Source organism: Nonomuraea longicatena (genome assembly GCF_039525605.1).
Lineage (GTDB): Bacteria > Actinomycetota > Actinomycetes > Streptosporangiales > Streptosporangiaceae > Nonomuraea > Nonomuraea longicatena.
The window spans coordinates 35,722-145,967 of sequence record NZ_BAAAHQ010000002.1; the positions used below are offsets into that span (position 1 = coordinate 35,722).

Consider the following 110,246-nt stretch of genomic DNA (forward strand, 5'->3'; position numbering starts at 1 on the left):
CGTCTTCGACGCGGCCGGGGCGGTGCTGGGGCGGGCCACCGCGGGGCTGGTCAACGTCGTGGACCCGGAGGTGGTCGTGATCCTCGGCGAGGGAACGGCGCAGTGGGCCCACTGGCGTACCGGCTTCGAGCCCGCGCTGCGGGCGCACCTCATGCCCGGCCGCAGGGACGTCGCCGTCGAGGTCGAGAGCTGGGACGACACGAGCTGGGCCCAGGGGGCGGCGGCGCTGGTGCTGGCGACGCCGTTCGACGCGGCGGGCGCGGCGGGCGAACAGGGACGGCTGGTGCGCGCCAGACTGATCGGAACGGCCCCATGAGCGCCGGGCGGCGGCTCAGGTACACCGCGACGGTCCTGGTGTTCCTGCTGCCCAGCCTGATCCCGCTGGTGCTGTACACGCTGGTGCCGATGGCCGGGTCGCTGTGGACGAGCCTGCACGAGTGGGACCTCATCACCGACATGCGCTGGGTGGGGCTCGGCAACTACGCCGAACTGCTGTCCGAGCCCGGGACGTGGGCGGCCTTCGGCAACACGCTGTACTTCATCGCCGGATACCTCCCCCTCGTGTACGCCGGCGGGCTCGGCCTGGCGCTGCTGCTCGACCGGGCCATGCGCGGCCGCGACCTGCTGCGCGGGATCTACTTCCTGCCGGTGATCACGAGCTGGGTGGTCGTGGCGCTCATGTGGAAGTGGCTGCTCAACCCGGCGGACGGCCTGGTCAACCGGGCGCTCGGGCTGGTCGGGATCGACGGGCCCGGCTGGTGGACCGACCCCGACTGGGCGATGCCGTCGGTCATCCTCGCCTCCGCCTGGAAGGACCTGGGTTTCGTCATGGTGATCCTGCTGGCGGGCCTGCAGGCGATCCCCCGCGAGTACGCCGAGGCCGCGCGGGTGGACGGCGCCTCGGCGTGGCAGCGCTTCCGCCGGGTCACGCTGCCGCTGCTGTCGCCCTCGACGTTCTTCGTGGCGGTGATCTCGCTGATCAACGGTTTCCAGGTGTTCGACCAGGTGCGGGTCATGGCGGGCGGCACCGCGCAGGTCGTCGTCACCCAGATCTACGACCTCACCTTCCGGTACGGCAGGGCGGGCGCGGCCGCCGCGCTGTCGTGGCTGCTGTTCGCGCTGGTGCTGGTCGTGACCGTGGTCCAGATCCGGGCGCAGCGGCGGTGGGTGACGTATGGGTAGCTGGATCGGCTGGGCACGCCGGCTGGTGGTCACCGCGGGGGCCCTGGTCATGCTGTTCCCGTTCGCGTGGGCGGTCGTCACCTCGCTGACGCCGGGTGGGACGGTGTCGGCCGTACCGTCGGGCCTCCCTGCCGAGGGCGCCGGGCTGGACGCCTACCGGAGGCTGCTGGAGACGCTGCCGTTCTGGCGGATCCTGCTCAACAGCGTGTGGATCGGGGTGGCCTCGACCGCGTTGCAGCTCGTGACCGGTGCGATGGCGGCGTACGCGTTCGCGCGGCTGCCGTTCCCCGGGCGTGGGGCGCTGTTCGGGGGGTACCTCGCGACGCTGATGATGCCGCTGCCCGTGCTCGTGGTGCCGCTGTTCCTGCAGATGCGGGCGCTGAACCTGGTGGACACGCACTTCGCGCTGCTGGCGCCGACGATCGCCTCGGCGTTCGGGGTCTTCCTGCTGCGGCAGGCGATCAGTCAGGTGCCCAAGGAGTTCGACGAGGCGGCGGTGCTGGACGGCGCCGGTCATTTCCGGATTTTTGCCTACATAGTGGTGCCGTTGATTCGGCCGGCGCTCGCGACGTTCGCCGTCTTCGGGTTCATGGCCAGCTGGAACGGCTATCTCTGGCCGCTGATCATCATCAGGTCGCCGGAGCTCATGACGCTGCCGCTGGGGCTGGCCACCCTGCACGGGCAGTTCACCACCGAGTGGGACGTCGTGATGGCCGGGTCGGTGGTCAGCGTGGTGCCGATCCTCGTCCTCTACGTCTTCGCGCAGAAGCACGTCATCGCCAGTGTCGCCCAGAGCGGGCTCAAGTAAAGGAACACCGGTATGTCCCGAAAAATCATCGTATTGGTGGCTACCGCGCTCTTGGCCAGTGCCTGCTCGCAAGGGTCGGCCACCAGGACCGTCCCCGGCGAGGGCGGCAGGACCACGCTGCGCTACTTCGCCTTCTCCGCCGCCCCCGACCACACCGCCGACCTCGACCGCATCGTGGCCGCCTTCGAGCAGGCCAACCCCGCGATCGACGTGAGCGTCGAGACCGCCCCCTTCGACCAGTACTTCACCAAGCTCCAGACCGCCATCGCCGGCGGCACCGCCCCCGACACCTTCGAGCTCAACTACGAGAACTTCGTCACCTACGCGGCGGCCGGATCCCTGCGCGACCTCGGGACGCTCGCCGCCGGGGGCGACGGCGCGAAGTACGCGACCGCCTCGCTCGACGCCTTCAAACACGGCGGCAGGCAGTTCGCGCTGCCCGCCTCCTTCTCCACCGTCGTGCTCTTCTACAACAAGGACCTGTTCGACAAGGCGGGGGTGAAACCGCCCACCGCCGACTGGACCTGGGCCGACGAGCAGGCCGCCGCCGAGCGGCTGACCGACAGGAAGGCCGGGGTGTACGGCGACTACCAGCCGGTCCAGTTCTTCGAGTTCTACAAGACCCTCAAGCAGGCGGGCGGGGAGTTCCTGACGGCCGACGGCGGGAAGTCCGCCTTCGACAGCCCCGCCGGGATCAAGGCCGCCACCTGGCTGGTCTCGAAGATCGGCACCACGATGCCCACCGAGGCCGAGACCGGCGGCGCCGCCGACTACGACACCGGCCTGTTCAAGTCCGGAAAGCTGGCCATGTGGCACAACGGCATCTGGCAGTTCGCCGGGCTCAAGGACGTGCCCTTCACCTGGGACGTGGTCGTCGAACCCGGGGACCGTACCAAGGCCAGCGCCGTCTTCCACAACGCCGTCGCCGTCTCCGCCACGACACGGAACGCCGAGGCCGCCTACGCCTGGGCCCGCTTCCTCAGCTCGTCCGACGTGGCCGCGAAGACGCGGATCGACTCCTCTTGGGAACTGCCGCCTGTGTCCGACCAGAAGCTGCTCGCCGGATACCTGAAGGACCCGAAGCCCGCAGGCCGCCAGGCCGTCTTCGACTCGCTGACGTCGATCGCGCTGCCACCGGTGATCAAGCGCCAGCAGGAGATGCAGGACGCCGTGACCGAGGAGTTGTCCGCCGCCGCCTCGGGCCGCGCCTCCGTCGAACAGGCGCTGAAGAACGCCGCCGCCAAGGTCGACGCCCTGCTGGGCTGACCGTACAGATCAGGAGAACCGTGTCACTCGTCGCGCACAGCCTCGACGTCATCCGCAGGTATCAGTCGCCCGGCGGGGCCTATCCGGCCGCGCCGTACTTCTCCGCCTACCAGGGGTACTCCTGGTTGCGCGACGGCGCGTTCATCGCCGAGGGGGTGAGCAGGCACGGCGACGCCGCCGGGGCCGCGGCCTTCCACCGCTGGTGCGCCCGCGTGATCGGCGAGCGGGCCGGACGGGTGGACGCGCTCGTCGCCAGGCGGCGGCCGATCCCGCCCGGCGACATGCTGCCGACGCGCTTCACGCTCGACGGGCGCGACGGCGAGGACGGGTGGTGGGACTTCCAGCTCGACGGGTACGGCACGTGGCTGTGGGCACTGGCCGAGCATTGCGCGCGGCACAGTGTCACACCCGGCGCCGTACCAGGGGTCGAGGAGGGCGTGCGGACGGCGGTCCGCTACCTGAGCGCGTTCTGGGACCTGCCCTGCTACGACTGGTGGGAGGAGCACGTCGAGCACCGGCACGTGGCCACGCTCGGCGCCGTCCACGCCGGGCTGCGGGCGGCCGTACGGCTGGACCTGCTGCGTCCCGCCGAGGCCGAGGCCGCGCGCGCGGCGGCGGCGGGCGTCCAGGCGCTGGCGGCCGCCGAGGGGATCGTGGACGGGCGGCTGCGCAAGTGGCTCGGCTCGGACGCCGTGGACGGCAGTCTGCTGGCCTGCGTCACGCCGTTCGGCCTGTACCCGGTCGACCATCCGGTCGGCGCGGCCACCGTCGCGGCCGTCGAGGAGCGGCTGGCGCGCTCGGGCGGCGTGTACCGGTATCTCGACGACACGTTCTACGGCGGCGGACGCTGGGTGCTGCTGGCCGGGTTCCTCGGCTGGAGCCACGCCCGCGCCGGGCGCCTGCCCGAGGCCCGTCGCCACCTGTCCTGGATGGAGGCGCAGGCCACCCCGGACGGCGATCTGCCCGAGCAGGTCTCCGACCTGCTGCTCGCACCCGAGCGCGAGCGGGAGTGGGTGGAGCGGTGGGGGCCGGTCGCGACGCCGCTGCTGTGGTCGCACGGCATGTACCTGATCCTGGCCGACGAACTGCGCTCCTGCGTGCGAACGGAGAACCCGTGATCCGCCATCGGCCCTACGGCTCCGGACATCCGTACGCGGTGACGGAGGACCAACGCATACCGGCCGAACCGCTGGCAGGGCAACCGGTGGAACTCAGGGTCCGTGCCTCGGCCAGGGTCGTCTCGGTGGTGTGCGAATGGCACGTGGACGACGCCGCGCCCCTGGCCCTCCCCCTGTCCCCCCTCGGCGACCCCGCCCGCCCCCAGGCCCCACCCTCCGAACACCACTCCCCTGCGGCGATCTCCGAGCGCCGCCTGTCTCCGGCGGCACCCGAACAGCGTCTCTCCGCGACGGCTTCCCCGCGCCGGTACGGCGAGGAGGAGTACGGCGGTGACCGGCGCAACGAGAACGGCGGCCAGCAGGCGAGCCAGGGAACGCCCGTCGACGGTGGGCACCTGGCGGCGGCTCAGGCGAGGGCGGCGCGGGCCGCTGCCGGGGCCTGGCGGGTCGTGACCGCGCCGCTGGAGATCGGCAGGCGCTACCGCTACCGGTTCCGGGCGGTGCTGGACGGCGGCGGCACCCGTACGACGAAGTGGTTCGAGACCACGGCGGCGGCCTGGTCGGACACCGGTGGGAAGCTGCACGTCGAGGCCCCGGAACGGCTCGGCAGCGTGCGGTGGCTGGCGGACGGCGACCGGGTCAGGCGGGTGCGGTTCGAGCTGGCCCTGCGACCGGGCGAGCACGTGGTGGGGTTCGGCGAGCGATTCGACGCCGTGGACCAGCGGGGCCGCGACCTGGACGCGGTCGTGTTCGAGCAGTACAAGGGCCAGGGCGCGCACGGCCGGACGTACCTGCCGATGCCCTTCGCGCTGGTCGTCGGCGCGGAGCGGAGCTGGGGCCTGCACGTGGCGACCTCCCGCCGCACCTGGTACTCGATCGGCGGCACACCGCATGCGGAGGCCGGGGCGGACGGCGTGCTGCGGGTGGAGGCCGAGGTGGGCGAGGACGCGGAACTGGCCGTCCGTGTGTACGGCGGGGCTCCGGCGGAGGTGCTGGACGCGTTCCTGGACGAGGTCGGCAGGCCGGTCGAGTTGCCGTCGTGGGTCTTCCGGCTGTGGGCCAGCGGCAACGAGTGGAACACGCAGGAACGCGTGATGTCCGAGATGGACCGGCACAGGGAGCACGGCATCCCGGTGGGCGCGCTGGTCGTCGAGGCGTGGAGCGACGAGACGACCTTCACCGCCTTCCGCGGCGCCGAGTACGAACCGTCCGAGGAGCCGCACTCCTACCGGGACTTCACCTTCCCGGCGGACGGCCCGTGGCCCGACCCGAAGGGCATGGTCGAGGAACTGCACGCGCGCGGCGTCAAGGTGCTGCTGTGGCAGATCCCGCTGCAGAAGACCCGGCCGCATCCCCGCCATCAGGCCGAGGTGGACGCGCGGCAGCTGGTCGAGCGGGGCTACGGCGTCCGGGAGGCGGACGGGAGACCGTACCGGAACCGGGGCTGGTGGTTCCCGCTGGCGCTGATGCCCGACCTGTCCGACGAGGAGGTACGCGCCTGGTGGACGGGCAAACGGCGCTACCTGGTGGACGAGGTGGGGATCGACGGGTTCAAGACCGACGGCGGCGAGCACGCGTGGGGCCACGACCTGCGCTACGCCGACGGGCGGCGCGGCGACGAGGGGAACAATCTCTTCCCCGTCCATTACGCGCGGGCCTTCGGCGACCTGCTACGGCGGTGCGGCCGGGCGCCGGTGACGTTCAGCCGGGCGGGCTTCGCCGGTTCGCAGCCGCACGGCGTGTTCTGGGCCGGGGACGAGGATTCGACGTGGGAGGCGTTCAGGTCGTCGATCCGGGCCGGGATCACGGCTTCGGCCTGCGGGATCGTCTACTGGGGCTGGGACCTGGCCGGGTTCTCCGGCGAGGTGCCGTCGGCCGAGTTGTATCTGCGGGCGGCGGGGGCGGCGCTGTTCATGCCGATCATGCAGTACCACTCGGAGTTCAACGGCCACCGGCTGCCGTCGCGCGACCGTACGCCGTGGAACGTCGCCGAGCGGACGGGCGACGACAGGGTGCTGCCGGTGTTCAGGAGGTTCACGCAGGTCAGGGAGCGGCTGGTGCCGTACCTGAGCGAGCAGGCGGGCAGGGCGGTCGCGGGCGGGGCGCCGCTGATGCGGGGGCTGTTCTTCGACCATCCGGACGATCCGGAGATCTGGCGCTTCCCCCTCCAGTTCCAGCTCGGGGACGCGCTGATGGTCGCACCCATCACTTCTCCCGAAATTTCGGAAATTTCGGTGTACCTGCCTGCCGGTGACTGGGTGGACGTCTGGTCCGGAATGCCGTACGCGGGCGGGCGGGAAGTCCTGCTCAAGGCGCCGATCGAGCGGCCGCCGGTGTTGTGCAGGGCCGGGCAATGGGCGGGTATACGGGCCGCGTTCGACTGACTCGGCGGGGTCCGGCTTGTTAGCCTCGAAGACGTGCTCGGAGCAGGGACCACACTCAGCGACCGCTACCGGCTGACCACCAGGATCGGCGGTGGCGGCATGGGCGAGGTGTGGCGCGCGTCCGACATCGTCCTCGGCCGCGAGGTCGCGGTCAAGGTGCTGACGCCCGCCCTCACCGAGCACGCCACCTTCGTCCAGCGCTTCCAGAACGAGGCGCGGGCCATGGCCACCCTCAGGCATCCGGGCGTCGTCGACGTCTACGACTACGGCCTGGCCGTCGTCGGCGGGCGCACGATCAGCTACCTGGTGATGGAGTACGTCCCCGGCGAGTCGCTCGACCTGATCCTGCGGCGTGAGCCGCTCAGCCCGGCCCGCACGATGCGACTGGTCGCGGAGGTGGCCGACGCGCTGGCGGCCGCCCACGCCCAGGGCATCGTGCACCGCGACGTCAAACCGGGCAACCTGCTCGTACGGCCCGACGGGCGGGTGGCGCTGGGCGACTTCGGCATCGCCCACTCGGCCTCCGCAGGCCAGCTCACCGCGACGGGCGCGATGCTCTGCTCGGCGGGCTACTGCGCGCCGGAGATGGCCACGGCCAGCGATGTCAGCCCCTCCGTCGACGTCTACGCGCTGGGCGTGGTCGCCTACGAGTGCCTGACCGGACGGCTGCCGTTCGATGGCGACACCCCGGTGCAGATCATCTACAAGCACCTGCACAGCGCCCCGCCGCCGCTGCCCGACTCGGTGGCGCCCGGTCCGCGCGGCGTGGTGACCAAGGCGCTGGAGAAGTCCCCGGAGCGCCGGTGGGCCTCGGCGGAGGAGATGGGCCTGGCCGCCCGCCGCGCCCTGGCGGAGCCGCGCGAGCCGCTGGCGCGCAAGCCCCGGCGTACCCTGGTGGGCGCGTTCGCGGTCGGCGCCGCGCTGGCCGTGAGCGCGACCGTCGTCGGCATGCTCTGGATGCGGCCCGCCACCCCGGCGGAGGACCGGGCGACGCTGTTCGACCCCGTGGTGACCACCGAGGTCCCGACCCCGACCCGGACACAGGTCCGCAACCGGCCGCCCGCGCCGAGCGCCAAACCGGCCCAGCCGCCCAAGCAGCCGCCGAACACCACGCACGAGCCCAAGCCGAAACCGACGGTGACGCCGTCGCCCACCCTGCCGACATCCCCGCCGACCAGCACGAAGCCGCCGGAGCCCACGCCGACGCCGCCGCCGGCCACCCCCGAGCCGCCGGAGCCCACACAGGTGCCTCCGGCCGAGCCCACCGGCGACCTCCAGTGCATCAAGGAGCCCTGTCCCTGAGGCACTTCGGACCTCTCCGGACATGAGAGGGTTGTCGCGTGGACACGACCCGCGATCTGCTCGTCGCCCTCGCCCACCGCTATGCCTTCTCCGACCTCGGTGACCTGGCCGGTGACGAGGAGGTGGCGGCCGTGTGCGAGTTCGGTCACCGCATCCTGTCGCTCGACGCCGAGGACTTCAACGTCGAGGCGCGGGCCGTGCCCGCCGAGTTGCGGCGCCGGGCGCGGGCCTGCCACATGCCGCAGACACCGCGCGAGCAGCCGCGAGGGGCGCTGGAGTCGCTGCGTCCCGCGTACGGCCTGCTGCTGGAGGTCATCGCGATCCGGTGGCACCGGCGGGAGCTGAGCCCGATGATCGCGGCCGTCCACATCGCCAGCGAGTACCTCCCGCTGCTGGCCTTCGAGCCGCAGCTCGGCCACGCGGGCGACCCCGGGCGATGGCCGGACGGGCTGAGCGCCGAGGGCAGCCGGTTCGGCGTCATCGGCGACCGCGACTGCGACCACACCAAGTCGGAGCAGTCGGCGACCAACCGCACGCTGCGCGTCGCGGGCGAGCCGCCCGAGGGGTGGCGGGCCTACTTCGACCGGCAGCACAGCCAGTTGGCGGGTGCGCTGGCGGTGTGCATGGCCGCCTGCCGCAACCCGTGCACGGCGATGAACTGGATCGACCCGCCCGCCCGTTCCGGACTGGGCACCAGGGCCAGGAGCGCCCTCGCATTCGCCGACACCCCTCTCGTCCGGCTGCGCCACGCCGCACCCGTCGGCCACGGCTTCGGTGTGCCGTCACCGGAGGAGGTGCTGGACGCCTGGGAGCGCAGCCGGGCGGTCCTCGACAAGAACGAGGTGGGCAGCGCGGCGCTCAAGGACGACGGGTTCCCGCTGCCTGGCCTGCCGTCGTTGTTCTCCGCGGTGGCCGACGCGCCGATCACGCCGTCCACGCTGGTGAAGGGCGTCAGCGAGCACGTGGTACGGCTCCTCGGCCGCCGGGGCTGACCCGGAAGCCGAGAACGGTGGTACGGCGGCCAGGGCTGACCCGGAGGCCGAGAATGTGGTGCGGTTGCTCGGCTGCCGGAGCCGGCCCGGAGGTCAGCGGCGGGCGGCGGCCTGCTGCCCGAGGGTGGCGAAGCCGTACACGAGGCCGCCGGCGAGGTCGCCGCCGCTGAAGGCGGTGGCCATCGCCCGTGCGGTCGCGCGGCAGGTGCCGTCGGTCAGCCGTCCCCTGGCGTTCTCGCCGGTGACGATCTCCAGGGCGCGGGCGTCGAGGTCGACGAGCACCAGGACGGCGTCGGGAGACTCGGTGCCGTAGGCGGCGTGCAGCCGTTCCGCGAAGTGGCGCCTGCCTGCGGCGGGTAGGCCGTTCCTCGCGCACACGAACAGGCCGAAGCGCAGACCGCTGCGGCGTTCGGCGGCGCGCAGCGCCCGGCGGACCTCGTCGGCCTGAGCCGTGGTGAGCATCATGGCGTCGTCACGATGGGCGTCACGGCGGGCTTCATGGCGGGGGTCACAGCGGGGGTCACAGCGGGCTTCATGGTGGGCGTCACGGCTGGCACAGCCACGTTCACCACCCCGCCGAGGCGCCGCCGACGTGTCTGCCGGGTTCTGCGGTCTCCGCCGCAACTCGCCAGTCGGTGCCCCGGGTGGCCGCCCAGGCGGGCGGGTGGTCCATGAGGACGAGGTCCGAGCTGCCGACGCCGTGTTCGGCGCCCGACGGGCCGCCCATCCAGACCGGTTCCGCGCCGCCGCCGGGCCGGCGGCGTCCTGGAGCCATGACCGCGACAGCGATCAGCAGGGACGCGCCCAGGGAGGCGCCGAGGAGTGTGCCGAGGATCTGCCACGCGGAGTCCACCTCCTGAAGGTAACCCCGTCGCCGCCGCCCGGCCAGAGGTGCGAGGGACCCACCTCAGAAGGTGCGGGAGCCACTTCAGAAGGTGCGCGGGAGGCACCTGCGAAGGTGTTCGGGGCATCTCGGAGACCGCCCGGATGCATCTCTGCCGCGCCTGCGCTCAAGGTGATACCGAACTGATTCGACCAGAGAAATATCCCTTTTTGCGAATCTTGTCGGCCCGCACCGGTGCGGAGAGTTCACACTGCTCACCCACCGTGCCGACAAGTCCGGATCTTTAGCGACGAATGGCGTAGATACCCGGAAAACGGACGCAGAACACCGCGTCACGAGCCACAAAACTGTGGACGCGTCAACACTAGGAATTCCAGGGAACGGCAAGCTACCGTGAGTCACGTGGACTCCGACCACCAGCGAGAAGACAGTCACACAACGTCACCGATCTGGGTGAGCGACCGGCCGGAGAGCGAGCAGCCCGAGGCCGAGGACGCCGCGCCCACGTCGGCGTACGTCGAGCGGGCCTCGCTCAAGGCGCTGTTCGACCAGCCCCGGGTCCGGCGCCTGCGCACGCGCGCCATCGTGGCCCTCGCGGTCGGCCTGGTCATCGGCTTCCTCCTGCGCGACTGGCGGCTCGGCATCACCGCGGCCGTCATCGCCGCGATCGCCGACTCCCTCTACCACTCCCGCTCGTCCTCGACCGTGCCCGCCTGGCGGCGCTCGTCGATCGCGGAGCGCCGCACCGAGGCGCAGTTGAAGCGGCTGGAGCGCAACGGCTACCGCACCCTGCACGCCAGGGCGATCCCGGGCACCGAGGCACAGATCGACCACCTGGTCATCGGCCCGACCGGCGTGTACGCCGTCGACTCGGAGAAGTGGGACAAACGTCTGCCCGTGCGGGTCCAGATGGGCAAGAAGCTCTTCCACGGCCCCTTCGACATGAAGCCGCGCCTGTCCGAGGCCATGATGGAGGCCACCAAGGCCGGTGAGCTGATCAGCCAGGCGTACGGGCGCGAGATCACCGTCACGCCGTCGCTGGCGATCTACGGCCCGCCGGTCCCGTGGAAGATCATGACGATCCGGGGCGTGCACGTGTACGAGGGCGCCCGCGCCCGCAGGTGGATCACCAAGCGAGAGCAGGCGCTCACGAGCGCCGAGATCGACCGGCTGCACGAGATCGCCACCGAGGTGCTGCCCGCCCGCTACGGCGACGGCTAGCAGGTTCCGTCCGCCCGCTGTTTCGATCCTTGGACACCTCGTCCCGCCTGTCGGGCGATGGCCGTACCATGTGAGGACTCAGCAAGCGACGGGAGAAGCACAATGCCTGCCCTCAGGTCACGCACGGTCACCCACGGTAGGAACATGGCCGGAGCCCGGGCCCTCCTCCGGGCGACCGGCGTAGCCGGGAGCGACTTCGGCAAACCGATCATCGCGGTGGCCAACAGCTTCACCCAGTTCGTGCCCGGCCACGTGCACCTGCGCGAGGTCGGCGACGTCGTCGCGGCGGCGATCCGCGAGGCGGGGGCGATCCCGCGCGAGTTCAACACGATCGCGGTCGACGACGGCATCGCCATGGGCCACGGCGGCATGCTCTACTCCCTGCCCTCGCGCGAACTCATCGCCGACGCGGTCGAGTACATGGTCGAGGCCCACTGCGCGGACGCGCTCATCTGCGTCTCCAACTGCGACAAGATCACACCGGGCATGCTGCTGGCGGCCATGCGGCTGAACATTCCGACCATCTTCGTCTCCGGCGGGCCCATGGAGGCGGGCAAGATGCCGGGCAAGAAGCTCGACCTCATCGACCCGATGATCGCCTCCGCGGACGACAGCGTCTCCGACGCCGAACTGCTGGAACTGGAGGAGAACGCCTGCCCGACGTGCGGGTCCTGCTCCGGCATGTTCACGGCCAACTCGATGAACTGCCTGGTCGAGGCCATGGGCCTGGCCCTGCCCGGCAACGGCACCATCCTGGCCACGCACAAACGGCGCAAGCTGCTCTTCGAGGACGCCGGGCGAGCGATCGTCGAGCTGTCCAGGCGCTACTACGAGGAGGACGACGCCTCCGCGCTGCCGCGCGCCATCGCCACCCGCGAGGCGTTCGAGAACGCCATGGCGCTCGACGTGGCCATGGGCGGCTCCACCAACACCATCCTGCACATCCTGGCCGCCGCCCGCGAGGCCGAGGTCGACTTCGGGCTCAAGGAGATCAACGAGATCTCGCTGCGGGTGCCGTGCCTGTGCAAGGTGGCCCCGGCCACGGACAAGTACCACGTCGAGGACGTGCACCGCGCGGGCGGCATCCCGGCCATCCTCGGCGAACTCGACCGCGCCGGGCTGCTCCACCGCGACGCCAAGACGGTCAGCGGCGGCAGCCTCGCCGACCTGCTGGCCGACTGGGACGTGAAGTCGCCGACCGCGCTGCCCGAGGCCACACGGCTGTGGCACGCGGCGCCGGGCAACGTCCGCACGGTCAAGCCGTACTCCCAGGACAACCAGTGGGACGACCTCGACCTCGACCGTACGGCGGGCTGCATCCGCGACCGCGAGCACGCCTACTCGGCCGACGGCGGCCTGGCCGTCCTGTACGGCAACATCGCCAGGGACGGCGCGGTGGTGAAGACCGCCGGCGTGGACGAGTCGATCTGGACGTTCTCCGGCCCCGCAGTGGTCTTCGAGTCGCAGGACGACGCGGTCGAGGGCATCCTCGGCGGCCGGGTGCGCGCCGGCGACGTGGTCGTGATCCGTTACGAGGGTCCCAAGGGCGGCCCCGGCATGCAGGAGATGCTCTACCCGACCTCCTTCCTCAAGGGCAAGGGCCTGGGCAGGACGTGCGCGCTCGTCACCGACGGCCGCTTCTCGGGCGGCACCTCGGGGCTCTCGATCGGCCACGCCTCCCCCGAGGCCGCCGAGGGGGGCGCGATCGCGCTGGTCCAGGACGGCGACATCATCGACATCGACATCCCGGGCCGGTCGATGGACCTGAGGGTGCCGGAGGAGGAACTGGCGGCGCGGCGGGAGCGGCTGCTGAGCGAGCTGGGCGGCTACCGGCCGCGCGAGCGCAGGCGGCCGGTGACGGCGGCCCTCCAAGCGTACGCGGCGATGACGACGTCCGCGTCCACGGGCGCCTCCAGGGATCTGTCGCAGCTTTCGCGCTGACCGGGCGACCGCAAGGGCTGGGGCGGCCCGACGGCCTGCCCCTGCCCGTCTGATGGCCTCCCGCTGCCTACTCACGCCTGCCCCCTGTCGCCCTGCCCTTCTGACGGCCTGACGGCCTGACGGCCTGACGGCCTGACGGCCTGACGGCCTGACGGCAAGGTGAGGTTGTCGTACGGGCTTTCGAGAAATGTCAGTCTCGAAAGCTAGAATTATGCTATGGGGAGAGACGGAACGCACACTCGTTCGCTGACGACCGCCGAGATCGCCGCCCTAGCACTGTCCCTGGCCCATCTGGGCTCCGGGCCGCAGGCCGCCACCGCCCGGCGCGGCCTGCGGCACGCCTTCGAGACCTTCGACCTCGACGACGACGTCGTCACCGCCACGCTCACCACCCTCACCGAGCCGCTCGACGACGACGTGGCCTCGCGGGCCCGCGTCATCGCCGACGCCATCACCAGCCGCCTGGTCATCCGCCTCCACTACCGCGACGCCGCCGACTCGATCACGGTCCGCGACGTCGACCCGGTCACCTGCCTGGTCCACCGGCAACACTGGTACCTCGTCGGCGTCTGCAGGCTGCGGCACGGCATCCGGGCCTTCCGCTTCGACCGGGTGATCGCGGTCGAGCCCACGCTGATCTCCGCACGCCCGCACCTGGCCGACCGGTTCCTGCCGTTCCAGCGCCGCAGACTCCCGGCGGGCAAGGTCGCCTAGCCCCCCGGAAATCTTGGGTGGCCGATTGCCTTGAGCGCCCCCGGACGTTGGCCTGGGCGATGACAGGCTCGCGCTCATGTCCGTCCGGGGGATCTCACTCGTCGTCGCCCTGCTGCTGATCACCTCGGCCTGCGCCGACCTGCGCACGGCCACGTTGATCTCGTCGGCGCGGGCGGGCGTCAGGCCGGCCGCCTCCGCCGGCTCGCTCACGCTCCCCCGGCTCGTCATCGGGCCGGGCTTCTCCGGCACGCTCACGGCGGCGCTGCCGGGGGCGGCGGGCTCGGGCGAGCAGGAGCTGGCCGCGCCCGAGCGGCGCAGGCTCGACCGGGTGCTGCGCCACTACCTCGCCGAGCGGCCGGGCCGGGCGGCGGTCGCGGTGTTCGACCGCACCAGCGGCACCAGGTACGCCTTCGGCGACCGGCACTCCTTCATGCTGGCCAGCGTCGCCAAGGTGGACATCCTGCTGGCCCTGCTGCTCAAGGCGCACCAGGGGCTGAGCGACCACCAGCGGCAGCTGGCCGTCCGCATGATCCGCTACAGCGACAACGACTGCGCGCACGAGCTCTACGAACAGGTCGGCGGGGCCGACGGCCTCACCCGGGTGCTGCGGCGGCTCGGCATCCAGGGGACCCGGCCGCAGGCGTCCTGGGGTACGTCGCTGAGCAGGCCGTCCGACCAGGTGAAGGTGCTCGATCGGCTCACGGGCGCCGACGGGCCGATCACGGCGGCCGAGCGGCGTTTCGCGCTGGGGCTGATGGCGTCGGTCACGCCGGAGCAGGCGTGGGGCGTGAGCGCGGCCGCCCCACGCGGCCGGGTGGCGCTCAAGAACGGGTGGCTGCCCGCGAGCGCGCATGGCGGTCTGTGGACGGTCAACAGCGTCGGCCGCCTGCGCACGAGGGGCCGCGAGCTGCTGATGGCCGTCCTGTCGGAACGCAGTCCGACGATGGAGTCGGGTGTCGAGACGGTGGAGACGCTGGCGAGGCTGACGGCCAGGGCGCTCACCGCGACGGCGCCGCTGTGAGCGTCAGCCGGAGCAGCAGCCCCCGCCGCAGCAGCCGCCGCCACCTCCACCGCCGCCTCCGGCGGGCGCGGAGGAGCCGCCGGTCATCGCGACCGTGGACAGGAGTTTGACGGTGTCCTCGTGGCCGGACGGGCACACGGCGGGCTCGCCGGAGGCCGACATGGAACGGGAGACCTCGAAGGTGGAGCCGCAGGCCCGGCAGCGGAAATCGTAACGTGGCATGGCCTCAGCCTAAGCGCCCGTCTCCCGGGACCGCAGCCCGGTCCTCGGATGCGGGGCGGTGGGTCGAACCCCGGTGGGAAGCGCTCTGCTCCGTCATCACCGTCAGTCGGCGAACACGATGTGCGAGAAGTCGTCCACCGGCTCGTAGCCGATCGAGCGGTACACCGAGTTGCTGGTGCTGTTGGCCAGGTCGGCGAACAGGACGACCTGGCGGCAGCGTTCGGCCAGTCCTGTGTTGCTGACGTGGGCGGTCACGGCGGCGGCGTACCCCCTCCTGCGGCGCGACGGCGGCGTGTACACGGGCCCGATACGGCTGACGCCGCCCGCGGACGGCGACAGCGCCGCCATCGACACGGGGGCGCCGTCGTCCTCCCAGAGGAACAGGTCGCCGGCGGCCAGCCGGTGGCGCACCTTGTCCTCGACGTCGCCCCGGTTGCCCACCAGGACCTCGGCGCCGAACGCCTGGTACCAGCTCACCAGCAGCGGGAAGTCGCCCGCGACGGCCCGGCGGCCCCGCCCGGGGACCTGGGGAGGGGTGAGCGTGCCGAGCCGGTAGAGGCGCTCCTCGACGACGGTGTCCGTCGGGGCCTTTCGGGCCTCGGCGAAGGCTCTGGCCAGGTCGCGCCGTCCCATGACCGAGGGGATGTGCCGCTCGCCCAGCGCGAGCGCGAGCTCGGCCACGGCCTCGACCGGCATGAGGGCGAGCCCCACCGGCGACGGCGGGGTGCGGAAGGCGACGCCACCGACCCGGCCGCCGGTGCTCCACCAGCCGAAGAAGGCGCCCGCCGAGGGCATCCCGTCGCGTACCCCCGCCATGACCGTGAGCGGGACCGTGTTGCGCACGGGATCTCGCCGCATGTACTCGAACGCGGCCTCGGGGAAGGCGGCGATGTCCTCGGTGAACGACCACATGCCGCGATCTTGGCAGATCACGGCATGTGGCGACAAAAGATTAAGCCGCCTCCTCCAGGTAGGGCGCCCACTGCGGATCACCGACGAGCGAGGCTCCGATGAGCCGCCAGTGGGCGCCGCGTGGCACCACCGGGGCGACGCGCAGCGTCCACCCCAGCTCCTCCAGGAACTTGTCGGCCTTGCGGTGATTGCAGGGAGTGCACGAGGCCACGCAGTTCTCCCACGTGTGTGTGCCGCCTCTGGAGCGGGGGATGACGTGATCGATGGTCTCGGCCTTCTGGCCGCAATAAGCACAACGGTAGTCGTCTCGCCGCATGAGAGCCGCCCTGGTCAGGGGAATGCGCGAGCGGTACGGAATGCGGACGTATCGTCTCAGCCTGATCACCGACGGCACGTCCAGCGTGCAGCTGGCCGAGCGAAGCACCGCGCCTCTGCCGTCGCGGTGCACGACGTCCGCCTTCTCCCGCAGCACCAGGACGACGGCCCGGTGCATGGAGAGCGTGGTCAGGGGTTCGTAGGTGGCGTTCAACAACAGGACTTGGCGCATCACGGGGACCCTCCCCGCTGGGCGCGTATCAAAGGGGACATGCTGTGGCATGTCCCGGCTGGCGGCCCCTCCTGGGGCACTGATGCTTCCGTCACGTGGACCTCCGCCGGACGGCCCAGCGGATGGTCACCACGGCGCCGCCCTTCGCCCAAGTCTGGCGTCAAGGATGCGCGACCCGCCACCCCATTAACGGGCTGATGAGGCGCACAGTCTGTTTTATGCCCGCATCACCAGGGCTTTACGCCACGCCGGTAGGGTTCAGGCATGTACCCGACCGCACGCCGTGAAGATCTCGTCGACGACCTGCACGGGACGCCCGTGCCCGACCCGTATCGCTGGCTGGAGGACTCCGACGGCCCCGAGACCAAGGGCTGGCTGCTGGCCCAGGAGCGGCTGTTCAAGGAGCAGGCGGGGCCGCAGCGGTTCAAGACGCGCATCACGGAGCTGCTGCAGTCGGGAGCGGTCGGCGTACCCGCCTGGCGCGGGGAGCGCCGCTTCTTCTCCCGCCGCCTTCCCGGCCAGGAGCACGCGGTCTACTACGTCGCCGAGGCGGACGGCACCGAGCGGGCGCTCGTCGACCCGATGGCGCTCGACCCGTCCGGCCTGACCACGCTCGACGCGGTCCAGCCCGACAAGGAGGGCCGCCTGCTCGCCTACCAGATCTCGGTCGGCGGCGACGAGGAGTCGGTCCTGTACATCATGGACGTGGCCACCGGCACGCGGATCGAGGGCCCGATCGACCGCTGCCGCTACTCCCCCATCGCCTGGCTGCCCGGCGGCGAGGCGTTCTACTACGTCAGGCGGCTGCCGAGCACCGAGGTGCCGGAGAACGAGCGCCAGTTCCACCGGCGCGTCTATCTGCACTGGGTCGGCACCTCCACCGAGGAGGACGTGGTCATCTTCGGCGACGGCCGGAAGATGACCAACTACTACGGCGTCTCCGTCTCTCGCGACGGGCGCTGGCTGCAGGTCTCCGCGCACGAGGGCACCGCCCCGCGCAACGACCTGTGGGTGGCCGACCTCCATGCCTCCCGGCTCGACCGGCCCGGCCTGAAGGTCGTCCAGGAGGGAGTGGACGCCCAGACCGGCCTGACGTTCGGCCGCGACGGACGACTGTACGTGCACACCGACCGCGACGCCCCCCGGGCCCGGATCTGCGTGGCCGACCCGGCCGAGCCCACCGTGTGGCACGACCTGGTCGCCGAGGACCCCGAGGCGGTGCTGTCCGGTTACGCGATCCTCGACGGCCTCGACGAGCCGGTCATGCTGGTCGGGTGGACCAGGCACGCGATCTCCGAGATCTCCGTGCACGACCTCGCGACCGGCGCCCGCAAGGGCGGCGTGCCGACGCCGGGGCTGGGCTCGATCGGCGGGATCGCCGAGCGCCCCGAGGGCGGCCACGAGGCGTGGTTCGGCTACACCGACAACACCACCCCGCCCACGATCCAGCGCTACGACGCCCGTACCGGGGAGACGACGTTGTGGGCGGCCTCCCCCGGGGCCGTCGAGGTCCCGGCGGTGAAGACCTCGCAGGCGGTCTACCGGTCGAAGGACGGCACCGACGTCCGCATGCTGATCATCGAGCCGGTCGACCGCGACGGGCCGCGCCCGACGATCCTCAACGGTTACGGCGGGTTCGGCATCTCGATGACGCCCGGCTACTCCGCTTCCATCCTCGCGTGGGTCGAGGCCGGTGGCGTGTACGCCATCGCCAACCTGCGCGGCGGCGGCGAAGAGGGCGAGGAGTGGCACCGGGCGGGCATGCTCGCCCACAAGCAGAACGTCTTCGACGACTTCCACGCCGCCGCCGAGCACCTGGTCGCCGCCGGGATCACCACCTCGGCGCAACTCGGCGTCTCGGGCGGCTCCAACGGCGGGCTGCTCGTGGGCGCGGTGCTGACGCAGCGGCCCGAGCTGTACTCGGCCGTCGTGTGCTCGGCGCCCCTGCTCGACATGGTGAGGTATGAGAAGTTCGGGCTGGGCGCGACGTGGAACGTCGAGTACGGCTCCGCCGCCGTCCCGGAGGAGTTCGCCTGGTTGTGGGCCTACTCCCCCTACCACCGGGTCCGCGAGGGCGTGGCCTATCCGGCGACGCTGTTCACGGTCTTCCAGTCCGACAGCCGGGTGCACCCGCTGCACGCCTGGAAGATGTGCGCGGCCCTGCAGCACGCCTCCTCGGGCCGGGGGCCGATCCTGCTGCGCAACGAGGCGGAGGTCGGCCACGGCGCCCGGTCGCTGAGCCGTACCATCGAGTTGTCGGCCGACACGCTCACCTTCATGGCCGGGCAGCTCGGCCTGGACTGAGGTCAGTCGGCGGGCAGGATCTTCCTCAGCAACCCTCTCGGGTGGCCGCGCCTGCGCCACTCGCGCGGGTAGCCGATCGAGACCTCCTCGAAGCGCACGCCGTCGTACACGGTCGTCCTCGGAATGTGCAGGTGACCGTAGACGGCGGCGGCCGTGGGGAAGCGGCGGTGCCAGTCGGCGGTGCGCACGGTGCCGCACCATTGCGCGAACTCGGGGTGGTGCAGCACGTCCGTGGGCTGTCGTACCAGCGGCCAGTGGTTGACCAGCACCAACGGCAGTTCGTCGCCGGCGGCCGTGAGGCGGCGTTCGGACAGTTCCACGCGCGCGGCGCACCAGGCGATGCGATCCGGGTACGGGTCGGGGTGGAGCATGAACTCGTCCGTGCACACCACTCCGGCGTCGTATGCCTGCTCGATGGCCTGCTGCGGGGTCGCGGCGGTGGCGGTGCGGAAGGTGTGGTCGTAGAGGACGAACAGCGGCGCGATCCGCACCGGCCCGCCGGCCCCCGACCACACCGGATAGGGGTCCTCCGGTGTCAGTACGCCGAGGGCCCGGCACAGCCCGACCAGGTGCTCGTAGCGCGCAACGCCGCGCAGTTGGAGGGGGTCGGCGGGGACCGTCCACAGCTCGTGGTTGCCCGGCACCCACACGACCTGGGCGAAGCGGCGGGCCAGCATGCCGAGGGCCCATTCGATGTCGGCGGCGGTCTCGGCGACGTCACCGGCCACGATGAGCCAGTCCTCGTCGCCTTCCGGCCGTAGCCGTTCGGCCAGCGGGCGGTTGTCGGCGACGCCCACGTGCAGGTCGCTGACCGCCCAGAGTGTGCCCGTCACGTCAGTCGCGCGAGAGTTCGTGAAGAGTGACCATGGTTGTCACCATATCGTCAGGCGCGGCGGGTTTCTCAAGGGGGTTCATAATCCTCGCACTTTTCAAATATTCACCGGCGGAAAACAATAGGCGTTCGCCGGAACGGCGAATTCGGAATTGAAGCAGCACCCGTCCGGGTCGCCGCCCACGGCCCGGCCCATGATCGTCCGCGCCCGGCGGACGGCGAAGGCCGGCGTTCACGCGCTGCTGACACCTTCACCCATGATCGTCAAGCCCTCGTACGGCGGATGAGCTGGTCGGAGACGACGCCATGCGCCGGAATTTTGCAATGAATGCAAGGTGCTCAAATCACTTTGCCGCATATTGCAGGCTATGAAGTCAGATGGCAGACTCGTTCGGGTGCCCCGACCCCACCCGACACACCCGGCACAAGCCCTCCGACCGCACACCATTCCTATCGCATTACGGTATTTACTGAAGGACGGAGCAGATGGTATTAGCCGAACGGGGCGAACAACTCCGTTTCCTGTCTGAGGTCTTCGAGGGTGCCCGTGACGGCAGGGGCTCGGCCGTCGTCATCGACGGATCGGCCGCCACGGGCAAGAGCGCACTCCTCCACCGCTTCTGCGAGCAGGTGGCGGAAGCCGGCGGGCTGGTCCTGACCGCCGCCGGATCGGTACCCGGCAGCCGCCTCCCCCTTGAGGTGATGAGCCAGCTCTTCGGCACCGTCGTCCCGGGCCGGGACGACCCGGAGGAGCTCGGGAAGCTGCTGTACGAGAGCGCCGTCGCCACCATGTGGTCCGATGAGGGGAACGAGGCCGCCCAGCAGGTGCTCGCGCCCGTCATGCACCGGCTGTGGAGCACGCTGGTGTCCCTGTCGGCCGAGCGGCCGGTGCTCGTCGCGGTGGACGACGTCCACCACGCCGACCCGCCCTCGCTGCGGTTCCTGCACTACTTCGCCCACCGGCTCAGGGAGGCGCGGATCCTCCTCGTGATGACCGAACTCGATCGGCACGGCCTGTCCCTTCCGGTGCTCGGCCCCGAACTCCACCACCTGCCCCACAGCCACCGGCTGCGGGTCGCGCCGCTTACCGAGGAGGGGGTGGCGACCGTCCTCGCACGTCACGGCCAGGGCCGCCGCGCCGCCGCCCACCACGCGCTCACCGGCGGCAACCCGCTCCTGCTCCAAGCCCTGATCGCCGACCGGCCCCGGCAGCGGCAGGCGACACCTCGCCCGGGTATCGCCGACCGGCCCCGGCAACGGGGGGAGACACCACACCCGGGCATCGCCGACCGGCCCCGGCAGCCGGAGGAGGCGCCGCACCCGGGTGAGGAGTTCGCCCGCGCGGTGTTCGCCTGCCTGCGGCGCGGCGGCGAGGAGACGATGGACATCGCGCGCGGCCTCGCCGTCCTCGGGCCCGGTCGCCCGGAGCTGCTCGCCGGGCTCCTGGCGACCGACCCGGCGCGCGTGGCCCCCGCCCTGCGCGCGCTCACCTCCGCCGGGCTGCTCGCCGACGGCGACCTCCGCCATCCGCACCTCGCCACGACCGTCCTGCACGCGCTCGGCCAGGAGCAACGCGCTCGCCTCCACCTGCGCGCCGCCCGCCTGCTGCACGACGGCGGCGCCGGCGCCGGCGAGATCGCGGCGCAGCTCACCGCCGCCGGATCGGCCCCGCTGCCGTGGATGCCGGAACTCCTCGCGACCGCCGCCCGCGACGCCCTCGCCGACGACCGGGTGGACCGCGCCGTCGCCTACCTCGAACTGGCCGGGCGGTCGGCGGCCGACCGGGGCGAGCGCGCCCGCTACCTGCTGGGGCTGGCCGGCGCGGAGTGGCGCACCGACGCCGCCAAGGCCCTGCGCCACCTGCCCGAGCTCGCCGAGAGCGTCCGGAACGGCGACCTTTCGGGTCTCGACCGGATCAGGGCGGCGAAACTGCTGCTGTGGTACGGGCGCCTCGACCGCCCCGGCGAGCTGCTGGAGGGTCTGGCCGCCGAGGACGCCGAGGATCTCAGGCAGTGGCTCGCCCTCGCCCTGCCCCGGTTCGCCGAGCCCGGCCAGGCCCTCGCGGGCGACCGTGACCGCACCACCCTGCTGCCGGTGCGCGAACTCGAAGTGGAGGCCACGCACGCGCTGGCCGCCGTCCTCACCCGGGGCGGTGACGCCGAGGCCGTCGTCCAGGCCGAGCGGGTCCTGGAGAGCGTACGGCTGGACGACAGCACCGTCGAGCCCATCGTCTCTGCCCTGCTCGCCCTCGTGTACGCCGACCGGACCGACCGCAGCGCCCGCTGGTGCGCCGTGCTGTCCCGCGAGGCCGCCGCCAGGCAGGCGGCGAGCTGGCAGGCGCTGATCACGGCCGTGGAGGCGGAGATCGCGCTGCGCCGGGGGGTCCTGCCACAGGCCGAGCGCCTCGCGGACGCGGCGCTCGCGCTGCTGCGTCCCCACGGCTGGGGCGTCGCCGTCGGGCTGCCGCTGTCCACGCTGCTGCTGGCCACGACCGTGCTCGGCAAGCACGACGCGGCCGCGCTGCGCCTGGCCCAGCCGGTGCCGGAGGCCATGTACGGCACCCGGTACGGCCTGCACTACCTGTACGCCAGAGGCCGCTACTTCCTGGCCACCGAGCGCTACCACGCCGCGCTCGCCGACTTCACCAAGTGCGGCTCGCTCATGTCCGCCTGGCGGCTCGACATGCCCGCGTTCATCCCCTGGCGTACCGGGGCGGCCGCGGCCCACCTCGCCATGGGACGCTCCGACCAGGCCCGCAGGCTCGCCACCGAGCAACTCGACCGGCCGGGCGCGGGCGGGCCGCGCACGCGCGGCATCACCCTGCGGGTGCTCGCGGCCGCCAGCGAACAGCGCAGGCGCCCGCCGCTGCTGAAGGAGGCCGTCGAGGCGCTCAAGGAGGGCGGCGACCGGCTGGAGCTGGCGTGGGCGCTGGCCGACCTCAGCTCGGCGCAGCGCGCGCTGGGCCAGACCGGGCACGCCCGTACCACCGGCCGCTTCGCCTCTCAGGTCGCCAGGACGTGCCAGGCGTTCCCTCCTCCCGCCACGCGCGGCAGGCCCCGCGAGGTGGCGCCGCCGCCGGAGGACGCGGACGGCATCAGCGCGCTCAGCGACGCCGAACGCCGTGTGGCGGCACTCGCGGCCCGAGGCGAGACCAACCACGAGATCGCCCGCAGCCTGTTCATCACCGTCAGCACCGTCGAGCAGCACCTGACGCGCGTCTACCGCAAGCTCAGGATCTCCGGCCGCGCCGAGTTGCCCACCGAACTCGCCTCATGACCGCCCGGGAGGCTAGCGGTGGAAGACGATGGTCTTGTGGCCGTCGAGCACCACCCGCTGCTCGGCGTGCCACCTGACGGCGCGCGCCAGCGCCACGCACTCGACGTCGCGGCCGATCGCCACGAGATCCTCCGGCGTGTGGCTGTGGTTGACCCGCGCGACCTCCTGCTCGATGATCGGCCCCTCGTCGAGGTCGGAGGTCACGTAGTGCGCGGTCGCGCCGATCAGCTTCACGCCCCTGGCGTGCGCCTGGTGGTACGGCCTGGCGCCCTTGAACGACGGCAGGAACGAGTGGTGGATGTTGATCGCCCGCCCGGCCAGCTTCTCGCAGAGGTCCTCGGAGAGCACCTGCATGTACCGGGCCAGCACCACCAGGTCGACCTGGTAGTGCTCGACCAGCGTGAGCACCTCGGCCTCCTGCTTCGGCTTGGTCTCCGGGGTGATCGGCAGGTGGTGGTAGTCGATCCCGTACGACTGCGTGAGCGGCCGAAGGTCCGGGTGGTTGGAGGCGACGGCCACGACCTCGATGTCGAGGCCCCCGGAGCGGACCCGGTAGAGCAGGTCGTTGAGGCAGTGGCCGAACCTGCTGACCATGATCAGTACGCGTGGCTTGCGGGCGACGTCGCGCAGCTTGAACTCCATCGCGAAGTCCGGCGCCAGCGCCGCGAAGGCGGCGCCCAGCTCGTCCTCGCCGACGGGGGCCGTGAACTGCACCCGCATGAAGAAGCGCTCGGCTCCGAACTGCTGGCTCTCCTTGATGTTGCAGCCGTGCCCGGCGAGCAGCCCGGACACGGCGGCGACCACGCCGGGCCGGTCGGGGCAGGACAGAGTCAGGACGAATTCGGATGTGCTCATGCCTTCACTCTCAAACAGAACGCCGCAACCTGACCTGCGCAGACTACCTTCCCCACCGCGCCGGGCCCGCGCGCCGGGCCGCGATCGGTCCCGGTTTCGCCGCCGAGGGCGCACGTCCGGGCGTCACGGCGGGGACGGGTGCGGTGCGGAGCGTCTTCCTGGAGGCCGCCCGCCCGGGTCGGCGGGTGGCGGGTGGGCGGGGCCGGCCGTGACGGCGGGTCCTGCGAAAACGGCGGGCCCATTGAAAGAACGGCGGGCCCTGCGAAGGCGGCGGGCCCGTTGAAAACGGCGGGTCCTTCGAAGACGGCCGGGCCGGCAAGAACGGCGGGTCCTGCGGGGACGGCGGTGTACTCGGACGGCTACAGCAGCGGCGCGGACAGGCGCCGCAGCTGGGTCAGTGCGTCGGCGAGGTCGGGCCCGCCGGCCGTCAGCGGCTGGATCGCCACATGGTCGGCGCCGGCCGCCAGGTGGGCGTGCACGCGGGCGGCCACGGCCTCCTCGTCCCCCCACGCCACCAGCGCGTCGACCAGGCGGTCGCTGCCGCCGTCCGCGAAGTCGGCGTCGTCGAAGCCGAGCGTGCGCAGGTTGTTCACGTAGTTGGGCAGCATCAGGTAGACCGACATGTGCTCGCGGGCCACCCGGCGGGCGGTGTCGGGGTCGGGCTCGACCAGCACCGCCTGCTCGGGCACCAGGAGGCGGTCGGGACCGAGGATCTCGCGGGCCAGCGCCGTGTGCTCCAACGGGACGAAGTACGGGTGGGCGCCGTCGGCGTGTTCACGGGCGAGTTCGAGCATCCTGGGGCGCAGCGCCGCCAGCAGGCGGGGCGCCGGGCGCGCGGGCTCCGGCACGTCGGTCTCGACCGTGTCCATGGCCGTCAGGTAGGCGCGCATCGCGGCCAGCGGCTTGCTGTAGTCGTGTCCGCGCAGCTGGACCAGGATGTCGTGGCTGACGCCGAGGCCGAGGACGAAGCGGCCGGGGAAGGCGTCGCCGAGCGTGTCGGACTCCGCCGCCGTCGCCGCCGCGTCGCGGGCCCAGATGCTGGCGATGCCCGTGGCGACGCTGACGCGCTCGGTGGCCGCGAGCAGGACGGCCGCCGACGTGAACGGCGCGCGGCCGCCCGGCGCCTCGTTGACCCACACCGAGCCGTAGCCCATGGCCTCGATCTCGGCCGCCGCCTCGCGCGCGGGCTGTGTGGGCCCCGACCCCAGCTTGGCGTGCCAGACTCCGATGCGTCCTTCCACGGTCGCCCTCCCAGACGGCTAAGATGTTCGATCGAGATGGAACAGTACACCCATGATCGAGTCGGGTCGACCAAGGGGCCGGCGATCAGCCACACCCCACCGGCCGAGACGTCCCTGCAGGCCGCGCTCGGCGCGCTGGCCGACCCCGTGCGCCGCGGCATCGTCCGCCGCCTGGCCGCCGTGCCCGACTGGACGCTGCCGTGCGGCACGTTCACCGACCTGCCCGTGGCGAAGTCCACGCTGAGCCACCACTTCTCCGTGCTGCGCGACGTCGGCCTGCTCGAACAACGCGGCGAGGGCGCCCGCCGCCTCAACCGGCTGCGCCGCCCGGAGTTCGACTCGCGCTTCCCCGGCCTCCTCGACCTGATCATGAACGAGGAAGCCCCGGGCTAACCCCTTCGCACCGCCAGGCTTGCGCAAGCGGCCTCTTCAGACATGCCCCGGGAGCACGAATTGTCGGGTACGAAAATATTCCGCCTGCGCCCTTTAGCGCGATTAATGGCCACATAAACCTCTTTGTGTAAAAATCAGATAAATATCCACTCACGCTATGGAATGAATTGACCCTGTCTGTCAATCTCGGCTTGCGCACCCGACCGGGTGCCGGAGCGGAGGATCTCCTGTGCGCAAAACGCCCCTTGCAGTCCTCTTCGCAAGTTCCCTCGCCCTCGCGGTGTTCCCGGCATCAGCCGTGAGCGCCGCCGCCCCAGACCCCGTGAGCGGCTACATCGTCGTGCTCGAAGACGACGCGAACGCCCCCGCCCTGGCACAGACCCAGGCACAGGCCCACGACGCCACAGTGGACCAAGTCTACACCCACGCGTTACGCGGCTACTCGGCGAAGATGTCCGCCAAAGCCGCCGCCGAACTGGCCAAGGACCCCACCGTGCAGTTCGTGCAGCCCGACCGGACGGTGACCACCGCCGTCCAGACCCTGCCGACCGGGATCAACCGGGTCGACGCGGAACTCAGCCCCACCGCCGCCATCAACAACGTCGACACCAGGGTCAACGTCGACGTCGCGGTGATCGACACCGGCATCCAGCTCAACCACCCGGACCTGAACGTCTACACAGCCGGTGCCAGGAACTGCAACACCGGCACCAGCGCCAATGACGGCAACGGGCACGGCACCCACGTCGCGGGCACCATCGGCGCCCTCGACAACAACAACCAGGTCGTCGGCGTGGCCCCCGGCGCGCGGCTGTGGCCGGTACGCGTGCTCGGCAACACCGGCAGCGGCACCTGGGCGCAGGTCATCTGCGGCATCGACTACGTCACCGCCAACGCCTCGCAGATCGAGGTCGCCAACATGAGCCTCGGCGGCGTCGGCACCGACGACAACAACTGCGGCAACTCCAACAACGACGCCATGCACCGGGCGATCTGCGCGGCCGTCAGGGCGGGCGTGACCTTCGTCGTCGCCGCCGGCAACAACAACGGCAACTCGGCCAACTCGGTGCCCGCGGCCTATGACGAGGTCATCACGGTCAGCGCGCTCGCCGACTTCAACGGCCTGCCCGGTGGCGGAGCGGCCCCCACCTGCCGCACCGACGTCGACGACACGCTCGCCGACTTCTCCAACGACGGCGCCGACGTGGACCTGATCGCCCCCGGTGTCTGCATCCTGTCCACATGGACCGGCAGCGGCGTCAACACCATCTCCGGCACGTCGATGGCCAGCCCGCACGTCGCCGGCGGGGCGGCCCTCTACAAGGCCAACAACCCCGGCGCCTCCCCCGCGGCGGTGAAGGCCTCGCTGCAGGCCACCGGCACGCTCAACTGGAACAACGTCGACGACTACGACGGCATCAAGGAGCGGCTGCTGTACGTGGCCGGCTACTGATCGAAATGCCCTCGACGGGCTCACGGACGCCGGGCGCGGCGGACGTGGGCCCGTTCCCCCTTCTCCTTCAGCGGAGGAGCAGGCCCGTGTAGGCGACGGCGTCGTCTGCCCCCGAGAAGACGGCGACGGCGTCGGGCCCGCGCACCACGTATCCGTCCGACACACTCACGGTGACCCCGCCCGCGACCAGCGTCGGACCGTCGGGCTCCGGCGGGTGGAACCTCCCCCGCACCAGCCGCAGCCGCAGCCGCCGTACCAGCAGGGACCTGATGCCCACGCTCGCGAGCCCTTCCTGCACCAGCCCCAGCCTGCTGAGCTGCTCCTCCTCCGACTGCTGCGAATAGAGCGTACTCATCGGCACTCACGCTCCCAGGGTTAGCGGATTCCTGATACCAGAGTGCACTCGCACGACTACCCTAGGTACACGAACGACGGCGTTTGTAGAACGCTTGTAGAACCCCCACTCGTGGAGCGGCCGATGCCTCCTGCCCGCGAGCTCGACCCCGGTTCGAGCGCGCTCGCCTTCTTCGGCTCCGAGCTGCGTCAGCACCGGGTGCGCGCCGGGCTGTCCCAGGAGCAGCTCGCCGAGCGCCTGAGCTACTCGCTGTCGCTCGTGTGCGCGATCGAGCTGGCCAGGCGCACGCCCTCCCGTGACTTCGCCGAGCGTGCCGACCAGGCCCTCGGCACCGGCGGCGCCCTCGTCCGCCTGTGGCCGCTGGTGCGCAATGCCGCGCATCCGGCGTGGTTCCGGCCGTGGCTGGAGATCGAGCAGGCGGCGCTGGCTTTACTCACCTGGCAGCCGCTGCTGGTGCCCGGCCTGCTCCAGACCGAGGAGTACGCCCGCGAGGTGCTCAGCCAGGAGCCTGCCGCGACCGACGAGCAGATCGAGGCGGCCATCACGGCCCGCATGTCCCGCAAGGCGATCCTGCACCGGCCGGACCCTCCGATGTACGGGGTGGTGATCGACGAGTGGGTGCTCTACCGGCCGATCGGGGCACCCGCCATCATGCGCGCCCAGGTGCGCTCACTGATCGAATCGGCCTGCCTGCCCAATGTCACCTTGCAGGTGGTGCCGAGAGAGTGTCCGGCCGTGGCCGGGCTGACGGGGGCGTTCGTCATCGCCAGGATCCCTGGCGACCCCGACCTGGTCTATGTGGAATCCGCCAGGGAGGGGTATGTGTCGGACCGCCCACCGGACGTCGAGTCGATCGCACGGCGCTTTGACGTCATCCGATCGCTCGCGCTGCCAGTGAACACAACACTAGATCTGCTGTCGAAGGTGGTGGAGGAGATATGAGAGATCTCCAGTGGCGCAAGTCCCGTCGAAGCGGGAGCAACGGTGGAGACTGCGTCGAAGTGGCAGTCCTCACCGAACCCGAGGAAACCCTGACGCACAAGTCCGAGGAGGACCTGCTGTTCGTCCTGCGTGACTCGAAGGATCCGCAGGGTCCCCGGCTGTTCTTCACATCCTCCGAATGGGACGCGTTCCTGCTCGGGGTGAAGGACGGGGAGTTCGACGACCTGAGGTGAGGAGGAGGCTGGGCGCCCTCAGACGGCGCCCAGCTCGCGCAATGTCGTGGCGAGCAGGCCGCGCAGCAGTTCGCCGCCCGCCGCCTCGTGGACGTCCTCCACGGGCAGCCCCTTCGCCACATTGTCCCGGTAGACCTGCCGATCCTTCTCCACCGTGTACGGCTGGGCGGTCAGCGCCACCGCGACCGTGACGTCCGTGCCCGCCTGCGGCAGGACGACGACCGCGTGGGTGCGCAACGTGGTCTCGTCGGCGGCGCCGTACCAGCCGCATTTGACCGCCGCGTCGGCGACGCCGGCGACCTCGCGTGCCCCGAACGTCTGCCCCGCCCCCACCTGGCGCATCCAGCCGAGAACGGTGTCGGCGACCGGATCGCCCGCGAGTGCCGCCTGTGCGAGGGCGGCGTACGCGGTGGCGACCTCGTCCGCAGCGACCTCCACCGACCCGAAGCGGGACAGGTCGGCGCTGGGCGGCGACCAGGCCACGCCGGTGCGGCGGGCGATGCCGTCGAGGATCACGTGCGGGCCGACGGACAACCACAGGCCCAGCGTGTCGGCGTTGGAGGAGACGACGACGGCGGGCTCTGCGTGCTCTGCCCAGCGGGCCGTGTCGAGGTGCTCGGCCGCCGCCCAGGCGTACAGGGGCTTGAGCAGGGAGGCGCAGCGCAGCCGGGTGAGACCGTCGGTCGCGGTGATCGTGCGGGCGGTCGTAGCGCCGTAGCCTCGGGCGATGCCCGCCGCGTGGGCGCTGGCGCCGGGCCGCAGCCGGCTGAACAGGTCGTGGAATGAGGTGGCCACCACGCCTCTACGGTAGTGGGTCGCGCCCTCGGATCTCTCAAGCACGGCGGGGTCACCTCTAGCGGAGTATTTCGCTCCGTTAGAGTGTGCTCCGTTCAGAACGTGGAGGTCTGTGATGAGAGCGATCGTGCTCAGAGAATACGGCGGCCCGGACAACCTCGTCGAGGAGCAGGTGCCGGAGCCGGCGCCCGGCCCCGGCCAGGTGCTGGTCGAGGTGGCCGTGGCGAGTGTGACCTTCGTGGAGACGCAGGTTCGCGCCGACCGGGGCCCACGCCGGGTCCCGCTGCCCGCCGTGCTCGGCAACGGGGTCGCGGGCACGGCGCTGACCGGCGAGTTCGCAGGCACGCGGGTGGTGAGCACGACCGGCGGTACCGGCGGGTACGCCGAACGCGTGGCCGTACCCGCCGACGAGCCGATCCCGGTGCCCGACGGCGTGTCCCTGGCCGCCGCCGCCGCGTTGCTGGCCGACGGCCGCACGGCGCTGGGCCTGCACAGCGCCGCCGCGCCCCGGCCCGGCGAGTGGGTGCTGGTCGAGGCGGCGGGCGGCGGGGTCGGCAGCCTGCTGGTGCAGCTCGCGAAGGCGGCCGGGGCGCACGTGATCGGCGCGGCGAGCAGCCCGGCCAAACTCGACCGGGCCCGCGAACTCGGCGCCGACGTGGTCGTCGACTACACCGCCCCCGACTGGCCCGAGCGGGTCCGGGAGAAGGTCAAGGAACTCGACCTGGTCTACGACGGGGTCGGCGGGCAGGTCGGGGCGAGCGCCCAGACGCTGCTGCGCGAGGGCGGCCGCCTCAGCTCGTACGGCATGGCGGGCGGCCCCATGACCGTCCCCGGCCCCGGCGTCACCCCGGTCGAGTGGCCGGCGACCCGGCCCCGTGACCTGTCGGTCATGGCGCTGGCCGAGGCGGCGGCCGGTCGGCTGCGTCCCACGATCGGCCTGCGCCTGCCGCTGTCCGAGGCGGCGAAGGCGCACGCCGCGATGGAGGCGCGCGCGGTCACGGGCAAGACGCTCCTGTTCACCGGCGACCCCTCGGCGGGGTAAGGGGCTTCAGCCGATGGCGGCAGAGAAGCGGGCGCGCAGCTCCAGCAGCCGCCCGACGGGCTCGGCGCTGTAGACGAGCCGTACGTACCTGCCGGCCACCTTCTCACCCCAGGCCGTCATCGGGGTGGCGGCTACGCGTCCGCGTTCGAGCAGCCGCGCCGACAACTCGGGCGCGCTCATCCCGATCGCCTCGGCGTCGACCAGGCACGACCAGCCGCCGCCCGCCCGCACCACCGGCAGCCCGTCGAGCTGCTCGATCACGGTGTCGTGGCGGGCCTGGTACTCGGCCACGGCGGCCTCGACGCCGCTCGGCTGCGACAGCGCGACCGCCGCTCCCATCTGGGCGAAGCCGCTGGCGACCGTGGTGTTGTAGATCGTCGTGACCCCGATCCGCTCCATGATCTGCGGCGGCCCGGCGACCCAGCCGATCCGCCAGCCGATCATCCGGTACTCCTTGGACACCGATCCGATGACGACGGTCCGCTCGGCCAGCCCGGCGACCCGGCAGGGGTTGATTCGCGGGTGGCCGTCGTAGACGATGCGCTCCATCGCGGCGTCGTAGATCAGGTAGGCGTCCGTGCGCTCGCACACGCGGGCGACGGCGGCCCAGTCGTCGTGGTCGAAGACGACGCCCGAGGGCATGGACGGGCTCATGAGCAGCAGCGCCGCCGCGTGGTCCACCCGTTCGAGCGCCTCGCGGTCCAGGCGCCAGCCGCCGTCCGCGACGACGAGGGGCACCAGGTGCGGTTCGGCCCCGGACAGCCGTACACGCTGGAACAGCCCGGCGTAGGTGGGGTCGGTGAGGACGACGCGCTCGCCCGGCTGGGTGGTGGCCAGCAGGACGGGCATGACCGCCGAGGTGCCGCCGGAGGTGACCACGATCTGTCTGATCGGGTCGTAGTCGAGGCCGGTGCGCACGCGCAGGTCGGCGGCGATGGCCTCACGCAGTTCCGGCAGGCCGTTCAGGGGCAGCCAGCTGTTGCCCCGGCCTTCGGTGAGCGCTCTGGCGGTGGCTTCCACGGCGGCGGGCGGCGGGGGGACGTCGGTGTCGAGGTTCTCCAGCCGCAGGACGTCGGGGTCGGACCCGGCGGCTGCCGCGACCTTGTCGAGACCGATCGGCTGGACATGGGTGAAGCGGGCGTTGTTCCGCATACGGAACACCATGGCCCCGCGCTCCTTCGTGTGTCAAGACTCAGCACCACCAGCGGCGCGGGCAGTACAGACGCTCCCGCCCGCCCCAGTTGAACCCGACGACCAGCCTGATCTCCTGCCCGATCACCAGCGGCGCCCCAGGACTCGGCCACTGCGCCACCACCCGGTCCACGCCCGGCCGCATCCGCCGCGACGGCTTCCGCGACACCCGCACCAGGTCGATAACCTGCCCGAAGACCTTCCGCGTCCAGGCGCTGTCGCGGCCGACGGCCCTGGGCATCCGGGCATGCGTGCGATAGAAGCGCCACTCGGCCGTCGTCAGGAACCCGACCTCGACCGTCGTGCCCCACGGCACCGGCCGGCCCGGCGCGGGCCGTACCGAGTGGATGAGGCAGACCTCGTCGGGACGGCAGATCGACGACGGCGTCAACCCCCGCGAGACGAGCCTGAGGCCGAGCCGCTGCACCCGGCGCTGGGCCGCGTCGAGCCGCTCGCCGTCCAGCGACGGTACGGTCACCCGCATCCCCGCCGCAGCGCTCGCCCCCGCCCCGCTGTGCCCGCACCCACCTGCGGGAACCACCACGAGCACCGTCGCGAACACCGCCGGGAGGGTACGCCTGAGCGCACCCCCGAGCCGCCGTCCGATCACCATGAACGCCTCCAGGGTCCGGCCCCGAGGCGATCACGCTAGCGCCAGGCCGGGGACCCCAGGTGGCCCGTGTCCGGTAATGGACAGCTCACCGGGTGCCGGTCAGCACCGTCCAGGCGAAGACCAGCGGGACCACCGCCGCCGTCGCGCCCAGCGCCACCGCCCGGTAGCGCGCCCTGACCTGCCGGTCCGTGGTGAACGCCGCCACCACGCCCGCCGCGCCGAACTGCGCCGCCGTCACCACGCTGTGGGGCACCCAGCCCGGCCAGTCGGAGACGAACAGGTAGCCCAGCCGGAACGACACGAACAGCCCGGCCGCCAGCAGCGCCGTGTTCCGCGCCGGGGCGACCCGGGTCGCGCGCAACGCGTACCCCGCCACCACCAGCACGCTCCCGGTGATCGCCAGTTGCCCGCCGACCAGCGGGTACAGGCACGGCCACGCCTCGCAGCCGACCCCCTTGTACACCAGCTCGACGCTCGCCCACCACAGCACTCCCAGTGCCGCGTAGACCGCCCCCGCCCTGCCCAGCCGCCCCCACATGCCCTTCATCATGCCCAATTCCGCAGGCGATCAGAGGGCTGCGGCCAGCTGTTCGTCGGCCTCCGCCTCCGCCGTCCGGCCGAGTGCGCGCAGGCCCACCGCCCGGTTGGCGTACAGGTCGGCCTGAGGCTCCAGCTCGATCGCCCGGCTGAGGTCGGCGACCGCGCCTTCGGCGTCGCCGGTCTCGAAGCGCAGCACGCCGCGGTTCGCCCAGGCCCCCGCCAGGCTGGGCGCCGCCGCGATGGCCAGGTCGAAGGCGCTCATCGCCGCCTGCGCCCGCCCTGCCGCGGTCTCCAGCTGGCCGAGCACCGCCAGCAGATACGGGTTGCCCGGCCCGACCACCAGCCCGGCGTTGACGTCGCTCCGCGCCTCGTCGTCGCGTCCGGCGGCGGCCAGCAGCCCCGCCCGGTTGATGTAGGCGTCGAGGTAGCCGGGGTCGAGTTCGAGCACGTGCGTCAGATCGGCCAGCGCCCCCTCCGGGTCGCCCCGCGCGATGCGCAGCTCGGCCCGGTTGTAGTACGCCTCCGGCAGCGGCGGGCCCGCCCGCATCGCGTTCTCGTAGTCGGCCAGCGCCCGGTCGTGCTCGCCGAGCGAGAACCACAGATTGCCCCGGTCCACGTAGTAGTCGGGGAAGAACGGGTCGATGGCGATGGCGGCGGCGTAGTCCTCCAGCGCCTCCTGCGTGCGTCCCAGCGCCGCCAGCAGCTGCGCCCGGTTGGCCAGCAGGACCATCCGGTGCAGCGGGTGGCGCTCCCCCAGCTCGGCCGCCAGCTCCAGGGCCGAGTCGACCAGGCGGAGCGCGCGTTCGATCTTGCCCAGCCGGACTTCCACCAGTGCCAGGCCGTTACGGTCGAAGCCCAGTTTGAAGGCCCGTTCCATGGGGTCGGGCAGCAACTCGGAGATCGCGATGGCCTGGTTGAGCCAGCCTCTGGCGCGGCCGAGGTCACGCCGGGCCGGGTCGCGGTGGCGGGCGTCGAGCATCGCGATGCCGTACGCGCCCGCCGCGTGGACGGCCGGGTCCTGGCTCACCCTGCGGGTCCGCTCCCACAGCCGCCGGGCCTCCGCCGTACGGCCGAGGCCGCCGAGCGCGGTGGCGGTGCGCTGGGCGAACCGCCACCACGCCGGACTGCCGGGAAGCGCCCGGCCCATCCCGAGTTCGCCGAGCTCGGCCACCGCGTGCAGGAATCCCTCCCGGACGCAGCGGTCGACCTCCTCCCACAACTCGTCGGGGCCGCGTTCGTCGGCCGGCGGCGCGGGGCCGTCGGCGTAGACCACGACCGTCAGCCGGTCGGCCGGGATCCGCCGCGCGAGCACGGCGAGCAGTTCGCCGTCGGTCGGATCGGCGGCCGAGCCGTTGCTCACCACCAGGGCCGTGCCGGGCGGCGCGACCGCGCGCACGAACTCCGCCACCCCGTTCGCCAGCCTGAGCGTACGGCGGGGCGCGGGGACCAGGATCCGCTCGTCTTCGGCGAGGGCGTCGTCGAGCGGGGTGCGCGCGGCGGGCACCGCGTCGCGCAGACCGGGTGCCACCGCCCTGATCTCGATGTCGTGGGCGGCGACGAGATCTCGGGAACGTTCCAGGGCGATCGGCACCAGGTGGTGCAGGAGCGCCGACCCTGCGGTGTAGGGGCCGTGGAGACGGCGATGCGCGTCGACAATCGGCATCAGCAGCGGCACGGCATCCCACCGGTCGGGCGGTGCACCCTGGACCCTCAGGTGGGACCGGTCTCCTCTCACCCCTTGTGGATGACGCTGGAGGTACCGGTGAGCTTCGCTGTTCCCGGTTTCCGAATGACGATGCGTTTCATGGTGCACCTCTCTAGTACAAGGATATTTCACCATTATTCGGACACTCCACCGAATATCAAGATTTATAAGGAATAAGTTCCTTTGGAGATGGGTAATGGGCGTTGTTGATTTTGTCCGATATATGGTTTTTAATGTGGCCGAAACCATGAGGCGGTCGTTTTCGCCTGCTCCGACTCCTCGACGAGTTCGCACAGGCAGCGGCCCAGCACCGTCACCGACCGGCAGCAGCCCGGCCCCGGCATGCTGCGCGCCCTGACGATCGCGCTCGCCCGCTGGAGCATCCGGTCGAGGCTCGGCTCGTCGCCGCCCTTCACCGCCCGGTTGCTCCACGGACACGCCTGCTCACCACACCCCGCCAGCATCGGGTACGCCGAGGGCGCACGGTCGAACCGTACCGGCTCGTCGTGCTTGACCCGCAGGTCGGCGAGCACCTGCGACGCACGGCGGGACACTTCGAGTAACGCCAGGTTCGACGAGCACGACGGGCCCGGCGGGCCCTCGGGGCCGGAGTCGTCGGCCGGTTCGGGATCCCTCGGCGCCGAGATGGCCAGCAGCATCGCCGCCCCCATCAGTCCGCCGCCGACCAGGAGGCTCAGGCCCACCTGCTCGCCGAACCAGACGACCGCGATCGCCGACACCCACAACGGCTGCGACGACATCAGCACCGCGCTCGGCACCGCCGGGACGTGCACCTGGCCGTAGGACCGTGCCAAGAACCCGAGCGCGCACGCCACCACCGACAGGTGCGCCAGGATGAGCCAGTCGCCGTTCGTCGCGGGCATCACGAGACCGTCGCGGCCCGCGTACACGCCGGTGAGCCCGCCGATCGTGCCGAGTTGGATGACCGTCACGGCGTAGGCGTTGAAACTGCCGGAACGCGGAGCACGGGAGACGCGGGCGAGCAGCAGCGTGTGGCCCGAGTACAGGGCCGCCGCGCCGAGCGTCGCCGCCAGCGCGCCCTGGTGGATGTCCTGGTCCTCGCCCCCGCTGAGGATGCTGAACACGCCCATCGAGGCCATGGCCAGCACGACCCCCGCCCAGACGCGGCCCTGCACCTTCACGCGGAACAGCGCCAGCCCCAGCAACGGCGTGATGATCACACTGCTGCCCACCGCGAAGCCGGACACCGACGAGGGCAGGTCGTCCAGAGCCACCGCCTGGGCGAACTGACCGACCCCGAACATCAGGCCGAGCGCGATCCCGGCCGCCCACGTCTCGCGCGACAGCCCGCGCAGGCACCTCGGCCGGATGGCCACGAGGGTGAGCGCCGCGATGCTGTAACGCTCCGCGAGCAGATCCTCTACTGGTAACCGGACAATGAGATCCTTCATCAGCGGAAACGCCGACCCCCAAGCGGCGCTGACGAACAACAGAAGCACGGCTCCCAGGAGGGGTCGGGGAGCGGGCACGCCTGCCATGTTGGAAGCATCTCACTACAATCCGAAGTGGTCGCAGCACACGTTGGCGCTGGTGATGCTCATCTACCACTCAGTGTGAAGGTACTCACCCGGAGGTTTGCACATCACTATCCGGCGGCCCATCGCACCGGGCTATTCACCGATAAGCGCCGGACCATTTCCCACCCGTTCTCACACCCCGCCGCCCCTCACACAGCGTAACCATCCACCTGTTCCCCACCCTCGAAGCAACCCACCCTGACCACCCTCGCCCCTCCCTTCTCCGGCAAGCGTGGGCAGCCGCCAAGCACGGATTGCGCGTGAGTGAGGGTGCACAAGCGTGAGCAGGTGGCCGGCGAACCGTATGACGGGGCCGGCGTAGGCGGACAGCGCGGCGTGGGCAGACGAACCGGCGGACTCGGTCAGGCGCTGCCAAGGGAGCAGACCTCAGCTCGCGCGGGCTGTCTTCGGCGCCGAACAGACAGAAGGGGTGCGGTGAGATCGGCGCCGGATCACGGCGGCCGGCGCGGGCCGGGCCGGGGGTAAGAGGGCGGCGTTGCGGTGGGGGGTGGAGCGGGGAGTAGCGCCTTGGAGGCCGGCGAGAGGCGACGGAGGGAGGGGTCGCCATGGCTGGGCCGTAACAGAAGGGTCCTTGAAGCCCTGACAGAAGGGTCCTTGAGGAGGATCCCGGACGAGCCGGTGCCGGATGCGACTCACGTGGCGCGGCCGGAGCCCGATTCCGGATCGCCGGCGGTCAGAGGTCCGCCGTCGTGGTGATGAGCGGCTTGTGGACGTACACGATCACGTGGCTGCCCACCTGCTCGCGGGCGGTCTCCCGCCAGCCTCGGCGCGTGTAGAGCGCCAGCGCCACCTCCTGCCGCACCGTCGTGTCTCCCCGCATGCTCTGGAAGCCGAGCTCCATCGCCCGCGCCTCCAGCGCCTCCAGCATCGTCGACCCATGACCGCGCCCCTGATGGGCAGGGTGCACCCGCAACCGGCACAGTTCAACGCACGACGGGTCGATCGGTCTCAAGCCGCCCATCGCGACGACCCGCCCACCGGCCTCCCCCACCAGGAAGTCGCCCCCGCACGCCAGGTAGATCTCCTGGATGCGGGGGAAGTCGTCGTCGTAGTAGACACCGTCGCCCGGCACCAGACCGACCTGGGCGAGGGCGATCCGGTGCAGAGCGAGAATGGTGTCCAGGTCAGACCATCGGTAGCGTCTGATCTTCAGCATCAGGCACCATTGCTCCCTCTGCCGGTCATGCTCCTGGTGCGCAGTTGCTCGCCGAAGGCGCGCAGTCCCGGGTGGTTGGGGTCACGGACCCTGATCGCCTTCTCGAACTCGAACGCGGGCCGCATGATGAAGTCGGTGCGGTACTCCTGCCCGAGCAGTTGGAAAGCGTGGGTGGCGATGTTGAGCGCCTCGTCGAGGTTGCCCTCCAGGAGGCGGCAGGTCGCCATGTCGAGCCGGATCAGGGTCTGGTCGAGGATGTGGTCGGAGTATTTCTGGAGGGCCTGTTCGAGGACCGCGTCGGCCTCCAGCGTCTGCCCGAGCTTGGTGAGCACGTCGCCCTGGTAGAAGAACAGCTGCTTCTCCGTGTAGCCGAAGGCGGTGTCCTCCTGCTCGTCCTCCTTCATGTTGCTGAAGGCCGTACGCGCCCGGGTGAGCGCGCGTTTGGCCTGGTCGACCACTTCCTTCTTGCTGTCGATGCCCGAGATCGTGGCGAGCGCGCGCGCCTCGATCACCGGTGCCATGGCCTGGGCGGCGCACGCCGTGTGCCCGGCCAGGTCGCGGCTCTTCTTGGCGAGGTTGAGCGCCTCCCGGGCGTCGCCGTAGTAGAGCGGGACCAGGGCCTCGCGCGCGGTGATCCACGCGCGCAGCGCGCGGTCGCCGGTCTCGTCGGCCGCGGTGCGCCCGGTGCGGAAGAAGGACCGGGCCAGCCGGTGGTCGCCCAGGTTGATCATGATCATTCCGCAGAGGCCGGCGAGCTGCGCCGCCATCCGGCACAGCCGCTCCTGGAGATCGATGGGCTGGCGGTGCGCCATCGCGATGCGGACGGCGTTCAGTTCGAGCATGACGTCGCACAACAGCCGCAGCGGAGCCGTGGTGGTGTACTGACGCCCGAAACTGATCGTCGCTTCCTCCCACTGGTCGAGCATGGCGGCGGAGACCGTGGCGGACACGAGGGTGTCGTCCATCCGCCGGCGGATGCCTTCGAGGGCGCCGAGCACCTTGCCGTCGAGGGACCTCGCGGGGTTCTCGAACATCGCGTCGCCGGTCAGCAGATCTAACAACGCGCGCCGGACGATGTTCTCGTCCTCGCTGCCGCTGTCGGTCGACGGGGCGGGGGCGGCGTTGAGCCCGAGCCGCATGTCGCGCTGCTTGGCGGCGCGCGGGTCGGCGGAGAAGTCGTCGCTGGGGCGCACCATGCTGATCGAGCGGTGCCCGCTGCCGCAGATGCAACTGGCGCTGAGGCCGAAGGCCAGCGGCTCGACGCTGTAGACCATGCACAGGTAGTGCAGGTACTCGGGGCCCGGCCGCTTGAGCCCGCTCTCGTAGGCCGACAGCAACGTCTCGCCGATGCCGGGCGGCGGCTTCTTGTCGCGCTCGAACAGGGCTCTCACCTGCTCGATCACGTCGGCCAGGGCGATGCCGTGCGACAGCCGGTGGCTCTTGATGCGCGTCGTGCCGAAGTGAGGCGAGCAGGCCCGGTGGATCTCCACCGCGATCTGCGCATGGGTCAGACCGGCGGCGAGGCCCTTGGCCCGGATGCGCCGCGCCATCTCGGTTTCCCTGTGTTGCCTGCCGGACATACCGGCCCCTCTCACACCTGAGTTCCGACGGTTGCGAACCGTTCACGCAGTGTAACCTGAAGGTCGCACAGCGCCTAACCGGAACTATGGACGACCGATGGCGAGTTGGGAACGTGCACTTGAAGCTTAGGGATAAGGATCGTCCTACGGAGGACTGTTTCTTACATCCCATGAGGAACAAGCGACTCCCTGTGAGCAAGGATGCGTCGTTGCGTCACCCGCTGTCTTGAGTCATGTTTGGCCCACCAGTCACGACTCAAGGGAGGGAACGAGGTGGGCGGCGACAGCGTCGGGCATCTGGAACGGCTCGTGGCGGAACTCAGTACCCACGGTCTGCTCGCCCGGGTGGTGAGGACGCAGTCCGGCCGGACCTTCGTCCGGGTCATCAATCCCGAGGCGACGAGTCTGTCCGAGAACGTCACCTGCCGGCCGACGCCCGACGTCCCGGACTGGTGGTACTGCTGGTCCTGGGGCGAGCGGATGCACACGGCCGACGATCCGGCCGGAGCGGCGACCAAGGTCGCCCGCGTACTAGCCGCGGTGGGGGAGTGACGAGACGGTGAACCGGGTGGAGCGCAGTCACCCCGGCTCACCGAGCCCACGCGGCCTCATGGAGCCTGCGGGACGTCCGGTGCGGAGGGCGACCCCGGCAGGGGCCGCCCTGGCCGTCCCGCAGGCTCCGGCCTCTGCGCCCGCATACCGCCCTCCCGCGAGGAGGGTGTTCGGGGGAAACCCTCCCGGAGAACGGACGGAGCACGCTTCCGGGTGCGCGCGCCGTCCGAGTCGTCCGTCACCGGAGTGCCAGGCCCGCCTTCCGCGGCCCCGGTTCTGGCAACCGTCTTCCCCGGCGTGATGTGACGGCGGCCGGTTCGGTCGGCGGTATCGTTTTTGCGGCATTTGCCATGAATCGACCGCCGACCGAACCGCATCCGAGGGAGGATCCTTCACGTGCTGGCCACGCCATCACCCACGCCGACACCATCAGCCCCTCCCGGCGGGCTGGAGGGAAAGTTCAGCCAAGTGACCACGCAGATGTCGCAGATGTGCACCAACGACTCCATCTGTAACATGCTCGCCGGCTGGTTCCAGAACGCCGCCTGGGCGCCCCTCGTGGCGACCCTGCTGGTGGTCGTCATGATCCTGGTGATCGCCATCGTGGTGCGCAAGCTCATCCACCGCGTCATCACCCGGGTGGTCAACCAGGCCTCCAACTCCGCGCCCTTCACCGGCCGCTTCCGCAAGGGCGGGCCGGGCATCGAGGGCATCGACGCGCTCCTCAACGAACGCCGCAAGCAGCGGGCCGAGACGATGGGCTCGGTGCTCAAGCACATCGCCTCGATCGTCGTCATCGGCACCGCGATCCTCACCGTCCTCGACCGCCTGACCATCCCGATCGCCCCGCTGCTCACCAGCGTCGGCATCCTCGGCGTCGCGATCGGCTTCGGCGCGCAGGAGCTCGTGAAGGACTTCATCGCGGGCATGTTCATGCTCCTTGAGGACCAGTACGGCGTCGGCGACGTCATCGACGTGGGCGCCGCCGTGGGCACCGTCGAGGCGGTCACCCTGCGCATCACCCGCCTGCGCGACGCGGACGGCCGGGTCTGGTACGTCCGCAACGGCACGATCGCCCGCGTGGGCAACGAGTCGCAGGGCTGGTCGCGCGCCTACATGGACGTGCCCGTGGCCTACGACTCCGACGTGGCCATCGTGCGCGACCTGCTGGAGGAGGTCGCGGAGAAGCTCTGGGAGGACCCCGACTTCCGCGAGACGCTGGTCGTCGAACGTCCGATCGTCTTCGGCGTCGAGCAGGTCTCCGACATCTCCCTGCTCTTCCGCGTCTCGGCCAAGACCCTGCCCGCCCGCCAGGCCGAGGTGGCCCGCGAACTCCGGCTGCGGGTCAAGAAGGCCCTCGACGACGCGGGAATAGTCATCTCCGCCTGACGCTTAAGGTTATGACGTGACTGAGATTTCCTTCTATGACGCCGCCGGGGGTGAGGACACCTTCCGGCGCCTCGTGCACCGCTTCTACGAGGGCGTCAAGGAGGACCCCTTGCTGCGGCCCATGTATCCGGACGAGGACATGGAGGGCGCCGAGGAGCGCCTGCGCGGCTTCCTGATCCAGTACTGGGGCGGCCCGACGACCTACAGCCGCGAGCGCGGCCACCCCCGGCTGCGCATGCGGCACGCGCCGTTCGTGGTCGACGAGGCGGCGCGCGACGCGTGGCTCAAGCACATGCGGGTGGCGGTCGACGAGATCGCGTTGCCCGAGGAGCTGGAGACCAAGCTCTGGAACTACCTCGAGTACGCGGCGCAGAGCATGGTCAACACTCCTTCGTAGCAAGTCTCCCCAACCCGGGGTTGAGATTTCTCCCCCGGGTCCCTCAGTCGGCCAGGTACCGCTTGAGGTGGACGAGTTCGTCCTCCTCAAGCCGGCGGGGCGCGGCCCGTTCCACGTCGTAGGCGACCATCACCGAACGGGCCGAGGCGTACACGACTCCGTCGGACGTGACCTCGTGCTCCAGCGTGAACCGCACCGGCCGCAGGCCGGTCACCCAGGTCTCCACGAGCACCGGCTCGGGCTGGAAGTTCAGCGGGCGCCTGTACTCGATCTCGTGCCTGGCGACCACCAGCCCTCTGAAGGGGGTCTCTCCGGCCTGGTGAAGGTCGAGGAACAGCAGCGCGTGCCTGGCGTCCTCCAGGAAGTCGAAGAAGCGCACGTTGTTGACGTGGCGCAACGCGTCGATGTCGCTGAACCGGATGCCGCGCGGGAAGATGTGCCGCCGAGGTGGGGAGTTTTCCACCCCACCACGGTATCCGCGCTCAGGAGGTCGGCACACCCCGGCGGCTCCCAGGCCGGGCAGCGCGTGCCGCCTGAAAGCACGTGCGGGCTACCCGTGATGCGGGCGTCGTCGCGGTGGGCGGTGGGGCGGTGAGGGGCGCCGGAGAGGCCGGAAGCCCGGCCGACGGGTGGTGTCAGCCGGGCTTCGCCGTAACAGAGGCCCTTAACAAAGGCCCGTAACAAAGGCTCTGAACAGACCTCGCGGCGACGGAGGCGCCGCAGAGTACGCGAACCTCAGTCGCGGTGCAGCTTGCGGTAGGTGACGCGGTGGGGGCGGGCGGCGTCGGCGCCCAGCCGCTCGATCTTGTTCTTCTCGTAGTCGGCGAAGTTGCCCTCGAACCAGAACCAGTTCGACCCCTCCTCCCACGCCAGGATGTGCGTGGCGATGCGGTCGAGGAACCACCGGTCGTGCGAGGTGATGACCGCGCACCCCGGGAAGTCGAGCAGCGCGTTCTCCAGCGAGCCCAGCGTCTCAGTGTCGAGGTCGTTGGTCGGCTCGTCGAGCAGCAGCACGTTGCCGCCCTGCTTGAGCGTGAGCGCCAGGTTGAGGCGGTTGCGCTCGCCGCCCGACAGCACCCCGGCCTTCTTCTGCTGGTCGGGGCCCTTGAAGCCGAACGCCGCGATGTAGGCCCGCGAGGGCACCTCGACCTGGCCGACCTTGATGAAGTCGAGCCCGTCGGAGACGACCTCCCACACGTTCTTGGCCGGGTCGATGCCGCCCCGGCTCTGGTCGGCGTAGGAGAGCTTGACGGTCTCGCCCACCGTGATCGCGCCGCTGTCGGGCTTCTCGCTGCCGGTGATCATACGGAACAGCGTGGTCTTGCCGACGCCGTTGGGGCCGATGATGCCGACGATGCCGTTGCGCGGCAGGTCGAAGGTGAGGTTCTCCATGAGCAGGCGGTCGGTGAAGCCCTTGGTGAGCTGCTCGGACCTGATCACCGTGGTGCCGAGGCGCGGGCCCGGCGGGATCTGGATCTCCTCGAAGTCGAGCTTGCGGTGCTTGTCGGCCTCGGCCGCCATCTCCTCGTAGCGCTGCAGCCGCGCCTTGCTCTTGGTCTGGCGGGCCTTCGGGTTGGAGCGCACCCACTCCAGCTCGTCCTCCAGGCGCTTCTTGCGCTTGACGTCCTTCTGGCCCTCGACCTTCAGACGCTGCGCCTTGGCCTCCAGGTAGGTGGAGTAGTTGCCCTCGTAGGGGTAGCAGCGACCCCGGTCGAGTTCGAGGATCCAGGTGGCCACGTTGTCGAGGAAGTAACGGTCGTGGGTGACGGCGAGGACGGTGCCCGCGTACTTCTCCAGGTGGGACTCCAGCCACTGCACGCTCTCGGCGTCGAGGTGGTTGGTCGGCTCGTCGAGCAGCAGCAGGTCGGGCGCCTCCAGCAGGAGCTTGCACAGCGCGACGCGGCGGCGCTCGCCTCCGGACAGCTTGGTCACGTCGGCGTCGGGCGGCGGGCAGCGCAGCGCGTCCATCGCCTGCTCCAGCTGTGAGTCGAGCTCCCACGCGTTGCGGTGGTCGAGCTCGTCCTGCAGCTTGCCCATCTCGGCCAGCAGGGCGTCGCTGTAGTCGGTGGCCATCAGCTCGGCGATCTCGTTGAAGCGGTCGAGCATCGCCTTGGTCTCGGCCACCGCCTCCTCGACGTTGCCGAGGACGGTCTTCTCCTCGTTGAGCGGCGGCTCCTGCTGCAGCATGCCGACGGTGTAGCCGGGCATGAGCTTGGCATCGCCGTTGGACGGGTGCTCCAGGCCCGCCATCATGCGGAGCAACGTGGACTTGCCCGTGCCGTTGGGGCCGAGGACGCCGATCTTCACCCCCGGCAGGAACGACAGCGTGACGTCGTTCAGGACAACCTTGTCGCCGTGCGCCTTGCGGACGCGCTGGAGCGTGTAGATGTACTCGGCCATGCCCACTAGCTTAGGGCGTGCGGGCGCCCGCTTCCGCCGTCCGGGGCCTCGGGGGGTGGGGCTAGCCCTACCACGGATCGGGGTGTGAGCGGGCTTAGTCCGTAGGGTGATCTCCAAGAGGATCGTCCCCATGACCACCGAGACGATCGCCGCTCCCGGCAGCGACTACGCCCGGCTGCTCCAACGTGTGACCGACGCCGGCCTGATGCGCCGCCGCCCCGGTTACTACGCCGTCCGCATCGGCGCCATCGCCGCCCTGTACGGTGCCGGGCTGGCCGCCTTCTTCCTGCTCGGCGACTCGTGGTGGCAGCTGCTCGTGGCGGTCTTCTTCGCCGTCATGTTCGCGCAGGTCGCCCTGGTCTCCCACGACGTCGCCCACCGGCAGGTGTTCCGTAAGAGAAAACCCACCCAGTACGCCGGATGGGTTCTCGGCAACCTCATGGTCGGCATGGGCTACGGCTGGTGGATGGACAAGCACACCCGCCACCACGCCAACCCCAACCACGAGGAGCTCGACCCCGACGTCAGCCCCGACTTCCTGGTGTGGAGCACCGAGCAGGCGCAGGCCAGCACGGGGCTGGCCCGGTTCATCGCGCGGCGGCAGGCGTTCCTGTTCTACCCGCTGCTCCTGCTGGAGGGCCTGAACCTGCACGTGTCCGGGTTCCGCTCGCTGACCCGGCCGACCCTCAAGCACCGCGCGGTCGAGGGCGTCCTGCTGAGCGCGCACGTACTCGTCTACCTCGCCGCCCTGTTCGCGGTGCTGTCCCCGGTGAAGGCGCTGGTGTTCCTCGCCGTCCACCAGGGACTGTGGGGACTGTACCTGGGGTCGGTGTTCGCCCCGGGCCACAAGGGCATGCCGACGCTCAAGGCCGGTGAGAAGCTCGACTACCTGCGCCGCCAGGTGCTGACCACGCGCAACGTGCGCGGCGGGTGGTTCACCGACCTGGCCATGGGCGGGCTCAACTACCAGATCGAGCACCACCTGTTCCCGAACATGCCGAGCCCGCACCTGCGCGCCGCCCGGGTCCTCGTGCGCGAGCACTGCGCCGGGATCGACGTGCCGTACTACGAGACCGGCCTGCTCACCTCCCACCGCGAGGCGGTGGAGCACATGTACCGGATCGGCGTGCCCCTCCGCGTCGGCACCGTCGGCTAACCCACCAGGGACTCGTCGTCGAGGGAGTCGAGGGAGTCGCTCCACGAGGGCCTGGTCTCCTCGTAGCCCTTGGCGTGCAGCCGGTAGAGCGTGGCGTACAGGCCGTCCTGGTCCATCAGCTCCTCGTGGCTGCCGGACTCGCGGATCGTGCCGCCGTCCAGCACCACGATGAGGTCGGCGGTGCGCACGGTCGCGAACCGGTGCGAGACGAACACGGTGACGGTCCCGTGCGTGGACTCGGCGGCCGCGAGCTGGAAGCGGCGGAAGATCTCGTACTCGCTGGCCGGGTCCAGGCTGGCGGCGGGCTCGTCGAGGACGCGCAGGATCGGCGCCTCCCGCATGATCGACCGGGTCAGCGCGATCTTCTGCCACTGCCCGCCGGACAGGTCGGTGCCACCGGGGAAGGTGGGCCCGAGCTGGGTGCGCAGCCCGTGCGGGAGCAGGCCGGGCAGCGCGGAGGCACCCGCCCGGTCGAGGGCGTCCAGCACGGCGGGCTCGTCGTCGATCCTGGGCAGGTCGCCGATGCCCGCGGACTCCTGCAGCGGGAACTCCAGTCGGCAGAAGTCCTGGAAGCACGCGGTCACCCGGTCGCGCCAGGAGCGCACGTCGTAGTCGGCCAGATCGGTGCCGCCGTACGTGATCCGGCCCCCCGTCGGGTCGTACAGCCTGCACAGCAGCTTGACCAGCGTCGTCTTGCCCGCGCCGTTCTCCCCCACGATCGCGACCGTACGGCCCGCCGGCAGCCGCAGCGACACCTCGCGCAGCACCGGCCGGGCGGCGTCCGGGTAGCCGAAGGAGACGTTCTCCAGCACGAGGTCGGCACCGGCGGCGGGCGGCGGGGCACACTCCCGCTGCGGCCGGATCCGGGCCTTGGCGTGGTCGTCGAGCCACAGGTAGTAGCCCGTGGCGCGCAACGCCTGCTGCATCCAGGTGAGCATCTGGACCAGCCCCGCCACACTGCCGGTGAGCTGGCCGGCGAGTGCGACGGTCAGGACGACGTCGCCGGCGCTCGCCTGGCCCCGCAGCGCGGCGGTGACGACGAGGTAGAGCGCGCCGGCGAACCCGGCGCCGAAGACCACCCAGCCGGCCGACGTCCAGAGCGCGGTCCTGGCCTCGGCCCTGCGCCGGGGACCGTCCACCTGCTGCCACAGGGCGCGGTGGCGGCCCGCGATCTCCTCTTGCAGGCCGTACACGCGCAGTTCTTTGGCGGCGCCCGGCGAGCAGGCGGTCGTGAACAGGGCCTGGCGGAGCCGCGCGGGCGCGACGGTCGCCTCCTCCGCCCCGGCGACGGCCCGCTCGCCCCGCCGGGCGGCGAAGACGGTGGGCAGCGCCAGGAGCAGCAGAAGGAGGAACTCGGCGCGCACGCTCATCAGCAGCGCGACGGTGGAGCCGAAGGCGACGAGCGCCCGCAGGTTCTCCACGAGGGCGCCGAAGGCGGAGCCGAGCCAGGTGCGGTTGGCGCGGAGCAGTTCGAGCCGGTCCTGGTAGGGCGGGTACTCGTGGTGGTCGAGGTGCGGCAGGCCGCTGCACATCTCCATGATGCGCTGGTCGAGCAGGAGCCCGACGCGCTGCTGGAGGCGGATGCGCAGGTCGGCGGCGACCGTGGCGGCGAACTGGCCGACGACCAGGGCCCCGGCGAGGATCAGCGCGGCGATGATCATGCCGGGAAGGTCGGCGGCGACGGCGGCGTCCACCATGCGCTGCAGGCCGACGGCCGTGGCGGCGGCGACGGCGCCGACCACGGGCGCGAGGCCGACGACGAGCGCGGCGCGGCGGGGGTCGGCCTTGAAGGCCGCGCCGACCAGCAGCGCGATGGAGCGGAGCGCGACGCGCGGGGAGGTTCGGTCAGACATGGCGGGCCTCTCTGAACGGCTCGCTCTGCAGCGTGAACAGGTGGGCGTAGCGTCCGCCGAGCTCCATCAGCTCCTCGTGCGAGCCGTATTCGAGGACCCGGCCGTCGCCGAGCACGCAGATCCGGTCGGCGAGCCGTACCGTGGCGAAGCGGTGGGACACCAGGATCGTGGTGAGGCCGCGGGTGATCTCCAGGAAGTGCCGGTAGATCTCGGCCTCGGCGCGGACGTCGAGGTTGGCGGTGGGCTCGTCGAGCACCAGCACCTTGGCGCCGTGCTCGACGGCGAACAGGGCGCGGGCCAGCGCGACCCGCTGCCACTGGCCGCCGGACAGGTCGGTGCCGCCCTCGAAGCGGCGGCTCAGCGGGGTGTCCCATCCGGCTTCGAGGCGGGGCAGGAAGTCCCCCAGTCCGGACAGTTTGGCGGGGCGGTCGAAGGCGGCGTCCGAGTGGTCGGCGCCGACCCGGCCGAAGCCGACGTTGTCGCGCAGCGGCAGTTCGTAGCGGACGAAGTCCTGGAAGACGATGGCGAGCTGGCGGCGCCAGGTGTGCGGGTCGATGGTGCGCAGGTCGGTGCCGTCCACCGTGACGCGGCCCGTGTCCGGCTCGTACAGGCGGGCCAGCAGCTTGATCAGGGTGCTCTTGCCCGCCCCGTTCATGCCGACGATCGCCAGCGACGACCCGGCCGGGACGGCGAGGTCCAGGCCCTGCAGCACAGGGCGGTCCGGATAACCGAACCTGACGTCCTCGAATCTGATCTCCCGCGCGGGCAGCCGCTCGTCCGAGGCGGTGGCGCCGACGCCCCGGTGCTCGGCCTCCACGTCGAGCCGGCCGATCGCGAGGGCGTGGGGGACGGTGGCGCCGGCGCGGGTCAGGATCCATTGGACGTCCCCGATCCAGCCCAGGGCGCCCATCCCGGCGGTGGCCTGGAGGGCGACGGTGACGGCCTCCGCGTCCAGGCGGCCGTCGGCCGCGGCGAGCGCCAGGTAGGCGAAGACGGCGAGGTGGGCGAGCGCGAGCAGGACGGGGCCCGCCGTCCGGCTGAGGAGCCTGGCCGAGCCGTCGAGGGCGTCCATCCCGCCGAGCCAGGCGCGGGTGAAGCGCTCGTGCGCCCAGTCCTGGAAGCCGAAGACCCTGATCTCCTTGGCGGCGGCGTCGCCGATCGCCAGGTCCCTGGCGTAGGCGGCATGGCGCAGCGCGGGCATCGACTCCGCTTCCGCGTCGACGGCCTTCTTGACCTCGCGCAGCCGCCAGCGCGACAGCGCGATCCAGGCGGCGGCCAGCGGCAGCGGCAGCCACCAGGCGACGGTGGCCAGCAGGATCGCGGCGGCCAGTCCCGCCAGCCTGCTGGAGACCAGCCGGGCCAGCGAGTTCACGGCCTGGCCCGGCGGATGGCCGGAGGCCAGCCCCTGCGCGAGCTGGATGCGGTCGGCCACGGCCGGGTCGCTGAGATGGCCGATGCCGACCGGGCGCAGCGCCCCTTCGAGGGTCGTCTGGCCGAGCCTGGCCTCCAGCCGCCGCGCCAGTTCCCCGGACAGGAATCCGGACACCGGCTGCAGGCCCAGGCGCAGCACGAAGACGGCGATCAGGACGCCCAGGTGCAGCATCGCCGTGTCCCGGTCGGCCGCCCCCTGCGCCACATCGCCGACGACGGCGGCGCTGGCCAGCATGAACCCGCTGGTGAGCACGGCCTGCGCCACGAGGACGAACGCCAGGGCGGCGCTCAGCCACGGCGACATGCGCGGCAGGACGCGGACGACCTCCAGCACCCCGTTGGCGGGGCGGGCGCCGCTCATCGCAGTCCCAGGGCGCCGAGCCACCGCCGGTCGCCTCCGGTCATGGTCAGCAGCGCCGACAGCACGCCGGGAGCGTCCTCCTGCAACGACCAGCCGGTCGCGGCCAGTTCGTCCAGGCGGCCCATCAGGTGGGCGGCCAGATGGTCGGCGAGGCTCTCCGCCCCGGCCAGGCCCATGTAGCCGGCGAAGGCGTCGAACAGCAGCATCAGCCCGGCGGCGCCGTGGCACAGGCCCAGGCCGTCCAGGTACAGCTCGTCGTCGTAGGCGGCGACGAAGGAGCGGGCCGACTCGGCGGCGAAGGCGCCCAGTTCGGCGTCGCCGAGGACGCGGGCGACCTCCCACAGCGTCCAGGCGTTGCCGGGGCAGCCGTAGCACCACGCCTGCCGCCGTCCTGTGCCCTTGGGCGCGCGGTGGCCGTCCGGCCGGGTGGTGCCGAACGGCCAGGTGATCACTCCCCTGTCGTCCACGTAGGACTCGGCGACGAGCCGGGTGCCGAGGCGCCGGAGCAGTTCGCGCAGCCCGTCGTCGAGGCCGTCGGCCTCGGCGGCGGCGCGCAGCGCGGTCATGACGCCGGGCAGGCCGTGCGCGAGGCCCAGGTTGACGCGGCCGACGTTCCACCCGCGCAGCTTCTCCCCGTGGTACTGGTCCACCCGCAGCAGGGGCAGGTCCTCGCCGTGGCACAGGCGCGCGAGCGCGGCCGTCAGCGGGGCCCGTTCCGCCCAGGTGGCGTCCGGGTCGAGGGCGAAGGCCAGCAGGACGCCGGACGGCCCCCAGATGAGGTCGTAGTCCTCCCAGCCGACCTGCGAGGTCCGCCAGCGCGGGGCGGCCACGTATTCGACGAGCCTGGCCCGCTGCGCCTTCAAGGGGTCGTGCAGCCGGGGCCAGGTGGCGGCGGCGATCCGCAGGGCGAACATCCGGCCGGCGGCGCCCGCGCCGTACAGGCCGGGGTGGCGGCTCGGGGTACGGAAGTCGCGCAGCCAGGCGGCGATGGCGCGGGCCGAGGGCGCGTCGCCGGGCGGCCGCTCGCCGCCCGCGACCAGCGTCGCCAGCACGACCGGACCCGCGTCGCACCCGCCGCGCTCTTCCGTCCTCGCGTACTCGTCAAGCAGTGTCTCGGCGGCCGCCCGCACGGCGGTCCGCTCCAGCACGTGGGTGGGTGTCACGGCGTTGCCCTTTCGGCGTTCGGGGGGATCCGCCAGGGGCGCCGCTCCGGCGCCCCTGGCGGGCTCGTGGATCAGCAGGTCCCGGTGCAGTGGCCGCTGCAGCCGACCGTGCCGTCTGCGGGGGCGTCGAGGCCGTGGACCTCCAGGTCCTCGACCAGGGCCTCGACCTCGTCCTGAGGCTCGGTGCCGTCCTGGGGCTCGGGTGCGGTGTTCTCGGACATGGACGTCGCCACCTCTCCTGTTCGGTGTTCTGACCTTCGGCCGGTCACGTCGATCCGGCCGAAACCTGTGCCGCGAGCGCCGCCAGTTCCGTGGGCGGCATCGCGTGGGGCAGTCGGAGCAGGACCTCGGCGGCGACCTGTCCGCCGCCGTGGTCGCTCACGCTCAGTTCGTCCGCGGCGGGGAGCATCTCCGTGACGGTCAGCTCCTCCCCTCCCGCCTTCAGCACCTGCTCGATCACCCGCAGCGCCCTGACGCTGTCCAGGTCGCAGGCCAGCGGCCGGTAGCCGGAGGCGCCCGCGACGAACACCCACCTGGGCAGACCGAGCCGGTCGCGCAGCCGGGTGAGCGTGCGGAACCCGGCGAGGTCCCCGTCGGCCGCGAGTTCCGCCGAGGGGAGGCGCCACTGGGCGGCGGAGACCACCAGCGATCCGGCCACCGTGATGCGCGGGACGTGCGCCTGCCCGGGGAAAGCCGTGAGCGAGCGGCGCAGCCGCCTGACGTTCGCCGCGTGCTGCGGGGAGTCGGCGCAGAGGATCGCGGTGAGGACGCTCCACGGCACCAGCGGGGTGCGGGTCACATGGGTGCAGATCCGCACCGGGGCGCCGGCGTGGCAGACCACGGCCCGGCCGTCCTCGCTGTGGACGGTCAGCTCGCCCAGCGGCAGGTAGCGGGCGCCGCCCTCCGCCCACGCAGTGCCGTAGTGGCGGGGGTCGGGGTCGCCGGTCCACGCGGAGGTGTACCTCGGCCTGCGTACGGCGTTGGCGGCCTGCTCCACCATCGGCGGCATCAGCAGCTCCACGGACGGGATGCCGGTGATCCGGTCGAGTTCGGCGAGGAAGTCGCGGTATGCCTCCGCCGAGGGGACCGTTCCGTGCAGCCGCCGCAGGGTCTCGACGAAGCGGGCGTCGAGGACGGCGGCGGGGGCGAGGTTGTCGAGCGCCCAGCCGCCCGAGGGCAACGGGCGGACCACGCAGTCCACCGGCCAGTCGAGCCGGGCCCTCGGCGCTCCGGCGGCGTCGAGCATCGCCTCGGTGACGTCCCAGCCGGGCGCGGCGGCCAGCAGTCCGAGCAGCCGCGCGTACCCCGAGCCCGTACGGCTCGGCACCGGCCAGCCGTGGTCGGGCGGCGTCCGCTTGTCCAGTTCCCCCTCCTCGACGCGGGCCGCGATCTCCTCGGCGAACACGTCCATGACGGGACGCGGCCGGGGGCCGATCCGCTCGCGCAACCGGGAGGCGCGCCCGCCGGCGTCCGCGTCGACCAGGAGGCTGAGCCTGCGGTACTGCTCGACGGCGTGCTGGAGGTCCGCCAGGTCGGCGGTGAAGGCGCCGGCGGCCCGCCGGTAGACGTCGACGAAACCGGTGTCCGCAGCTCCGTGCTCCGGCGTCGTCGCCGTCCACCGGCCGGGCCGCTGCCGCAGCGGCGCCGAAACCTCCAGCACGCCGAGTTCGACGAGCCTGCCGACGAAGCCGGGCGGCGCGGCAGGCTCCAGGTCCGCCACCGGGCGGGTGCCGCCGCGCAGGGCCTCGACGACGGGTCCGAGGGCGGCGGCGTACCGCATCCGGTAGGTGAGCAGGCGGTGGTCGGCGGAGGCCGGGTCGGTGGTCCAGATCCTGAGGCGGTCGCCCTCCATGCGGTGCAGCGGCGTCAGCGCCAGCAGGTGGCCGGGGTCGAGCGCCTTGCCCGAGCGGGCCAGGTCGTGGCGTCTGGCCTGGACGTTCTCCGTCCAGTCGACGGCGACCTGCCCGTTCACCGACAGGCCGGGCCCGGTGGGTGCGACGGGGATCAGGCAGACGTGGCCGAGCCAGGTTCTGGGCGTGGTCTTGGCCGCGCCTCTGGCGATCATCCGCCACAGGTAGTCGCTGCGCCTGCGCATGCGCTTCGAGGTCCACGGCTCGCCCCCGGACAGGCGGCGCTCGATGTCGGCGACCACCTCGGGCGGCAGGCAGGCCCGGCCCCCGGGCACCTCGTGGAGCAGGTGCCACGGCGCGGCGAGCAGCCGGTCGTGTTCCTCCGCGAGGAGGGCTCGCACCCGCTCCTCGCGCCGCCCGACGTCGGCCGACAGTGCCAGCATCCGGTCCAGGCAGGGCGAGAGCTCCGGCGCGATTCGCTTCAGGCGGGCGCTCTGGTCTTCCGGCAGCGGGCGGCCCCGGTGCAGGCCGCGCCGTACGGACAGGGTGGTGCGCCGCGCCTCGGCCGGCAGTCCGGGTCTCGGCACCAGTTCCTCGCCGAGCCGTACGGCCAGGGCCGCCGCCTCCCGCCGGTAGGCGGACTCGGCGTGCTCCAGGGCGCGGACCCCGGCGGCCAGGCCGGGCGCGGCGGCGGCCAGCCACAGCCGGATGGGCAGTCCCGCGACCCGGAGCACGGCGGACTCGCTCATGCTGATCATTCGGCTGCTGGTCGTTCGGCTGGTGGTCATTCGGCGTCACCCGCCTCGCGGGCCAGCAGCGCCTCAGTGATCAGGCCCTGGCGGGCGGCGGGCAGGTTCGCCCGGTTCCAGTGGAAGACGATCAGGTACGCGGCCACGGCGCGCGGGCCCATGGCAGCCGAGCCGCTCTCGAAGTAGTCGCGGAACCAGCGCTCGCTCTCCTGCTCGACGGCCTGCCGGTGGGTGTCGGCGAGGGCGATCGCCTCGGCGGACAGCCTGGCCTCCAGTGACGTACGGGAGGGCCAGATCGCGCGGAGCGCGGCGGTGAGGCGGGCGAGGCCGGGGTCGGCGAGCGCGGCCGGGGCCAGGCGCCGGTGGCGGCGTACCCGCTCCCAGACGCCCAGTTCCTCCCAGCCGAGGATCCGGAGCCCGGCGAACAGCGAATGGATCATGAGCAGCGACATCGCCCACGCCGGGCCGTGCGCGGCCGGGCCGCCCCGGTGGTAGCCGAGCCAGGCGAGCGAGTCGGCGGTGAAGACGCGGTGGACGCTGTGCATCGAGGCGGGCCCGCCGAACAGATAGGTCTCGGGCTCGTACACGCCGGGGCGCCACGATTCGAGCAGGCCGTCCGCCCGCCAGACCTCCAGTCGCTCGCGGGTCAGCAGGTCGAGCCGGGCCGTGGCGGCCTGCGCCGGGCGGAACCGGATGCGCAGGCCGGGCGGCTTGTGCATGAAGAAGAAGTCGCGGGCGAGCCCATCGCGCAGGGCCTGCCCGGCCGTCTCGGCCAGTTCGGCGTGGAGGCCGGCTCGCGGGGTGAGGCCGAACTGGAGCCATGGCTCCTCCAGTGCCTCCGGCGTCACTCCCAGCAGGGTCTGGGACTCCGTCCGCTTCATCGCCACCTCCGTTCCGCGTTCTCCTCGATCGTCGGCAAGGGTCTTCAGAGTCGGTTCATAACCGGCTCATAGCGGGTGGCCGCCGCGTCCCGAGGTGGCCGTCACGAACCGGCTCAGCGCGTTGAGCAGGTCGTCCACGGCCGCGTCCGACGCCTCCGTACGGCTGAGCGCGATCTCCAGCCGGGTCCACGGGGTCAGCCCCTCCCTGGTCGTCCTGGTGAGCGAGCGGGCGGCGGCCATGAGCGCGAGCGTGATGGCCGTCTGGGCGGCCAGTTCGGTGAACAGGTCGACGGCCGCCATCTCCCCGAACCGCTGCAACGCCGGGTCGAGCACCTCCATCACGCCGATGACGCGGTCCTCCAGCTCCAGCGGGGCCGCCATGAGCGTCGTCGGCACGTAGCCGGTGCTCTGGGCGAACTCCCGGTCGAAGCGCGGATCGTCCTGGACGTCGCCGAGCAGCACGGTCTCGCCGGTCTGGAACACCCAGCCGGCGACGCCGCCCGCCGTCGGGATGGCGACGCCCAGCAGCCGGTCCTCGCCCTCCCCCGACGACGCCTCGAACACCAGCCGGTCGCGTTCCTCGTCGTAGAGGAAGACGGACGCGGCCTTGGCCGAGAAGGTCAGCCTGGCCAGCCGTACGGCCGAGCGCAGCAGTTCGTCGTGCTCGGAGGGGCGCAGCAGGCGCCCCAGCGACGAGGTCAGTGAGTCGGGGATGCCCAACGCCATCGGGGTCTCCTCCTAGGTCCTGTTGTCCGCCACGGCGGCCAGCACCTGCTTGAGCTGGCCGGCGGCGAAGCCCGGATGCCGTTCCAGCACGCGGGCGCACAGCCCGGTGACGTGCGGGGTGGCGAAGCTGTTGCCGGTCAGGCGCGAGATCCGGCCGCCCGGCTGGGGAACCTCCACGCCGACGCCCCGGGCGAAGAACTCGGCGGGCGGGTCCGGGTTGCACTCCAGGTGCTCGGGGAGCGCCAGGCCGTGGGAGCCCACCGAGATCACGCTCGGGAAGTGCCACGGGTAGCTGCGCACCGGCCGGTTGTGCGCGGAGGCCACGACGGTGACCCCGGCGAAGTAGGCGCGGTCGACGACGTCGTGCAGCGCCTCCTTGTGCTCGGCGCGGCGGGTGGACATGCTCAGGTTGACCAGCGGGAAACGTTGCTCGATGGCCCACTCCAGCGCGGCCAGCAGCACCTCGCCCCTGCCCAGCAGGCCGCCGCCGAGCACGCGGACGCTGGTCAGCTCGCAGTCCGGGGCCATGGACCTGATGACGCCCGCGCAGGCGGTGCCGTGTCCCGCCTGGTCGCCGATCTCGTCCGGCACGATCTCCAGGCCGTCACCGGTCACGGTGAGCGTGGTGATCGGCCGGGTGAAGCGGGGGTGACCCGCGTCCACGCCGCTGTCGATCAGGCAGACGCGCACGCCCGCGCCGGTGGCCGTACCCCATGCCCAGTCGCGGGTCATCGCGCACGGCAACGCCAGCCGGGCCGAGTCCATCGGGGCGCCGCGCGAGGCGTGCGCGAGCCGGAAGATCAGGGGTGCGGGCTCCTCAGTGACAGCCCCGAATTCAGCCATTGACCGCCCTCAGCGTCAGCGCTCCGAGATCCGCTGAAATTGTGCGGGCGTCCGTTCATAGTTCCTTCAGAGTCGCCTCAAATACCTACGATCGTCGGTTCTCGAAATCCGCCGATTGGCAGATCATGAGAGCGAAATCGAGGCGGAGTGTGACTCATGTTCGAGTTTCGCTTGCTCGGAGCCGTCGAAGCCCACGCCAATGGCCGGCGCGTGGGCCTGGGCCCGCGCAAACAGCGGCTGACATTCGCGGTACTGGCGCTGGAGGCCAACCATCCCGTCACGGTCGAGCGGCTGGTCGAACTCAACTGGCCGATCGACCGCCCCCGTACGGCCGAGCACGCGATCCGCGTCTCGGTGTCGCTGCTGCGCTCGATCCTCGGCGACATCGACCCCACGCAGTCGCAGGTCACGCTGACCGCGCAGGGCGCCGGATACGTCCTGCGCATCGACCCGCAGCGCATCGACGCCCACCGCTTCCGAGGTCTGCTCCGGCAGGCCAGGACCGAGCCGGACGACGAGCGCCGCGTCGCGCTCCTCGACCAGGGACTCAGCCTCTGGCACGGCCCCGCGCTCGACGGCGCGGCGTCGCCGGAGACCCAGGAGCGCCTCGGCCGCGGCCTGGAGGAGTCGCGGCTGGTGGCCGTGGAGGACCGGATCGACGCGGGTCTACGACTGGGCCGCCACCGGCAACTGCTCGACGAGCTGACCGAGCTGACCCGGTGCCACCCCTTCCGCGAGCGGCTGACCTGCCAGTTGATGATCGCGCTCTACCGCAGCGGGCAGACGCACACGGCGCTGGAGGAGGCCAGGCGGGCGCGCCGACGCCTGACCGACGAACTCGGCATCGACCCGAGCCTCGAACTCCAGCGGCTGGAGGTGGCCATCCTGCGCAACGACCCGGTGCTGCTGCCCCGGCCCGACCGGGTCCTGTCCGCCGGGCCCCCGGCGTCCGCCGTACCCGCGCAGTTGCCCAGGTCGGTCTCCGACTTCACCGGCCGGGCCGGGCAACTGCGATGGCTGGACGAGCACCGCGAGGACCACGCGGGCGGGCCCGTCACGATCGCGCTCACCGGCGCCGCCGGGGTCGGCAAGACCGCGCTCGCCCTCTACTGGGCGCACCGGGCGCGCGAACGCTTCCCCGACGGGCAGCTGTACGTCGATCTGCGCGGCTTCGCCAGCATGCCGCCCGTACGGCCGGAACAGGCGCTGGCCCGGCTGCTGCGCTCCCTCGGCGTCGCCGCCGAGCAGGTGCCGCCCGACGCCGACGAGGCGGCGGCGCTCTACCGCACGCTCCTGGCCGACAAGCGGGTGCTCGTCCTGCTCGACAACGCCTCGACCCCCGACCAGGTCCGTACGCTGCTGCCCGGCGCGCCCGCCTGCCTGGCCCTGGTGACCAGCCGCGACCGGCTGAGCGGCCTGGTCGCCCTCGACGGCGCCCGCGAACTGCCGCTCGGCGTTCTCGACGCCGCAGAGGCGCGGGCGCTGCTCGGAAGGATCCTCGGCGCCGACCGCATCAGTCAGGAGTCCGGCGCCGCCGCCGAACTGGCGCGGCTGTGCGACCACCTGCCGCTCGCGCTGCGGATCGCGGCGATCAACCTGTCGCGCCAGCCCGAGCGGGCCGTCGCCGACGCCGTCACGGAACTCGCGGGCAGCGACCGGCTGGGCGCCCTCCAGGTCGACGGGGACGGCCAGGCCGCCGTCCGGGCCGCCTTCGACCAGTCGTATGCCGCGCTCGACCCGGCCGACCAGCGGTTGTTCCGGATCCTCGGGCTGAGTCCGTGCCCCGACCTCACCGCGCAGACCTCGGCCGTGCTGGCCGGCGGCCCGGCCGGTCCCGTCCAGCGGGCGCTCGACCGCCTGGAGCGTACCCACCTGATCCTGCGGACCGCTCCCGGACGGTACGGTTTCCACGACCTGATCCGGTTGTACGCCCGAGAGCTCGCGACGCCCGAGGAGCGAGACGGCGCGCTCTCACGGCTGTTCGGCTTCTACCTGCGGGTCGCCGACGAGGCCAAACGCCTGCTCTACCCGCAGGCTCTCCAACTCGCCGCCCGGCCCCGCCCGCCGTCGGCCGCGCAGGCCCGACCCGACACAGCGGTACGGCCCCACCCACCCTCGGCTGCACCAGCCCGACGGCCCTTACCGGCGTCCGCCCCCCAGGCCCGGCTCGACCCCCTGGGGCACCCGTCACCGGCATCCGCCGCAACGGCCGGATTCGACACGGTGGCACAAACCGAGTCGTCGCCGCTGACGTTCGGGGCGCCTGCGGCCGCGTTGGCCTGGCTCGATGCCGAACGTTCCGGGCTGGTCGCCGCGATCACCCATGCCGCCGAGGACGGTCCCAGGGAGGTGGCCTGGCGGCTGGCCGACACACTGCGCGGCTACCTGTCGCTACGTCGCGACCACGACTGGCCGGCCGTGGCCGAGGCCGCCCGCACCGCCGCCGCCCAGGACGGCGACCTCAGCGCGCAGGCGGCGACCGAGTTGAGCATGGCGCAGGCGTGCCAGAGCAGAGGGCTGCACCAGCAGGCGTTCGACCACTACACGCAGGCCCTGCGGCTCGCCCGGCGGGCCGGGTGGCGCGAGTGCGAGTGCGCGGTGCTGAACAACCTCGGCAACGTGCACTGGAAACTCGGCCGGCTACAGGAGGCCGCCGACCACTACGGCAAGGCCATCGCCATCTCGCGGCAGACCGGCCAGAACACCATCCACGCCACCAGCCTGGCCAACCTCAGCATGGTCCACCGCAGCCAGGGGCGGCTCACGCGCGCGGCCGACCTCCAGCACGAGGCCCTGGGCCGCTGCCGTCATGCCGGCTACCGCAACGGCGAGGCCATCACGCTGGCGAACCTGGGCGAGATCTACCACGACCTCGGTGAACTCGACCGCGCGCTCGGCTACCTCGACGCCGCGCTGCCGCTGTTCCGCCAGTCGGGCAACCGGTACGGCGAGGTCCTCGTACTCACCGCGCTGGCCGCGGTCCACCGGGACGCCGGTCGGCTCGGCGACGCCCTCGACCTGGCCGATCAGGCGGTGGACCTGGCCGTGGCGATCGGCGACCGCCGGGCCGAGGCGGACACGCTGAACACGCGGGCGACCGTACTCACCTGCTTGGGGCGGCCCGAGCAGGCCGCCGAGGAGCACGGGCGGGCGTTGGACATCGCCCGCGAGGTCGGCAACCCGCAGCCCCGGCTGGAGTCCCTCATCGGACTGGCCGGTGCGCACAGCCTGCTCGGGCATCTCGAACTGGCGTCCGCCCACGGGCGGGAGGCGCTCGACGTCGCACGCGCCCGGGGGTTCCGGCAACTCGAAGAACAGGCACTCGGCGTCCTCGCCACGGTCGGCACCCGGGCGGAAAGCAGTATGCCATTCACCACGGAAACTGAATAAACCTTTTCGGATGTTCGACAGGCCGACTTATTGCACGACAGGTCGCCGACATTTACCTTGAAAACATGAGAAAAGCAATTGCACGACCCGGCGTACACGACGACACGTACACTCCCGATGACCCTGGAAAGCCCCTCTCTACCGACCGCTACTATCACTGACAAGCGCATCCATAAACGGATGTACTATCGTGCGCACGAAATGTAAATCCTTACTGTCAGACCAATGACAGGAAAGCGCCATACCCGTTCTCCGGCGAGGGGAGAACAAGGCATGCGATTCCTCAGCCGCCTCCCGCCCCCTCACCACCCGGCGGGAGGCCCGGCGACCCTTGGCGGCATCCCGACCGACGGCAATGGCCTTGAGGACGCAACCCGCCACCACCCGACGGACGCCCACCCACCCTCACACCGTCCCCGAACAACGGCACCGGCCGGGGACACCACACGCCACTACCCGGCAGGACGCACGGCCCCCCAGCGACACCCCGAACAGTAAATGGTGCAAGAAGGCAACATCCACCCAGCGGGAAACCCGGCCGCCCTCAGCCCCACACGCAGTGCCCGTTCACCCACAACCTGATGGGCGAACCCCACCGCAAACCCCTCTCCCAACGCCGCAAACGCCTCGGACATCAGCCCAGCCCAGCGGCACCGGCGCCGCCGACTCTGGCGCAGGCGTCAGGCACGAACTGGGAGGGCGGGGTGCACAGAGGCCGCCAACGGCCATCGAGGCCGGAGTTGCCGCCCGGACACTGGTAGCCGGGCGCTGACAGCCGAAGTGACGATTGCGATTGCGGCTGGGATTGAAGCTGAGGATCGGAGCTGTGAGCTGGGCGCTGAGGCTAGGCGCTGAGGCCGAGGATGGGGCTCCGCACTAGGGCCGGGCACGGGGCCGAGGGCTGGGCACTGCGGGCGAGGTCGAAGACTGAGGGCTGGGCACCGGGACTGGGGTTAGGGCCGAACGCTGAGACTGAGACTGGGGGCTGAGGTGGAGGTTGAGAGCTGAGGTGGCGATTGAGGGGAGCTACTACTTGGTATCGGATGAGGTTGGGGGGGCGGTTGGGATGTAGACGCGGTCGCGGCCCAGTTCCTTGGCGCGGTAGAGGGCCAGGTCGGCGGCGGCGAGGAGTTCGATGAGGTCGTCGCCGTGGACGCTCATCAGGGCCACGCCGATCGAGATGGTGACGGTGATCATGGCATCGTCGGCTGGTACGGCCATGCGGCCGATGCGGCGGCGGAGGCGTTCGGCGACGCGGCGGGCCTCCACGATGTCGGCGCGCGGCAGGAGGACCACGAACTCCTCACCGCCGAAGCGCCCCACGACGTCGTAGTCGCGCAGTTGGCTGCGCAGGGTGGTGGCCACGCCGATGAGCACCTGGTCTCCGGCGAGATGGCCGTGGCTGTCGTTGACGCGCTTGAAGTGGTCGATGTCGACGATGAGCAGCGCCAGGGTCTCACCGGTACGGCGGGCGCGGACGATCTCGGTGTCGGCCTCACGCTGCCAGGCCGCCGCGTTGAGCAGGCCGGTCTTGGGGTCGGTACGGGCGGCCGCCTGCAGTTGTGCGTGGAGGAGGCTGCGCTGGAGCAGCACCACCGGAGGCAGCGCGAGGACGAGCAGGGCCAGGTTGAGCCCGCACGCGATGGCGACGACGACGCCGAGGCAGAGTTCGACCACGTCGAGCAGGAAACTCTCGCGGTCCCAGAGCACCTCGCGCCAGCGGGTGTCGGGGTCGGCGGTGTGGGCGGCCGTGGCGATGAGCCCGGTGTTGAGGACGGCGAACAGGGCCGCGCACCCCACGGCGTACACGATCGGCAGGCCACGGCCGCCGGACAGGACTGTCGGGTCGGGGACGAGCACGTGGAAGACCACCGAGGCCGTGCATCCGGCCAGGCCGATGGCCGCCGAGCTGAACACGCGGCGGTAGAGGACGGTGGCACGTACCCGCCACTGCAGGAGCACTTGGAGCAGAATCGGTGCGAACAGGGAGTAGACGGGCGGCAGCAGCAGTGCCACCGGCAGCCACCACGCCGACAGCAGGTCGCGGGAGATCCCGGCGGGCATGCCGAGCCGTCGCGTGGCTTCTATGCACACGGCTCCGCAGGCCATCAGGGCGGTGAACGTCAGCAGGTCGGCCCATCGGAAGTCGGCGGTCGCGCCGAAGACCCCGATGGCCACCAGATCCAGGGTGACGATTCCGACGAAGTAGGCCACGAGGGCACGGCGCTGCCCCAGCAGGGGCCATCGGCCCGCCAGAGTTGACACACCGTCGCGAGGCTTGATCGAGGTGTGGCTGGTAGCCGCCATCCCGTCTCCTCTCTTTCTAACGATGTGTAACACAATAGTTGCGCAGTGTGCGACGCGCGATGGGAACCGCTACCTTTGGCAGGGTGGCCACTTCCGTCTCGTGGTCACAAGTAGGGATTCCGCTCACTCCGCGAGCGGAGCCGTGCTGGAAAGGAGCAGCCATGGTGCGGGGCGTGACCTGGACCTGACAGATGCTCTAGTCATCTGACAACGGGCACGACCATCGGCCGGTCCTCCCCCGGTCTCCGAGCCACCGGGCTCGGGGCACCGAACGCGTACGGCCGATGCCCCCTCCTCATTCGCCCGCCTGACCTCAGGCGGCCACCCGGCCCTCCACGGGAGTGCCGCCGTCGACAGCGCCGAGTATCCTCACGAGCGCGTCGTCCTCACCCCTCCTCTCGGGCTCCGCCGTCCCCTCCTTCGAGGAGCCCGGCTTGGGAGGACGTGCGCTCTTCTTCCCGGCGCCCGCTTTTCTCGTGCTATCCGACCGCACCTCGGGGCCCTGCCCCGAGGTGCCCGACCTCACCGCGACACCGCCCGAACCACTGCCGTCGCCCGGGATCCCCCTGTCGTCCGAACCACCGCCGTCGCTTCGGATCCCTCCGTCGCTCGGACCGCCGCTGTCGCCCGGGATCCCTCCATCGCCAGGAATTCCTCCGTCCCCCAGAACACCGCCGTGCTCATCAAGGCCACTGTGCCCGACGGCACCGCCATACTCCTGTACCCCGCCCTGCTCACGCGCGGCGTCGCGACCGGAGCCCTCGTCGACCTCGCCGGCAACCCCGTTGGCACCGCCGAGCGCACGAGCACCGGATGTCGCTGCTTCCACACGCGCCGTCTCGCCTCGACCGCGAAAGCCGCCCGCCGCCGGCCCTGTGGCGACGCCCGCCTCGGATGCCGCGTGCCTGGCGTCTCCGAGGCCCCTGACCATCTCACGGCCGCCGAGATCGGTCCTGCGGCTCGTTCGCGACCGGCCGACCGGCTCTGCCGGGTCGCCGTACCAGCCGGGTTCGGTTCCTTCGGCCGGATCGCGGGTGAGGGCCGGGGGGCCGCTCATGAGTTCCCTGCGCGTCGCCGTCCCGCCGAGGGCGCGGACCCGACCCATGGCCCAGTCCTGGGTTTCCTCGTCGAGCCGGTCACGCCGTTCCTTGGTGGCCATGAGCGCGGCCCGGTCGGGCTTGGCGAAGGAACCGGTGCCCCATCGCAGGTCGTGGCCCACCGACGACGCCTCTACCTCGGCCATGAACCGCCGGTCGTCGTCGGGCCCGAACTCCCTGATGCGCAGCTTGCCGGACACCACCACCGGGTGCCCGACCCGGACGGACTGGGCGACGTTGTCACCCAGGGCACGCCAGCACCGTACGGCGAAGCACACCCGCTCCCCGTCCACCCACTGTCCGCTCTTCTTGTCGAAGTACCGATGACTGGTGAGCACCCGCAGCGAGGTCACTTTGACCCCGTCCTCGAACGTGTGCTGGCGTGGTTCGGCCGCTACGTTGCCTGTCAGCGTGATGTGGATGTCGTTCACCGTTCGCTCCTCCTTCGCCTCGGGCCCTGCGCCCGGGGACAGGGGCAACCCTCCGGCACAGGAGGGCGGGAGAAGTCGACCGAACGCGGTTCTGTGGATAACCGCCGACAGGCCCTGTGGACGAAAGACGGGGCAGGAAGAGCGAAAAACGAAAGACCAGGGCCCCGGGGGGCGAGGGCCTGGGGTGAGGGTGAAGGCAGGAGACCAAAGTAGGAGGTGAAGGCCGGGGCGAAAGGAACAGCGGGGGTTTTAGAGGCCCCGCATGGCCGCCGTGAAGTCGTGGTGCCGCGCGAGTTCCTTCTCGACCGGCTCGACGACCAGGGTCTCGGCAACGGCCGTCACCCGGCGGCGCATCTCGCGTTCGAGCCGTTCCCGCTCCCGTCCCGCCCCGAGGACGACGAAGTTGCGCGAGGCCACGGCCGACAGCGCACCCAGCCCGAGCACCGCCCCCGTCGCCACCCCGACCCACGGCAACGTCGCGGTGTCACCGAGGAAGGCCAGCCACGACGGCAGTTGCGCGGGCAGCAGCAGCCCGACGAGCAGCCACCCGAGGCCGAGTGCGAAGGCCACGACGAGCAGGTACTGCCACACCTTCAGTGCCCGCCACCAGCCGGGCACCCGGTCGAGCACGGGCGCGACCTCGGCGAGTTCCTCGCCCAGCGTCTGCGGCAGCCGTCCGGAACGCGACCTGGCCGCGTGATTGAGTCCGGCCCGCCACGCACCGGTCATGCCCGCCGACAGCCCGTCCGCCATCGTCTGCACGGCACCGGCCACCTCGGCGGGCTGCGCGCTGACCTGCCCTTGCGGCACCTCAAGGGCGCCGAGGTCGAGGCTCTTGAGCGGATCCGGCCGGAACCCGGCCGCCCACCGGGCGTACGGCCAGCCGACCCACTGCTCGGCCCGCCTGGCGTAGGCGTTCTCCATGGCCTCGCCCAGCGCGGGCACGCCGATGGCGTCGCAGAGCGCGTCGGTCAGCCCGACGCGGCGGGCGGCGTCGACGCCGGGCGGGGCGTCGCCGATCGGCGAGGCGGCGGCCAGTTTGGCGGTGAGCCGGTCGAGGTCGGCCTCCAGCCGCTGGATGGCGGCCCGGCGGCGGGAGACGGCCTCGGCGACGACTCTCTTGAGGCTGTCGATGCCGCGCCCGGTGACCGCGGAGGTGGGCACGACGGTCGGCTGGGTGACGCCTTCGCGTCTGAGCAGGTCGTTGAGGTCGATGACGAGTTCGGCGAGCTCTTCCGGCAGCAGCCGGTCGGCCTGGTTGAGGGCGAACACGGTGACGGCGTCGTGCCCGGCCAGTTCGGTGACGTACCGGCGGTGGGTGGAGGCGTCGGCGTACTTCTGCGGGTCGAGCACCCACACGACCAGGTCGGCGACGCCGATGAGCCGGTCGGCCTCGGTGTCGGTGAGGGCCCGGATGGAGTCGTGGTCGGGCAGGTCGAGCAGGATGAGCCCGTGGAGGCGGCTCTCGCCCTTGTCGAGGGCGCTGGCGCGGGCGAAGCGGTGCCGTCCGGGGATGCCGAGCCAGTCGAGCAGCGGTCCGGCGCCGTCGAGACCCCAGACGCAGGCGTGGGTGCGGGAGGTGGTGGGCCGGCGTACGCCGGTGGGCGACAGTTCGAGCCCGGAAACGGCGTTGAACAGGGACGACTTGCCGCTGCCCGTGCCTCCGGCGAGCGCGACGACGGTGTGCTCGGAGGAGAGTTTGAGGCGTTCGCCCGCGCGCATGAGCAGCGCGCCCGACTCCTTGAGCAACCGGTCGTCGAGCCGCCCCGCGCCGAGTTCCACGATCTTGGAAAGCGCGTTCAGCCTGGGGCCGAGACCCTGCTTGGCGGGGGCGGTCGTAAGCGTCGTCATCGAGCGACCTCGAGGTTGTACGTGGCCTGGAAGAGGCGGGCCGCCGCGGCTTCGTCCGGTATCCCGGCCGCGTCGAGGGCTTGGACGTACCGCAGCGACTCCTCGTCGAACAGCACCCCGATCCGGGCCCGCAGGTCGCTGAGCGCCTTGGCGCCGATTGCGCGCAGCGACTCGGCGCCGAGCAGCGCGTTGACCAGCCGGTGGGGCACGCCCTCGGTGTTGCCGCCGCCGAACATCGCGATCATGAAGATCAGCGACAGCGAGTCGGCGTCGAACGTGACCACCTTGGAGATCGCCCGCTTGGCCACGCCCTCGGTGCGGACGAGTTCCACCAGGTGCTCCTGCCAGGCCACGATGGCCCGGCTGGTGCGCCGGACGAACTCGTCGGAGGGCCGCTCCAGGCCCTCGCCGAGCTTGGCGCCGAGTTCCGCGCGCTGCCGCCAGCGTCCGACGACCTCCTCGGCCGCGCGCCCGGCCGCGACGGTGATCACGGACTCCAGTCCGGTACGGAGGGCGGTGCGGAACGCCTGGACGCGCTCGGGCCCCTGTTTGGCGGCCTTGCCCCGCCTGCGCGGTTGCAGGGCGCGGGTGAGGTCGCCGGAGGCGGTGAAGTCCTGCCAGCGGGCCAGCACCTCGCCCTGGACGAGGGAGCCGTCGCGGGTGGCGCGGTCGATCTCGGTGAGCGCGCCGAGGTAGGCGGCCTCGATGTCCTTGCGGAGTTCGGCGCGGAAGGAAACCTGGTCCTCCAGGTGCCTGGCCAGGTCGGGGACGCGGGTGCGGAAGCTGTCGAGCACCCCTCGCAGGGTCTCGTGGACGGCCTGGGCCCGGCGCTCCTCGTCCACGGACAGCTCGGCCAGCCACAGCCGCAGGTCGGTGACCTCGCTGTCGGGCAGCCTGCCCTCGCTGACCTGGGCCTCCTGGACGACGAACCGGTCGGCCTCGCCGAGGCCGTACTCGGTGAGCATGCGCACGAAGTGCTTGAGGACGACCTCGCGGGCCTTCGGCTGGACCCGCGACAGGACGATCGCGAGGCGGGCGCCGCGCTCCTTGGCCAGGCGCAGCAGCTTCCAGGCGGGGGCGTCGGCGTAACGGGCGGCGGTGGTGACGAAGATCCACAGGTCGGCGGCGTCGAGCATGCGGTGGGCGACCTCGTGGTGCTCCTCGACGACCGAGTCGATGTCGGGGGTGTCGAGGAGGGCCACGCCCTGCGGCAGCTTCTCGGTGGAGACCAGGACGAGGCTGTCGAGGCCGTCCTCAGGAGTGGGTTTGTCGATGCGGCGCAGCCCGCCGAGCAACTCGCCGCCGGCGAACCAGGCGCGGTCGTCGGGGTGGCAGGCCAGCACGGGTACGCCGGTGGTGGGGCGGCGGACCCCCGTACGGCTGACGTTCTTCTCCGCGAGGCTGTTGACCAGCGTGGACTTGCCCGCGCCGGTGGAGCCGGCGATGACGATGAGGGCGGGGGCGGCGTTGGTGCGCACCCGGGGCAACACGTAGTCGTCGAGTTGCGCGAGCAGGTCGGCGCGGGCCTGGCGGGCGTCCTTGGCGCCAGGCAGGTCGAGCCCGAAGCCGAGGTCGGCGACGGCGCCGCGCAGGGTGTCGAGAGCCGCCGTGAGCTGCTCGGCGACGACCGGCGGCAGTTCCTCCTCCGCTGCGGGGGGTGTCTCCTCGTCCAGCGCCGGTACGGCCTCGCCGACCGGCTCTGGGGGCGGGACGTCCCTGATGGGGGGCATGAACAGAGTCTGCTCTCCGGCGGACTCCGGGTGCCCGTCGTCCTTGGCCTCGTTCACGGAATCCGCTCCGCTCGAACCATCCCGACCTCCAGGCCGACCTTCACGACATCGCCCACGATGACGATCGCGGGCGGTCGGATCCCGGCCGCCGAGACCCGTTCGGCCACGGTGGAAAGCGTCGCGGTAACCGCCCGCTGCGTGGGAAGAGTACCGTCCTGTACGACCATTACGGGAGTGTCCGCCGAACGTCCGTCTCGTTGCAACGTCTCCGCGACCTTGGCCAGGCGTTCGACGGCCATCATGAGCACCAGTGTGCCGCCGGATCGGGCCAGGCCGGGCCAGTCGACGGTGGAGGCGGGGTCGTCCGGCGCGACGTGCACGGAGATCACGTGGAACTCCTGGCTGACCCCCCGGTGGGTGACGGGCACCCCGGCGGCGGCGGGTACGGCGACGGCGCTGGTGATGCCGGGCACGACCAGCACCGGGATGCCCGCGCGGGCGCAGGCGATCACCTCTTCGCCGCCGCGTCCGAAGACGAACGGGTCGCCGCCTTTCAGCCGGACCACGAACCGGCCCTTCCTGGCCCGGTCGACGAGGATGTCGTTGATGGCCTCCTGGGCCAGCGAGCGGCCGTAGGGGACCTTGGCCGCGTCGATCAGCTCGACGTCGGGGGCGAGTTCGTCGAGCAGGGCGCGGGGGGCGAGCCGGTCGGCGACGACGACGTCGGCCTGGGCGAGCAGTTGCCGCCCGCGCACGGTGATCAGCCCTGGGTCGCCGGGGCCGCCGCCGACGAGGGCGACGCCGACGGGTTTGGTGCGGTTGCGGCGGGCGTCGACGGTGCCGTCGCGCAGGGCTTCGATGACGGCGTCCCTGATCCCGGCGGCCCGGCGGGGGTCGCCGCCCGCCGTGACGGCGACGCCGATCTCGTCCACCCGGCCGGAGGCGGGGGTCCACGCGGCGGAGGCGTCCTTGTCGTCGGCGCGTACGCACCAGATGCGCTTGGCCTCCGCCTCGGCGGCGACGGCGGTGTTGACGGCGCGGTCGCTGGTGCACGCCTGCACGAGCCAGGCGCCGTCGCAGTCGCCGACCTCGTAGGCCCTGGCGTGCCAGGTGATGCGGCCCGCGGCGATGAGGTCGTCGAGGGCGGGGGTCACGGACGTGGACACCACCGTGACCTCCGCACCAGCCTCAAGCAACGCTGGAACCCGCCGTTGGGCGACGTGGCCGCCGCCGACGACGAGGACCCGGCGGCCGGACAGCCGCAGTCCGAGGAGATAGGGGCCCATGGGGCGAAGCTCCCGTTCGCGAAGATTGAGGTGTTCGTAGGTAAACCTAATGGAAGATACGCTAACGGCCATCAAGGAGCGGCTGCCGTGGATCCCAGCGCGGCCCGCCCTCGTCGTCCTTGCGGCGCCTGGCCATGGCCGAAAGAGCCTCAAGGATAACCCGGTTGCCGAGGAACGCCGTGATGTCCGCGTGGTCGTACGGCGGCGCCACCTCGACCACCTCAAGCCCCGCGACGGGCAGTTCGTAGCAAATGCGACGGACCGCGTCGAGCAGTTCCCTGGCCGACAGCCCGCCGGGCTCCGGGGTGCCGGTGCCGGGGGCGTGCCCGGGGTCGCACACGTCGATGTCGACGGACAGGAAGATCTGGTCGCACTCGTCCAGCGCGATGGCGAACGCCTCGGTCAGGCACTCGTCGAGACCCCTCGTGACGATCTCGGTCATCTCGTACGATCGCATGTTCTGCTCGGCCATCCACCCGAGCGTCTCGGGCTCCGGCCAGTAGCCGCGCAGCCCGATCTGCAGGAACCGGTCGCCTCTGATCGCTCCGGACTCGATCAGGCGGCGCATCGGCTGGCCGTGGCCGTACAGGTGACCGAAACTGATGTTCCCGGTGTCGGCGTGGGCGTCGAAGTGGATCATCGAGGTACGGCCGGGCTCGTGGGCGCGGGCGGTGCCGCGCGCGTCCGGCAGGGCGACCGTGTGGTCGCCGCCCAGGACCACGGGGACGGCTCCGGAGACGGCGATGCGGTGCACGGCGTCCTCGATGGCGGCCAGCGAGCCTTCGACGTCGCCCGAGTAGCACTCGACGTCACCGGCGTCGAGGACACGCAGGTCGCGCAGGGCGTCCACGCGGAGGGCGAGGCTGGGCCGCGAGCCGTCGTGAGGCAGATAACAAGCCTGGCGCAGCGCCTGGGGCCCGAAGCGGGCGCCGGGGCGGTTGGAGGTACCGCCGTCGAACGGCGCCCCGATGATCACGACGTCTGCGCCCGCGAAAGTGGCCGGATCCCGCACGTCACAGCGTTCGACGCCCAGGAACGTGAGATCCGGCCCGTACATTGCCCCATATCGGCTCATGTTCCTCATCCTGGTTCGGCGGCGCCCCCTCTTACAACCACCTCTCCCCCAACAACGCGGCCACCCACCCGCTCACAATCGCTTCTCCCCGACAATGGGGCCGACCGCCGCCGCCCGTTCACAACCTCTCCTGCCCAGACGGCACGGCCACCCACCCCGCCGGCCACTGACGACCCTCCGCTCCTCCGACGGCCCGGCCGACCGCCGCTGCCCGCTCACAATCCCCTCTCCCCCGACGGCACGGCCGACCACCCCGGCACACGACGCTGAGGTCCCACCCCAGCCGGGCGCGGAGGTCCCACCCCGGCCGCGCCGGGCGGGATTCGTGATCGCGCCCGAGGGGGTCGGGGAATCCGTGCCGCCGCGACGCGGTCGAGGTTCTAGGCTGCTTCACGGGTCGCACCTCCGTTGTGCGGTCAAGGCCCCGGCCGGTGTTCACGCACCGCGTCCCGGGCCGTCTTTCTGGACGGCTTTCGCTGCCGTCTTCGTGAAAGCGTGCCCGTGTTCGACTACCGTGAGTAGGCGAACCGTTACGACGACTTAGGCCGTGTGCACGCCGCGCCCGTGCGTGTGACCGCGTAGGACGTAGGAGCCCCCCCCATGCCTCCAGCCCGCAACCTCGCGCCCAATGCCAGCCCCCTGGCCTTCTTCGGTGCCGAACTGCGCCGCTACCGCACCCAGGCGGGTCTGTCGCAGGAGCAGCTCGCGAGCGCCATCAACTACTCGACGTCCCTGGTAGGCGCCGTCGAACTCGCCAACCGCACCCCCAACAGGGACTTCGCCGAACGGTCCGACCGGGCGCTCAACGCCGACGGCAACCTCTCCCGCCTCTGGCCGTTGGTCCACCTCGGCTCCTACCCGACGTGGTTCCGAACCTGGGTCGACGTCGAACGCGAGGCCCGCACCCTCCGTACCTGGCAGCCCCTCGTGGTACCGGGTCTTCTCCAGACCGAGGCTTACGCACGTGCGGTCGTGAGCAGGCAACCGGGCATGTCCGCCGATGAGGCGGAGGAGCAGATCGCCGCACGACTCGCCCGTCAGGAGATCCTCACCCGCGAAGACCCCGTCCTGCTCTGGGTCCTCTTGGACGAGGGAGTTCTCTCTCGGCCCATCGGGGATCGGGCTGACATGCATGAACAGCTCGCGAAACTCGTCACCATGGCGGTTCTCCCCAACATCACCGTTCAAGTCCTGCCCATGGACGCGGGTTCAAGTTGCGGGCTGGCCGGGGCATTTGTTATTGCGAGCCTCCCAGGTGCACCGGATACCGTGTATCTAGAGGCTCAGCGTGAGGGGCGCATCAGTGACGTACCCGACGACGTGGTGGCAGTCGCCAACCGCTACACCGCCATACAGGCGGATGCGCTCCCGGCCCGCGCGAGCATCGACCTCATAGAGAAGGTGATGAGCGAGAAATGGACCTGACCAACGCCGAGTGGCGCAAGGCACGACGCAGCGCCGACAATGGCGGCGACTGTGTGGAAGTGGCCGTCATGGACGGGACCAAAGAAGGCCACACCCGCATCTACGCCATGCGCGACAGCAAAAACCCCGACCCCAACAAAGTACTTATCTTCACCCCCACCGAATGGGACGCGTTCCGCCTCGGCATCAAAGACGGCGAGTTCGACGATCTCACCTGAGGGCTCCCCCTTCCAGATCGACGTCTGGAGAGCGAAATGGACCTGACCAACGTCCAATGGCGCAAAGCGCGGCGCAGCGCCAACAACGGCGGCAACTGCGTGGAAGTCGCTGTCACGAACGGGACCAAAGAAGGCCACACCCGCGTCTACGCTATCCGCGACAGCAAAGATCTCAACCCCAACAAGGTACTCACCTTCACCCCCACCGAATGGAACGCCTTCCGCCTCAGCATCAAAGACGGCGAACTCGACGACCTGACCTGAGCACCCGGCCCGGCCGACGCCGCTCCAAGAGCCCCGTCGATCAAGCGGGGCTCTGCCGTCGGAAGGCTCAGGGAATGGGACGGGCGACGCGCCGGAGCGTCCTACCACGGTTGGCGGTGCGGATGGGAGCAGGCTCCCAGTCGATGATCCTCCGCGCGGACGACGAGAATCGGTCCCGGTCGGCCGAGGATGTAAGTCATGATCACCCAAGTTCTGGGGCTGACATCGGCCCCGTCACCGATACCCGGCACCCCGACTGCGCAGCCGACCGGTCCGCATGCCCGTGAGGCGACGAGACACGTGGCGCCGAGGTGAGGACCATGAAGAAGACTCTCGCGATCCTCACTGCCACGGCGGCCATCGCAGCGCTCTCACCGGCGGCGCCGGTCATGGCAGCGCTCTCAGCAACGCCGCCGGTCTCCACGCCACCGGTCTCTACGGTGGCCGAGGCCGAGCGGCTGACCTGGGGCAAGTGCTCGGACAAGACCCTTCCCGCACCAACGGAGTGCGCCACGATCGAAGTGCCGGTGAACTGGGCAAAGCCCGACGGCAAGAAGATCCGGCTGGATCTCGCCCGGCTGCCCGCCACCGAACCCGGCCGCCGGATCGGCAGCGTCCTGGAGGTGACCGGCGGACCCGGAGCCAGCGGCATCCAGTTTGTGAAGGTCGCCGCGTCCAATCTCAAGGAACTGGGCCGCCGCTTCGACCTCGTCTTCTTCCAAACGCGCACCAGCCTGTGGTTCAAAAGCATGCCCAAGGTCTGCTTGAAGCCCGGCACCGAACTGCAGGACCCGCGCAGCCGCAAGCGGCACACCGCCCAGACCGCCGCGATGACCAAGGCGTTCCTCGCCTGCCAGAAGGCGGACACCACCGGACTGTTCGCCCATGTGGACTCCATGTCGATGGCCAGGGACATGGAGGCGATCCGGGCGGCGCTGGGCGAGGAGCAGCTGAGCCTCCTGGCCCAGTCCTACGGCGGGGTGCCTTCCATCGCCTATGCCCGCCTGTTCCCGCAGCGGATCCGGGCCCTGTACGTCGATGGGGTGATCAACCAGGCCGCAGGCTTCAACGACCAAGGGCTCCGGGTCGTGGCCGCCTTCGAGAAGCAGTTCCAGAAGTTCGTCGCCTGGTGCGCCGACACGCCCGCCTGCGCGCTGCACGGCGAGGACGCCGGAGCGGTCTGGCGCGCACTCGTTCGCGAGGCCGATCGCAAGCCGATCCCCGCCACCTCTCCCTACTTCGGCAAGGGCGAGATGACCGGATGGGCGCTCCGGCTGTTCGCCTTCCCTGCCGTTCTCCCGGGCGAGGGCAACGCGAACTGGCTGGCCTTCGCCAAGTCGGTCGACAAGGCGCGGCGCGGGGACGGGTCCGGCTTCGGCGATCCGGTCGTCACCGGTGTCCTCTCCTGGAGCTCGCCCGGCGTCCTGGCGATGAGCTGCGGCGACGGTCGCGGGTTCGCCGACTACGACGATTTGCGGACCTACCGCCGCGCGGCGGAGAAGAACAGGCCGAATCTCGGCTCCGTCCGGATCGAAGGCGTCGCGTGCACAGGCTGGCCGCTGAAGGTGGCCAACCCGGTCCGCCCGCTCCCGTCGCACGGCCTCCCACCGATCTTGGGCGCGGGAGGCATGTCCCTCGACGTGGAGACGACCCGGACCCTCACCGACATGATCCCGGGATCGGTGACCGTCACCTACGAGGGACCCGGCCACGTTCTGTGGGGGATGGGCAAGAAGTGCGTGATCAAGCACCTGACCGCGTACCTCACCGACCTGAAGCTCCCGCCACCTGGCACGACCTGCCCCGCTGAGTGATTCTCGGCGACGGCCGTACCGGCGAGCGCGTGGGGCGGGCCCGGCTACTTCTCGGACACGCCGGCCGAGTCGAAGGTGGCCACCTCGTGCATCACCCGCGCCGCCGCGCACACCAGCGGGTGGGCCAGCAGCCCTCCGGTGCCCTCGCCGAGGCGGAGTTCGAGCCTGACCATCGGCCGCAGTCCCAGGTGCGCCAGCGCCAGCCGGTGGCCGGGCTCGGCCGACAGGTGCCCGGCCACACAGTGGTCGATCGAGGCGGGCGAGAGGCCGTGGGCCACCATCGCGGCCGCCCCGGAGATCACCCCGTCCAGGATCACCGGCACCCGCAAGGCCGCCGCCCCCAGGATGAACCCGGCGATCGCGGCGTGCTCCAGTCCGCCCACGGACATGAGGATGTTGAGCGCCTGGCCGTCGGTCGGGTTGACCTGGAGCGCCCGCACGATCACCCGGGCCTTGTTCTCGTACGCCTCGTCGCCGAGACCGGCGCCCCTGCCGGTGACGGCGGAGGGGTGGTGGCCGGTGAAGGCGGCGATCAGCGCGGCGGAGGCGGTGGTGTTGGCGATGCCCATGTCACCGGTGATCAGGCAGCGGGCGCCGTCCGCGACGAGCAGGCGGGCGACCTCGATGCCGACCTCGATCGCCGCGACGGCCTGCGCGCGGGTCATGGCGGCGCCGAGCGACAGGTCGGCGGTGCCCTTCGCGATCTTGCGCGACAGCAGCCGCCCCGTGGGGTCGGAGGGCAGGTCGGTCTTCACGCCGACGTCGACGACGGTCACACTGGCGCCGATCTGGTTGGCGAAGACGTTGGCGACCGCGCCGCCCGCCAGGAAGTTGGCCACCATCTGCGCGGTGACCTCCTGCGGCCACTGGCTCACGCCCTGGGCGTGGACGCCGTGGTCGGCGGCGAAGATGGCGAGCGCGGCGGGTTCGGGGATGGGCGGCGGGGTCACGCCGGCCGCGCCCGCCAGCCGTACCGCGACGTCCTCCAGGACGCCGAGCGAGCCGGGCGGCTTGGTGAGGCGGTCCTGGTAAGCGCGGGCGGCGGCGAGCACCCCGGCGTCGGCGGGCCGGATCGCCGCGAGGGTCTCATCGAGCATGGGTCCTCCCGGGAGGTCAGTTGACCAGCTGAAGCGCTTCCTCGTAGCGGTCTATCACGACATCGGCCAGTGTCTCGCAGTCTCCGATGACCTCGGCGCAGCGGATGTCGAGATCGGGGTGGCCGGCTCCGTAGGCGAGCGCCTGGGCCCAGACGCGTTCGAGGAGGCCGCCCGCGAACAGCAGGTAGGGCACGACGATGACGCGGCGGGCGCCGAGGCGGCGGCAGCGTTCGAGGCCGCCGGGCACGCCGGGCGGGGTGACGGAGACGAAGGCCGTCTCGACGGTCATGAAGTCGTAGGCGTGCGTCTCCCAGAACAGCCGTGAGACGCGGTGGACCTCGGCGTTGGCGACCGGGTCCGTGGAGCCCTCGCCGACCAGCACGACGGCGGTCTCGCCCGGCTCGATGCGGCCGTCGTCCTCAAGCGGCGTGGCGGAGTCGACGACGCGCAGGCGCGGGCGCTCGCCCGAGGGCTCGACGATGTCGGCGGCGGCATCCTTGAGACGTTCGGCGAGTACGGCCAGCACCCGGGGGTCGGGGCCGAGCGGGCGGCCGTAGTCGTACATGAGCGTCGGGTGCCTCTCCTGTTCGAGCTTCATCGCGGCGGGCAGGTCGTCGCCGACCCTGCTGAGGCTGAGAGGGAGGGCCACCAGCCGGTGGTGCCCACGGGCGACCAGGGAGGCGACGGAATCGCTCAACCTGGGGGTGGCTCGTTCGAGGTAGCCGCCGGAGACCTCGGCGGCACGCTCGTCGAGCCGGCATCGGAGCCGATGGACGAACCTGCCGAACTCGGCCGAGTCGGCGTCATCGTTCGAGCCCTGCCCGATGAGCAGCAGCGGGGGCTTCATGTGTTGGGGTTCTCCGGTGCGTAGACAAGACACGCGAGGATAACCGATGCGCGGCGGTGAGCGACAGGTCACCCTGCGCGAGCGTGGACGACGAACACCGGGTCGGCGGCCTCTTCACCGCCCTCCGGCAGCAGTCTGGCGGCCTGGATCCGGGTGGCCTGCGCCGGGTGGCCGAGCCCGGCGAGCATGGCGAGCGCGGCGCGGGCGGCCTCCGGGTCGGGCAGCGCGCACACGAGCGCGCGGGGACGGCGCGCGGCGCAGGCGGCGATCACCTCGGGCCCGCCGCCGCCGACGTACACGGCGTCGGGGTCGGGCAGCGGTTCGAGCGCGGGCGGCGCCAGGCCCCTGGTGAGGGCGACCTTGACGGCGTGGCGCAGGACGTTCGCGCGCAGGGCGGCGCAGCGGTCGTGGTCGCGTTCGACGGCGAAGACGGCCGCGCCGAGCCTGGCGCACTCGACGGCGATCTCGCCGTGGCCCGCGCCGACGTCCCAGATCAGGTCGCCGACCCGGGGTCCGAGCCTGGCCAGCACGAACGCCCTGACCTCCGGCGGCAGGCCAGTGGCGAACGGAAGCGCCCACTCCGGCGGCCCCGGCTGCGCGCCCGCCAGCCATACGGGTTCCTCCGAGCGGTGGAGCGGGTCGAGGACGATCACCACGTCCGGGTCGCGCCAGGGCCGGGTGGTGGCCTCGCCGAGGCGGCTGTGGGTGACGCGTTCGCCGGGGCCGCCGAGGTCCTCGCAGACGATCAGGGCGCGCGGGGTGGTGGGCGCGAGTTGCCTGGCGAGTTCGGCGGGGCCGACGCCGTCCGCGCACAGGACGGCGACCTTGGGGTGGGCCCGGCAGGCGTTGACGGCGCGGGCCAGCCGGTGCGCGCCCGCCGGGGCTACGATCAGGGCGTCCTCCCAGTTCAGCCCGGCTTTGGCGAAGGCGCGGGTGACGAGTGGGGCGGCTGGGATGACCTCTGGCCTGATGCCGCGCTCGCGTAGTGCGCGGACCGCGCCGAACAGGCCGGGGTCGCCGTCCGCGAGCACCACGGCCGGCCCTTCGCCCTGTTCGAGATGGTCGTCGATGGCCTGGACGATCTCACTCGCGGGGGCGGGTCCGACGACCAGGGCGGCCGCGCGCAGCCGGGCGGCGGCAGAGGAGGGCAGTTCGGGGCCGTCGCGCCCGATGACCGTGATGCTCACGTTTCCAGGGTGGCCGCTTTCCCGCGCCGCCGGAAGAGATGGCGCCCGACGTTTGCCCGATGGGCCGGGAACCGCCCCATGCCCGGCTGTCGCGGGCGGGGGCCTTATGGGATGGACCCCGACGTTTGGCCGATGGGCCAGGGGTAGGGACAAAAGGGGAAAGGGGTGAGATTTCACGAAAGGGGTGGTGAGCGGTGCGGTTGGACTTCATCCGTCCGCTGTACGAACGCCAGGGACCGTACGCCTCGCTCTATCTGGCCGCCGGCCGGGGGCCGCACGAGCTGATCGGGGGGCTCGGCGGCGCCGATCCCGCTTCGCTGGAGGCGTTGCAGGAACGGGCCGAGCCCGGCCACGCGGTGTTCGCCGCGCACGGTGACGTCGTGCTGTCGGAGGCGCTGCCCGGCGGGGCCGGGCCCGAGCTGGCCCATTGGTCGCCGCTGCCCCGGGTGACGCCGATGCTGGCGGCGCGCGGGGAGAACGTCCCGCACGTGCGGGTGATCGCCGACCACGCGGGCGCGGAGGTGACCGTCGTCGGCGGCGGCTCGCCGCGCACCTCGCCGGAGGCGGCGGTGCCGTGGCTGCTGCACAGGACCGCCAGAGGCGGCTGGTCGCGGCGCCGCTTCGACGCCTGGGAGCTGGGCGCCGGGCTGGTGGCCGCCGAGATCGACGAGCAGGTACGGCGGATCGGCGCCGAACTGGTGCTCCTCGCCGGCGAGCCCGCCGCGCGCTCGGCGCTGTGCGACCGGCTAGGCACCAAGGCGGCCGACCGGGTGCTGATGGTCGAGCAGGGCGACCGTACCGACCGGGAGGGTTGTCGCGGCGACGCCGTCGTCGCCCTGGACGCCTGGATCGAGCAACGCCGCCAGGAGCTGCTGTACCGGCACTTCGACGCCGCTGGGCCGACCGGCCTGCACCAGGTCGGGCACGCGCTAAGGGAGGGGCGGGCGCAGGCGGTCCTGACGCCGGGCGAGCTGGACGTGCCCGCGTGGATCGGCAAGGGCGGCACCCAACTGGCCACCACGCGGGAGGAACTGCTGGGCTGGGGCGTGGAGCACCCCGTCCCGGAGCGCGCCGACTCGGCGCTCGCCAGGGCGGCCGCCATGACGGACGCGGAGCTGTGGTTCTGCCCCCAGCTCGGCGACGTGGCGGCCGTGCTCAGGTGACGGCCGTGCTCAAGAGGCGGCTCAGGTGACGACGAGGATGTCGAGGGTGCGGGGGCCGTGGACGCCCTCGACCCGGTTGAGTTCGATGTCGCTGGTGGCGGAGGGGCCGCTGATCCAGGTGAGCGGCCGGGCCGGGTCGAGGCGGGCCACCGCCTCCGGGACGCCCGCCACGATCTGGTCGGCCGTGACCACGCACAGGTGGTAGTCGGGCACCAGCGTCTGCGCCCGCCGTCCCTGCCCGGGGCCGCAGTCGAGGACGACGGTGCCGGTCTCGGCGATGGCGACGGCGCACGCCGTGACGACGCCGCCCGCCTCCTCCAGGGGGCCGGTCCAGGGGTCGGGCACCGCGTACGGCAGGCCGTCCGGCACGATGACCGCCCGCCCCGCCGTCAGCCGTGCGATCGTCTCCTCCGCCGCGTCGCGGGCCACGACGCGCACGTCGGCCCGGTAGTCGCCGGCGCGTTCCGCGAACAGCCCGACCAGGTCCTCGACCGGCCAGGACGTGCGGTAATCGCGCTGGATCGCGACCTGCGGCGCGTTCTTCACGGCCGCTCGGACGCGGCCCAGGATGTCCTCACGCGCGCCCATCGCGCTCCCACCATTCTCTGAACGACTCTTCGGGTATCTCCGGCAGGTCCCTGGTGTCGGTCCACGCCGACAGGGGGCCGGGCAGCTTCTTGGGTGCGAGCCCTCGGAAGCGGGTGGCCAGGCGCTGGGCGCGGGCCAGCCGTACCGGGGAGTCGAGCACCCAACCGGCGGCCTTCATGGCCGCGCGCTCGGTGCGGGCGTGCGGCGCCTTGGCCCGCAGATCGACGAGCACCTCGGGGATGTCGATCGCGACCGGGCAGGCGTCGAAGCAGGCGCCGCAGAGCGAGGACGCGTACGGCAGCGACGCGTCGATCTCCGTCGTCATCCCGCGCAGCAGCGGCGTCAGGATCGCCCCGATCGGTCCCGGGTAGACCGAGCCGTAGGCGTGCCCGCCCGCCCGTTCGTAGACCGGGCACACGTTGAGGCAGGCCGAGCAGCGGATGCAGCGGAGCGCCTGGCGGCCGACGGCGTCGGCCAGGACGTCGGTGCGGCCGTTGTCGAGCAGCACCAGGTGGAAGTCCTGGCCCTCCGCCGAGCCGGTCCAGGTCGAGGTGTACGGATTCATCCGCTCGGCCGTGGAACTGCGCGGCAGCAGTTGCAGGAAGATCTCCAGATCGCGCCAGGCGGGCAGCAGCTTCTCGATGCCGACCACGCTGATCAGGGTCTGCGGCAGGGTCAGGCACATACGGCCGTTGCCCTCGGACTCCAGGACCACGCACGTGCCGGTCTCGGCGATCATGAAGTTGGCGCCGGAGACCGCGACCTTGCTGCGCAGGAAGCGTTCGCGCAGGTGCAGCCGGGCGGCCTCGGCGAGCGCGGCGGGCTCGTCGGTCAGGTTCTCCGGCGCGGGGCGGCCCCATTCGGCCATCTTCCGCAGGAAGATCTCGCGGATCTCCGAGCGGTTGCGGTGGATGGCGGGCACCAGGAAGTGGGACGGGAAGTCGTCGCCGAGTTGCACGATCAGCTCGGCGAGGTCGGTCTCGTAGGCGGTGATGCCCTCGCCGGCCAGGTGCTCGTTGAGGCCGATCTCCTGGGTGGCCATCGACTTGACCTTGACGACCTCGCTCTCGCCGGTCGCCTTGACCAGGCCGGTGACGATCCGGTTGGCCTCGGCGGCGTCGCGGGCCCAGTGGACGTGTCCGCCGTTGCGGACGACCGCCGCCTCCATCTGCTCCAGGTAGCGGTCGAGGTGGCGCAGCGTGTGGTCCTTGACGGCCGCGCCCGCCGCGCGCAGTTCCTGCCAGTCGGGCAGTTCGGCGACGGCGCGCAGGCGCTTGTCGCGGATGGTGTGGGTGGCTTTGCGGAGGTTGTAGCGGAGTTGACTGTCCTGTACGGCCTCGGCCGCGTTGGCGGGGAAGCCGCCGGGCATGCCGAGGAAGGTGCCGCTCATCGTTCCTCCGTCGCGGCCAGGATCTCGGCCAGGTGCATGATCCGTACCCCGGACCGCTGGCGGCGCAGGGTGCCGCCGATGTGCATGAGGCAGGAGTTGTCGGCGGCGCAGAGCACCTCGGCGCCGGTGTCGAGCACGTTGCGGACCTTGTCGGCGCACATGGCGGCGGAGATCGCCGGGTTCTTGACGCTGAAGGTGCCGCCGAAGCCGCAGCACTCGTCGGCCGCGCCGAGCGGGACCAGGTCGAGGCCGCGCACCTTGCGGAGCAGGCGGGCGGGCCGGTCGCCGACGCGGATCCCGCGCAACGAATGACACGTCGGGTGATATGTCACCCGGTGCGGGAAATATGCGCCTACGTCGTCTACTTGCAGGACGTCGAGCAGGAACTCCGACAGGTCGTACACCCGGGGCGCCACCTCCGCGACGGCCACCGCGCCCCTGCTGCCCGGCCGTACCAGTCTCGGGTACTGCTCGCGGACCATCGCCGCGCACGAGCCCGAGGGTGTGACCACTGCGTCGTACCCGGCGAAGACCTCGGTGAAGCGGCGGGCCAGCCGCACACCCTCCTCGCGGTAACCGGTGTTGACGTGCATCTGGCCGCAGCAGGTCTGCGCGGCCGGGAAGTCGACCTCGCAGCCGAGCCTGCGCAGCAGGGTGACGACGGCACGCCCGGTGCCCGGAAACAGGGTGTCGTTCACACAGGTGACGAACAGCGCGACCCGCACGGCTTCCCCTTATGGTCTGACCAAAGTATGGTCTGACCATATGGCAGACAAGTGGGCCCCCGTCAAGCGCACGCGCACGTTCGAGGAGGTGCTCGCCCGGATCGAGCACCGCATCGTCGAGGACGGCATGCGCATCGGCGACCGCCTGCCCGGCGAGCGGCAACTGGCCGAGCAACTCCAGGTCGGCCGCTCGTCCGTGCGCGAGGCGCTGCGCGTGCTGGAGACGCTCGGCGTGCTCTCCTCCCAGGCCGGACGGGGCCCGGACGCCGGGGCCGTCCTCACCTCCCGGCCCGACGCGGCCCTCACCGACCTGCTGCGGCTGCACCTCGGCCTGGCCAGCCTGGAGCTGCGCGAGGTCGTCGACACCCGGTTGATGATCGAGCGCTGGGCCGCCGTACGGGCCGCAGAGACCGGCGCCGACACCGGCGCCGACACCGGGGCGATGCGGGCGGCCCTGGCCGGGATGGAGGCCGCGGGCTCCGCCGAGGAGTTCGTCGAGCACGACACGGCCTTCCACTGCGCCCTCGCCGACGCCTCCGGCAACCGGCTGATCTCCGCGATCATGCGATCCATCCGCGAGGCCGTGCGCCGCTATGCGATCGAGGCCGTCGAGGCGCTCGGCGACACCTCCGTACTCCAGGACGGCCACCGGCGCATCCTGGCCGCCGTCGAGTCCGGGGCGCCGGACGAGGCGGCCCGCGCCGTCGGCGACCACCTCGCCCACGCCTACCCGGCGCTCTTCCCGCCCGGATCGGCCGAAGACCCGGGCTGACCGGTGAACGCCGCCGCGTTCGTCTCGGCCCAGGCCGCGAACGACGTGGCCGGGCGGCCCAGTACGTCGCTGACGTCCGTCGTGACGATCTCGTTGCCGCCGCCCGCGACGAAACCCCAGCCGGTCATGGCGACCTCGACGAACACCGGGTCCGCGCCCATCTCCAGCAACTGGGCGCGGGCCTGCGCCGGAGGCACGTCCACCGTCGTCGCCGCCCGCCCGGCGGCCTTGCCGATCAGCTCGACCTGGTCGGCGGTGGACAGCAGGTGGGGGCCGGTCAGCGTGTAGATCCGGCCGCCGTGACCGGCCGAGGTCAGCGCCTCGACCGCCACGTCGGCGATGTCGCCCGGGTCGATGATCCCCTGCCGCCCCTTGCCCGTCATGTTCTGCACGGGCAGACCGGCGCGGATGCCCTCCGCCCAGCCCAGGGCGTTCGTGGCGAACATGGACGGGCGCAGGATCGTCCAGGTGAGAGCGGAGGAGGTCACGGCCAGTTCCCCCGCCGCGTGCATGGTACGCACGTCCATGAGGTCGCCCGTGTCCTCCGCGCCGATGGCGGAGATCTTGACGATCCTGCGTACGCCCGCCGCCTCCGCCGCCCGTACCATGGCGCGGTCGTGCTCGGCGAGGCCCGCGCCGAAGGGCGTCACCAGCAGCACCGCCTCCGCGCCCTCGGCCGCCGCCCGCAGGGTGTCCGGCCGTTCGAAGTCCCCCAGTACGGCGGGGCCGCTCGCCCGCGACAGGTCCCTGACCATCGAGCGGGCGGGAGCGCCCCGCTCGGCCAGCCGCCGGATCACCGCGCTTCCGATGGTGCCCGTGGCACCGGTTACCAGAATCATGCGGACCACGTTCGCAGCAGCGAAGGGCCGCACTATAGGAAGAAACGGCACCCCGCCTGCGTTGATGATCGGCGATGAGCACCGTCCACGTCCGCACGCCCGACCCCGCGCCGACTGTCGCCTTCAAGCTGGGCGACCTCGTCGTGCTCGGCCCGCAGACCAGGGCCGCCTACCTGATCCCCGACCGCCCGTCGGCCTGCGTCGCGATCCGCCTGCCGGTCGGGCAGGCCCGCCCGCTGCTGGGCGTGCCGCTGAGCGGCCTGGTCGACCGGGTCGTCCCCCTGGCCGAGCTGTGGGGACGGCGGGCCGACGAGCTGTCCGAGCGGCTGTCGGACGACATGGACCGCTTCGGCCGGGCGGCGGCGCTGGCCCGGCTGCGGGCGGCCCTCGCCGAACGGCTCGCCGAAGGCACCGGACCGGACCGGGCCAGGCTGGTCGGCGACGCCGCCCGCCTGCTGGCCGGGCCGTCCCCCGGGGTCCGGCAGGTGGCGCGCGAGCTCGGGGTGAGCGAGCGGCACCTGCGCGAGGTGTTCGCCGACGGGGTCGGCGTGTCACCCAAGCGGTTCACCCGGATCGGGCGCGTGCGGCATGTCCTCGCGGGCGGGCAGCCGTGGGCCGAACTGGCGGCCGAGGCGGGCTACTACGACCAGTCACACATGGGCGCCGACTTCCGGTCGGTCATGGGCGTCTCGCCGGGTGCCTACCGGGCGGGGCGGCTGCCCGCGCCCCGGCTTTGTGAGTCGTCGTTCCGTCGCGCCGGTGACCCTGCCTCGTGAATTCTCACTCCATCGTGTCCGCGACCCGGCAGGAGGCGCCTGAGCAGGCGCGCATCGCATGCAGGCGGGCCTGCAACCGGTCGATCAGCCCCGGCGGGGCGCTGTCTGCGACGTTGTAGAGCTGGTACGGATCCCGGTCCAGGTCGTAGAGCTGCCGTTCGCCCGTGACGTACTCGACGTAGGTGTGGGTCTTCGTCCGCAGCGCCTGGTAGTCGGGCACGGGCGTCTGCCTGGCCGAGGCCCGGTTCAGCGGCCGGTAGAACTCGACCAGCACGTTGCGCCGCCACTCCTGCGGCACCCTGCCCTTCAGGAACGGCACCAGCGAGCGCCCCTCGGTGAAGGCGGGCGCCCGCGCCCCGCCGAGGGCGGCGAAGGTCTGCGGCAGGTCCAGGGTGGCGGTGAGCTCGCTGACCGTGGTGGCCGACGGCACGCCGGGGCCCCTGACCACCATCGGCACCCGGATGGCCTCCTCGAACGGGGTCGTCTTGCCCTGCCTGAGCCGGTGTGTGCCCAGGTGGAAGCCGTTGTCGGAGGCGAAGAACACATAGGTGTCGGCGAGTTTGCCCGATGAGCGCAGCGTCTGGACGAGCGCGCCGACCATGTCGTCCACGCCGAGCATCGCCCGCAGCCTGGCCCGGTAGCGCTCGTCCACGCGCTCCTCGGCCCGGCGGGTGAGCCTGGGCTGGGAGCGCAGCCAGAGGGGCTCCCGCTCGACGTCCGGCTGGTCGTAGTTGGGGGTACGGGGGGCCTGCGCGTCGGGGAAGGCGGCGGAGTGCCGTACGGCGGGGTTGGCCGGGTTGTGCGGGGCGATCGGGGCCAGGAAGAGGAAGAAGGGGTCCTTCGAGGCGGTGATGAACGACTGGGCCCGCGCGGTGAGCACGTCGGACAGGTAGTCCTGCTCCGACCAGCCGTAGTCGACCAGGTTGCCGTTCTCGTTGAGCTGGTAGCCGTATTCCTCGTACAGGTTGCGCACGGGCACCCGCCAGTCGTTCCAGCCTGGCGGCACGTAGGTGGGCGGGGTGGCGCCGCCCGGGTAGTGGTTGAGGAACTTGCCCATGAGCGCGGTCCGGTAGCCCGCCGCCTGCATCCAGGTCCCGATAGTGGATCGTTCCAGATTTGTCCGGTAAAACTTCTCAAAACCCCCTTCCGGGGCGGTGTTGGTGAGGACGCCGTGACTGTGCACGTACTGCGAACGCAGCATCGAGGTACGCGACGGGCAGCACCACGAGTTCGTCACGAAGAAACGGTCGAAGGAGACGCCCTGGTCGACCAGTTCGCGGGTGATGTTGGGGAAGTGGCCGAGCACGCCGGACTCCAGGTCGTCCACGAGCACGAAGACGATGTTGGGCTTCGGCGCCCGTGCCTGGCCGGAGGCAACGGTCGGCTCCACCACCGCCGGGAGCAGCAGCGGCAGCAGGCAGGCGAGGCGGAACAGACCCTTGACCACAGCTCAGACTTCCCCGAAAGATCATGTATCGACACTAGAACATCATTCGGAGGTGCCATGAGGCTCGGGCTCAACCTCGGCTACTGGCAGCGATACGCCGATGACGCCACTGAGACGGTGCTCGCGGCGGAGCGACTCGGTTACGACTCCGTGTGGACGGCGGAAGCCTACGGCAGCGACGCCTTCACCCCGCTGGCCTGGTACGGGGCCCGTACCAGCCGGATCAAGCTCGGCACCTCCGTCGCCCAGTTGTCGGCCCGCACCCCGGCCGCCACGGCGATGACCGCGATGACCCTCGACCACCTCACCGGCGGACGGCTGCTGCTCGGCGTCGGCGCCTCCGGCCCCCAGGTCGTCGAAGGCTGGTACGGCCAGCCGTTCGCCGCCCCTCTCGCGCGCACCCGCGAGTACGTCGAGATCATGCGCAGGATCTGGCGCCGCGAGGAACCCGTGACCGCCCCCGGCCCCCACCACCCGCTCCCCCTGCCCGGCGGACTCGGCAAGCCCCTCAAGCTCATCACCCACCCGCTGCGCCCCGACATCCCCGTCTACCTCGGCGCCGAGGGCCCGAAGAACGTGGCGCTCGCCGCCGAGATCGCGCAGGGCTGGCTGCCGCTGTTCGCCTTCCCCTCCAAGATCGAGGAGATGTACGGCGAGGCGCTGCGCGAGCGCCCGCCCGGCTTCGACGTCGCCGCCATGGTCGTCGTCATCGTCACCGACGACCTGCGTGCCGCCCTCGACGGCGTCAAGCTGATGCTCACGCTGTACATCGGCGGGATGGGCGCGAAGGGCCGCAACTTCCACGCCGACATCATCGGCCGGATGGGCTTCGCAGAGGCGGCGGAGCGCGTCCAGTCGCTGTACCTGTCCGGCCAGAAGGAGGCCGCCTTCCGCGCGGTCCCCGACGAGCTGGCCGACGGCATCTCACTGGTGGGACCGCCCGGCCGGATCAGGGAACGGCTGGAGCCCTGGCACCGCAGCCCGGTCACGAACCTGCTCGTGATGGGCCCGCGCGACGAGGACTCCCTGCGAACGGTCCGCGACCTGGTGCTCGGCTGATCAGGAACCTTCGCCCGGCCTCGGTGCCCGGGTCGGCCTTCGGCGTCACCCTGCCCGCCGGGCCTAGTCGGGCCTGGGGGCCGGGTCGGCGGTCACCGAGCGGAGCAGCGGCCGACTCAGCGCCCCTGCCCCGAGGACGCCGCCGAACCCGACCACCACGCACACCACCAGCGTGATCAGGCCGGTGACGTTCGGGGCGCCCATCATGAACGGCATCGCGCAGAACGCGCCCACGGCGATCGCGCCGCCGCCCATGGCCGCCAGCGGGATCAGCGTCTCCGAGCGGCGGGCCCGGTCGAGGACCTCCAGCGGCGTACCGGCCAGACGCAGCAGCGCGTACGTCTGGCGCCGGTCGAGCACCGAGGAGGCGGCGGTGATGCCCGCGCTCGCGATCGCCACCAGGAACGACACCGACAGCACGATGACGGTCCCCACCCGCACGTCGCCCAGCAGCCGCACCCCGAACAGGTCGCTGTCCGCGCGCCCGGCCGGGCTGATGCCGGGCGAGATCCCGCTGAGAGCGGTACGCGCTCGGTCCACGGTGGCCGCGTCGGCGAGCGAGCCGAGCGCCGCGACGACGGCGTCCTTCTCGGCCTTCACTGTGGCGGTCACATCGGCCTCGGCCAGGCGCGCGCGGACCTCGGGCACCAGCTCGCGGGGCTCGGCGGCGGTGGCCACGACCGACATCTGGGGCGGACCCTCGTCGGGGGTGATGGAGGCCGGGCTGAGCAGGCCGAGGAAGCCCGCGACGAAGCCGGTGAGCGCGACCCCGCTGACCGTACGCCACGCGGAGCGGGGGTCGTCCACCAGGCGGCGGCCCGCGAGCAGCCGCACCGGCCCCCTGGCCCCCGCGGCGGTGATCCGTCCGATGAGGGCGACCACCCACGGGCCGACCAGATTGATGCACAGGAAGGCGAGGGACAGCACGATCACGATCACCGTCAGGCCGACGGCCGGGCTGAGGGTGGACACCATCGCGAGCGCGCCCACCAGCGCGAGGACGCGGACGAACCGCATGCCGGGCGGCGTCTCCCGCTTGGCGACGCCGAGCGGGCTCACCACCACCCGGCGCAGCCCGGCGACGGCCGACAGGCCGACGAGCAGCGGGACGGCCACCAGCAGCGCGGCGACCACGTACACCGGCGGCCACAGGTCACCGGCGAACCAGCCGCCTCCGGCGATCTCGATCCGGCCCAGCAGCGGCGTCGCCAGCGCGAACGCGGCGGTCCCGGCGAGCGCGCCCGCGAAGGCGACGATGACGGCCTCGGCCACCGTCATGCCGACGACCTGGCCCGGAGTGGCCCCGATCAGCCGCAGCGCGGCCAGGCGCTGATCGCGGCGGGCGACCGTGAGCCGGGCCGCGGCGCCCCCGAACACCAGCAGCGGCACGACCATGAGCACGCTCGCGATCAGGGCGAGGACCGAGTACATCTCGGCGTCCTCCAACGGCTCGCCCTTCAGGTCGGCGACCTTGGTGGGAGAGACGCCGGTGATCTGCTGCTCGGAGCGCGGGCTGGTCATCACCGGGTCGTTCGGCCGATGCCCGATCACGGCGACGAGTTCGCCCGGGTGGACGAGCGCCTCGTCGCCGAGGATCCCGGTGGGCTTGGGGAAGCGGGCCGCGAGCTCGTTCGCGGGAAGCTCCTTCGCGAGGTCGGCGAGCCCCTGCGACAGCCACGCCTCGCCCGGCTTCGGGAACCTCTGCAGCCCCGGCGGCACGGGCGCCTCCGGGGTGAGCGCCGCGAGGTCCACCACCGTGATCGGCAGATCCCGGACCTGGTCGGTGCGCGTCGCCAGGACGGCGGTCGTTTTCCCGGAAGTCGTCTTCCCGGCGGTCGCGACCGGGTTGCGCCAGGCGCTGCGCTCGCCTCTGGCGTCGAAGGCGTAGTTGGCCGCGACGGCGAACAGCAGCAACGCGGTGGACACGGCGACCGCGCCGAGCGTGAGCCAGGTGCCGAGCAGGCCGCGACGGCCCCCGCCGCGCAGCAGCCGCCAGGACAGGGCGAGCAGGTTCGTCATCGTGCCACCCCGTGCGCGAGCAGGCGGCCGTCGCGGACCTCGACCGTGCGGTCACAGGCGGCCGCCACGTTCGGGTCGTGGGTGACCACGATCAGGCAGGCGCCGTTGTGCTTGGTGGCCTCCACGAGCAGGCGCATCGTGTCGTGTCCCGTGCTCTGGTCGAGCGCGCCCGTCGGCTCGTCCGCGAACACCACGGCGGGCTTGGTCACCAGCGCGCGGGCGATCGCCACCCGCTGCGCCTGCCCGCCGGACAGCTCGCCGGGGCGGCGCGTCTCCATGCCCTGCAGTCCGAGCGGGCCGAACCACTCCCTGGCCTGCCGTACGGCCTGCTGCCTGCTCACCCCGCCCAGCATGAGCGGCAGCGCCACGTTCTCCTCCGCCGGGAGCTCCGGCAGCAACTGCCCGAACTGGAAGACGAACCCGAACCGGGTACGGCGCAGCGCGCTGCGCTTGCGCTCGCCCATCGCGTCGATGCGCTGTCCGAGCAGGTGCACCTCCCCGTCGTCCGGCTTCATGATCCCGGCCAGGCAGTGGAGCAGCGTCGACTTGCCCGACCCGCTCGGGCCCATGATCGCGACCGCCTCACCGCCGCGCACCGCGATGTCCACACCGCCGAGGGCCACCGTCTGGCCGAAGCGCTTGGTGAGGGCGCTGCCCACGATTACGTCGTTCATGCCGAACAGCTTCCCGAGCGGGCACCGGCCGCCGGATCGGCCGAGCGTCGGGTTTGCCCTCGGCCGAACGGCTGATCCTAGAGTTGACGCGTGACTATTCGCGTACTCATCGCCGACGACCAGGAGCTGGTGCGTACCGGCTTCAAGATGATTCTGGACGCCCAGCCCGACATGGAGGTGGTCGCGGCCGTCGCCGACGGCGCCGAGGCGGTCGCGCAGGCGCGGCGGCTGCGGCCCGACGTGTGCCTGCTCGACATCCGCATGCCCAAGCTCGACGGGCTGGAGGTGACCCGCGCCCTCGCCGGTCCCGGCGTCGAGAACCCGATGCGGATCGTGATCGTCACCACCTTCGACCTGGACGAGTACGTGTACGGGGCGCTGCGCGCCGGAGCCACCGGGTTCCTGCTGAAGGACAGCGGGCCGGTGCTGCTGATCGAGGCCATCCGGGCGGCGGTGACGGGGGACGCGCTGGTGTCGCCGTCGGTGACCGTACGGCTGCTGCAGCACCTCGCACGGCCGCGCGGGACCGCCGCGATGCCGGACGTGCCGCTGACCGAGCGGGAACTCGACGTGGTCCGGCTCGTCGCGCGCGGCAGGACCAACCAGGAGGTGGCGGCGGAGTTGTTCGTGTCACTGTCCACCGTGAAGACGCATCTCGGGAGCATCCAGGCGAAACTCGGCGTGCGCAACCGTGGGGAGATCGCGGCTTGGGCGTGGGAATCCGGTGTCGTGAGCTGATTAATTCCACCCCCGCCTGGATACAAGTTAATCGAACGAACCAGCCGCATGACCAGGGGAGAAACACGTGCGCGCTGTCCAGACACCGCCGACGGGAGCCGCGTCCGCCGTCTACCTGACGCTCTCCGCGCAGGTCCTCTCCCTGGGCGCCCTGGTCGTCTTCGAGCAGGTGCGCGGGCAGCGGCTCGCCGGCCAGATCGCCGCGCTCGGCGGGCAGGCGCGCGACTCCGAGGCGGTCGTGGGGGCGGTGACCGTCTTCGCCGTCCTCATGATGCTGCTGGCGGGCACCACCGTGGCGGCCGCCGTCGCCTACCTGACCTGGCTCGTCCGCGCCCGGCAGGCCAACGCGCCGACCGCGCCCGCCGCGCCCGCGCTGGCGGCGTGGCTGGTGCCGGGGATCAACCTGATCGCACCGTTCGTCGTCGCCGACGACGTGTGGCGCGGGTCTCGTCCGCCGTTCGACCGGCGCGGGCGGTGGCTCGTGCTGCTGGGTGCGTGGTGGCTGAGCACGGTGGCCAGCGCCGCGATGGTCGGGTTCCGGCTGCTGGACACCAGCCCTGGTGAGCTGACCGGGCTCGGGGTGGCCGAACTGGGGGTCACGGCGGTGGCGGCGGCGCTGTGCGCGATCACGGTCCGGGACGTCACGGGGATCCAGCGCTCACTCCGCGCCGCACCGACCATCCGCCTCACCACCCCACCTGAGATCAGCCACGCCTGACCCGACCGCCCCGCCGTCTCCCTCGCCTCCGTTGTGGCCGGCGGCCTCCACCACGGCAGCCGTGCCACACCCGCCGTCACCCCCCGCGCCGCCGTCGCGGCACGACCACAACGCGCCGTCTCCGCTATGGCAGGCCGCCTCACACACCTGCCGCCCGAGCAACCCGCCATCACCGTTACGGCGCAGCCGCCCCCACCCGCCTCCCGCCGTACCGGCTGAAGGACGTTCTCCGAGCGCCACTCCCCTCGCCCCACCCCGCCGCGACGACCCCGGAGATCGCCCCGACGCGGGAACCCCGAGACCGCCCGGCCCCCGCGAACGACGCACCCCACGACCCCTACCTCACGTCGCCCGCCATTGCCGTCAGGGCCAAGTTCCCACCCCGCGACCCCGCCCTGCCTGACGTCACCCGCCACACCCGCCGTAGTGGGTACCCGACGAGTATGCGGTGATCGGCGGGTCGCTTTCCTGTGTCCGGCTCCCGTGATGTGCCGGCGTATCCGACGCCTTCACTAGGTTGTGGGGATGCGGAGATTCGCAGGGATCGAAGACCTGTCCGGACTCGTGCGTGACGCGTTGGGTTCGGGGTGCCGCGTTGTCGGAGTGGACCGGCTACGCGGGGGGAGCAAGAAGGGCGTCTACCGGGTCCACGTCGACGGAACCCGCATGGCGACTGTGGTCGTGTACGTCTGGGCCGACACGGAGAACTTCTGGCCCGCTGTGGACGAGGTCGGCACCGCCGACCCGCTCGCACCGGCGTCCGGGCTGGTGCCGTTTCTCGCCGCGCAGCGGAGCCTGGACAGCCTGGGGGTACGGGTTCCACAGCTCCTCCTGGCCGATGGCGGCCGACGCCGCTATCGGGCTGACGTCGCCGTGGTCGAGGACGTCTGCGGCGGCCCCCTCGAAGGGCTCTTCGACACTGATCCCGGGCGCGCGGGATCAGCCCTGGGTGACCTCGCCGGGATGCTCAAGGCGATGCACGGCCGCCGCTCCCCCCGGTACGGCCGCGTCGACCTGCTGGAGCAGGATGTCGCGGCCTCGTGTGAGGCTCTGGTGCTCGATCGTGCTCTCCGAGACCTGGAGGAAGCGGCGGGCCGAGACGACAGGATCGCCGCAGCGGCCGATGCGCTGGGCGACCGGCTGCGGGAGCTGGCCGCGCGGGTGGCCCCGCGCGCGGAGTACGGACTGATCCACGGAGAGCTGGGGCCCGACCACGTCCTGGTCGACGGTGACGGGCACGCCGTGCTGATCGACATCGAGGGTCTGATGTACTTCGACGTGGAGTGGGAGCATGTCTTCCTCCGGCTCCGCTTCGGCGAGCGATACGCGGCACTGGCGCGGCCCGGTCTCGATCCGCGACGGCTCGATCTGTTCATGCTCGCGATGCGCCTGTCGCTGGTGGCCGGTCCATTGCGGCTCCTCGACGGAGACTTCCCCGACCGGCCGTTCATGCGGACGATCGCCGAACACAACACCGAAGAGGCGCTGGCGCTCCTACCGTGAACCTCACGCGCCCATCGGCGCAGCGCATCGACGCAGGTCGGGCGCCGGTACTGTCCATGGAACCCGGCAGACCGCAGGCCCCCGTGCCCGACCGACAGATCACCGGAGCACGCTCCAGGCAGGAAGCACTCACGACGGTGAAGCACCGACGCCGTCATCAGACAGCGGAGCCGTCAGACGGCGGTGGAGCCGGAACTGCCTTGGCTGGCATGCCAGAGTCGGCGGGGCGGGTTCGCCGTGATCGTGGGGCCGAGATCGGAGTACGGGGACAGGCGGAAGCCGTTGGCGTACTCGATCCGGCCGCCGCTCACCCCGTCCCTCTCCTCGGGGGCGCGAGTCAGCAGCGCCCTGACGGCTTCGGTGCCCTGCGCGCGCCAGATCCGGTCGAGGTCGAGCAGGTTCCAGCAGTCGACGGCACGCATCGAGATCGCCCTCGGACCTGTTCGCCTGATCACCCCCCTGGCCACCATCAGCCACGACCCGAACACCGTCGCCGCGCACCTCCCCTGGACCGACTCGAAGAACGTCAGGTCCACCGGTCCGGTGGAGTCGTCGAGGGTGGTGAAGATGACCCGCTGCCCCGACCGCACGGCCGGAGTCTGGGTCGCCACCTTCACCCCCGCGACCAGCACCTCGGCGCCGTTGCGCTGATCGAGCAGTTCGCTGGAGCGGACGACCCCGATGGCGTCGAGCAGTTCGTCATGAAAACTGATGACATGGCGGCTGATGTCGATGCCGAGGATCTCCAACTCAGCCTCGACCATCTCACTCTCGGTCATCTCGGGAAGCTCACCGGGAGTGAGATGCTCCCCGAACCCCAGCGGCAACTGCACCGCCTCCCCGCTCCCCGCGACCTCAGAGGAAGCCACAGAAGACCCACTCCGAACCCCCGCACCTTCAACCCCCGCACCTTCAACCCCCGCGTCTTCAACCCCCGCGCGGGAAACGGCCGCACGAGAAACGGCCGCACGAGAAACGGCCGCAGAGGCGACGGACTCGCGCCCCAACGACGAAGGCGCGCTATCCGTGGGGGGAAGCGCGCCTGTCGAGGGAAGAGACAGGCGTTCAGGCGGAGGATTCCACCGCATAGGACCTCGGGCGGAGGCGACCAGGTCCCGGAGGGTGACAAGCGATGGCGCATAACCACCTCTGATAGTGAGTGAGTGCTCACTCACGGGCGGGTATTCACTCACAGGTGAGCGCTCACTCACGGGCGGGTATTCACTCACAGGTGAGCGCTCACTCACGAGTGAGTATTCACTCACGGGTGGGTGCTCACTCACGGGTGGGTGCTCACTTGGGCCGAGAAAACGCGCCCTGCCCGCACGAAACTCAAGATCTCGCCCAACAGGGCCACCCGCGACCAGCGCGCTGAACGCCAAGGACACCGGCACGGCTGCGGTCGGCGCGGAGATGGCGGGGACGAAGATCTCGGGTGTGAGGTCGCGAAGCGCCGAAAGGTCGAGCGCGGGTACGCCCACTGGCAGGCCAGGTCGCCGACGACAGCCTTCGGCGGAAACACCGGCCGCGAGAGCACCGACCACGGGCGTACCAGACACAGGTACTCCGGCCCTGAAAGCACCGGCCTCCGGAGTATCAGGCTCCGGAGTGCTGAACTCGGGCTCGGGAGTATCGGGTCTCGGAGTGATGGGCTCGGCGGTGCCGGACTCGGGTGTACCCGGCTCGGGTGTCCCAAGCATGGAGGCGGCAGGGGCCGGAGTGGGGGTGGCGGAGGCGAGAAGAGAGAAGGGGGAGCGTGAGGTGGTCGGGGGTGAGGTGCCGGTAGTGGAGGAGGTGTCGGTAGCGCCCGTGGCGGTGGCGGTGGCGCCCGTGGCGGTGGCGGAGGCGCCCGTGGAGGCAGAGGTGCCGGTGGAGGCAGAGGTGCCAGAGGTGGAGGTGCCGGAGGTGGAGGTGCGTTCGAGGATGCCGACCTGGGCAATCAGGTCGCGGCGGGTCAGTTCGCCGGGGCGCCAGCGTTCGCCGCCGGGGCGCAGGTCGTGGAGGGTGTCCAGGCCGCCGACCTGGACGATGCGTTCCATGATCGGCCGCGACGGCCGCGCCCGCTCCCAGAAATCGGCCAGAGAGGTGTACGGCCGACCGGCCACCATCCGCGCGACCTCCCCCTCGCTGACCCCTTTGACTGCGGAGAAGGGCACCCGCAGCGCGTACCCCTTGCCGATCTCCGCGATCCGATAGTTCCGCCGCCGGTAGTCGCCCAGGTCCTCGGGCCCGCCGCCCACGTCCTCGGGCCTGATGTCCAGGTCCTCGGGGCTGACGCCCAAGTCCTCGGGCCTGACGCGGAGGCTGAGCCGTTCGACCTGCCATTCCCCTCCTGAGCGGTTGACGTCCAGCGGCAGGATGCGGACCCCGCACTGGCGTGCCTCGTCGACGATGACGCGCTGCGGGTACATGCCGGGCTCGTGGGCGAGCACTCCGGCGAAGAAGGCGGCCGCGTGGTGCCGTTTGAGCCACGCCGACTGGTAGGTGGGCAGCGCGAAGGCGGCCGCGTGCGCCTTGCAGAAGCCGAACGCCCCGAACGCGTCGAGCACCTTCCACGCCTCCTCCACCTCGGCGGCGGAGAACCCCAGGGCCACGGCCTCCGGAACGAACTCGGCGCGGACCCGGAGCCGTCCGGCCTCGGTGGCGAGCGTGCGCCGCATGGTCTCGGCGCCGTGCAGGTCGCGCCCGGTCATCACCGAGATGATCTTCAGGACCTGCTCGTGGAAGACGACCACCCCGTGCGTCTCCCTGAGCGCGTCGCGCAGGCGTTCGTGCGGATAGTACGGTCTCCGCCACCCGTGCCTGGCCTCCAGGTACGGCGTCACCATGTCGGAGTTGACCGGCCCCGGCCGAAACAGCGAGATGTCGACGATCAGGTCGTGCATCGTGCGCGGCTCCAGTTTGGCGACGAGTTCGCGCTGGCCGGGCGACTCGATCTGGAAGCAGCCGAGGGTGCGTCCGGCGCAGATCATGTCGTAGGTGGCCGGGTCGTCGTGCGGCACGGCGTCGAGGTCGAGGTCCACGCCCTCGACGCGGTTGATCTCACTGAGCGTGTACGCCATGGCCGACTGCATACGGACGCCGAGCACGTCGAGTTTGAGCAGCCCGGCCTCCTCGACATCGTCCTTGTCGTACTGCGACATGGGGAACTCCAGCAGGCTGCGCTCGACGGGGGTGACGTCCTTGAGCCCGGCGTTTCCGACGAGGACGCCGCACGGGTGCAGGGCGATGTGCCTGGGCAGGCCGTCGAGTTTCTCCGCGAGGCGGAAGACCCGGTCGAGCCCGGCCTCCCCGAGCCGGCTGTCGCGGAGTTCGGGCAGGTCGCCGAGGGAAGCGGTGATCTGGCGGGCGCGGATGTGCGGGAACGCCTTGGCGATGGTGTCGATCTCGTGCGGCGGCAGGCCCATGGCGCCCGCGACGTCGCGGATGGCGCTGCGGGCGCGGTAGGTCTCCATCATGGAGACGCAGGCCACGCGGGCGTCGCCGTACGTCTCGAAGATGGCCCGGTAGCAGTCGAGGCGGCGGGCGGACTCGACGTCGACGTCGATGTCGGGCAGTCCGATGCGGCCGTGCGACAGGAAGCGTTCCATGAGCAGGCCGTGTTCGAGGGGGTTCACCTCGCCGATGCCGATGAGGTAGTTGACCAGGCTGCCCGCACCCGACCCCCGAATAGCGCAACGGATGCCCATATTTCGGATCATGTCGGTGATACCGACTACTGACACGAAATATCCGGACAGGTGCTTGGATTCGATGATCGCCAGCTCCTCCTCCGCCCGCGCCCGCGCCTCCACCGAACGGCCGAGGCCGCGCGTGTGCAGGCCGTCCTCCACCCGGTGGCGCAGCATCGGCACCGGCTCGCCGTCGACCTCGGGCAGGTGCAGACGGGGCGGATCGCTCCCGAGCGCCAGCATCGACCCGGGATCCACCGCGCACGCCTCGGCCAGCCGCCGCGTGGAGTAGAGCAGGCGGCCGACCCGGTCGCGGTCACCGCCGCAGATCTTCATCGCGACCTGCCACATCTCCCTGCTGCTCTTCAGGTACGCGTGCGAGGTCGGCCCGTCGAGGTGGCGCGGGTGCAGCGGCACGAGCTGGCGGGCCGCGTCGAGGACGTCGCCGACCTGGTGATCGGCGGGGTCGAGGTAGCGGACGGCGTTGGTCAGCACGACGGGGGCGCCCGCCGAGTCGGCCAGCTCGTGCATGCGGGCCGCGAGGACGGTGTCGCGGTAACCGTACTGGTCGACGAGTTCGACGCCCACGTCGGCGACGAGCGAGCGCCACCTGCCGAGCATGAGCCGGGCGTGCTCGTCGCGGCGCTCCGCGACGGCCCGGCCCACGTCGGAGCGCGGGCCGAGCAGGACGATGAGGGCACCGCCCTCGGCGTGCTCCGCGACCAGTTCGCGGGTGACCCAGGGGTCGCCGCGCTCGCCCGCGCGGTGGGCGGCGGTGACGAGCCTGGCCAGCCGGGACCAGCCGCCCGCACGGGCCAGTACGGTGATCCGGTCCTCGGCCCCCGGCCCGGTCCTGGGCCGCCCGGAGTCCGGGCCGCCGAAAGACCGCGAAGGCCACCCGTCGAAAGACCGCCTGCCGGAAGAGCGCCCACCGGAGGCCCACCCCTCAGAGGTGCGCCCATCAGAGGACCACCCGCCGGAGGAGCGCCCGGAGAACCCGGCAGAACGCCCCGAAGCACGTCCGGGTCCGGGTGGCCCGAAAGCGGTCTCCGGGGAGTCCTGGCCCGCCCCCGAGGGCCGTAGAGCCAGGTTCACCCCGAAGACCGCGCGCAGCCCGGCGTCGGCGCACGCCTGCGCGTGCTTGATCGCGCCGTAGAGCCCGTCGCGGTCGGTCAGCGCCAGGATGTCCATCCGGTGCGCGAGCGCCCGCTCGGCCAACTGGCGGGGAAACGCGGTGCCGTAGCGCATCGAGTACGCCGAGCTGACGCTGAGGTGCGGGAACGGAGGCGGCGCCATCAGTCCCACGCCCTCATGAGCAGCCAGTCGCCGCCCGCGGTGTCGAAGCGGAGCTCGTAGGAGCCCAGCACCGACCCCTGACCGGCCTCGACCCGCCAGAACCGCCGCTCGCCCGGATCGCCCTCCGTCGTCTTCCACCATTCGCGGGCCACGACCCAGTGGTCGGTGACCCGGTGGACGAGATAGAGCCGATCACGCCAGACGAACTGGGCGGGCCGGCCCTCACGGGTCCACACCTCGATCGGGTCGCCATAGAGTCTGCTCAAGACGCTTCTTCTCCCACGCGGCTCTGAACGTGCAGATGAGCCACCCGGGGGAAGACGGGCGTGCTAATAATCGAACATACGTTCTCACACGCCGAAACGCAAGTCGCCCGCCTGCCGGACGAGCGGGTTGGCGCCGATCGAGTTCCTGATACTGAAGGCCACGCTGCCCGCACGGTAACGGTCGTCCGAGCTCTCCACCGGCCGCCCCTCCTGGGTCGTGGTGACGCGGCGCTGGCGCAGGAGCGGGCTGCCGCGCCGTACACCGAGGAGCCTCGCGTCCTGCGAACCGGCGGCGACGGCGTCGATGAGGTGCTCGCCGTAGGCGAAGACCAGCCCGGTGGACTCGTAGAGCGCCTGGGTGACGGAGGCGCAGTCGGCCGGCAGCCCCTCGACGGCGGGCGCGATCCACGCGGCGTACACGGTGCGTTCGAGCATCACCGGCTCGCCTTCGAGGGTGCGCAGCCTGAGCACCTCCAGCACCTCGCCGGTGGTGAGGCGCTCGGCCTCCGCCGGCGACGGCGGCCTGCGGCGCTGCCGGACCACCTCGCCGCCGAAGCGGTAGCCGTTGACCCCCGCCCACTGCGCGAAGCTGTGCAGTTCGGCGAAGCTCTGACTGCGGGAGGTGCCCAGCACGATCCGCCGCGCCCCCTGCCTGGAGCCGACCAGTCCCTCCGCGACGAGCACGGACAGCGCCTGCCGTACGGTCCCCCGCGCCGCCGAGTAGCGCGCAGCCAGTTCGGCGTCCGTGGGCAGCGTCGATCCGACCGGGTGGATGCCGCGCAGGATGTCGTCGCGCAGCTCAGCGGCTATTCGTTCATAGCGCGCGACCATCTTCGTCCTTCTCTGTTCACGGACCGGCAATCTTCGTCGTACTTACTTGGGCCTGGTCTTGTCTGAACAAGTTCACCTAGGTTCGTTCTACACCCCCGAGAGTGGAGGCGATGTGTTCACCCCTCGCGCCCGTTTGGCCGGCGTCGTTGCAGCCCTTACCGTAGCCACCGCCGCCTGCGGCGCGGCTCCCGCCACCCAGGCCGAACAGGAGGGCGGCGGGGTGGACGCCAGGACGGCCACCTCCGCCGCCGACTTCGGCGGCTTCGACAAGCTGGTCGAGGCGGCCAAGAAGGAGGGCGATCTCCACGTGATCGCGCTGCCTCCCGACTGGGCCAACTACGGCGAGATCATCAAGACGTTCGAGGCGAAGTACGGCATCAAGATCGAGAGTGAGGACCCGGACGCGGCCAGCGCCGACGAGATCACCGCGGTCAAGACCCGCAAGGGCCAGGACCGGGCGCCGGACGTCCTCGACCTCGGCCAGTCGTTCGCGATCAGCGGGGCCAAGGAGGGGCTGTTCGCGCCGTACAAGGTGCGCTCGTTCGACAGCATCCCCGAGGGCCAGAAGGAGCCGACGGGCCTGTGGACCAACGACTACGGCGGCTACATCTCGATCGGCTGCGACGCCAAGAAGGTCGCCACCTGCCCCACGAGCTTCGCCGACCTGCTCAAGCCCGAGTACAAGGGCAAGGTCGCGCTGAACGGCAACCCGACCAAGTCGGGCTCGGCCTTCGCGGGCGTGTACGCGGCCGCCATCGCCAGCGGCGGCTCCTTCGACGACATCCAGCCGGGCATCGAGTTCTTCAAGAGGCTCAAGGCGGCGGGCAACTACAACCCGGTCGAGACCACCCCGGCGACCATCGAGAAGGGCGAGACCCAGATCAGCGTCGACTGGGACTACAACAACGCCGCCTACGCGCCGCAGATGGCCGCGAAGGGCCTCGACTGGAAGGTGAACGTGCCCTCCGACGGCAAGTACTTCCAGATGTATGCCCAAGCCGTCAACAAGGACGCGCCGCATCCGGCCGCCGCCCGCCTGTGGCAGGAGTTCCTGTACAGCCCCGAGGGCCAGAACCTCTACCTGAAGGGGTTCGCCCGCCCGGTGCTGATGCCCGCGATGACCGGGGACGGCAGCATCGACAAGGCCGCGGCCGCCGCGCTGCCCGCCGTCGAAGGGACGCCGACGTTCCCCACGCCTGAGCAGGTGGACGCGGCCAAGGCGAAGCTCGCCTCCGGCTGGGACGCCGCGATCTCCGGATGAGGCGCGCCTCCACCGGCTGGCTGGGCGCGCTGCCGCTGCTCGCCGTCTACGCCTTCGTCTTCGGCGTACCCGCGCTCGCCCTGCTGGCGGGGGCGTTCACCGCGCAGGGCGAGCCGACGCTCGCGAACTTCCGGCACAGCCTCCAGGGCGGCAACCTGGGCGCGCTCGCCGGCAGCGTCAAGCTGTCGGCGGTCGTGGCCGGGCTCGGCGCGGTGCTCGGCACGGTCCTCGCGTACGCGGTGGTGACGTCGCGGGCGGCGGGGCTGCGCGCGGCCGTGCTGACCGCCTCCGGGGTGCTCGCCAACTTCGGCGGGGTGCCGCTGGCGTTCTTCTGGGTGGCCACGCTCGGCAACTCGGGCATCGTCAGCGGCCTGCTCGGGCTGCCGTCCGGGTCGCTGTTCACGTTCTGGGGGCTGGTGACCGTCTACCTGTACTTCTCCGTGCCGATGATGGTCCTGGTGATGGCGCCCGCGTTCGACGGACTGCGCCCGCAGTGGCGTGAGGCGGCGGCGAGCGGCGGCGCCACCGCGTGGCAGTACTGGCGGCTGGTGGGGCTGCCGGTGCTCACTCCCGCGCTGCTCGGCGGCGTGGTGCTGCTGTTCGGCATGGCCTTCTCCGCGTACGCCACGGCGGCGGCCATGGGCGCGGGCACGGTCGTGCCGCTGGTCACGCTGAAGATCGCGAACATGCTCACCGGCGACGTGCTGATCGGCCAGGAGAACGTGGCGCTCGCACTGAGCCTCGACATGATCGTGGTGGCCGGGCTGGTCATGGCGGTCTACCTGCCGCTGCAGAGAAGGAGCACCCGATGGCTGCGGTGACCCGTCTGCGGCGCTCAGCCGTCTTCCTGCTCGCCGCCCTGTACTTCCTGGTCCCCCTCGGCGCCTCGCTCTGGTACACGGTCTACGACGAGTCCACCGGCTTCTCCCTGGCCCCCTACGGCGAACTGCTGAGCGCCGACGGCTTCGCGACCTCGCTGCTGCTGTCGCTCGGGCTGGCGCTGGCGACGATCGTGCTGGTCCTGCTGCTGACGCTGCCCGCGATGCTGGCCGTACGGCTCGCGGCGCCCCGGCTGCGCCCGGTGCTGGAGGTGCTGTGCACGCTGCCCCTGGTGGTGCCGCCGATCACGTTCGTGGTCGGCATCGGCCGGGCGCTGTCGGTCGGCGGCGAGGTGCTCGCGCCGACCCCGTTCTGGGCCACGCTGGTCGCGATCCAGGATCCCGGCTTCCCCGTCGTGCTCGTGCTGGCCTACGTGGTGCTGGTGCTGCCGTTCGTGTACCGCTCGCTGGATGCGGGGCTGCGCACGCTGGACGTGCGCACGCTGGTCGAGGCGGCCCGCAGTCTCGGCGCCTCGTGGACGTACGTGCTGGTGCGGGTGGTGGTGCCCAACCTGCGCTCGGCCATCGCCAGCGCCTCCTTCCTCACCCTGGCCCTGGTGCTCGGCGAGTTCACCGTGGCCAGGTTGCTCGGCTTCCAGCCGTTCGCGGTCTGGATCGTGACCGTCTCGGGGTCGCGGGGGCAGATGTCGGTCGCGGTGTCGATCCTCAGTCTCGTGCTCATCTGGCTGCTGCTGCTCGCGGTCTCCAGCGTCTTCGGCAAGGAGAGGAAACAATGACGGCCCAGGTGGAGTTCCGCGGCCTGCGGCGGGTCTTCGGCAGGACGGTCGCGCTCGACGGGCTGGACCTGACCGTCGAGCCGGGCGAACTGGTCGCGCTGCTCGGCCCGTCCGGCTGCGGCAAGACGACCGCGCTGCGCTGCGTGGCGGGGTTCGAGCGTCCGGACTCGGGGGCGGTGCTGGTCGACGGCAGGGACATCACGGGCGTCCCGGCCAACAAGCGGGACGCGGGCATGGTGTTCCAGTCGTACTCGCTGTTCCCGAACCTCGACGCCGCCGGCAACGTCGCCTTCGGCCTGCGGGTGCGCAAGGTGCCCGCCGCGACGCGGCGGACACGGGCGCTCGAACTGCTGGAGCTGGTCGGCCTGCCCGCGCACGCGGGCCGCTACCCGCACGAGTTGTCCGGCGGCCAGCAGCAGCGGGTCGCGCTGGCCCGCGCGCTCGCGCTGGAGCCCCGGGTGCTGCTGCTGGACGAGCCATTGTCCGCCCTGGACGCCAAGGTACGGGTGAGCCTGCGCGAGGAGATCCGCCGGCTGCAGCTCGACCTCGGCATCACCACCGTCTTCGTCACCCACGACCAGGAGGAGGCGCTGTCGGTCGCCGACCGCGTCGCGGTGCTGCGCGACGGCAGGCTGGAGCAGGTCGGGCCGCCCGCCGAGGTCTACGACCGGCCGGCCACGCCGTTCGTGGCGGAGTTCGTCGGCACCATGAACCACCTGGCCGGGCGGGTGTCCGGCGATCGGGTGACCGTACTCGGGCAGTCGCTGCCGATCGACGGGCCCGCGCCCGCCGAGCGGTCCGTCGAGGTGCTGGTACGTCCCGAGGCCGTGCGGGTCTCCCCGTCGGAGGAGGGGTCCGCCGAGGTGCTCGCCGCCTCCTTCCGCGGCGCCTCGGTGCGGCTGCGGCTGCGGCTGAAGGAGGGCGAGGTGCTCGCCGACGTGCCCGGTCACGAGGCGGTACGCCTCGGGCCAGGAACGCGGGTGCGCGTCGAACTGGTCGAGCGCCCGGTCCTCGTCTCCGTCCGGGAACCCATCGATGCCCGATAAACCGGACATCGCCCTGCCTGACGCCGTGCTGTTCGATATGGACGGGACGCTGGTGGACACCGAGGGGCTGTGGTGGGAGGCCGTGGCCGGTGTCGCCGCATCGCTCGGGCGCACGCTGACGCCCGGCGACGAGCCCCACGTGCTCGGGCGGACGGTCGAGGACACCGCCGCCCACCTCGCGCCCGGACAGGTCGCGGGGGTGGCGGCGCGGCTCACCGGTGCCTTCGCCGAGTTGATCGAGGGAGGTGTCGCGATCGTCCCCGGCGCGCTCGAACTGCTCGGCGAACTCAGCGCCCGGGGTGTGCCGACCGCGCTGGTGAGCGCCTCGCCGCGCGGGATCGTCGAGCGGGTGCTGCCGAGGCTGGGCGGGCACCGGTTCGACCTGGTGGTCGCGGCGGAGGACACCGAGCGGGGGAAACCGTACCCCGACCCCTATCTTGAGGCCGCGCAGCGGCTCGGGGTGCGGCCGGAGCGGTGCGTCGCGATCGAGGACAGCCCGACGGGCGTCGCGTCGGCGACGGCGGCGGGCTGCCGGGTGCTGGTGGTCGACCCGGTCGCGGGGCTGACCGGGGTCAGGCGGTCGCTCGCGAGCCGCACTGGCCTCACTGGCCTCACGGGCCTCACGGGCCTCGCGGGCTGAGTACGCCCGCCTTGGCGGCGGCGAGAGCGGCGTCGGCGGCGCGGTCGGCGTCGGCCTCGGTGACCGGCTCGCCGCTGACGAACAGCCGGTAGTAGATCGGGGCGACGGCGATCCTGATCACCTCCTCCGCGTCGACGTCGGCCGGGAGTTCGCCGCGTTGGACGGCACGCCGTACGACGTGGGCGGCCTGTTCGTGCCTGCTGAGGAAGAAGGCGTGCAGGGGGCGCGCGGCCTGCGGCTCCTGTACGGCGGCCGCCACGAACGCCGAGGCCACCGGCCCGTGCTCGGGGTCGGCGAACCCGCCTTGGACGAGCCGGTTGATGCCGCGCAGGTCACCTTCGACGGCGCCGGTGTCGGGGATCGGCCAGGGCTCCTCGCGGGCCTGCTCCAGCGCGTCCTCGACGAGTCCTTCGACGCTGCCCCACCGCCGGTACACGGTGGTCTTGTGCACGCCGGACCGTTCGGCGACGGCTTCGACGGTGAGCCCCTTGTAGCCGTGTTCGGCCAGTTCGGCCAGCGTGGCGGCGCGGACGGCGGCGCGCACCCGGGCGCTCCGCCCGCCTGGTCGCTTCTCCAAAATCTACTCCAGTTGCATTAGTGGCTTTCTTTGTGCACACTAAAGCTACAACGGTTGCGATTGGAGTCTCACCCTGACCACTCAGCTCTCCCTCCACGGAATCACCAAGAACTACGGCGAGCGCGCGGTCCTCGACGGCATCTCGCTGTCGATCAGACCGGGCGAGCGGGCCGGGATCGTCGGCGAGAACGGCTCGGGCAAGTCCACGCTGCTCGGCGTCCTCGCCGGCACCGTACGGCCCGACGAGGGCGAGGTCGTCGTCACCGGCAGCCTCGGCCATCTCGGCCAGACGCTCGGCCTGCCCGCCGACCACACGGTCGCGCAGGCGATCGACCACGCCCTCGCCGACCTGCGGACGATGGAACGCGGCATGCTCGAAGCCGCCGAGACGGGAGACATGACCGCCTATGGAGAACTGCTGACGGCCTTCGAGGCCAGGGGCGGCTACGAGGCCGACGCCCGCGTCGAGAAGGCGCTGCACGGCCTCGGCCTGGCCCACCTCGGCCACGACCGGGTGCTCGCCGGCCTGTCCGGCGGCGAGCAGGCCCGGCTCGGCCTGGCCTGCCTGCTGGCCGCCTCCCCCGAGATCCTGCTGCTCGACGAGCCCACCAACCACCTCGACGAGGCCGCCATGGCCTGGCTGGAAGACCGGCTGCGCGAGCACCGGGGCACCGTCGTCGTGGTCTCCCACGACCGCGTCTTCCTCGACCGCGTCGCCACCTCGATCATCGAGGTCGAGTACGGCGGCGCGACCAGGTACGGCGGCGGCTACGGCGGTTTCCTCGCCGAGCAGGCCGCCGCCAGGCAGCGCTGGGAGCAGTCCTACGCCGACTGGCAGGAGGAGATCAAGCAGGTCAGGATCCATGCCGCCACCACCGCCCGCCGCGTGGCCGTCGGGCGGGTCATGAAGGACAACAACAAGGTCGCCTACGACCGCGACGCCGGTCGCGTGCAGAGTTCGGTCGCCAGCAGGGTCCGCAACGCACAGGAGCGGCTGCGGCGGCTGGAGGAGGACCCCGTCCCCCGCCCGCCCAAGGAGATGAGCTTCACCGGGGCCTTCACCGGCCGCGCGACCGGCACCCTGGCCGCGCTGCCCGCCCTCAGCGTCGAGGCGGGCGACCGGCTGCTGATCCACGGGCCCAACGGCTCGGGCAAGTCCACGCTGCTGCGCGAGATCGCCGCCGCCGCCAGGGGCCGGGTCGGCTTCCTGGCCCAGGAGAGCACCTTCGACCCCGGCCGGAGCCTGCTGTCCACCTACGCCGAAGGCGTGCCCGGCTACCCGGAGGAGCACCGGAGCGCGCTCATGGCCACCGGCCTGTTCCGCGCCGACGCGCTCGACACCAGGGTCGGCGAGTTGTCCGTCGGCCAGCGGCGGCGGCTCGACCTGGCCAGACTGCTGTCGCGCGAGCACGACCTGCTGCTGCTGGACGAGCCCACCAACCACCTGTCGCTGCGGCTCGTGGAGGAACTGGAGCGGGCGCTCGCGGCGTACGAGGGGGCGCTCGTGGTCGTCACCCACGACCGGGCGATGCGGCGCCGCCTGCTGGGATGGAAGCAATACGCCTGCTGAGAGGTTGACCACGACCATGCGCGCAGTCGTGATCACCGCTCCGGGCGGTCCAGAGATCCTCGAACTCACCGAGCGGCCCGAACCCGTCCCCGGACCGGGGGAAGCCGTCGTCGACGTCGCCGCCAGCGGCGTCAACTTCATCGACATCTATCAGCGCTCCGGCGCCTACCCGCTCCCGCTGCCCAGTCCGCTGGGCGTCGAGGGGGCGGGCACGGTCGCAGCCGTCGGCCCCGGCGTCACCGGCCTCGCCACCGGTGACCGGGTCGGGTGGGTCGACGTCCCCGGCAGCTACGCCGAACTGGCGCTGCTGCCGGCCGACCGTCTGGTGCCCGTCCCCGACGGCATCGGCCTCGACCAGGCCGCCGCGGCCCTCCTTCAGGGCATGACCGCCCACTACCTCACCCGCAGCACGTACGAGGTGAAACCCGGCGACAAGGTACTCGTCCACGCCGCCGCCGGCGGCATGGGACTGCTGCTCACCCAACTCGCCAAGCACCTCGGCGCCACCGTGTACGCCACCGCCTCCACCTCCGCCAAGGCCGACCTCGCACGAGCGGCCGGGGCCGCCGAGGTGTTCGGCTACGACGACTTCGCCGACGCGCTGCGCGGGCGGATCGACGTGGTCTACGACGGGGTCGGCGCCACCACGTTCGACGGCGGGCTCACCGTGCTGCGTCCGCGCGGACTCATGGCCCTGTACGGCGCGGCCAGCGGGGCGGTGCCGCCGCTCGACCCGCAGGTGCTCAACCGGTCGGGGTCGTTGTTCCTGACCCGGCCGTCGCTGGGCCACCACGTGGCCGACCGCGACGAGATGCTGTGGCGGGCACGGGAGGTGTTCGACTGGATCATGGACGGGACACTGGACATCACCGTCTCGCACCGGTATCCGCTCGCACAGGCACGGCGGGCACACGAGGATCTGGCAGCCCGCCGCACAACCGGAAAACTCCTGCTGATCCCCTGACGGCCACTTCGACACCAGTTCCCGGCACGACGGATACGACCAGGTCAAACACGCGAGAGCCCCAACTCACGGCCCATACCGAGAGTCTGGGGCTCCTCGCTGCCCGCCGTTGCTCGCGGCCGCCGTCCGCATGCGCGCCGACGTGGTGCCCAGCTGAAGGAAGATGCCGATCGTCCTGAGTCTTGACTGCCGTGGTTGTACTGAGTTCGGATGGTGACCAGCCAACGGCAGGAGCGAGCAACATGGAGAAACCACCCAGCAAAGACCTGATCGTAACGTTCTACTGCAAAGACCCCCACTCGCAAGGGGCTGTCGAGTGCGAGAGCTTCTACCGAACGGACCGGGGTTCTTGGATCGTGCAGGCCAAGAAGCGCGGCCCCGGGGTAGGGGCGCAACTCATCGGACTCGCGGAAGACGAGACGTTCGGAGAGCTCTCCGAACGCACCGTCAACGCGTTCGTCCAGAAGTACGTGAGGGAGCACTATGGAATTGATCTCGGCGACGCGCCGAACTGAACTGTTGTTCGGCAACCCGGCCCAGGAGGTCCGCAAGCTGGAGCTTCGGGACCACTACGACGTCGATCGAGCTTTGTTGGATGCCTGGCGCTCAGGCATGCACAAGGATATCGAGGAGGCAATGAGCAGCCACCGAGAATTCCTTGCCGAGAAAGAAGCCCTCGGCTTCCCCTACCGGCGAGTGAGAATCATCTCCGAACCGCTTTCAGAATATCAGCGCATGGCTATCGAGATCGCCTCGCCCGAGGAGCGACTACGATGGCTTCCACGGTCTAGAGTGTCAGCCGAGCCACTACCGGGAAACGACTGCCTCATCCGCGATGACTTGGTCATTTTCAACCTCATCGGCGGCGATAATCAGTCCGGAGCGATTCAGCTCACCACCGACCCCGAAGCCGTGAGGTTCTGCGTCGACGCCTTCGAGCGGGCATGGTCGCTGGGAATCCCCAACGGGCGATACAAGCCGTAGGCAACGTGTCCGATCAGCAACCATCCGAATCCGCCAAGCGGGCATTCGGAACTCAACTCAAGGAGCTTCGTCTTGACTCGAACCTCACTGGGGTCGAGTTCGCCCGCCTGTGCGGGTGGCACAAGACCAAGGTCTCGAAGATCGAGCACGGCACTCAACGTCCTACAGAAAGCGACATACGCCTATGGGCAACGACCTGCAATGCCGAGGGGCTGATCTCTGAACTCATCGCAGCCAACCGCGAGATCGAGCAGATGTGGACAGATTACAAGCGGCTACATCGATCGGGGATGAAGAAGCTTCAGTTTCAGGCCATGGAACTGTACGCCCAGTCCAAGATCATCCGCGTGTATGAATCCCTGTTCGTCCCCGGCTTCCTGCAGACCATGGAGTATGCCGAAGCACAGTTCTCCATCCACGCGAAACTTCACGGCCTGCCGCTCGCTGACATCGAAGATGCGGCCCGCAACCGGATGGCGCGCAAGAGATTTCTGGGAACCGGAGCACCGATCTTCGCATTCCTGCTGGAGGCTTCCGCGCTATCCAATAATACTGGCGGACCCAGGGTCATGAACGGCCAGCTCACCTACCTCGAAGAAATAATGTCACTTCCCTACGTGTCAATCGGAATCATCCCTCAAGGGCGAACCAGGTCCCTATACCCCGGCGAAGGGTTCTACCTGTTCGACGAAAAGCTGCTCAAGCAAGAGTTCTGGTCCGGGGCATTCCAGACTGCCCGACCCGACAACATCGCATACTTCATGAGAGTGTTCACCGCCCTTCGGGAACAGGCCGTGTTCGGCTCTGCCGCTCGGGAGGAGATCGAGGCGGCCCGAGGCCGACTTCAAGGAACTTGAAGCAACTTCATGGTTCCTGTCCGGCCTCCCTCCTACCGTCGCAGACATGACGGGCACGCGCACCACACCGACCACCGACCGGATGCCGGAGACAGAACGGCTTCACCAGCACCTGGCCGCCGAAGGCCGTCCACCGAGCGGATGCCGCCGCATCGGGGGCGGCGGCATGACGTACCGGCGATTCGGCAGGGCTCACGCTGCGTGCGGACAGGTGGTGATGCGGCGATGCGGTGGGACAGTCCTCAGCCGTTCCTGATCAAGGGCTGGATCGTGATGGACGGGGCCGGTGGGGGCTTCATCGCGCTACGGGTCGCCACCCAGGCCGACACGGCCAACGTGGTGTGCGCTGCGGACGCGGACGCGTTGCGGCGGGGAGTCGCCCGCGTCAACGGGATCACCACGCTCCGGCCGGTCACCTGCCGACTGTCCAGGCTCGAACCCGCCGCACCGGCCAAGCTGGGGTAAGCGGCCGTGGCAGCATACGGGGTGGCTCCCAGGCAGTGTCCGGGGCCGCGAAGCCGGGTCGGCCTGGCGTCCACAGAGAATTCGCGAACCGCTGTAACCATCGTCTGCCCTGGAGCACTTCCCCATGACAGGTGATACCCGGGCATGAGGGAGTTGGGGTGGTATGGGGGATCGCGAACGGTTCACCAGCATGTACGACCAATGTCGCCAACGCGTGTGGGCCTACGTGGTCAGTCGTGCGGGGCGGCAGGTGGCCGACGAAGTGGTGAGCGAGACGTTCGCCATCGCCTGGCGCAAGTTCGACCAGGTACCCGGCAACGCGTTGCCGTACCTGCTGGGCATCGCCAGGAACGTCCTGCGGACCACCGTCCGTGAGGAGGCCCGCCGTGAAGGGCTGGCCCAAGAGCTCGGCTCCTGGGTCGAGGGCGATGTGGCCGAGCAGGTGAGCGAGCGGCTGGGCGCCCTGCGCGCGCTGGCCCGGCTCACGCAGGACGACAGGGAACTGCTGATCCTGGTGGCCTGGCAGGGGCTGTCCTCGCGGGAGGCGGCCAGGGTGGTCGGGTGTTCGGTACCGGCCTTCAAGGTACGGCTGCACCGCGCCCGCAAGCGTTTCCAGCGGGAGCTCGATCCCGCCTCGCCCGCCATGACCCGGCTCGACCTCAAGGAGGAAGCATCGTGAATCCCCTCGACGAGCTGCGCGCGGCCCGGCCCGCGCATCTGGGAGAGACGGCGCCGGCGGACGCGCGTACGCGCACCGACGAGTTGGCCTACGCCATGGCGCAGGAGCGGGAGGGCAGGTCGCGCCCGAAGACGCGGGTGTGGGGGCTGAGCCTGCTGGGCGCGGCCGCAGCCGCGACGGCGATCACGCTGGTGGGCACGGATCTGGTCGGCGGTACGGCACCGCGCGCCCCGACCCCGCCGGTGGCCTCGGCGGAGAAGACACCCGGCGGGACGGCGGTGACGACGCTGTCGGCGCAGCAGGTGCTGCTGGCGGCGGCGGAGAAGGCCGAGAAGGAGCCGGAGACGTCGGGAAAGTACTGGCACGTCAGAACCGAGCAGCGGAACCTGGTGGTGACGGACGGCGGCTACGTGATGGAGCACCGCTCGTTCGGCGAGCAGTGGACCACGGAGAACGGTGTGTGGGGCCACATGCAGAGCCTCGGCACGCGGCCCGTCTCCGACGAGGACCAGCGGGCGTGGGAGGCGGCGGGCTCGCCGAAGATGGTGCGGATCCCCATACCCGGCCGCCCGGGAGATGCCAAGCTGCTCGACGTCCCGCCGGGTAAGCCGCTCACCGGACATGAGAAGGGCAAGGAGATCTTCTGGCTGGGCCGCAACGTCACCATGGCCGACCTGCGTAAGCTGCCGGAGGACGCCGACAAGCTGCGGGCGTGGCTGCTGCCCTACTTCGACTCGCCCCAGAACGACGTGCCGGGAAACAAGGACGAGTGGCTGTTCGAGGTGACGTCCGGGCTGATCACCGCGATGCCGGTCAGTCCCGAGGTGCGCGGCGCGGCCTTCCGCATGCTGGCCGACCTGCCGTCGGTGGACACCGTCGGCGAGGTCACCGACGCGGCGGGGCGCACGGGCTCGGCCGTGGCGATGCGGGTGCGTACGGCCGACGGTGAGTTCCAGCAGCGTCTGTTGATCGACACCGACACCGGGCGGGCGCTCGCGAGGGAGAGCGTGGTGATCGACAGGAAGGGGCTGGAGCCGGGCACGGTGTCGAGCTCCGAGACCGTGACCGAGGCGGGCTGGACCGACTCCCGGAAGGGCTGAGTCAGTCGTCGATCCCTCTGGCGGTGAGCGCCTCGCCGAGTGCGTCCGCGTACCTGAGTGCGCTCACCACCAGCGGGACGGCGAAGGCCCGCACGCTGCGCTCGACCCCCCTGGCCCGCTGCGCCTCGCGCACGCGGGTGGCGAGTTCGCTGATGACGGGCACGCTGCGCAGGGTGAGCGACAGCAGCAGCGACACCCGGAACGGGTCGATTCCGGCGAACCGCAGCGGCGACAGCAGCCGTTCGAGGCAGGCGATCAGGTCGGCGGTTCGGGTCGTGAGGGTGAGCAGCCCGGCGAGGGCGACCGCCAGCACGACCCGTCCGGTCGAGACGAGCGCCGGGTCGAGCCCCGAGGTGAGGAACTGGAGGGTGAACAGGGCGGCGGCGAACCAGCGGATCGGCCGCACCTGCGACCAGGCCGCCGAGGGGCCGATCCGGGCCAGGGCGTACCCGAGGAGTACGGCGGCGGCCGCGCCGGCCAGCGCGAGCGGGGTGCCCAGCAGGAACAGCGCCGTGCACGACAGGGCGAGCACCGCCAGCTTGACCCCGGCGGGCAGCCGGTGCACGACGCTCACGCCATGAGCTTGCGGTAGTGGGCGAGCGCGGGGGCGGGCGTGTCGTCGGCGACGACGCGCCCTTCGTCGAGCACCAGGATCCGGTCGAAGTCGGCGAGCAGATCGAGGTCGTGACTGACGACGACGGCCTGCTGGGGCAGGCCGCGCAGCACCTCGGCGACGTGGCGGGAGTTGCGCAGGTCGAGCAGGGTGGTGGGCTCGTCCATGACGAGGATCTCCGGCTGGAGCACCAGGATCGAGCAGAGGGCCAGGAGCTGTTTCTGGCCGCCGGACAGCTGGTGGGCGGGGTGGTCGGCGTGGCCGGCCAGGCCGTACGCGGACAGGATGTCCTTGACCCGCCGTTCGGTCTCGGCGCGCGGCAGCTTGCCGCGCCGCAGGGAGAAGGCCACGTCCTCGGCGACGGTCGGCATGACGATCTGCGCGTCCGGGTCGGTGAACAGGAAACCGACCGCCCGCCTGACCTGGGCTCCGGCGCGGCGCGTGTCGTGGCCGAGCACGCGGATGGCGCCGGACGTGGGCAGGACCAGGCCGTTGAGCAGGCGGGCGAGCGTGCTCTTGCCCGAGCCGTTGGCGCCGACGACGCCGATCCGCCGTTCGGCGAGGGTGAGCGTGACGTCCTTCAGGACCTCGCGCTCCCCCAGCCGGACGCCGACGTCGGCCAATTCGATCACTCAGACCACCTCGAACAGGGCGGCGACCCCCATGCCGCCGCCGACGGCCGCCCCCGCGAGCCCCAGCGTGCCACGCGGGGCGCCCGAACGGACCAGGCCGGTGAACAACCGGGTGACGACCACGGCGCCGCTGGCCCCCCACGGGTGACCGAGGGCGAGCGAGCCGCCGCCCGGGCAGATCCGGTCGCCGTCGGCGCCGAGCGCGTCGAGGCCGAGCCCGCCGGTGACGGCGAGCACCTGGGCGGCGAACGCCTCGACCAGCTCGATCACCGCCACGTCGCCGAGACTCGCCCCGGTACGGCGCAGCACCCGTTCGATCGCGGGCACCGGCCCCCAGCCGGGCAGTTCGGGATCGCAGCCGACGACGGCACCCGCGACCAGCCGCAACCCGGGCGGCCCGCCGCGCGACGCGGCGGGGAGGATCGCCACGACGGCGGCGCCGTCGCTGACCGGCGAGGAGAGGCCCGCCGTGATGGTGCCGCCGGGCACGAAGGCGGCGGGCAGCCGGGCCAGTGTCCCGGCCCGCAGCGGCCGGGGCCGCTGGTCGGCGGCGCGGCCGGCGACTGGCACGATCTCGGCGGTGAAGTCGGCGGCCAATGCCCTGGCGTGGCTGCGCCGGGCGTAGGCGTCCTGGTGCTCGCGGCCGATCGCGTACTTGACCGCCAGCGCCTCGGCGGCCGGGCCCATGTCGGGGTCTGGGTGCCCGCGCGGGGTGAAGGGCGCCCGGCCGTACGGCTCGGCCGCCCCCCGGTGGGTGCGCAGCGGCGCGGTGGATGCGCTCTCCACGCCTCCGGCGAGCACCAGCCCGTCCTGGACGCCGCGGGCGCCGAGCAGGACGGCGGCCAGCCCGCTGCCGCACTGCCGGTCGACGGTGGCGCCGGGCACCTCGGTGCCGAGCCCGGCGGCGAGCGCGGACACCCTGGCCACGTTGCCGCCGGGGCCCATGCAGTTGCCGAGCAGCACGTCCTCGACGGGCAGGCCGAGCCCGGCGCAGTCGGCCGCGACCGCCGCGAGAACGGGGGCGGCGAGGTCCTCGCAGGTGAGGCCCTTGAAGGCGTGCCCGGCGGTCCCGATGGGGGTACGGCGGGCGGCGACGACCACCGCGCTCATACGAGTCTCCTCAGGCCGGGCACGCCGGAGGCGACGACGACCGCGCTCATGCGAGCCTTCTCAGGCCGGGCACGCTGGAGGCGACGGCGGCGCGGGCGGGTTTGCCCGACGGGGTGCGCGGCAGGCTCGCGACCGCGTACCAGCGGCGGGGCCGCTGGGCGGGGTCGAGTCCGCCTCTGGCGACCGCCTCCAGTTCGGCGCGGGTGACCTCGCCTTCGACGACGGCGGTGACGACGGAGCCGAGGAAGGGGTGCGGGGTGCCGACGACGACCACGTCGCCCACGCCGGGGACGGTCTTGAGCACGTCTTCGACGTCCTCGGGCACGACGGTGGCGCCGCCGGTCTGTATCGCCCCGTCGCCCCGGCCGCGTACCCGCAGCACCCCGCCCGGCTCGTACGGCTCGGCCAGGTCGCCCACGCTCGCGAACCCGTCGGCGTCGGCGCGCAGCGGGCCGTCGGCGCCGCCGAGGTAGCCGTGCGCGATCCACGGCGAGCGGGCCCAGATCTCGCCGTCCCTGACCTGGATCTCGACGCCGGGGAAGGCGCGCAGGCCGGTGCCGTCGGCGTCGGCTGCGACGAAGGACAGTTCGGTGGCGCCGTAGTAGGACACGACCCGGATCCCCTCGGCGGCGGCCCGCGCGCGCAGCGCCAGGTTGAGCGCGGCGCCGCCGACCACGGCGGTCCTCAGCGCCGACGCGGTGTCGAGCAGGTCGAGCAGGTCGGCCAGCCGGTGCGGCACCAGGTGGACGACGCTCGCGTGCCGCAGCAGGTCGGGCGCCCACCGGCCGGGCACGAGCACCGTCGCCCCGGCGGCCAGGGCGTGGACGGCGGCGAAGCCGTACAGGGAGGAGACCAGGGGGCCGGGCACCAGGACCACGTCGGCGGCGCCGATGCCGGTGAGGGCGTCCACGTGGGGGAAGGAGTCCGTCCACGACGCGCGGGTACGGACCACCGCGCGCGGCCGTCCGGTGCTGCCGGAGCTGAAGCAGGCCCAGGCGAGGTCGTCCGGCGCGGAGCGGGCGGCGGGCGGCGGCTCATTCACCCAGGCTGTGGGCAGCGGTTCGGCCAGCCAGGACGCGGCCGGTACCGTGCCGAGCACCAGCCGCCGTCGCGCCGGGTCCCAGCCGGGGTCGCAGAGCAGCGGCGTCGCTCCGGCGAGGTCGGCGGCGAGCGCGGCCACGAGCACCTCGACCGGGTCGGCCAGGCCGATCGCGACGGTGTCGCCGCCCGACAGGCGGCCCGACAGGTGGCGGGCGCCGTCGGCCGCCTGACCGCCCACCTGCTGCGGGCCGCCCCCGGCCTGCGCGTGCTCGCCACCAGCCAGGAAC

General features: G+C 71.6%; 99 protein-coding genes. 48 read left to right on the forward strand and 51 right to left on the reverse strand.

Annotation, left to right across the window (positions count from 1 at the left end; all coding sequences use genetic code 11):
- The 8 genes from ABD120_RS03925 to ABD120_RS03960 form a co-directional block, all read left to right on the forward strand.
- The coding region (locus ABD120_RS03925) for a hypothetical protein (protein ID WP_343948283.1) at positions 1 to 316 on the forward strand (316 nt) is incomplete at its 5' end.
- On the forward strand, positions 313 to 1,182 hold the full coding sequence (locus ABD120_RS03930) for a carbohydrate ABC transporter permease (RefSeq protein ID WP_343948284.1): 870 nt from the start codon (positions 313 to 315) through the stop codon (positions 1,180 to 1,182). The genes ABD120_RS03925 and ABD120_RS03930, both read left to right, overlap by 4 nt.
- Positions 1,175 to 1,990, forward strand: coding sequence for a carbohydrate ABC transporter permease (locus ABD120_RS03935; protein ID WP_343948285.1), 816 nt, complete (start codon positions 1,175 to 1,177; stop codon positions 1,988 to 1,990). Before ABD120_RS03930 ends, ABD120_RS03935 begins: the two co-directional genes overlap by 8 nt.
- Before the next feature lie 36 nt (positions 1,991 to 2,026).
- Positions 2,027 to 3,256, forward strand: coding sequence for an ABC transporter substrate-binding protein (locus tag ABD120_RS03940; RefSeq protein ID WP_343948286.1), 1,230 nt, complete (start codon positions 2,027 to 2,029; stop codon positions 3,254 to 3,256).
- A 20-nt stretch (positions 3,257 to 3,276) separates the two neighbouring features.
- On the forward strand, positions 3,277 to 4,374 hold the full coding sequence (locus ABD120_RS03945; protein ID WP_343948287.1) for a glycoside hydrolase family 15 protein: 1,098 nt from the start codon (positions 3,277 to 3,279) through the stop codon (positions 4,372 to 4,374).
- Positions 4,371 to 6,758: a glycoside hydrolase family 31 protein gene (locus ABD120_RS03950; protein WP_343948288.1), complete on the forward strand. Its 2,388-nt coding sequence runs from the start codon at positions 4,371 to 4,373 to the stop codon at positions 6,756 to 6,758. Before ABD120_RS03945 ends, ABD120_RS03950 begins: the two co-directional genes overlap by 4 nt.
- A 33-nt stretch (positions 6,759 to 6,791) precedes the next feature.
- Entirely contained in the window at positions 6,792 to 8,060 is a 1,269-nt protein-coding gene (locus ABD120_RS03955; RefSeq protein ID WP_343948289.1) for a protein kinase domain-containing protein, read from the forward strand.
- Between the two features lie 38 nt (positions 8,061 to 8,098).
- Entirely contained in the window at positions 8,099 to 9,052 is a 954-nt protein-coding gene (locus ABD120_RS03960; RefSeq protein WP_343948290.1) for a hypothetical protein, read from the forward strand.
- Positions 9,053 to 9,145: 93 nt separating this feature from the next.
- Here the strand turns inward: ABD120_RS03960 and ABD120_RS03965 are convergent, their stop codons facing one another.
- On the reverse strand, positions 9,146 to 9,517 hold the full coding sequence (locus tag ABD120_RS03965; RefSeq protein WP_343948291.1) for a DUF5130 family protein: 372 nt from the start codon (positions 9,515 to 9,517) through the stop codon (positions 9,146 to 9,148).
- 100 nt (positions 9,518 to 9,617) lie between these two features.
- Positions 9,618 to 9,905, reverse strand: coding sequence for a hypothetical protein (locus ABD120_RS03970; RefSeq protein ID WP_343948292.1), 288 nt, complete (start codon positions 9,903 to 9,905; stop codon positions 9,618 to 9,620).
- A 393-nt stretch (positions 9,906 to 10,298) separates the two neighbouring features.
- On the opposite strand from ABD120_RS03970, the gene ABD120_RS03975 reads away from it, so the two are divergent.
- From ABD120_RS03975 to ABD120_RS03990, 4 genes are all read left to right on the forward strand, one after another.
- Positions 10,299 to 11,117: a nuclease-related domain-containing protein gene (locus ABD120_RS03975; RefSeq protein ID WP_343948293.1), complete on the forward strand. Its 819-nt coding sequence runs from the start codon at positions 10,299 to 10,301 to the stop codon at positions 11,115 to 11,117.
- Positions 11,118 to 11,219: 102 nt separating this feature from the next.
- Positions 11,220 to 13,058: a dihydroxy-acid dehydratase gene (gene ilvD, locus ABD120_RS03980; protein ID WP_343948294.1), complete on the forward strand. Its 1,839-nt coding sequence runs from the start codon at positions 11,220 to 11,222 to the stop codon at positions 13,056 to 13,058.
- A 216-nt stretch (positions 13,059 to 13,274) separates the two neighbouring features.
- Positions 13,275 to 13,772 carry a WYL domain-containing protein gene (locus ABD120_RS03985; protein ID WP_343948295.1) on the forward strand — a complete coding sequence of 166 codons (498 nt, stop codon included), beginning with the start codon at positions 13,275 to 13,277 and terminating at the stop codon, positions 13,770 to 13,772.
- 76 nt (positions 13,773 to 13,848) lie between these two features.
- Positions 13,849 to 14,793 (forward strand): serine hydrolase, encoded by a 945-nt coding sequence (locus tag ABD120_RS03990; protein WP_343948296.1) that lies wholly within the window; start codon positions 13,849 to 13,851, stop codon positions 14,791 to 14,793.
- 3 nt (positions 14,794 to 14,796) lie between these two features.
- Here the strand turns inward: ABD120_RS03990 and ABD120_RS03995 are convergent, their stop codons facing one another.
- The 3 genes from ABD120_RS03995 to ABD120_RS04005 form a co-directional block, all read right to left on the reverse strand.
- Positions 14,797 to 15,015 carry an FmdB family zinc ribbon protein gene (locus ABD120_RS03995; RefSeq protein WP_343948297.1) on the reverse strand — a complete coding sequence of 73 codons (219 nt, stop codon included), beginning with the start codon at positions 15,013 to 15,015 and terminating at the stop codon, positions 14,797 to 14,799.
- A gap of 102 nt (positions 15,016 to 15,117) precedes the next feature.
- Positions 15,118 to 15,927: a GNAT family N-acetyltransferase gene (locus ABD120_RS04000; protein WP_343948298.1), complete on the reverse strand. Its 810-nt coding sequence runs from the start codon at positions 15,925 to 15,927 to the stop codon at positions 15,118 to 15,120.
- Between the two features lie 40 nt (positions 15,928 to 15,967).
- A complete protein-coding gene (locus ABD120_RS04005; RefSeq protein WP_343948299.1) occupies positions 15,968 to 16,474 on the reverse strand; it encodes an HNH endonuclease in 507 nt (168 codons plus the stop codon).
- Positions 16,475 to 16,738: 264 nt separating this feature from the next.
- Here ABD120_RS04005 and ABD120_RS04010 point away from each other — a divergent pair, with 264 nt between their 5' ends.
- The gene (locus ABD120_RS04010; protein WP_343948300.1) at positions 16,739 to 18,778 is read left to right on the forward strand and encodes a prolyl oligopeptidase family serine peptidase; all 2,040 of its coding nucleotides are present in this window, start codon (positions 16,739 to 16,741) and stop codon (positions 18,776 to 18,778) included.
- A gap of 2 nt (positions 18,779 to 18,780) precedes the next feature.
- Here ABD120_RS04010 and ABD120_RS04015 read toward each other — a convergent pair whose 3' ends face one another.
- Positions 18,781 to 19,611 carry a metallophosphoesterase family protein gene (locus tag ABD120_RS04015; RefSeq protein WP_343948301.1) on the reverse strand — a complete coding sequence of 277 codons (831 nt, stop codon included), beginning with the start codon at positions 19,609 to 19,611 and terminating at the stop codon, positions 18,781 to 18,783.
- 485 nt (positions 19,612 to 20,096) lie between these two features.
- On the opposite strand from ABD120_RS04015, the gene ABD120_RS04020 reads away from it, so the two are divergent.
- Entirely contained in the window at positions 20,097 to 22,886 is a 2,790-nt protein-coding gene (locus tag ABD120_RS04020) for an AAA family ATPase (RefSeq protein ID WP_343948302.1), read from the forward strand.
- 12 nt (positions 22,887 to 22,898) lie between these two features.
- Here the strand turns inward: ABD120_RS04020 and purU are convergent, their stop codons facing one another.
- The gene (gene purU, locus ABD120_RS04025) at positions 22,899 to 23,741 is read right to left on the reverse strand and encodes a formyltetrahydrofolate deformylase (protein WP_343948303.1); all 843 of its coding nucleotides are present in this window, start codon (positions 23,739 to 23,741) and stop codon (positions 22,899 to 22,901) included.
- Between the two features lie 359 nt (positions 23,742 to 24,100).
- Positions 24,101 to 24,982: a TIGR03620 family F420-dependent LLM class oxidoreductase gene (locus tag ABD120_RS04030; RefSeq protein WP_343948304.1), complete on the reverse strand. Its 882-nt coding sequence runs from the start codon at positions 24,980 to 24,982 to the stop codon at positions 24,101 to 24,103.
- A gap of 36 nt (positions 24,983 to 25,018) precedes the next feature.
- Here ABD120_RS04030 and ABD120_RS04035 point away from each other — a divergent pair, with 36 nt between their 5' ends.
- Entirely contained in the window at positions 25,019 to 25,375 is a 357-nt protein-coding gene (locus ABD120_RS04035; protein WP_343948305.1) for an ArsR/SmtB family transcription factor, read from the forward strand.
- A 229-nt stretch (positions 25,376 to 25,604) separates the two neighbouring features.
- Complete coding sequence (locus ABD120_RS04040; RefSeq protein WP_343948306.1) at positions 25,605 to 26,828, forward strand: S8 family serine peptidase; 1,224 nt, start codon at positions 25,605 to 25,607, stop codon at positions 26,826 to 26,828.
- Between the two features lie 67 nt (positions 26,829 to 26,895).
- Here ABD120_RS04040 and ABD120_RS04045 read toward each other — a convergent pair whose 3' ends face one another.
- On the reverse strand, positions 26,896 to 27,183 hold the full coding sequence (locus ABD120_RS04045) for a hypothetical protein (RefSeq protein WP_343948307.1): 288 nt from the start codon (positions 27,181 to 27,183) through the stop codon (positions 26,896 to 26,898).
- A gap of 123 nt (positions 27,184 to 27,306) precedes the next feature.
- Here ABD120_RS04045 and ABD120_RS04050 point away from each other — a divergent pair, with 123 nt between their 5' ends.
- Together ABD120_RS04050 and ABD120_RS04055 are read left to right on the forward strand one after the other, a co-directional pair.
- On the forward strand, positions 27,307 to 28,125 hold the full coding sequence (locus ABD120_RS04050; RefSeq protein ID WP_343948308.1) for a helix-turn-helix domain-containing protein: 819 nt from the start codon (positions 27,307 to 27,309) through the stop codon (positions 28,123 to 28,125).
- A complete protein-coding gene (locus tag ABD120_RS04055) occupies positions 28,122 to 28,358 on the forward strand; it encodes a DUF397 domain-containing protein (protein WP_343948309.1) in 237 nt (78 codons plus the stop codon). Before ABD120_RS04050 ends, ABD120_RS04055 begins: the two co-directional genes overlap by 4 nt.
- 18 nt (positions 28,359 to 28,376) lie before the next feature.
- Here ABD120_RS04055 and ABD120_RS04060 read toward each other — a convergent pair whose 3' ends face one another.
- Positions 28,377 to 29,156 carry a hypothetical protein gene (locus tag ABD120_RS04060; protein WP_343948310.1) on the reverse strand — a complete coding sequence of 260 codons (780 nt, stop codon included), beginning with the start codon at positions 29,154 to 29,156 and terminating at the stop codon, positions 28,377 to 28,379.
- Between the two features lie 112 nt (positions 29,157 to 29,268).
- On the opposite strand from ABD120_RS04060, the gene ABD120_RS04065 reads away from it, so the two are divergent.
- Positions 29,269 to 30,195 (forward strand): zinc-binding dehydrogenase, encoded by a 927-nt coding sequence (locus ABD120_RS04065; protein WP_343948311.1) that lies wholly within the window; start codon positions 29,269 to 29,271, stop codon positions 30,193 to 30,195.
- A 6-nt stretch (positions 30,196 to 30,201) separates the two neighbouring features.
- Here the strand turns inward: ABD120_RS04065 and ABD120_RS04070 are convergent, their stop codons facing one another.
- The 7 genes from ABD120_RS04070 to ABD120_RS04100 all read right to left on the reverse strand — a co-directional run bounded on the left by ABD120_RS04070 (position 30,202) and on the right by ABD120_RS04100 (position 38,530).
- Positions 30,202 to 31,347: a pyridoxal phosphate-dependent aminotransferase gene (locus ABD120_RS04070; RefSeq protein WP_343948312.1), complete on the reverse strand. Its 1,146-nt coding sequence runs from the start codon at positions 31,345 to 31,347 to the stop codon at positions 30,202 to 30,204.
- A 40-nt stretch (positions 31,348 to 31,387) separates the two neighbouring features.
- On the reverse strand, positions 31,388 to 31,999 hold the full coding sequence (locus tag ABD120_RS04075; protein ID WP_343948313.1) for a PASTA domain-containing protein: 612 nt from the start codon (positions 31,997 to 31,999) through the stop codon (positions 31,388 to 31,390).
- A gap of 85 nt (positions 32,000 to 32,084) precedes the next feature.
- A complete protein-coding gene (locus ABD120_RS04080; RefSeq protein ID WP_343948314.1) occupies positions 32,085 to 32,549 on the reverse strand; it encodes a hypothetical protein in 465 nt (154 codons plus the stop codon).
- 18 nt (positions 32,550 to 32,567) lie between these two features.
- On the reverse strand, positions 32,568 to 34,202 hold the full coding sequence (locus ABD120_RS04085) for a tetratricopeptide repeat protein (RefSeq protein WP_343948315.1): 1,635 nt from the start codon (positions 34,200 to 34,202) through the stop codon (positions 32,568 to 32,570).
- 272 nt (positions 34,203 to 34,474) lie between these two features.
- Positions 34,475 to 35,764, reverse strand: coding sequence for a DMT family transporter (locus tag ABD120_RS04090; protein ID WP_343948316.1), 1,290 nt, complete (start codon positions 35,762 to 35,764; stop codon positions 34,475 to 34,477).
- 733 nt (positions 35,765 to 36,497) lie between these two features.
- A complete protein-coding gene (locus ABD120_RS04095) occupies positions 36,498 to 36,980 on the reverse strand; it encodes a GNAT family N-acetyltransferase (RefSeq protein ID WP_343948317.1) in 483 nt (160 codons plus the stop codon).
- On the reverse strand, positions 36,980 to 38,530 hold the full coding sequence (locus ABD120_RS04100) for an NsdA family TPR-like regulatory protein (protein ID WP_343948318.1): 1,551 nt from the start codon (positions 38,528 to 38,530) through the stop codon (positions 36,980 to 36,982). The genes ABD120_RS04095 and ABD120_RS04100 overlap by 1 nt, the downstream gene beginning before the upstream one ends.
- Positions 38,531 to 38,833: 303 nt before the next feature.
- Between ABD120_RS04100 and ABD120_RS04105 the strand changes: the two genes are divergently transcribed.
- From ABD120_RS04105 to ABD120_RS04115, 3 genes are all read left to right on the forward strand, one after another.
- A complete protein-coding gene (locus tag ABD120_RS04105; RefSeq protein ID WP_343948319.1) occupies positions 38,834 to 39,112 on the forward strand; it encodes a hypothetical protein in 279 nt (92 codons plus the stop codon).
- Positions 39,113 to 39,580: 468 nt separating this feature from the next.
- Positions 39,581 to 40,501 (forward strand): mechanosensitive ion channel family protein, encoded by a 921-nt coding sequence (locus ABD120_RS04110; protein WP_343948320.1) that lies wholly within the window; start codon positions 39,581 to 39,583, stop codon positions 40,499 to 40,501.
- A gap of 16 nt (positions 40,502 to 40,517) precedes the next feature.
- Entirely contained in the window at positions 40,518 to 40,898 is a 381-nt protein-coding gene (locus ABD120_RS04115) for a globin (protein WP_343948321.1), read from the forward strand.
- Positions 40,899 to 40,941: 43 nt separating this feature from the next.
- On the opposite strand, the gene ABD120_RS04120 is transcribed toward ABD120_RS04115, so the two are convergent.
- The gene (locus tag ABD120_RS04120) at positions 40,942 to 41,361 is read right to left on the reverse strand and encodes an acyl-CoA thioesterase (RefSeq protein WP_343948322.1); all 420 of its coding nucleotides are present in this window, start codon (positions 41,359 to 41,361) and stop codon (positions 40,942 to 40,944) included.
- Positions 41,362 to 41,633: 272 nt separating this feature from the next.
- Positions 41,634 to 43,298, reverse strand: coding sequence for an energy-dependent translational throttle protein EttA (gene ettA / locus ABD120_RS04125; RefSeq protein ID WP_343948323.1), 1,665 nt, complete (start codon positions 43,296 to 43,298; stop codon positions 41,634 to 41,636).
- Between the two features lie 130 nt (positions 43,299 to 43,428).
- On the opposite strand from ettA, the gene ABD120_RS04130 reads away from it, so the two are divergent.
- Positions 43,429 to 44,454, forward strand: a complete 1,026-nt coding sequence (locus ABD120_RS04130; RefSeq protein ID WP_343948324.1) for a fatty acid desaturase family protein — start codon at positions 43,429 to 43,431, stop codon at positions 44,452 to 44,454.
- Here ABD120_RS04130 and ABD120_RS04135 read toward each other — a convergent pair.
- The 8 genes from ABD120_RS04135 to ABD120_RS04170 form a co-directional block, all read right to left on the reverse strand.
- The gene (locus ABD120_RS04135) at positions 44,451 to 46,307 is read right to left on the reverse strand and encodes an ABC transporter ATP-binding protein (protein ID WP_343948325.1); all 1,857 of its coding nucleotides are present in this window, start codon (positions 46,305 to 46,307) and stop codon (positions 44,451 to 44,453) included. The genes ABD120_RS04130 and ABD120_RS04135 overlap by 4 nt on opposite strands.
- A complete protein-coding gene (locus ABD120_RS04140; protein WP_343948326.1) occupies positions 46,300 to 48,099 on the reverse strand; it encodes an ABC transporter ATP-binding protein in 1,800 nt (599 codons plus the stop codon). The genes ABD120_RS04135 and ABD120_RS04140 overlap by 8 nt, the downstream gene beginning before the upstream one ends.
- Positions 48,096 to 49,262: a lanthionine synthetase LanC family protein gene (locus ABD120_RS04145; RefSeq protein ID WP_343948327.1), complete on the reverse strand. Its 1,167-nt coding sequence runs from the start codon at positions 49,260 to 49,262 to the stop codon at positions 48,096 to 48,098. The genes ABD120_RS04140 and ABD120_RS04145 overlap by 4 nt, the downstream gene beginning before the upstream one ends.
- Positions 49,263 to 49,333: 71 nt before the next feature.
- Positions 49,334 to 49,483, reverse strand: a complete 150-nt coding sequence (locus tag ABD120_RS04150) for a hypothetical protein (protein WP_343948328.1) — start codon at positions 49,481 to 49,483, stop codon at positions 49,334 to 49,336.
- A 44-nt stretch (positions 49,484 to 49,527) separates the two neighbouring features.
- Positions 49,528 to 51,861, reverse strand: a complete 2,334-nt coding sequence (locus ABD120_RS04155) for a hypothetical protein (RefSeq protein WP_343948329.1) — start codon at positions 51,859 to 51,861, stop codon at positions 49,528 to 49,530.
- Between the two features lie 35 nt (positions 51,862 to 51,896).
- Positions 51,897 to 52,742, reverse strand: a complete 846-nt coding sequence (locus tag ABD120_RS04160; protein WP_343948330.1) for a thiopeptide-type bacteriocin biosynthesis protein — start codon at positions 52,740 to 52,742, stop codon at positions 51,897 to 51,899.
- A 66-nt stretch (positions 52,743 to 52,808) separates the two neighbouring features.
- Positions 52,809 to 53,468, reverse strand: coding sequence for a GAF domain-containing protein (locus ABD120_RS04165; protein ID WP_343948331.1), 660 nt, complete (start codon positions 53,466 to 53,468; stop codon positions 52,809 to 52,811).
- Between the two features lie 12 nt (positions 53,469 to 53,480).
- Positions 53,481 to 54,311 carry a S8 family serine peptidase gene (locus ABD120_RS04170; protein WP_343948332.1) on the reverse strand — a complete coding sequence of 277 codons (831 nt, stop codon included), beginning with the start codon at positions 54,309 to 54,311 and terminating at the stop codon, positions 53,481 to 53,483.
- 156 nt (positions 54,312 to 54,467) lie between these two features.
- On the opposite strand from ABD120_RS04170, the gene ABD120_RS04175 reads away from it, so the two are divergent.
- Positions 54,468 to 57,701 carry an AfsR/SARP family transcriptional regulator gene (locus tag ABD120_RS04175; protein WP_343948333.1) on the forward strand — a complete coding sequence of 1,078 codons (3,234 nt, stop codon included), beginning with the start codon at positions 54,468 to 54,470 and terminating at the stop codon, positions 57,699 to 57,701.
- 1,029 nt (positions 57,702 to 58,730) lie between these two features.
- On the opposite strand, the gene ABD120_RS04180 is transcribed toward ABD120_RS04175, so the two are convergent.
- The 6 genes from ABD120_RS04180 to speB all read right to left on the reverse strand — a co-directional run bounded on the left by ABD120_RS04180 (position 58,731) and on the right by speB (position 67,478).
- Positions 58,731 to 60,008 carry a GGDEF domain-containing protein gene (locus ABD120_RS04180; protein ID WP_343948334.1) on the reverse strand — a complete coding sequence of 426 codons (1,278 nt, stop codon included), beginning with the start codon at positions 60,006 to 60,008 and terminating at the stop codon, positions 58,731 to 58,733.
- A gap of 313 nt (positions 60,009 to 60,321) precedes the next feature.
- Positions 60,322 to 61,536 carry a single-stranded DNA-binding protein gene (locus tag ABD120_RS04185; RefSeq protein WP_343948335.1) on the reverse strand — a complete coding sequence of 405 codons (1,215 nt, stop codon included), beginning with the start codon at positions 61,534 to 61,536 and terminating at the stop codon, positions 60,322 to 60,324.
- A gap of 249 nt (positions 61,537 to 61,785) precedes the next feature.
- Positions 61,786 to 63,387, reverse strand: coding sequence for a GTPase (locus ABD120_RS04190; RefSeq protein WP_343948336.1), 1,602 nt, complete (start codon positions 63,385 to 63,387; stop codon positions 61,786 to 61,788).
- Positions 63,384 to 65,174: a GTPase gene (locus ABD120_RS04195; RefSeq protein ID WP_343948337.1), complete on the reverse strand. Its 1,791-nt coding sequence runs from the start codon at positions 65,172 to 65,174 to the stop codon at positions 63,384 to 63,386. The genes ABD120_RS04190 and ABD120_RS04195 overlap by 4 nt, the downstream gene beginning before the upstream one ends.
- Positions 65,171 to 66,403 (reverse strand): uroporphyrinogen-III C-methyltransferase, encoded by a 1,233-nt coding sequence (gene cobA, locus ABD120_RS04200; protein ID WP_343948338.1) that lies wholly within the window; start codon positions 66,401 to 66,403, stop codon positions 65,171 to 65,173. The genes ABD120_RS04195 and cobA overlap by 4 nt, the downstream gene beginning before the upstream one ends.
- 61 nt (positions 66,404 to 66,464) lie before the next feature.
- Positions 66,465 to 67,478, reverse strand: a complete 1,014-nt coding sequence (gene speB / locus ABD120_RS04205; RefSeq protein WP_343948339.1) for an agmatinase — start codon at positions 67,476 to 67,478, stop codon at positions 66,465 to 66,467.
- 600 nt (positions 67,479 to 68,078) lie between these two features.
- On the opposite strand from speB, the gene ABD120_RS04210 reads away from it, so the two are divergent.
- The 4 genes from ABD120_RS04210 to ABD120_RS04225 all read left to right on the forward strand — a co-directional run bounded on the left by ABD120_RS04210 (position 68,079) and on the right by ABD120_RS04225 (position 71,199).
- Complete coding sequence (locus ABD120_RS04210; RefSeq protein ID WP_343948340.1) at positions 68,079 to 68,903, forward strand: helix-turn-helix domain-containing protein; 825 nt, start codon at positions 68,079 to 68,081, stop codon at positions 68,901 to 68,903.
- On the forward strand, positions 68,894 to 69,121 hold the full coding sequence (locus tag ABD120_RS04215) for a DUF397 domain-containing protein (protein ID WP_343948341.1): 228 nt from the start codon (positions 68,894 to 68,896) through the stop codon (positions 69,119 to 69,121). The genes ABD120_RS04210 and ABD120_RS04215 overlap by 10 nt, the downstream gene beginning before the upstream one ends.
- A 36-nt stretch (positions 69,122 to 69,157) precedes the next feature.
- The gene (locus ABD120_RS04220) at positions 69,158 to 69,385 is read left to right on the forward strand and encodes a DUF397 domain-containing protein (RefSeq protein ID WP_343948342.1); all 228 of its coding nucleotides are present in this window, start codon (positions 69,158 to 69,160) and stop codon (positions 69,383 to 69,385) included.
- 320 nt (positions 69,386 to 69,705) lie between these two features.
- On the forward strand, positions 69,706 to 71,199 hold the full coding sequence (locus ABD120_RS04225) for an alpha/beta fold hydrolase (RefSeq protein WP_343948343.1): 1,494 nt from the start codon (positions 69,706 to 69,708) through the stop codon (positions 71,197 to 71,199).
- A gap of 44 nt (positions 71,200 to 71,243) precedes the next feature.
- On the opposite strand, the gene cobT is transcribed toward ABD120_RS04225, so the two are convergent.
- The 3 genes from cobT to ABD120_RS04240 all read right to left on the reverse strand — a co-directional run bounded on the left by cobT (position 71,244) and on the right by ABD120_RS04240 (position 74,330).
- Positions 71,244 to 72,296: a nicotinate-nucleotide--dimethylbenzimidazole phosphoribosyltransferase gene (gene cobT / locus ABD120_RS04230; RefSeq protein WP_343948344.1), complete on the reverse strand. Its 1,053-nt coding sequence runs from the start codon at positions 72,294 to 72,296 to the stop codon at positions 71,244 to 71,246.
- Between the two features lie 16 nt (positions 72,297 to 72,312).
- Positions 72,313 to 73,143, reverse strand: coding sequence for a sirohydrochlorin chelatase (locus ABD120_RS04235; protein WP_343948345.1), 831 nt, complete (start codon positions 73,141 to 73,143; stop codon positions 72,313 to 72,315).
- A 68-nt stretch (positions 73,144 to 73,211) separates the two neighbouring features.
- Positions 73,212 to 74,330, reverse strand: coding sequence for a bifunctional cobalt-precorrin-7 (C(5))-methyltransferase/cobalt-precorrin-6B (C(15))-methyltransferase (locus ABD120_RS04240; RefSeq protein WP_343948346.1), 1,119 nt, complete (start codon positions 74,328 to 74,330; stop codon positions 73,212 to 73,214).
- 194 nt (positions 74,331 to 74,524) lie between these two features.
- On the opposite strand from ABD120_RS04240, the gene ABD120_RS04245 reads away from it, so the two are divergent.
- Entirely contained in the window at positions 74,525 to 75,493 is a 969-nt protein-coding gene (locus tag ABD120_RS04245; RefSeq protein WP_343948347.1) for a baeRF2 domain-containing protein, read from the forward strand.
- A gap of 21 nt (positions 75,494 to 75,514) precedes the next feature.
- Here the strand turns inward: ABD120_RS04245 and ABD120_RS04250 are convergent, their stop codons facing one another.
- The 3 genes from ABD120_RS04250 to ABD120_RS04260 are packed head-to-tail and all read right to left on the reverse strand — an operon-like array spanning position 75,515 to position 78,196.
- Positions 75,515 to 76,081 (reverse strand): LutC/YkgG family protein, encoded by a 567-nt coding sequence (locus ABD120_RS04250; protein ID WP_343948348.1) that lies wholly within the window; start codon positions 76,079 to 76,081, stop codon positions 75,515 to 75,517.
- A complete protein-coding gene (locus ABD120_RS04255) occupies positions 76,068 to 77,471 on the reverse strand; it encodes a lactate utilization protein B (RefSeq protein ID WP_343948349.1) in 1,404 nt (467 codons plus the stop codon). Before ABD120_RS04255 ends, ABD120_RS04250 begins: the two co-directional genes overlap by 14 nt.
- The gene (locus tag ABD120_RS04260; protein WP_343948350.1) at positions 77,468 to 78,196 is read right to left on the reverse strand and encodes a (Fe-S)-binding protein; all 729 of its coding nucleotides are present in this window, start codon (positions 78,194 to 78,196) and stop codon (positions 77,468 to 77,470) included. Before ABD120_RS04260 ends, ABD120_RS04255 begins: the two co-directional genes overlap by 4 nt.
- A 40-nt stretch (positions 78,197 to 78,236) precedes the next feature.
- Between ABD120_RS04260 and ABD120_RS04265 the strand changes: the two genes are divergently transcribed.
- Positions 78,237 to 78,968 (forward strand): FadR/GntR family transcriptional regulator, encoded by a 732-nt coding sequence (locus ABD120_RS04265; RefSeq protein ID WP_343948351.1) that lies wholly within the window; start codon positions 78,237 to 78,239, stop codon positions 78,966 to 78,968.
- On the opposite strand, the gene ABD120_RS04270 is transcribed toward ABD120_RS04265, so the two are convergent.
- Positions 78,923 to 79,807, reverse strand: coding sequence for an NAD(P)H-binding protein (locus tag ABD120_RS04270; protein ID WP_343948352.1), 885 nt, complete (start codon positions 79,805 to 79,807; stop codon positions 78,923 to 78,925). The genes ABD120_RS04265 and ABD120_RS04270 overlap by 46 nt on opposite strands.
- Positions 79,808 to 79,881: 74 nt before the next feature.
- On the opposite strand from ABD120_RS04270, the gene ABD120_RS04275 reads away from it, so the two are divergent.
- On the forward strand, positions 79,882 to 80,583 hold the full coding sequence (locus tag ABD120_RS04275) for a helix-turn-helix domain-containing protein (RefSeq protein ID WP_343948353.1): 702 nt from the start codon (positions 79,882 to 79,884) through the stop codon (positions 80,581 to 80,583).
- A 4-nt stretch (positions 80,584 to 80,587) separates the two neighbouring features.
- Here ABD120_RS04275 and ABD120_RS04280 read toward each other — a convergent pair whose 3' ends face one another.
- Complete coding sequence (locus ABD120_RS04280) at positions 80,588 to 82,030, reverse strand: sulfatase family protein (RefSeq protein WP_343948354.1); 1,443 nt, start codon at positions 82,028 to 82,030, stop codon at positions 80,588 to 80,590.
- A 57-nt stretch (positions 82,031 to 82,087) separates the two neighbouring features.
- Here ABD120_RS04280 and ABD120_RS04285 point away from each other — a divergent pair, with 57 nt between their 5' ends.
- The gene (locus tag ABD120_RS04285) at positions 82,088 to 83,089 is read left to right on the forward strand and encodes an LLM class F420-dependent oxidoreductase (protein ID WP_343948355.1); all 1,002 of its coding nucleotides are present in this window, start codon (positions 82,088 to 82,090) and stop codon (positions 83,087 to 83,089) included.
- Positions 83,090 to 83,152: 63 nt separating this feature from the next.
- On the opposite strand, the gene ABD120_RS04290 is transcribed toward ABD120_RS04285, so the two are convergent.
- Both ABD120_RS04290 and ABD120_RS04295 read right to left on the reverse strand, forming a co-directional pair.
- Positions 83,153 to 85,108, reverse strand: coding sequence for an FtsX-like permease family protein (locus ABD120_RS04290; protein ID WP_343948356.1), 1,956 nt, complete (start codon positions 85,106 to 85,108; stop codon positions 83,153 to 83,155).
- Entirely contained in the window at positions 85,105 to 85,782 is a 678-nt protein-coding gene (locus ABD120_RS04295) for an ABC transporter ATP-binding protein (RefSeq protein WP_343948357.1), read from the reverse strand. The genes ABD120_RS04290 and ABD120_RS04295 overlap by 4 nt, the downstream gene beginning before the upstream one ends.
- A gap of 90 nt (positions 85,783 to 85,872) precedes the next feature.
- Between ABD120_RS04295 and ABD120_RS04300 the strand changes: the two genes are divergently transcribed.
- The 3 genes from ABD120_RS04300 to ABD120_RS04310 all read left to right on the forward strand — a co-directional run bounded on the left by ABD120_RS04300 (position 85,873) and on the right by ABD120_RS04310 (position 88,741).
- On the forward strand, positions 85,873 to 86,520 hold the full coding sequence (locus ABD120_RS04300; protein WP_343948358.1) for a response regulator: 648 nt from the start codon (positions 85,873 to 85,875) through the stop codon (positions 86,518 to 86,520).
- 67 nt (positions 86,521 to 86,587) lie between these two features.
- A complete protein-coding gene (locus ABD120_RS04305; protein WP_343948359.1) occupies positions 86,588 to 87,238 on the forward strand; it encodes a DUF4328 domain-containing protein in 651 nt (216 codons plus the stop codon).
- Between the two features lie 666 nt (positions 87,239 to 87,904).
- Positions 87,905 to 88,741 (forward strand): phosphotransferase, encoded by an 837-nt coding sequence (locus tag ABD120_RS04310; RefSeq protein ID WP_343948360.1) that lies wholly within the window; start codon positions 87,905 to 87,907, stop codon positions 88,739 to 88,741.
- A gap of 173 nt (positions 88,742 to 88,914) precedes the next feature.
- Here ABD120_RS04310 and dnaE read toward each other — a convergent pair whose 3' ends face one another.
- The 3 genes from dnaE to ABD120_RS04325 all read right to left on the reverse strand — a co-directional run bounded on the left by dnaE (position 88,915) and on the right by ABD120_RS04325 (position 94,805).
- Positions 88,915 to 93,708 (reverse strand): DNA polymerase III subunit alpha, encoded by a 4,794-nt coding sequence (gene dnaE / locus ABD120_RS04315; protein ID WP_343948361.1) that lies wholly within the window; start codon positions 93,706 to 93,708, stop codon positions 88,915 to 88,917.
- Complete coding sequence (locus ABD120_RS04320) at positions 93,708 to 93,974, reverse strand: DUF6504 family protein (RefSeq protein ID WP_343948362.1); 267 nt, start codon at positions 93,972 to 93,974, stop codon at positions 93,708 to 93,710. Before ABD120_RS04320 ends, dnaE begins: the two co-directional genes overlap by 1 nt.
- Before the next feature lie 84 nt (positions 93,975 to 94,058).
- A complete protein-coding gene (locus tag ABD120_RS04325; protein ID WP_343948363.1) occupies positions 94,059 to 94,805 on the reverse strand; it encodes a GntR family transcriptional regulator in 747 nt (248 codons plus the stop codon).
- 112 nt (positions 94,806 to 94,917) lie between these two features.
- Here ABD120_RS04325 and ABD120_RS04330 point away from each other — a divergent pair, with 112 nt between their 5' ends.
- Genes ABD120_RS04330 through ABD120_RS04350 form a run of 5 tightly spaced genes read left to right on the forward strand, consistent with a single transcriptional unit; the run spans position 94,918 to position 99,367 of the window.
- Positions 94,918 to 96,066 carry an ABC transporter substrate-binding protein gene (locus tag ABD120_RS04330; RefSeq protein WP_343948364.1) on the forward strand — a complete coding sequence of 383 codons (1,149 nt, stop codon included), beginning with the start codon at positions 94,918 to 94,920 and terminating at the stop codon, positions 96,064 to 96,066.
- Positions 96,063 to 96,887 (forward strand): ABC transporter permease, encoded by an 825-nt coding sequence (locus tag ABD120_RS04335; RefSeq protein ID WP_343948365.1) that lies wholly within the window; start codon positions 96,063 to 96,065, stop codon positions 96,885 to 96,887. Before ABD120_RS04330 ends, ABD120_RS04335 begins: the two co-directional genes overlap by 4 nt.
- On the forward strand, positions 96,875 to 97,681 hold the full coding sequence (locus ABD120_RS04340; RefSeq protein WP_343948366.1) for an ABC transporter permease: 807 nt from the start codon (positions 96,875 to 96,877) through the stop codon (positions 97,679 to 97,681). Before ABD120_RS04335 ends, ABD120_RS04340 begins: the two co-directional genes overlap by 13 nt.
- The gene (locus ABD120_RS04345; RefSeq protein ID WP_343948367.1) at positions 97,678 to 98,727 is read left to right on the forward strand and encodes an ABC transporter ATP-binding protein; all 1,050 of its coding nucleotides are present in this window, start codon (positions 97,678 to 97,680) and stop codon (positions 98,725 to 98,727) included. Before ABD120_RS04340 ends, ABD120_RS04345 begins: the two co-directional genes overlap by 4 nt.
- Positions 98,717 to 99,367, forward strand: coding sequence for an HAD family hydrolase (locus ABD120_RS04350; protein WP_343948368.1), 651 nt, complete (start codon positions 98,717 to 98,719; stop codon positions 99,365 to 99,367). The genes ABD120_RS04345 and ABD120_RS04350 overlap by 11 nt, the downstream gene beginning before the upstream one ends.
- Here ABD120_RS04350 and ABD120_RS04355 read toward each other — a convergent pair.
- Positions 99,348 to 99,944, reverse strand: a complete 597-nt coding sequence (locus ABD120_RS04355; RefSeq protein WP_343948369.1) for a TetR/AcrR family transcriptional regulator — start codon at positions 99,942 to 99,944, stop codon at positions 99,348 to 99,350. The genes ABD120_RS04350 and ABD120_RS04355 overlap by 20 nt on opposite strands.
- A 73-nt stretch (positions 99,945 to 100,017) precedes the next feature.
- Here ABD120_RS04355 and ABD120_RS04360 point away from each other — a divergent pair, with 73 nt between their 5' ends.
- From ABD120_RS04360 to ABD120_RS04395, 8 genes are all read left to right on the forward strand, one after another.
- Positions 100,018 to 101,514 (forward strand): ABC-F family ATP-binding cassette domain-containing protein, encoded by a 1,497-nt coding sequence (locus ABD120_RS04360; protein WP_425563925.1) that lies wholly within the window; start codon positions 100,018 to 100,020, stop codon positions 101,512 to 101,514.
- Between the two features lie 16 nt (positions 101,515 to 101,530).
- The gene (locus ABD120_RS04365) at positions 101,531 to 102,478 is read left to right on the forward strand and encodes a quinone oxidoreductase family protein (protein ID WP_343948370.1); all 948 of its coding nucleotides are present in this window, start codon (positions 101,531 to 101,533) and stop codon (positions 102,476 to 102,478) included.
- Between the two features lie 242 nt (positions 102,479 to 102,720).
- Complete coding sequence (locus ABD120_RS04370; protein ID WP_343948371.1) at positions 102,721 to 102,993, forward strand: hypothetical protein; 273 nt, start codon at positions 102,721 to 102,723, stop codon at positions 102,991 to 102,993.
- Positions 102,962 to 103,462: a DUF6879 family protein gene (locus ABD120_RS04375; protein ID WP_343948372.1), complete on the forward strand. Its 501-nt coding sequence runs from the start codon at positions 102,962 to 102,964 to the stop codon at positions 103,460 to 103,462. Before ABD120_RS04370 ends, ABD120_RS04375 begins: the two co-directional genes overlap by 32 nt.
- 5 nt (positions 103,463 to 103,467) lie before the next feature.
- Entirely contained in the window at positions 103,468 to 104,319 is an 852-nt protein-coding gene (locus ABD120_RS04380) for a helix-turn-helix domain-containing protein (RefSeq protein ID WP_343948373.1), read from the forward strand.
- 225 nt (positions 104,320 to 104,544) lie between these two features.
- The gene (locus ABD120_RS04385) at positions 104,545 to 104,784 is read left to right on the forward strand and encodes a hypothetical protein (protein WP_343948374.1); all 240 of its coding nucleotides are present in this window, start codon (positions 104,545 to 104,547) and stop codon (positions 104,782 to 104,784) included.
- Positions 104,785 to 104,947: 163 nt separating this feature from the next.
- The gene (locus ABD120_RS04390; RefSeq protein ID WP_343948375.1) at positions 104,948 to 105,463 is read left to right on the forward strand and encodes an RNA polymerase sigma factor; all 516 of its coding nucleotides are present in this window, start codon (positions 104,948 to 104,950) and stop codon (positions 105,461 to 105,463) included.
- Positions 105,460 to 106,563: a CU044_5270 family protein gene (locus ABD120_RS04395; protein WP_343948376.1), complete on the forward strand. Its 1,104-nt coding sequence runs from the start codon at positions 105,460 to 105,462 to the stop codon at positions 106,561 to 106,563. The genes ABD120_RS04390 and ABD120_RS04395 overlap by 4 nt, the downstream gene beginning before the upstream one ends.
- A 1-nt stretch (position 106,564) precedes the next feature.
- On the opposite strand, the gene ABD120_RS04400 is transcribed toward ABD120_RS04395, so the two are convergent.
- The 4 genes from ABD120_RS04400 to ABD120_RS04415 all read right to left on the reverse strand — a co-directional run.
- Positions 106,565 to 107,137: an energy-coupling factor transporter transmembrane component T family protein gene (locus ABD120_RS04400; RefSeq protein WP_343948377.1), complete on the reverse strand. Its 573-nt coding sequence runs from the start codon at positions 107,135 to 107,137 to the stop codon at positions 106,565 to 106,567.
- Positions 107,134 to 107,808: an energy-coupling factor ABC transporter ATP-binding protein gene (locus tag ABD120_RS04405; RefSeq protein WP_343948378.1), complete on the reverse strand. Its 675-nt coding sequence runs from the start codon at positions 107,806 to 107,808 to the stop codon at positions 107,134 to 107,136. Before ABD120_RS04405 ends, ABD120_RS04400 begins: the two co-directional genes overlap by 4 nt.
- Positions 107,809 to 108,918 (reverse strand): thiolase family protein, encoded by a 1,110-nt coding sequence (locus tag ABD120_RS04410; RefSeq protein WP_343948379.1) that lies wholly within the window; start codon positions 108,916 to 108,918, stop codon positions 107,809 to 107,811.
- 46 nt (positions 108,919 to 108,964) lie between these two features.
- On the reverse strand, positions 108,965 to 110,246 hold a 1,282-nt coding region (locus ABD120_RS04415; RefSeq protein WP_343948380.1), incomplete at its 5' end, for an AMP-binding protein.

Bases quoted from the DNA above. Each gene is read 5' to 3' on its own strand.
- ABD120_RS04310 (WP_343948360.1), top strand. From the start codon at position 87,905: ATGGCGACTGTGGTCGTGTACGTCTGGGCCGACACGGAGAACTTCTGG.
- ABD120_RS03965 (WP_343948291.1), bottom strand. From the start codon at position 9,517: ATGATGCTCACCACGGCTCAGGCCGACGAGGTCCGCCGGGCGCTGCGC.
- ABD120_RS04340 (WP_343948366.1), top strand. From the start codon at position 96,875: ATGGCTGCGGTGACCCGTCTGCGGCGCTCAGCCGTCTTCCTGCTCGCC.
- ABD120_RS04150 (WP_343948328.1), bottom strand. From the start codon at position 49,483: ATGTCCGAGAACACCGCACCCGAGCCCCAGGACGGCACCGAGCCTCAG.
- ilvD (WP_343948294.1), top strand. From the start codon at position 11,220: ATGCCTGCCCTCAGGTCACGCACGGTCACCCACGGTAGGAACATGGCC.
- ABD120_RS04220 (WP_343948342.1), top strand. From the start codon at position 69,158: ATGGACCTGACCAACGTCCAATGGCGCAAAGCGCGGCGCAGCGCCAAC.
- ABD120_RS04255 (WP_343948349.1), bottom strand. From the start codon at position 77,471: ATGAGCGGCACCTTCCTCGGCATGCCCGGCGGCTTCCCCGCCAACGCG.
- ABD120_RS03935 (WP_343948285.1), top strand. From the start codon at position 1,175: ATGGGTAGCTGGATCGGCTGGGCACGCCGGCTGGTGGTCACCGCGGGG.
- purU (WP_343948303.1), bottom strand. From the start codon at position 23,741: ATGAGCACATCCGAATTCGTCCTGACTCTGTCCTGCCCCGACCGGCCC.
- ABD120_RS03985 (WP_343948295.1), top strand. From the start codon at position 13,275: ATGGGGAGAGACGGAACGCACACTCGTTCGCTGACGACCGCCGAGATC.
- ABD120_RS03930 (WP_343948284.1), top strand. From the start codon at position 313: ATGAGCGCCGGGCGGCGGCTCAGGTACACCGCGACGGTCCTGGTGTTC.
- ABD120_RS04140 (WP_343948326.1), bottom strand. From the start codon at position 48,099: ATGAGCGGCGCCCGCCCCGCCAACGGGGTGCTGGAGGTCGTCCGCGTC.
- ABD120_RS04345 (WP_343948367.1), top strand. From the start codon at position 97,678: ATGACGGCCCAGGTGGAGTTCCGCGGCCTGCGGCGGGTCTTCGGCAGG.
- ABD120_RS04020 (WP_343948302.1), top strand. From the start codon at position 20,097: ATGGTATTAGCCGAACGGGGCGAACAACTCCGTTTCCTGTCTGAGGTC.
- dnaE (WP_343948361.1), bottom strand. From the start codon at position 93,708: ATGGCGCCGCCTCCGTTCCCGCACCTCAGCGTCAGCTCGGCGTACTCG.
- ABD120_RS04350 (WP_343948368.1), top strand. From the start codon at position 98,717: ATGCCCGATAAACCGGACATCGCCCTGCCTGACGCCGTGCTGTTCGAT.
- ABD120_RS04375 (WP_343948372.1), top strand. From the start codon at position 102,962: ATGGAATTGATCTCGGCGACGCGCCGAACTGAACTGTTGTTCGGCAAC.
- ABD120_RS03995 (WP_343948297.1), bottom strand. From the start codon at position 15,015: ATGCCACGTTACGATTTCCGCTGCCGGGCCTGCGGCTCCACCTTCGAG.
- ABD120_RS04270 (WP_343948352.1), bottom strand. From the start codon at position 79,807: ATGATTCTGGTAACCGGTGCCACGGGCACCATCGGAAGCGCGGTGATC.
- ABD120_RS04070 (WP_343948312.1), bottom strand. From the start codon at position 31,347: ATGCGGAACAACGCCCGCTTCACCCATGTCCAGCCGATCGGTCTCGAC.
- ABD120_RS04265 (WP_343948351.1), top strand. From the start codon at position 78,237: ATGGCAGACAAGTGGGCCCCCGTCAAGCGCACGCGCACGTTCGAGGAG.
- ABD120_RS04190 (WP_343948336.1), bottom strand. From the start codon at position 63,387: ATGACGACGCTTACGACCGCCCCCGCCAAGCAGGGTCTCGGCCCCAGG.
- ABD120_RS04365 (WP_343948370.1), top strand. From the start codon at position 101,531: ATGCGCGCAGTCGTGATCACCGCTCCGGGCGGTCCAGAGATCCTCGAA.
- ABD120_RS04160 (WP_343948330.1), bottom strand. From the start codon at position 52,742: ATGAAGCGGACGGAGTCCCAGACCCTGCTGGGAGTGACGCCGGAGGCA.
- ABD120_RS04410 (WP_343948379.1), bottom strand. From the start codon at position 108,918: ATGAGCGCGGTGGTCGTCGCCGCCCGCCGTACCCCCATCGGGACCGCC.
- cobA (WP_343948338.1), bottom strand. From the start codon at position 66,403: ATGGGCCCCTATCTCCTCGGACTGCGGCTGTCCGGCCGCCGGGTCCTC.
- ABD120_RS04325 (WP_343948363.1), bottom strand. From the start codon at position 94,805: ATGGTCGCGCGCTATGAACGAATAGCCGCTGAGCTGCGCGACGACATC.
- ABD120_RS04370 (WP_343948371.1), top strand. From the start codon at position 102,721: ATGGAGAAACCACCCAGCAAAGACCTGATCGTAACGTTCTACTGCAAA.
- ABD120_RS04050 (WP_343948308.1), top strand. From the start codon at position 27,307: ATGCCTCCTGCCCGCGAGCTCGACCCCGGTTCGAGCGCGCTCGCCTTC.
- ABD120_RS04095 (WP_343948317.1), bottom strand. From the start codon at position 36,980: ATGCTGAAGATCAGACGCTACCGATGGTCTGACCTGGACACCATTCTC.
- ettA (WP_343948323.1), bottom strand. From the start codon at position 43,298: ATGGCCGAGTACATCTACACGCTCCAGCGCGTCCGCAAGGCGCACGGC.
- ABD120_RS04045 (WP_343948307.1), bottom strand. From the start codon at position 27,183: ATGAGTACGCTCTATTCGCAGCAGTCGGAGGAGGAGCAGCTCAGCAGG.
- ABD120_RS04210 (WP_343948340.1), top strand. From the start codon at position 68,079: ATGCCTCCAGCCCGCAACCTCGCGCCCAATGCCAGCCCCCTGGCCTTC.
- ABD120_RS04275 (WP_343948353.1), top strand. From the start codon at position 79,882: ATGAGCACCGTCCACGTCCGCACGCCCGACCCCGCGCCGACTGTCGCC.
- ABD120_RS04235 (WP_343948345.1), bottom strand. From the start codon at position 73,143: ATGAAGCCCCCGCTGCTGCTCATCGGGCAGGGCTCGAACGATGACGCC.
- ABD120_RS04155 (WP_343948329.1), bottom strand. From the start codon at position 51,861: ATGAGCGAGTCCGCCGTGCTCCGGGTCGCGGGACTGCCCATCCGGCTG.
- speB (WP_343948339.1), bottom strand. From the start codon at position 67,478: ATGAGCCGATATGGGGCAATGTACGGGCCGGATCTCACGTTCCTGGGC.
- cobT (WP_343948344.1), bottom strand. From the start codon at position 72,296: ATGCTCGATGAGACCCTCGCGGCGATCCGGCCCGCCGACGCCGGGGTG.
- ABD120_RS04055 (WP_343948309.1), top strand. From the start codon at position 28,122: ATGAGAGATCTCCAGTGGCGCAAGTCCCGTCGAAGCGGGAGCAACGGT.
- ABD120_RS04005 (WP_343948299.1), bottom strand. From the start codon at position 16,474: ATGCGCCAAGTCCTGTTGTTGAACGCCACCTACGAACCCCTGACCACG.
- ABD120_RS04090 (WP_343948316.1), bottom strand. From the start codon at position 35,764: ATGGCAGGCGTGCCCGCTCCCCGACCCCTCCTGGGAGCCGTGCTTCTG.
- ABD120_RS04225 (WP_343948343.1), top strand. From the start codon at position 69,706: ATGAAGAAGACTCTCGCGATCCTCACTGCCACGGCGGCCATCGCAGCG.
- ABD120_RS04100 (WP_343948318.1), bottom strand. From the start codon at position 38,530: ATGGCGCGGCGCATCCGGGCCAAGGGCCTCGCCGCCGGTCTGACCCAT.
- ABD120_RS04295 (WP_343948357.1), bottom strand. From the start codon at position 85,782: ATGAACGACGTAATCGTGGGCAGCGCCCTCACCAAGCGCTTCGGCCAG.
- ABD120_RS04290 (WP_343948356.1), bottom strand. From the start codon at position 85,108: ATGACGAACCTGCTCGCCCTGTCCTGGCGGCTGCTGCGCGGCGGGGGC.
- ABD120_RS04010 (WP_343948300.1), top strand. From the start codon at position 16,739: ATGTACCCGACCGCACGCCGTGAAGATCTCGTCGACGACCTGCACGGG.
- ABD120_RS04385 (WP_343948374.1), top strand. From the start codon at position 104,545: ATGCGGTGGGACAGTCCTCAGCCGTTCCTGATCAAGGGCTGGATCGTG.
- ABD120_RS04165 (WP_343948331.1), bottom strand. From the start codon at position 53,468: ATGGCGTTGGGCATCCCCGACTCACTGACCTCGTCGCTGGGGCGCCTG.
- ABD120_RS04335 (WP_343948365.1), top strand. From the start codon at position 96,063: ATGAGGCGCGCCTCCACCGGCTGGCTGGGCGCGCTGCCGCTGCTCGCC.
- ABD120_RS04000 (WP_343948298.1), bottom strand. From the start codon at position 15,927: ATGTGGTCGTTCACCGAGGACATCGCCGCCTTCCCCGAGGCCGCGTTC.
- ABD120_RS04175 (WP_343948333.1), top strand. From the start codon at position 54,468: ATGTTCGAGTTTCGCTTGCTCGGAGCCGTCGAAGCCCACGCCAATGGC.
- ABD120_RS04130 (WP_343948324.1), top strand. From the start codon at position 43,429: ATGACCACCGAGACGATCGCCGCTCCCGGCAGCGACTACGCCCGGCTG.
- ABD120_RS04080 (WP_343948314.1), bottom strand. From the start codon at position 32,549: ATGATGAAGGGCATGTGGGGGCGGCTGGGCAGGGCGGGGGCGGTCTAC.
- ABD120_RS04215 (WP_343948341.1), top strand. From the start codon at position 68,894: ATGGACCTGACCAACGCCGAGTGGCGCAAGGCACGACGCAGCGCCGAC.
- ABD120_RS04180 (WP_343948334.1), bottom strand. From the start codon at position 60,008: ATGGCGGCTACCAGCCACACCTCGATCAAGCCTCGCGACGGTGTGTCA.
- ABD120_RS04085 (WP_343948315.1), bottom strand. From the start codon at position 34,202: ATGCCGATTGTCGACGCGCATCGCCGTCTCCACGGCCCCTACACCGCA.
- ABD120_RS04035 (WP_343948305.1), top strand. From the start codon at position 25,019: ATGGAACAGTACACCCATGATCGAGTCGGGTCGACCAAGGGGCCGGCG.
- ABD120_RS04065 (WP_343948311.1), top strand. From the start codon at position 29,269: ATGAGAGCGATCGTGCTCAGAGAATACGGCGGCCCGGACAACCTCGTC.
- ABD120_RS04390 (WP_343948375.1), top strand. From the start codon at position 104,948: ATGGGGGATCGCGAACGGTTCACCAGCATGTACGACCAATGTCGCCAA.
- ABD120_RS03990 (WP_343948296.1), top strand. From the start codon at position 13,849: ATGTCCGTCCGGGGGATCTCACTCGTCGTCGCCCTGCTGCTGATCACC.
- ABD120_RS04135 (WP_343948325.1), bottom strand. From the start codon at position 46,307: ATGTCTGACCGAACCTCCCCGCGCGTCGCGCTCCGCTCCATCGCGCTG.
- ABD120_RS04075 (WP_343948313.1), bottom strand. From the start codon at position 31,999: ATGGTGATCGGACGGCGGCTCGGGGGTGCGCTCAGGCGTACCCTCCCG.
- ABD120_RS04170 (WP_343948332.1), bottom strand. From the start codon at position 54,311: ATGGCTGAATTCGGGGCTGTCACTGAGGAGCCCGCACCCCTGATCTTC.
- ABD120_RS04250 (WP_343948348.1), bottom strand. From the start codon at position 76,081: ATGGGCGCGCGTGAGGACATCCTGGGCCGCGTCCGAGCGGCCGTGAAG.
- ABD120_RS04285 (WP_343948355.1), top strand. From the start codon at position 82,088: ATGAGGCTCGGGCTCAACCTCGGCTACTGGCAGCGATACGCCGATGAC.